The organism is Agrobacterium sp. P15N1-A (genome assembly GCF_044626815.1).
GTDB lineage: Bacteria > Pseudomonadota > Alphaproteobacteria > Rhizobiales > Rhizobiaceae > Agrobacterium > Agrobacterium leguminum.
Window position 1 is genome coordinate 295,858 of the sequence record NZ_JBIUPF010000006.1, and the last position, 86,643, is coordinate 382,500.

The 86,643-nt window shown below is 59.6% G+C and carries 82 protein-coding genes, 1 tRNA gene, 2 rRNA genes and 3 pseudogenes (2 of these 88 cut by a window edge); 28 read left to right on the forward strand and 60 right to left on the reverse strand.

From position 1 onward, the window contains the following. From ACIK7D_RS20740 to ACIK7D_RS20765, 6 genes and pseudogenes are all read right to left on the reverse strand, one after another. Positions 1–441: the 5' portion of a DUF411 domain-containing protein gene (locus ACIK7D_RS20740; protein WP_112556455.1), read on the reverse strand. It extends 21 nt beyond the left edge of the window; only the first 441 of its 462 coding nucleotides appear in the window; it begins with the start codon at positions 439–441; the stop codon falls past the left edge of the window. Next, a complete protein-coding gene (locus ACIK7D_RS20745; protein ID WP_112556457.1) occupies positions 438–3,608 on the reverse strand; it encodes an efflux RND transporter permease subunit in 3,171 nt (1,056 codons plus the stop codon). The genes ACIK7D_RS20740 and ACIK7D_RS20745 overlap by 4 nt, the downstream gene beginning before the upstream one ends. Then, entirely contained in the window at positions 3,605–5,020 is a 1,416-nt protein-coding gene (locus ACIK7D_RS20750) for an efflux RND transporter periplasmic adaptor subunit (protein ID WP_112556459.1), read from the reverse strand. The genes ACIK7D_RS20745 and ACIK7D_RS20750 overlap by 4 nt, the downstream gene beginning before the upstream one ends. Further along, positions 5,017–5,415: a FixH family protein gene (locus tag ACIK7D_RS20755; protein WP_112556461.1), complete on the reverse strand. Its 399-nt coding sequence runs from the start codon at positions 5,413–5,415 to the stop codon at positions 5,017–5,019. Before ACIK7D_RS20755 ends, ACIK7D_RS20750 begins: the two co-directional genes overlap by 4 nt. A gap of 92 nt (positions 5,416–5,507) precedes the next feature. Beyond that, positions 5,508–5,873 (reverse strand): hypothetical protein, encoded by a 366-nt coding sequence (locus ACIK7D_RS20760; protein ID WP_234899659.1) that lies wholly within the window; start codon positions 5,871–5,873, stop codon positions 5,508–5,510. Between the two features lie 571 nt (positions 5,874–6,444). Continuing rightward, positions 6,445–7,207 (reverse strand): annotated as a pseudogene (locus ACIK7D_RS20765) (IS5 family transposase). A gap of 582 nt (positions 7,208–7,789) precedes the next feature. Here ACIK7D_RS20765 and ACIK7D_RS20770 point away from each other — a divergent pair. The 5 genes from ACIK7D_RS20770 to ACIK7D_RS20790 all read left to right on the forward strand — a co-directional run bounded on the left by ACIK7D_RS20770 (position 7,790) and on the right by ACIK7D_RS20790 (position 15,604). Continuing rightward, the gene (locus tag ACIK7D_RS20770) at positions 7,790–8,059 is read left to right on the forward strand and encodes a hypothetical protein (protein ID WP_112556463.1); all 270 of its coding nucleotides are present in this window, start codon (positions 7,790–7,792) and stop codon (positions 8,057–8,059) included. A 453-nt stretch (positions 8,060–8,512) separates the two neighbouring features. Beyond that, positions 8,513–9,781 carry an adenylate/guanylate cyclase domain-containing protein gene (locus ACIK7D_RS20775; RefSeq protein ID WP_112556602.1) on the forward strand — a complete coding sequence of 423 codons (1,269 nt, stop codon included), beginning with the start codon at positions 8,513–8,515 and terminating at the stop codon, positions 9,779–9,781. A gap of 197 nt (positions 9,782–9,978) precedes the next feature. After that, positions 9,979–11,076, forward strand: coding sequence for an acyltransferase family protein (locus ACIK7D_RS20780; protein WP_400157264.1), 1,098 nt, complete (start codon positions 9,979–9,981; stop codon positions 11,074–11,076). An 820-nt stretch (positions 11,077–11,896) separates the two neighbouring features. Then, positions 11,897–13,360: a multicopper oxidase family protein gene (locus ACIK7D_RS20785; protein WP_112556468.1), complete on the forward strand. Its 1,464-nt coding sequence runs from the start codon at positions 11,897–11,899 to the stop codon at positions 13,358–13,360. 12 nt (positions 13,361–13,372) lie between these two features. Then, positions 13,373–15,604, forward strand: a complete 2,232-nt coding sequence (locus ACIK7D_RS20790) for a copper-translocating P-type ATPase (protein ID WP_112556470.1) — start codon at positions 13,373–13,375, stop codon at positions 15,602–15,604. A 144-nt stretch (positions 15,605–15,748) separates the two neighbouring features. Here the strand turns inward: ACIK7D_RS20790 and ACIK7D_RS20795 are convergent, their stop codons facing one another. The 4 genes from ACIK7D_RS20795 to ACIK7D_RS20810 form a co-directional block, all read right to left on the reverse strand. Continuing rightward, positions 15,749–16,081: a four-helix bundle copper-binding protein gene (locus tag ACIK7D_RS20795; protein ID WP_112556472.1), complete on the reverse strand. Its 333-nt coding sequence runs from the start codon at positions 16,079–16,081 to the stop codon at positions 15,749–15,751. After that, the gene (locus tag ACIK7D_RS20800) at positions 16,081–16,503 is read right to left on the reverse strand and encodes a DUF305 domain-containing protein (protein WP_112556474.1); all 423 of its coding nucleotides are present in this window, start codon (positions 16,501–16,503) and stop codon (positions 16,081–16,083) included. The genes ACIK7D_RS20795 and ACIK7D_RS20800 overlap by 1 nt, the downstream gene beginning before the upstream one ends. 276 nt (positions 16,504–16,779) lie before the next feature. After that, on the reverse strand, positions 16,780–18,042 hold the full coding sequence (locus tag ACIK7D_RS20805; RefSeq protein WP_234899660.1) for a HAMP domain-containing sensor histidine kinase: 1,263 nt from the start codon (positions 18,040–18,042) through the stop codon (positions 16,780–16,782). Between the two features lie 91 nt (positions 18,043–18,133). Continuing rightward, positions 18,134–18,811, reverse strand: coding sequence for a response regulator transcription factor (locus ACIK7D_RS20810; protein ID WP_112556478.1), 678 nt, complete (start codon positions 18,809–18,811; stop codon positions 18,134–18,136). Positions 18,812–19,159: 348 nt separating this feature from the next. On the opposite strand from ACIK7D_RS20810, the gene ACIK7D_RS20815 reads away from it, so the two are divergent. From ACIK7D_RS20815 to ACIK7D_RS20865, 11 genes and pseudogenes are all read left to right on the forward strand, one after another. Beyond that, the gene (locus ACIK7D_RS20815) at positions 19,160–19,546 is read left to right on the forward strand and encodes a hypothetical protein (RefSeq protein WP_112556604.1); all 387 of its coding nucleotides are present in this window, start codon (positions 19,160–19,162) and stop codon (positions 19,544–19,546) included. A gap of 88 nt (positions 19,547–19,634) precedes the next feature. Further along, entirely contained in the window at positions 19,635–19,853 is a 219-nt protein-coding gene (locus ACIK7D_RS20820; protein WP_112556481.1) for a hypothetical protein, read from the forward strand. Positions 19,854–19,857: 4 nt separating this feature from the next. Continuing rightward, positions 19,858–21,324: a TolC family protein gene (locus tag ACIK7D_RS20825; protein ID WP_112556483.1), complete on the forward strand. Its 1,467-nt coding sequence runs from the start codon at positions 19,858–19,860 to the stop codon at positions 21,322–21,324. 13 nt (positions 21,325–21,337) lie between these two features. Further along, positions 21,338–22,696, forward strand: coding sequence for a multicopper oxidase family protein (locus ACIK7D_RS20830; protein WP_112556485.1), 1,359 nt, complete (start codon positions 21,338–21,340; stop codon positions 22,694–22,696). Between the two features lie 33 nt (positions 22,697–22,729). Beyond that, on the forward strand, positions 22,730–23,206 hold the full coding sequence (locus ACIK7D_RS20835; protein WP_112556487.1) for a plastocyanin/azurin family copper-binding protein: 477 nt from the start codon (positions 22,730–22,732) through the stop codon (positions 23,204–23,206). Positions 23,207–23,230: 24 nt separating this feature from the next. Next, positions 23,231–23,515, forward strand: a complete 285-nt coding sequence (locus tag ACIK7D_RS20840) for a copper-binding protein (protein WP_112556606.1) — start codon at positions 23,231–23,233, stop codon at positions 23,513–23,515. A gap of 320 nt (positions 23,516–23,835) precedes the next feature. After that, complete coding sequence (locus ACIK7D_RS20845) at positions 23,836–25,077, forward strand: acyltransferase (RefSeq protein ID WP_112556489.1); 1,242 nt, start codon at positions 23,836–23,838, stop codon at positions 25,075–25,077. Positions 25,078–25,472: 395 nt separating this feature from the next. Then, a pseudogene (locus ACIK7D_RS20850) lies at positions 25,473–26,212 on the forward strand (transposase); the annotation flags it as partial. A 169-nt stretch (positions 26,213–26,381) separates the two neighbouring features. After that, on the forward strand, positions 26,382–27,509 hold the full coding sequence (locus tag ACIK7D_RS20855) for a kinase (RefSeq protein WP_400157265.1): 1,128 nt from the start codon (positions 26,382–26,384) through the stop codon (positions 27,507–27,509). Next, entirely contained in the window at positions 27,503–28,504 is a 1,002-nt protein-coding gene (locus tag ACIK7D_RS20860; RefSeq protein ID WP_234899661.1) for a PLP-dependent cysteine synthase family protein, read from the forward strand. The genes ACIK7D_RS20855 and ACIK7D_RS20860 overlap by 7 nt, the downstream gene beginning before the upstream one ends. Before the next feature lie 927 nt (positions 28,505–29,431). Further along, positions 29,432–29,761, forward strand: a complete 330-nt coding sequence (locus tag ACIK7D_RS20865) for a hypothetical protein (protein ID WP_112556497.1) — start codon at positions 29,432–29,434, stop codon at positions 29,759–29,761. Between the two features lie 195 nt (positions 29,762–29,956). On the opposite strand, the gene ACIK7D_RS20870 is transcribed toward ACIK7D_RS20865, so the two are convergent. Genes ACIK7D_RS20870 through ACIK7D_RS20895 form a run of 6 tightly spaced genes read right to left on the reverse strand, consistent with a single transcriptional unit; the run spans position 29,957 to position 36,206 of the window. Further along, positions 29,957–31,465: a tripartite tricarboxylate transporter permease gene (locus tag ACIK7D_RS20870; protein ID WP_112556610.1), complete on the reverse strand. Its 1,509-nt coding sequence runs from the start codon at positions 31,463–31,465 to the stop codon at positions 29,957–29,959. Beyond that, a complete protein-coding gene (locus ACIK7D_RS20875) occupies positions 31,465–31,884 on the reverse strand; it encodes a tripartite tricarboxylate transporter TctB family protein (RefSeq protein WP_112556499.1) in 420 nt (139 codons plus the stop codon). Before ACIK7D_RS20875 ends, ACIK7D_RS20870 begins: the two co-directional genes overlap by 1 nt. 2 nt (positions 31,885–31,886) lie before the next feature. After that, positions 31,887–32,849: a tripartite tricarboxylate transporter substrate binding protein gene (locus tag ACIK7D_RS20880; RefSeq protein WP_112556501.1), complete on the reverse strand. Its 963-nt coding sequence runs from the start codon at positions 32,847–32,849 to the stop codon at positions 31,887–31,889. A 60-nt stretch (positions 32,850–32,909) separates the two neighbouring features. Beyond that, positions 32,910–34,148, reverse strand: coding sequence for a pyridoxal-phosphate dependent enzyme (locus ACIK7D_RS20885; protein WP_177319350.1), 1,239 nt, complete (start codon positions 34,146–34,148; stop codon positions 32,910–32,912). Further along, positions 34,145–35,335 carry a Xaa-Pro peptidase family protein gene (locus tag ACIK7D_RS20890; protein WP_112556505.1) on the reverse strand — a complete coding sequence of 397 codons (1,191 nt, stop codon included), beginning with the start codon at positions 35,333–35,335 and terminating at the stop codon, positions 34,145–34,147. Before ACIK7D_RS20890 ends, ACIK7D_RS20885 begins: the two co-directional genes overlap by 4 nt. Then, positions 35,322–36,206 (reverse strand): IclR family transcriptional regulator, encoded by an 885-nt coding sequence (locus ACIK7D_RS20895; RefSeq protein ID WP_400157266.1) that lies wholly within the window; start codon positions 36,204–36,206, stop codon positions 35,322–35,324. The genes ACIK7D_RS20890 and ACIK7D_RS20895 overlap by 14 nt, the downstream gene beginning before the upstream one ends. Positions 36,207–36,250: 44 nt before the next feature. On the opposite strand from ACIK7D_RS20895, the gene ACIK7D_RS20900 reads away from it, so the two are divergent. Continuing rightward, positions 36,251–36,472, forward strand: coding sequence for a helix-turn-helix domain-containing protein (locus ACIK7D_RS20900; RefSeq protein ID WP_112556509.1), 222 nt, complete (start codon positions 36,251–36,253; stop codon positions 36,470–36,472). A 23-nt stretch (positions 36,473–36,495) separates the two neighbouring features. Here ACIK7D_RS20900 and ACIK7D_RS20905 read toward each other — a convergent pair whose 3' ends face one another. Further along, complete coding sequence (locus ACIK7D_RS20905) at positions 36,496–36,738, reverse strand: helix-turn-helix domain-containing protein (RefSeq protein WP_112556612.1); 243 nt, start codon at positions 36,736–36,738, stop codon at positions 36,496–36,498. Positions 36,739–36,985: 247 nt separating this feature from the next. Here ACIK7D_RS20905 and ACIK7D_RS20910 point away from each other — a divergent pair, with 247 nt between their 5' ends. Together ACIK7D_RS20910 and ACIK7D_RS20915 are read left to right on the forward strand one after the other, a co-directional pair. Continuing rightward, a complete protein-coding gene (locus ACIK7D_RS20910; protein WP_112556511.1) occupies positions 36,986–37,204 on the forward strand; it encodes a helix-turn-helix domain-containing protein in 219 nt (72 codons plus the stop codon). A gap of 1 nt (position 37,205) precedes the next feature. Continuing rightward, positions 37,206–38,138: a LysR family transcriptional regulator gene (locus ACIK7D_RS20915; protein ID WP_112556513.1), complete on the forward strand. Its 933-nt coding sequence runs from the start codon at positions 37,206–37,208 to the stop codon at positions 38,136–38,138. On the opposite strand, the gene ACIK7D_RS20920 is transcribed toward ACIK7D_RS20915, so the two are convergent. The 11 genes from ACIK7D_RS20920 to trbB are packed head-to-tail and all read right to left on the reverse strand — an operon-like array spanning position 38,133 to position 47,819. Beyond that, positions 38,133–38,387, reverse strand: coding sequence for a DUF2274 domain-containing protein (locus ACIK7D_RS20920; protein ID WP_112556515.1), 255 nt, complete (start codon positions 38,385–38,387; stop codon positions 38,133–38,135). The genes ACIK7D_RS20915 and ACIK7D_RS20920 overlap by 6 nt on opposite strands. Further along, entirely contained in the window at positions 38,387–39,586 is a 1,200-nt protein-coding gene (locus ACIK7D_RS20925; protein WP_112556517.1) for a TrbI/VirB10 family protein, read from the reverse strand. The genes ACIK7D_RS20920 and ACIK7D_RS20925 overlap by 1 nt, the downstream gene beginning before the upstream one ends. Next, positions 39,583–40,566: a P-type conjugative transfer protein TrbG gene (trbG, locus tag ACIK7D_RS20930; protein WP_112556519.1), complete on the reverse strand. Its 984-nt coding sequence runs from the start codon at positions 40,564–40,566 to the stop codon at positions 39,583–39,585. Before trbG ends, ACIK7D_RS20925 begins: the two co-directional genes overlap by 4 nt. After that, a complete protein-coding gene (gene trbF / locus ACIK7D_RS20935) occupies positions 40,563–41,252 on the reverse strand; it encodes a conjugal transfer protein TrbF (protein ID WP_112556521.1) in 690 nt (229 codons plus the stop codon). The genes trbG and trbF overlap by 4 nt, the downstream gene beginning before the upstream one ends. Continuing rightward, entirely contained in the window at positions 41,249–42,616 is a 1,368-nt protein-coding gene (trbL, locus tag ACIK7D_RS20940; protein ID WP_112556523.1) for a P-type conjugative transfer protein TrbL, read from the reverse strand. Before trbL ends, trbF begins: the two co-directional genes overlap by 4 nt. A gap of 3 nt (positions 42,617–42,619) precedes the next feature. Then, entirely contained in the window at positions 42,620–42,937 is a 318-nt protein-coding gene (gene trbK-alt / locus ACIK7D_RS20945; protein ID WP_112556614.1) for a putative entry exclusion protein TrbK-alt, read from the reverse strand. Between the two features lie 20 nt (positions 42,938–42,957). Further along, positions 42,958–43,719, reverse strand: a complete 762-nt coding sequence (gene trbJ / locus ACIK7D_RS20950; RefSeq protein WP_112556525.1) for a P-type conjugative transfer protein TrbJ — start codon at positions 43,717–43,719, stop codon at positions 42,958–42,960. Further along, complete coding sequence (trbE, locus tag ACIK7D_RS20955; RefSeq protein ID WP_400157267.1) at positions 43,716–46,154, reverse strand: conjugal transfer protein TrbE; 2,439 nt, start codon at positions 46,152–46,154, stop codon at positions 43,716–43,718. The genes trbJ and trbE overlap by 4 nt, the downstream gene beginning before the upstream one ends. Positions 46,155–46,168: 14 nt before the next feature. Next, complete coding sequence (locus ACIK7D_RS20960; protein ID WP_112556529.1) at positions 46,169–46,450, reverse strand: VirB3 family type IV secretion system protein; 282 nt, start codon at positions 46,448–46,450, stop codon at positions 46,169–46,171. Next, positions 46,450–46,821 carry a TrbC/VirB2 family protein gene (locus ACIK7D_RS20965; RefSeq protein ID WP_112556531.1) on the reverse strand — a complete coding sequence of 124 codons (372 nt, stop codon included), beginning with the start codon at positions 46,819–46,821 and terminating at the stop codon, positions 46,450–46,452. The genes ACIK7D_RS20960 and ACIK7D_RS20965 overlap by 1 nt, the downstream gene beginning before the upstream one ends. Then, positions 46,818–47,819 (reverse strand): P-type conjugative transfer ATPase TrbB, encoded by a 1,002-nt coding sequence (trbB, locus tag ACIK7D_RS20970; protein ID WP_112556533.1) that lies wholly within the window; start codon positions 47,817–47,819, stop codon positions 46,818–46,820. Before trbB ends, ACIK7D_RS20965 begins: the two co-directional genes overlap by 4 nt. A 235-nt stretch (positions 47,820–48,054) precedes the next feature. On the opposite strand from trbB, the gene ACIK7D_RS20975 reads away from it, so the two are divergent. Next, positions 48,055–48,486: a hypothetical protein gene (locus tag ACIK7D_RS20975; protein WP_162719284.1), complete on the forward strand. Its 432-nt coding sequence runs from the start codon at positions 48,055–48,057 to the stop codon at positions 48,484–48,486. A 38-nt stretch (positions 48,487–48,524) separates the two neighbouring features. Here ACIK7D_RS20975 and ACIK7D_RS20980 read toward each other — a convergent pair whose 3' ends face one another. The 18 genes from ACIK7D_RS20980 to ACIK7D_RS21065 form a co-directional block, all read right to left on the reverse strand. Next, the gene (locus ACIK7D_RS20980) at positions 48,525–48,965 is read right to left on the reverse strand and encodes a CopG family transcriptional regulator (protein WP_112556537.1); all 441 of its coding nucleotides are present in this window, start codon (positions 48,963–48,965) and stop codon (positions 48,525–48,527) included. Between the two features lie 5 nt (positions 48,966–48,970). Then, a complete protein-coding gene (locus ACIK7D_RS20985; RefSeq protein ID WP_177319351.1) occupies positions 48,971–50,956 on the reverse strand; it encodes a conjugal transfer protein TraG in 1,986 nt (661 codons plus the stop codon). A gap of 29 nt (positions 50,957–50,985) precedes the next feature. Then, positions 50,986–52,740 (reverse strand): relaxase/mobilization nuclease domain-containing protein, encoded by a 1,755-nt coding sequence (locus ACIK7D_RS20990; RefSeq protein WP_400157268.1) that lies wholly within the window; start codon positions 52,738–52,740, stop codon positions 50,986–50,988. Positions 52,741–52,983: 243 nt separating this feature from the next. Then, positions 52,984–53,751: a lytic transglycosylase domain-containing protein gene (locus ACIK7D_RS20995; protein WP_112556543.1), complete on the reverse strand. Its 768-nt coding sequence runs from the start codon at positions 53,749–53,751 to the stop codon at positions 52,984–52,986. A gap of 3 nt (positions 53,752–53,754) precedes the next feature. Further along, entirely contained in the window at positions 53,755–54,087 is a 333-nt protein-coding gene (locus ACIK7D_RS21000; protein ID WP_112556616.1) for a DUF736 domain-containing protein, read from the reverse strand. Positions 54,088–54,134: 47 nt separating this feature from the next. Beyond that, a complete protein-coding gene (locus tag ACIK7D_RS21005; RefSeq protein WP_112556545.1) occupies positions 54,135–54,680 on the reverse strand; it encodes a S26 family signal peptidase in 546 nt (181 codons plus the stop codon). Next, the gene (locus ACIK7D_RS21010; RefSeq protein WP_112556547.1) at positions 54,677–55,198 is read right to left on the reverse strand and encodes a DUF2840 domain-containing protein; all 522 of its coding nucleotides are present in this window, start codon (positions 55,196–55,198) and stop codon (positions 54,677–54,679) included. The genes ACIK7D_RS21005 and ACIK7D_RS21010 overlap by 4 nt, the downstream gene beginning before the upstream one ends. Further along, on the reverse strand, positions 55,195–55,446 hold the full coding sequence (locus ACIK7D_RS21015) for a hypothetical protein (RefSeq protein ID WP_112556549.1): 252 nt from the start codon (positions 55,444–55,446) through the stop codon (positions 55,195–55,197). Before ACIK7D_RS21015 ends, ACIK7D_RS21010 begins: the two co-directional genes overlap by 4 nt. Then, positions 55,443–56,096, reverse strand: coding sequence for a ParA family partition ATPase (gene parA / locus ACIK7D_RS21020; RefSeq protein WP_112556551.1), 654 nt, complete (start codon positions 56,094–56,096; stop codon positions 55,443–55,445). The genes ACIK7D_RS21015 and parA overlap by 4 nt, the downstream gene beginning before the upstream one ends. Beyond that, entirely contained in the window at positions 56,093–57,268 is a 1,176-nt protein-coding gene (locus ACIK7D_RS21025; RefSeq protein WP_112556553.1) for a replication initiator protein A, read from the reverse strand. Before ACIK7D_RS21025 ends, parA begins: the two co-directional genes overlap by 4 nt. An 18-nt stretch (positions 57,269–57,286) precedes the next feature. Continuing rightward, positions 57,287–57,568: an AlpA family transcriptional regulator gene (locus ACIK7D_RS21030; protein WP_112556554.1), complete on the reverse strand. Its 282-nt coding sequence runs from the start codon at positions 57,566–57,568 to the stop codon at positions 57,287–57,289. Positions 57,569–57,702: 134 nt separating this feature from the next. After that, positions 57,703–58,194, reverse strand: coding sequence for a DUF2285 domain-containing protein (locus ACIK7D_RS21035; RefSeq protein ID WP_234899662.1), 492 nt, complete (start codon positions 58,192–58,194; stop codon positions 57,703–57,705). Continuing rightward, positions 58,100–58,573: a transcriptional regulator domain-containing protein gene (locus ACIK7D_RS21040; RefSeq protein ID WP_345791106.1), complete on the reverse strand. Its 474-nt coding sequence runs from the start codon at positions 58,571–58,573 to the stop codon at positions 58,100–58,102. The genes ACIK7D_RS21035 and ACIK7D_RS21040 overlap by 95 nt, the downstream gene beginning before the upstream one ends. Positions 58,574–58,613: 40 nt before the next feature. Further along, a complete protein-coding gene (locus tag ACIK7D_RS21045) occupies positions 58,614–58,862 on the reverse strand; it encodes a DUF2285 domain-containing protein (RefSeq protein ID WP_112556559.1) in 249 nt (82 codons plus the stop codon). A gap of 23 nt (positions 58,863–58,885) precedes the next feature. Then, on the reverse strand, positions 58,886–59,152 hold the full coding sequence (locus ACIK7D_RS21050; protein WP_112556561.1) for a hypothetical protein: 267 nt from the start codon (positions 59,150–59,152) through the stop codon (positions 58,886–58,888). Between the two features lie 203 nt (positions 59,153–59,355). Then, positions 59,356–59,520 carry a hypothetical protein gene (locus tag ACIK7D_RS21055; protein ID WP_177319352.1) on the reverse strand — a complete coding sequence of 55 codons (165 nt, stop codon included), beginning with the start codon at positions 59,518–59,520 and terminating at the stop codon, positions 59,356–59,358. A gap of 458 nt (positions 59,521–59,978) precedes the next feature. Beyond that, positions 59,979–60,380, reverse strand: a complete 402-nt coding sequence (locus tag ACIK7D_RS21060; RefSeq protein WP_112556563.1) for a single-stranded DNA-binding protein — start codon at positions 60,378–60,380, stop codon at positions 59,979–59,981. A gap of 706 nt (positions 60,381–61,086) precedes the next feature. Next, positions 61,087–61,503 carry a hypothetical protein gene (locus ACIK7D_RS21065; protein ID WP_112556566.1) on the reverse strand — a complete coding sequence of 139 codons (417 nt, stop codon included), beginning with the start codon at positions 61,501–61,503 and terminating at the stop codon, positions 61,087–61,089. A 237-nt stretch (positions 61,504–61,740) separates the two neighbouring features. Here ACIK7D_RS21065 and ACIK7D_RS21070 point away from each other — a divergent pair, with 237 nt between their 5' ends. After that, entirely contained in the window at positions 61,741–62,658 is a 918-nt protein-coding gene (locus tag ACIK7D_RS21070; protein ID WP_400157269.1) for a DUF6615 family protein, read from the forward strand. Positions 62,659–62,678: 20 nt separating this feature from the next. Here the strand turns inward: ACIK7D_RS21070 and ACIK7D_RS21075 are convergent, their stop codons facing one another. From ACIK7D_RS21075 to ACIK7D_RS21090, 4 genes are all read right to left on the reverse strand, one after another. Next, positions 62,679–63,614, reverse strand: a complete 936-nt coding sequence (locus ACIK7D_RS21075; RefSeq protein ID WP_177319353.1) for a DUF2493 domain-containing protein — start codon at positions 63,612–63,614, stop codon at positions 62,679–62,681. Positions 63,615–63,956: 342 nt separating this feature from the next. Next, entirely contained in the window at positions 63,957–64,994 is a 1,038-nt protein-coding gene (locus ACIK7D_RS21080) for a toprim domain-containing protein (RefSeq protein ID WP_112556570.1), read from the reverse strand. Continuing rightward, entirely contained in the window at positions 64,994–69,343 is a 4,350-nt protein-coding gene (locus ACIK7D_RS21085; protein ID WP_112556572.1) for a strawberry notch family protein, read from the reverse strand. Before ACIK7D_RS21085 ends, ACIK7D_RS21080 begins: the two co-directional genes overlap by 1 nt. Before the next feature lie 144 nt (positions 69,344–69,487). Then, positions 69,488–69,739 carry a hypothetical protein gene (locus ACIK7D_RS21090; RefSeq protein WP_400157281.1) on the reverse strand — a complete coding sequence of 84 codons (252 nt, stop codon included), beginning with the start codon at positions 69,737–69,739 and terminating at the stop codon, positions 69,488–69,490. On the opposite strand from ACIK7D_RS21090, the gene ACIK7D_RS21095 reads away from it, so the two are divergent. After that, complete coding sequence (locus tag ACIK7D_RS21095; protein WP_400157280.1) at positions 69,641–70,381, forward strand: alpha/beta fold hydrolase; 741 nt, start codon at positions 69,641–69,643, stop codon at positions 70,379–70,381. The genes ACIK7D_RS21090 and ACIK7D_RS21095 overlap by 99 nt on opposite strands. Here the strand turns inward: ACIK7D_RS21095 and ACIK7D_RS21100 are convergent. Then, complete coding sequence (locus ACIK7D_RS21100) at positions 70,374–71,036, reverse strand: C2H2-type zinc finger protein (protein ID WP_400157270.1); 663 nt, start codon at positions 71,034–71,036, stop codon at positions 70,374–70,376. The genes ACIK7D_RS21095 and ACIK7D_RS21100 overlap by 8 nt on opposite strands. Before the next feature lie 48 nt (positions 71,037–71,084). Between ACIK7D_RS21100 and ACIK7D_RS21105 the strand changes: the two genes are divergently transcribed. Then, complete coding sequence (locus ACIK7D_RS21105; protein WP_400157271.1) at positions 71,085–71,969, forward strand: hypothetical protein; 885 nt, start codon at positions 71,085–71,087, stop codon at positions 71,967–71,969. Positions 71,970–71,997: 28 nt separating this feature from the next. After that, entirely contained in the window at positions 71,998–72,654 is a 657-nt protein-coding gene (locus tag ACIK7D_RS21110; RefSeq protein ID WP_162719286.1) for an SEC-C metal-binding domain-containing protein, read from the forward strand. 116 nt (positions 72,655–72,770) lie between these two features. Here the strand turns inward: ACIK7D_RS21110 and ACIK7D_RS21115 are convergent, their stop codons facing one another. Continuing rightward, the gene (locus tag ACIK7D_RS21115) at positions 72,771–74,939 is read right to left on the reverse strand and encodes a ParB/RepB/Spo0J family partition protein (protein ID WP_112556582.1); all 2,169 of its coding nucleotides are present in this window, start codon (positions 74,937–74,939) and stop codon (positions 72,771–72,773) included. A gap of 167 nt (positions 74,940–75,106) precedes the next feature. Then, a complete protein-coding gene (locus ACIK7D_RS21120) occupies positions 75,107–76,300 on the reverse strand; it encodes a DUF932 domain-containing protein (protein WP_400157272.1) in 1,194 nt (397 codons plus the stop codon). Between the two features lie 286 nt (positions 76,301–76,586). On the opposite strand from ACIK7D_RS21120, the gene ACIK7D_RS21125 reads away from it, so the two are divergent. Beyond that, a complete protein-coding gene (locus ACIK7D_RS21125; protein ID WP_400157273.1) occupies positions 76,587–78,662 on the forward strand; it encodes an ATP-dependent nuclease in 2,076 nt (691 codons plus the stop codon). Continuing rightward, positions 78,655–80,421 carry a UvrD-helicase domain-containing protein gene (locus ACIK7D_RS21130; RefSeq protein WP_112556622.1) on the forward strand — a complete coding sequence of 589 codons (1,767 nt, stop codon included), beginning with the start codon at positions 78,655–78,657 and terminating at the stop codon, positions 80,419–80,421. Before ACIK7D_RS21125 ends, ACIK7D_RS21130 begins: the two co-directional genes overlap by 8 nt. A gap of 7 nt (positions 80,422–80,428) precedes the next feature. On the opposite strand, the gene ACIK7D_RS21135 is transcribed toward ACIK7D_RS21130, so the two are convergent. Genes ACIK7D_RS21135 through ACIK7D_RS21145 form a run of 3 tightly spaced genes read right to left on the reverse strand, consistent with a single transcriptional unit; the run spans position 80,429 to position 82,092 of the window. Next, positions 80,429–81,280, reverse strand: coding sequence for a hypothetical protein (locus tag ACIK7D_RS21135; RefSeq protein ID WP_400157274.1), 852 nt, complete (start codon positions 81,278–81,280; stop codon positions 80,429–80,431). Beyond that, entirely contained in the window at positions 81,277–81,789 is a 513-nt protein-coding gene (locus ACIK7D_RS21140; protein ID WP_400157275.1) for a GNAT family N-acetyltransferase, read from the reverse strand. The genes ACIK7D_RS21135 and ACIK7D_RS21140 overlap by 4 nt, the downstream gene beginning before the upstream one ends. Positions 81,790–81,792: 3 nt before the next feature. After that, positions 81,793–82,092 (reverse strand): DUF1778 domain-containing protein, encoded by a 300-nt coding sequence (locus ACIK7D_RS21145; protein ID WP_112556624.1) that lies wholly within the window; start codon positions 82,090–82,092, stop codon positions 81,793–81,795. 225 nt (positions 82,093–82,317) lie between these two features. Between ACIK7D_RS21145 and ACIK7D_RS21150 the strand changes: the two genes are divergently transcribed. Both ACIK7D_RS21150 and ACIK7D_RS21155 read left to right on the forward strand, forming a co-directional pair. Further along, positions 82,318–82,575 (forward strand): hypothetical protein, encoded by a 258-nt coding sequence (locus tag ACIK7D_RS21150; protein ID WP_162719287.1) that lies wholly within the window; start codon positions 82,318–82,320, stop codon positions 82,573–82,575. A 19-nt stretch (positions 82,576–82,594) separates the two neighbouring features. Next, positions 82,595–83,632: pseudogene (locus ACIK7D_RS21155) on the forward strand (recombinase family protein); the annotation flags it as partial. Between the two features lie 54 nt (positions 83,633–83,686). On the opposite strand, the gene ACIK7D_RS21160 reads toward ACIK7D_RS21155, so the two are convergent. The 4 genes from ACIK7D_RS21160 to ACIK7D_RS21175 form a co-directional block, all read right to left on the reverse strand. Further along, positions 83,687–83,983: a hypothetical protein gene (locus ACIK7D_RS21160; protein ID WP_345791097.1), complete on the reverse strand. Its 297-nt coding sequence runs from the start codon at positions 83,981–83,983 to the stop codon at positions 83,687–83,689. Between the two features lie 226 nt (positions 83,984–84,209). Continuing rightward, positions 84,210–84,286 (reverse strand) — tRNA-Met (locus ACIK7D_RS21165). A gap of 102 nt (positions 84,287–84,388) precedes the next feature. Next, positions 84,389–84,503 (reverse strand): 5S ribosomal RNA (rrf, locus tag ACIK7D_RS21170). 403 nt (positions 84,504–84,906) lie between these two features. Continuing rightward, a 23S ribosomal RNA gene (locus ACIK7D_RS21175) occupies positions 84,907–86,643 on the reverse strand (it continues 1,311 nt past the right edge of the window).

The window sequence follows — 86,643 nt, forward strand, 5'->3', positions numbered from 1 at the left end:
GCTCATATATACGGCCATTTCTCCGATCCTGCTTATGCTCAAGACGTCATATGTCGCGACCAACGGATCATCCCCCATACCTAGTGATCCGACAGGCATCCCTGGCACAGCAATACCCAGGATGTCAGGCACTTCGCTCCGAAGCCTCACGACAGCTTCGAGTGGCACGTGGCCCTCAACAAAGTAACCGCCGATGATCGCGGTGTGGCACCCCTCGGCGCCTTTCGGCACGCCGTATTTTCGCTTAACGCTATCCAGATCGTCGACCTCCCGAACATCGACCTGGAAATCGGCATTTGCCATTGCGTCGGCCCAAGCTTCGCAGCATCCGCAGCTAGGGTCCTTGTAGACCACCATTTGCCACTGAGACGCACCAGCCCAACGGGCACCGACAACTGTCAACGTTGCTGCGGCGGTACAGACAAACTGTCTCCTGTTCATGCCAGAGCTCCTTTGGTTTGATTTTCATGAAATGCTACAATTTTGTCGTCCGAGGCTTTGGGCAGCCGCCAGCCCTTTACCAAGGCGTAGACAGCGGGAATCACGACCAGCGTAAGAAGCGTGGATGATACCATCCCTCCGATCATTGGGACGGCGATGCGTTGCATGATTTCTGATCCTGTGCCGGTGCTCCAAAGGATCGGGATCAGCCCGGCCATGATCGCGACCACAGTCATCATTTTAGGCCTCACGCGCTCTACCGCACCAACCATGATCGCATCCTGCAGATCGTTTTTCGTCAACCGACGCTGCTCCCTCAGGCAAGCCTCGCGTTTCTCCTGAAGTGCGTAGTCAAGGTAGATAAGCATAATCACGCCGGTTTCGGCCGCCACGCCAGCAAGTGCTATGAATCCCACCGCGACGGCGACCGAAGCGTTAAAGTCCAGCCACCACATCAGCCAGATGCCTCCGACGAGCGCGAAAGGCAGTGACAGCATCACGATCAGTGTTTCCGTAAGCGCTTTGAAATTCAGGTAGAGAAGCAAGAAGATCAGCGCGAGCGTTACAGGAACAACGATGGAGAGTCGGGCCTTGGCACGCTCCAGATATTCAAATTGGCCACTCCACGCGATGGAATAGCCAAGCGGCATTTCCAAGCTTTTTTCGACTGCATCTCGGGCGTCAGAAACGTATCCGCCGAGGTCGCGTCCGGCGATATCGACAAAGATATAAACTGCAAGTTGACCGTTTTCCGTACGAATGCTCGTTGCCCCACGGCTCAAGCGTATCTCGGCTACCTGCCCAAGAGGAACCGACCCGCCGCTTGGGGTGGCGACCTGGACGTCACGAGCAATAGCTTGAGGGTCACTACGAAATGCTCTTGGATAGCGCACGGCAACCCCATATCGTTCGCGCCCTTCTACCGTTGAGGTCACGACCTCTGCTCCCAGCGCTGTTGCGATGACGTCCTGAACGTCCTCAATAGTCAGCCCATATCTTCCGAGCCTGATACGGTCGGGAATTATATCAAGATAATAGCCGCCGATGACCCGTTCCGCGTACGCACTTGATGTTCCCGGCACGGCCTTCAGAACGGTCTCGATATCCCGCGCGATGCGTTCCATTTCCTTAAGATCGGTGCCGAAGACTTTCACACCAACAGGAGTTCTGATACCGGTCGAGAGCATGTCGATGCGGGCACGGATAGGCATCGTCCAAGCGTTTGACACGCCGGGAAATTGGAGCGCGGCGTCCATTTCCTGTTTGAGGCTATCGATCGTGATGCCCGATCGCCACTCGGATTTTGGTTTGAGCGTAATAATTGTTTCAAACATTTCCGTTGGCGCCGGGTCGGTCGCAGTTAAAACCCGACCGGCTTTTCCGAAGACCGTTTCTACCTCGGGGAACGACTTGATAATTCTGTCCTGCGTCTGCATCAGTTCCGCCGCTTTTGTGACGGATAGACCCGGTAATGTCGTTGGCATGTACATTAGCGTCCCCTCGTTCAACGTGGGCATGAACTCGCTCCCAATCTGGCGGGCGGGCCATATCGTGATCGCTAGTACAACGATAGCCAAAAGAATTGTAATGCTCTTGGCTTTCAGCACGCCCTTTATAACTGGACGATAAACCCAAATCAGAAACCGGTTGAGCGGATTGCGATGTTCAGCGACGATCTTCCCTCTGACAAAAATGACCATGAGTGCTGGGACGAGCGTAATAGACAAGAGGGCTGCAGCTGCCATCGCGAAAGTCTTCGTGAATGCCAAGGGTCCAAACAGTCGGCCTTCCTGAGATTCGAGCGTGAAGATCGGGAGAAACGAGACTGTTATGATCAGAAGGCTGAAAAACAACGCGGGGCCAACCTCGCTGGCAGCCTCAATCAGTACCTCCGTCCTGCTTTTTTCGGGGTGTGCGCGCTCAAGATGTTTATGCGCGTTTTCGATCATGACGATGGCCGCATCGATCATTGCCCCAATCGCGATAGCGATGCCTCCGAGACTCATGATATTTGCGCCAATCCCGAGGGATCGCATAGCGACAAAGGCCAAAAGGATGCCAACGGGCAGCATGATGATCGCGACCAATGCGCTACGAACATGGAGCAGGAAGGCAATGGTGACGAGCGCGACCACTATCGATTCCTCGATCAGCGTATCTTTCAATGTCTCGATTGCAGCCTCGATCAGTTGAGATCGGTCATAAACCGGGACAACCTCTGTTCCTGCGGGCAGGCTCTTTGCGATGGTGGCCAGATTGTCCTTCACGCCTTCGATCACTGACAGTGCGTTCGAACCAAATCGCTGAAGAACGACACCACTTGCGACTTCACCTTCTCCGTTCAATTCGGCAATGCCGCGTCGTTCGTCCGGGACCACTTCAACCCGGGCGACATCTTTTAAACGAAGCGGCGCGCCCATCTCCGTGGCCAGAACGATGTTTTCGATGTCGGAGCTGCCTTGGAGATAGCCTTTACCGCGCACCATGAACTCGAACTCGGACAGTTCGACCGTACGCCCGCCGACATCGCGGTTACTCCCACGGATGGCATCCGTTACCTGCTTGAGCGTGATCCCTTGCGCCCTAATGCGGATAGGATCAACCACAACTGAATACTGCTTCACGAAGCCGCCAACGCTGGCAACCTCGGAAACCCCCTCGGCTTTGGCCAATCCGAACCGAACCACCCAATCCTGCAAGGAACGCAGTTCGGCGAGCGACAACTCCTTGGCGATCAGGGCGTACTGATAAACCCAGCCGACGCCAGTTGCGTCAGGACCAAGGCTGGGTGTGACACTATCTGGCAATCGGCTGGCTGCTGCGTTCAGGTATTCCAGAACCCGGCTGCGCGCCCAATATGGATCTGTGCCATCTTCGAAGATTACGTAGACGAACGAAACTCCGAAAAAGGAGAAACCGCGCACCACCTTTGAGCGTGGCACCGTCAGCATCGATGTCGTCAGCGGATACGTTACCTGGTCCTCTACGACCTGCGGCGCTTGGCCCGGGTAGTCCGTGTAGACAATGACCTGGACGTCCGACAAATCCGGAATCGCGTCCATCGGCAGTGTCCTGATCGAATAGACGCCCGCTGCGACAGCGAGAACTGCCCCAACGACGATCAGAACGAGGTTGCGGGCCGACCAGGAAATCACGTTTGCGATCATGGCTTGGTCTCCGCCGAAACAAGGGTGTTCAATGCTGAAGTCAAGTTGCTTTCAGCGTCGAGAAGGAAATTTGCGGCCGCTACAATGCGCTCGCCCGGTTCGACACCCTCGGTAATTTCCACCGCGTCATTCCCTCGCATGCCGAGCTTTACATCACGCGTTTCAAATCTGCCTTCACCCTTGTCGATGAACACAATCTGGCGGTCTCCAGTGTCTACGACCGCCGATCCGGGCACCGAAACGACCGGCGCGTCACCCCCGGTTTCCACCTCGACATCCGCGAACATATTCGCCCGCAGCGTACCTGTCGGGTTGGCAACCTCGATCCGGATTTTCGCTGTCCTGGTCTGCGTCTGAAGGTCCGGATAAATGAGGGCCACTGTGCTCGTGAGTTGCCCACCCGGTGCGTTCGAGAATCTGACAGTGGCTGGTTGGCCGACCTTCACTGCCGTAAGGTCGTATTCAGGCACGTCGGCGACGATCCAGATCGCCGAGTTGTCGGCAAGCCTGAAAAGCGCATCACCGGCCTCGGCCATCATACCGGGCAGTGCCGGACGCTCGAGCACCACACCATCGATGGGAGCGAAATATTCCAAAGAGCGGGGCACGACGCCTTCCTTGGCGATTTGATCGATAGTCCTGTCCTGAAGTCCAAGATTCCGGAGTTGCTGCCGAACGCCATCGTTCGTCTTTCCGCCGATGCCTGCCCTGACAGACGCGGCAAACTCTGCCGCTGCTCGAGCGATATCAGCCGAATAGAACGAAAACAGGTGCTCGCCTGTCTTGACCAGATCACCCGTCGTCACGTTCGCTACATTGTCGATGAACGCGTCTGTTCGCATCGACACGATACGGATACGACGCTCATCGAACTGCACCGTGCCGGGTATTCTGATGCGACGTGAGATTTTCCGGCGTTCGACTGTGGCTGTCCTGACGCCAGTTTTCTGCAATTTACCCAGCGGTACGCGCAGTTCGCCAGCTTGAGGCTGCTCACCGTCGTAGACCGGAAGATAGTCCATTCCCATGGAGTCTTTCTTCGGGATCGGCGAGGTATCGGCGAGTCCCATGGGATTACGATAATAGAGGACTTTGCGCGCAGTAGTCTCGCCAGCCTGTTCGGTATCGGGTTTGACAGTTTCGAAGCTGACGTCCTCGCTTTGCCGCACATCAAGAAACGCCCGGCCGTCCGGCGTCTTTTTCGGACCGGATGAATACTCCGGCAGCCCATCTGGATGGCGGAAGTAAATTACCTTACCGGCACCCTTTGTCTCGGCAGGGGATGAACCGGCCCTCGCCGAAATGAGGGTTTCGATCTGCTCGCGCCCGACGCCATTGATTCCAGCGGCATAAGCCCCAGCCCCAACGATGGCGAGCACCGTTGAGGCGAGAAGAAACGGGCCGATCCTCATGGCTTAGCCTGTAGGACCAGTTCGCCCTGAACCGTCTCAGGCTCCCCCTGAATTTTGACGGCAAGCTTGAAGCGCCAACCACCTTCCATGGAGAGATTGGCTTTGAAGCGGTAGACCCCCGCTTCATCTGATGAAAGCGGGTCCAATGTTGTCGTCATCGCCTCCATTCCCTCTGGAGCCATGTCCAGGCGGGTGGCGAAGATAACAGCGTCAGAGACCGGTTTTCCCGTACGCTTATCTTTAAGGAGAATCGAAATAAGCGCTTCCGAACCTCGGGAAACCGACGGTTCGACCAGTTGGAATTCATAGTCTGTAGAGCCAGCCAAGGTGGCGTGCGGGAGGGATAGCACAAAGGCAGCGATCAGCGATCGCGTTAGAAAAGAGTATTTTTTCATGGAAATCTCACCAGAGCGCGCGTCCCGTCGCTCGTGCGTTTACGTTTGAGCAGACCGACAAACGGACTGCCTCGTTAGAAAGAACGGTGAGATTAAATCTTGGGCGGCCGTGCTGGTGGCTCTGAGATGGTTGACCTGACATCATCCTCGCCTGGCAGCGAGAACTTCAGGTCATGCATCTCGACAACAGACTTCCATTCCGCGGTTGAGCCAAAGCTCCCAACGAGGCTGGTGGAGCATATCAAGGCAAGCGGGCAAGGCTTGCCGCAATCGAGTTCTTTCACTGGCTGTTCGTTTGCACAACTCGGCATATCCGCCTTGCTGTCCATTTTCATGTTCATTTGCGCATCAGTGCCTGGCGTCATTGCAGCCGTCGCCATGACAACAGATGCCGGAGCAAACAACAGCCCCAGCACGGCAAAAAGAAAAAGAAAGCGGCGGAGCGTGGTCACGATCATCCAGAAATTCTGCCACAGAGCGAAGCAACTGTGAAGTACCCGCGTGCATGAAGAACCGCGACAAAACGGCCTCGGTATTAGCGCCGTCCCATCACTTGGTTCGTCTTTGCGACCTGCAGCAACTTTATTGGCATCGTGGGGACGTAATGAAAGTAGTTGATACCGGGCGATCATAACATCGAATTACCCCAGACGATTGAAAGCGATGCTGTACTAGAAGTGCTCGGGGAACCTTTAATGCGACGTATATGACTGTTGAAGTGCACCTCTTCGCGCGCTACGCTCCACCGTGGTTCATTTTCATGCATGGATTTACAATGTCCGGAGGCAAAAAGAAATTTCGGCAAGGCGGCCAATTGATCCTGCCACACCGCTCAAGGCTCAAACGTCGAGCTCGGCCCCGAATAGTGCGGCAGGCCAATTCTCGTATGATATGGATAGGTGTCATTTTCTATCTCGCTGCCTTGGCTTTCATGGCGATGCAGGCCTACAACAACAGATAGGTCTGCCGACGAGCGGGAGTCTAACTGCAATGCGTTTGCGAAGTGGCTCCGCAGGCTACGGCGTCGTCTCATGCGTTTTGGCACCATATTCTTGTTGCGACGAGCTTTACGGCGGCGAGGTAGTTTTCCGGGCGCTTGTCCTATCAGGTTGCGATGCCTCGGGACTGCTTGATCCTGTTGAAGAACCGTTCCACGAGATTGCGTTGCCCATAGACCCAGCGCGAGAACACGAAAGAGCCTTTGCGATTACTCGTCGGCGGGATGTTGGCCCAGGCCTTTCGCTCGGCGGCCTTAGCCCGAATGACATTCGTGTCATAACCCTTGTCGGCCAGCGGGATGTCCCCCTTGCCAAGCTCATCCGTCAGTGCGTCGGCTTCGGCACAATCGGCGATCTGTCCACCAGTCAGAGGCAGATTGACCGGGCGACCTTCGGCATCGACGAGCGGGTGGATTTTGCTCGTAAGCCCGCCGCGGGAACGTCCCATGCCACCATCGTCTCCATCCCCTTTTTCCCGTGTCCGCCTGCTGGCGAACGCGGACACAGGTCGAGTCGATCATGGCGATGTCGCCATCGTAGGCCTCGGACACCGGTTCAAGAAGCCGATCCCATACCCCGGGTTTGAGCCAGCGGACGAAGCGGGTGTAACAGGTCGTCGGCGGGCCATAGCGTTCCGGAACCTCCGCCCAAGGCAAGCCTGTTCGAAACCGCCAGAGGATGCCATTCAGTGCCCGCGGATCATCACGCCGGGCAACGCCGCGTGGTTTGTTGGGCAACAACCACGAGATGATCGACCATTCGTGATCAGTCAGTTCGTAGCGACGACACGTCACCGAATGTTTCCCTGCTTTTCGAAGCCTTGAATCTCGGCGGCCGATAAATGCCAAAGAATTTTATGAGTTTACACTGTAGGCCGTCAGTGCGGCATCCGGCACGATACCCGGCACCAAGCTAATCGTAACCTGCGAACCTGGCTCCTCGATCCGGCAAAGTTCCTTGCGACAACGGAAAAGCTGGCTGGCGTGGTGGATACCAGCCGTGCGGGCAATCTCTGAAATCAACCACGTCGGGCTCAAGGCAGGATGCAACAAGCCCTTCTCTTCACGAGATCAACGCCCACGGCGTTCAACAGACGTGATGACTTCAATCGGATGCTTCGCCATAGGATTATTCCTGATGTTACCGCTAGGACATCCGATGTTCAGCGCCACCTTACAAGGCCTCACCGTGGGCTCACGGAAGCCGCCACCTGCGGATTTCGAAAGCGCTGGCCTATTCCTCTCGCTCTGCAATACGGTTCTTACTCGCAGTCGTGAGCCGAATTTACAAATTTGTATAGTGGGCGACAGGTGGCTGAAAAACTGACGCTATAATTTCACGATGCTGCAAGTCGCAGTGTTATGAGGATTTTGAAAATGATCAAACGTCTGACCATCGCAGCCTTTGCTCTGATTGCTGCAACCTCCGCAACCTTCGCAAATAGCATTCTGAGCGACGCTGCTTCGCCAATCACCAAGATCACACGGGGGCACGGCAACCCTGGTGATACAGCCACCTCCGTCTCCGACCCCAACGTCAATTTCCGAGTACTCGACAGCGGTAAGGTCGAGCGCACGAACAGCCGGTTGGGAACGACCTCGATCATCGATCCGTCGGAAGAAGTGCGCAGAAACAATCGCAGATAGCTACTGCTTCCGATAGACCACGGCGTAGATGTCCTCTTTAAGCGGGAACCGGCATCTCGTAAGTGCTGGCCATTTCGTCCGGGCAATCAGGTACGGCTGTAAACGACTCGTAAGAGACTGCTGGAGCAGACGCCATCGAACGCAACGTGACGCACTTTGCTTTCTGATGATGCGGCATTCTTCCGTCATTGCGGGCCGCGAAGGAATCTACGAACCTCAGCGTCCTATCCGGTGCGACCCTGCCCAAACTGGGCCGGAAGCGCACCGGAAGTCGCTGCTCCAAGTGCAACCATGACACGACAGGCACGTTCATCAGCCAACTGCTTGCCTGCTCGATAAAAACATCGGTTTCGTTGCAGACCACGCACGCGGTACTTGATGGCCTCAGCCAATCACAGTCCGATCTTCCACATTCGGCTCCTTGAAACTCAACCGATTTTTCAAACGATAACTATGACGCCTTCATTTAGCGCACCTTGGGAGACGGCACGAGAAATTCGCTCAGTCCTTTTGCGGTTCGTCGCTTTCACGCTCATTCTCTCCAACCTTTTATCGAGCGCGCATGGCGCGGAGGGAACCTACTTCGTAGTTGTAACCGGATATCTCGTAGTCAGCATCGCTTATGTCGTAGTAGCTCGGCTTCTACCAAGTCTGCCCGGAGTTAAAACCCTTTTTGTCGTCTTCGATGCGGTACTGGCAACTCTCATTCTGCACGCGCACATTCTTAGCGGACCGATCACCGAAGACCACAACCTCACAACGTCTAGTCTGGTGGTGGCATTCATATTGCTCAATCACGTCGCTCTCAAACAAGATTCTTGGCTTATCATTGTCTTCTCCGGCATCGTGCTCCTTTCATGGGTGGCAATGCTTGGGGTGATGGCCGTAAGGCATCAGACAGGTGAAGCAATGTCACTCTTTGCCGCGTTCTTTAACAGAGATCTCAGCCTCACGTTAAGCTTCGGTTTTACGGCCTTCGCGACATATTTGTCCGCAAAAGATCATGATGAGGCACGAAGAGAAGCCCTGAAAGCCGACCGGCGACGTTTCAATCTGTCACGCTTCTTCTCACCGCTCGTCGTCGCTGAAATTGAAGAAGGCAGTTCTGTGCTAGATCTTGAACGCCGAAATGCAGCTATCATTTTTGTCGATCTAAGGGATTTCACACGTTTTGCGGAGACAGCGGCGGCACGCGAATTGGCCACGGTGTTAACGAACTATCGTGATCTTGTGTCTGCGGCGATATTTGAACATGGAGGAACAGTTGACAAATTCATTGGGGACGGAGTCATGGCGGTGTTCGGGCAACCGAGATCCGTAGAAGGTGACGCAGATCGGGCATTGGCTTGCGCACTGGAACTCGTCGATCTACTCAACGACTGGATGAATCATAGCTTTTTGAGGGGCTACCCTGCATTGAAGACAGGGATAGGTCTCCATTACGGCACAGTTGTCGCCGGCGTTCTGGAAAGTGGATGTCACAGCGAATTAACGGTCATTGGTGACGCGGTTAACGTCGCCCAGCGTTTGGAGGCTTTGGCCAAACCTCTCGATGCTCCTCTTGTTGTGTCGTCAGCTTTAGTGAGTGCTTTGATAAAAACCATGCCTCCCGCAGACTGGATTCAGCAGACGTCGGTCGAATTGCCGGGACGGCGACTACCCATAGACATATGGTACTTGCAACGAACAGCCTCTCCTGTCTCACAACTTAGGCAAGATTAGTTTATTACGCACCAGACGGTAATTCTATGATCATAACGACGTTGAAGTCTTACGATCAAGCCTTTAGGCGAAATTTACGAAAAATTTAGTTTAATTTTACTGATCTGAGGCCCCCTATGTCGATCCGAAAAAAAGCTAAAACTTGAGTAACACGCCCTCGGTCCGTGTCCCCATCCTTTCAGACACGGACGGTCGCAATGAATATTATTGCCAATTCAGATTCCGCATATTTTCCATCAACGTCTCAAACCACAGCAAAGGTTCGATCCAGCGCGGTCGGCCCGGATGTGTTCCGATCGTTGGCCATCCTGCTCGTCTTGCTCGTACATATCCCCGTTGAGGCGACACCGAGCTTGCTGGTCAGCGTCCGCACCTATGCATGGTTAGGAGTCGACATTTTCTTCGTCCTGAGCGGGTTTCTCATCGGAACGCAGCTTTTCAAGGAAGTTTCGAGGACGGACGGCGTCGGCCTGAAATCCTTCTATCTCCGCCGCGCCTTCCGCATCTTCCCGGCGTTTTTCGTTGTTCTCGGCCTTTATGCAATCTTCCCCGTTCTCCGGGACGCTCCGACCATGCAACCGATCTGGAGCTTCGCGACCTTCACCGTGAACTTCGATTTCGATCCCCGCGTTGGTCGTGCCTTTTCGCAAGCGTGGTCGCTTTGTGTCGAGGAACATTTCTATCTGGTTCTGCCACTGCTCGTACTGCTATTACATCGCCGGATCAGCATGGCGTGGACGCTTGCAATCGCCGGGGCAGTGGTTGTCCGCGGCATGATCCTTCGATACACGCTCTGGGAAAGCCAGGTCGGCACCCTCGTTGAAGCCGACAAGCTGCGGGATGCCTTCTCCTTCTATCTGAGGGATGTTTATGCTTTGCCGATTGGCGCCGTCTTCATCGTGGCCGCACTTGCGCTGTTCTCGATCCGCGGGCCGCTCGCAGGAACAAACCTCTTTCTCGTTTTCCAGGCGCAGCTTGGTTCTGTCGCCGGCTTTCCGCTCATCTCAATAGGCATCGCCCTCGTACTTGGTGCGATGCTCGACTTGGAGCATGTGCTGAGGCGCTGGCCGGTTCCGGGGGCTGTGACAGTCGCCACCTTGTCCTATAGCCTGTATCTCACTCACAAGTCGGTCATCCATATCGACAGGCTTATCTTGGGTGAAAAGAACCTTCAGGGCGGTTTCGGTTTCGTGGTCTACCTGGTCACCAGCTTTGCCGTCGCAACCGTGCTCTGGCTCTGCGTGGAGAGAACCTTCCTCCTACTTCGGGATCGTGTTCTCTCTCCGGGCCAGTGAGATGAATGGCCAGTCGCGGGCTGTGTCCGAAACCGGAAGACGACGCGAGGCGCAGCAGCGCGGAGGTGGAAAACGGGGCCGCGTAGAGCCCCAAATCTTCAGCCAATTGACATCTTGATGCTAACAAGATTGAGCGTGCCCAGCGAGATAAACGGTACCGACGACGAGGTGCAGTCTGCGAAAATTATAGCCGTCATTTTAAGGCTTTCTTCCTATGATTCAGTAGGTTCGTCTCACTAGACTTCGATAAAAGTCTCTGACCGAGCGGTAAAACGGACCGGCCCCTCTTGACCTTACCACTATTGGAAGGAACACCATTACTTGCCGCCGTTTGGTTGATGAAGATCAAGGTCTGCCGCCGTCAAACCTGTAACCTGCAGACGTGTGGGAGCTTAAAGATGTACTGGCGTGACAAAGGATCGTCGTTCTGGAGGCTGGTCGTGGCACTTGCGGTGGCTGCGATGATCTTCGGCGTGCCTGCTTCTCACGCCTCCGCCTCGCTATGCAGCATTCAAAGAGGTGCAACAGTTGCTCACCAACTTGATCATGGCAGCGGACAAGCAGCAGGTAAAATATTGCAGGGCGGAAAGTGGTGTTGCGGCACCACCTGCACAGCTTGTCTGGCAGCGACTACCGATGCTTGCCTACACATGAGATCGGATTTCCCTCCGCGCCCGAATATCCAGGTATCCGTCCGTCTTTTGGGACTAGAGCCTATGCCAGCCTTCGAGCCACCTCGATCCGCTACCTGACAAACTCGTCTATACGCAGAACCCAAAGCGAACATGGTCGCAAGTCGACCGGGATTGAGAGAGAAATCATGTACCGTCGAGATTTTTTAAGAGCACTCGCCGTAGGAGCGACGACATTCTCACCGTTTGGAGCCGCGATAGCGCGCACCAACGCGCCCACAACCGACCTGATCATTGGAAAACGAGTTCTTGAAGTAAACGGGAAGCCCGCTACCGTTTTTGGGCTCACCAACACAAGCGGCAGCCAAGGTCTTGTCCTCGACGCCGAAACACAATTCAACGTCCGACTTCTGAATGAGACGCAAGAAGAGACGTTGATCCACTGGCACGGGCTCACTCCTCCGTGGGACATGGACGGTGTCCCGGATAATCCAGCAGCTCTGCTCAGAGCAAAAGAAGTCAGACAGTATGATTTCCCCATTGGCAGGGGCGGCACACACTGGATGCACGCTCACACACTCCAGGAACAGAGCCTCCTAGCCGCTCCGCTGATTGTTCGGACGGCAGAGGATCGCACTCGTGACGAGCAGGAGGTCGTAATTCTTCTACATGACTTCTCATTCAAATCACCTGAAGAACTGCTCGCGGAGCTTCAATCCGCCAATACAGACCATGGCATGAAAATGGGCGGCAACAACATGTCATCGATGATGACGAACATGCACACCGGGCATCAGATGCCAAGGAACGACAATTCGAGCGCCGAGATGCCGATGATGGGTATGCCGACAATGGACCTCAACGATATCGAATATGATGCCTATCTGGCTAACGACAGAACCCTTGATGATCCAGAAGTCGTTCGGGTAGAAAAAGGCGGTCGAATTCGGCTGCGCATCATCAATGGCGGCACCGCAACGGCCTTCACCATCGACACTGGCTCGGTCGAGGGTGAGTTAATCTCTGTCGATGGGACCGACGTCGCTCCGGTTTTTGGCCACCGCTTCCCTGTTTCCATGGGCCAGCGGGTCGACATCAGGCTTCAACTACCAAAGAGTTCAAATGCCTTCCCTATCTTGGCGCTGCGGGAAGGAGCTAGGGAGAGAACAGGGATCATCCTCGCGTCAGTTGACGCTCCCGTAACTAAAGTAGATGTCTTTGGAGAGGAAATAAGTCCCGTTCTTGACCTCGCTATGGAACAACAACTGGTTGGTCTTAATCCGCTGGCTTCCCGCGCGCCCGACCATCGCTTCGATCTGATGCTTAGTGGCGATATGAAGAAATATATCTGGAAGATCGCTGAGCCCGAGCCGTTGAATGTAACAAAGGGCCAGCGTGTACAAATTTCGATGCATAACATGTCGATGATGGCTCATCCCATGCATCTGCATGGTCATCATTTTCAAGTCGTTGCAATCAATGGGAAGCAAATCGCTGGGGCTGTACGTGACACGATCCTTATACCACCGATGGCCCAGGTTTCGATCGAATTCGACGCATCCAATCCCGGCCGCTGGCCGCTGCACTGCCACCACCTATACCATATGGCGACGGGCATGATGTCTTTCGTGAATTATAGCAGCGCAATCTAAAGGGAGGCTGCCATGACGAATGAGCACCACGGACGTGACGACCATCATCACAATCATCGCTCCGACCACGGTCACGGTTACACCGCGAAAGCAGTGCAGCGCGAGATCAGGGAGGCGGCCGACTCTGAAGAAAACGTGGTTTACACGTGTCCAATGCATCCGCAAGTTCGAAAGATTGGCCCCGGCAACTGCCCGATCTGCGGCATGGCTCTTGAGCCGGAAACTCCAGACGTGGCGGCCGGCCTGCATGCCGAGTATCGCGATATGTCGCGGCGATTTTGGGTAGGTCTAGTTCTTTCACTACCAGTTTTGGTCCTGGAAATGGGCGGGCATATTACGAATCTTCATATGTTGCTCTCTCCCCGCACATCCAACTGGGTGCAGTTAGTCTTGGCGACTCCTGTGGTCCTTTGGGCGGGATGGCCTTTCTTTGAACGTGGGTGGCAGTCGATTGTTACCCGCCACCTCAACATGTTCACCCTTATCGCAATGGGCACAGGCACCGCTTGGATATACAGCGTCATCGCAACGATAATGCCGGGTATTTTTCCAGAAACATTTAGGTCAGGTGAAGGGGCTGTTGCGGTCTATTTCGAGGCAGCCGCAGTGATCACCGCGCTGGTACTCCTAGGGCAGGTACTAGAGCTAAGGGCGCGTGAGCAAACAGGCGGCGCTATCCGTGCTCTGCTTGATCTCGCACCCAAAACAGCGCGGCGGGTCAATCCTGACGGTTCCGATGAAGACATTGGATTGGACGCGGTGTCTGTTGGCGATCACTTGCGTGTTCGCCCCGGTGAGAAGGTTCCGGTTGACGGGACCCTGCTGGAAGGCCGCAGTTCCATCGATGAATCGATGATCACCGGCGAGTCAATGCCTGTGACGAAGCAAACCGGTTCGAAGCTTATCGGAGGCACGATGAACCAAACCGGTGGTTTCATCATGGAGGCTGGTAAGGTTGGCAAGGACACCATGCTTTCACAGATCGTGAAAATGGTAACAGAAGCTCAACGGTCCCGTGCACCGATTCAACGCTTAGCCGACGAGGTTTCCGGATGGTTTGTACCGGTGGTGATTGTCGTGGCAGTGCTGTCGTTCTTCGTGTGGTTTTTCGTCGGTCCTGAGCCGCGCTTTGCCCATGGTCTCGTCGCAGTCGTCGCAGTTCTGATCATCGCATGTCCATGTGCCCTCGGTCTGGCGACGCCCATGTCAATCATGGTCGGCGTTGGTCGTGGCGCAAAGCTGGGAGTCCTGATTAAAAATGCCGAGGCTCTGGAGCGGTTTGAGAAGGTGAACACTCTGGTCGTCGATAAAACCGGAACCCTTACAGAAGGTCGGCCCAAGGTGATAGCTATCGTCCCCAGTTTGGGTATCTCGGAGACGGAGCTACTCCAGACGGCCGCCACTCTCGAACGGTCGAGTGAACATCCACTTGCTCTGGCAATCGTCAACGCAGCTGTCGAACGCAACCTCTCGCTTGGAACAGCACATGAGTTCGATAGCCCTGTTGGCAAAGGCGTGACTGGCGTTGTCGAGGGCCGGAAGCTCATTCTCGGTAGCCATCGCATCATGGAAGAAGGCAACGTCGATGTTTCATCGGCTACCGCACAGGCAGAGGCGTTGCGTAACGAGGGTGCAACAGTGATCTTCATGGCTGCTGACGGCAAAATCCAAGGGCTGTTTGCGATTGCCGACCCGGTGAAGGCGACGACTCCTGAAGCCATGAAGGTCCTTGTTGAGGAAGGTATCCGCGTCGTAATGCTGACTGGTGACAACAGGGCCACCGCACTGGCAGTTGCGCGTCGATTAGGAATTTCCGAGGTTGAGGCTGAGGTCCTACCTGAAGATAAGAGCAAGATCGTTTCCCAGCTTCGAAATGAAGGCAGGATCGTTGCGATGGCAGGCGATGGTGTCAATGATGCGCCTGCCTTGGCAGCCGCAGATGTTGGTATCGCTATGGGCACAGGCACTGACGTCGCAATCGAGAGCGCAGGAGTCACTCTGTTGAAGGGAGACCTTCAGGGCATCGTCCGGGCGCGGCAACTCAGCCGAGCGACAATGGCAAATATTCGGCAGAATCTCTTCTTCGCGTTCTTCTACAATGCGGCCGGAATTCCTGTAGCGGCGGGAATTCTTTATCCCTCGTTCGGCCTCCTGCTGTCGCCGATCATCGCAGCGGCAGCTATGGGGCTTTCGTCGGTCAGCGTGATCGGCAACTCTCTAAGGCTAAGGAGTGTGGATTTGTGACCGCAACGGTACGCGCCGAGACACCGGCAAGAAGATATCCAAGTTCACAGCGAGCACGACGAAACTAAGCCGCCGTGGCGCTTTATCGTGCAAAACTAATAGGGAATGGAGGAAAGCGGTCAGGGCGCGCTCTGACCGCCGATCTCACGCGGCCATCTGCTCACAGCTATCTGCACATTTTCTGCACGCATCAACACAAGTTTGCATGTCCCCAAAACGCTCACAGTCATCAGCACATTGACGGCAAAACTCGGCGCAAGCTCTGCAGGTGTGCTTATACTGCTCCGCACGGATCAACAGGGAATGCGCGGAAGTCCTACAAATTTCAGCGCACGCCATCATAAGTCTGAAGTGCTTCGGCTCGGTGTGTTGTCCGCCCATTTCCAGACAATGGCCCATGGCCGTCGAAAGGCATTCGCGGTAGCAGGCCAAGCAGCTGTCGATGCAGCCCCTCATCTCCGGTGATTCTTGATGCATCACTTGACCTCCTTCTCAACCCAGGCAGTCATTTTTTCGATTTCTTTGGTTTGGGCATCAATGATTCTCTGAGCATCAGCTTTTGCCTCTACGTTGTCACCATACTTCAACTCCACCTGAGCCATGCTGATGGCGCCCATATGGTGTGCAATCATTCCGCACACGAACGAAACGTCGGGGTCTTTTTTCATCATGCCCTGCATCATGTTCATGCTCATGGATTTCATGCCCTTCATCGACTCGTTCTGATATTCGGTTGTCTCAGGCATTGATATTCCATGATCTCCCATCGCCATGCCGCCTGATGGGGCAAGGTTGGATTTACATTTCTCCGGGTACTCCATTTGGGCCAACGCTGGGGATGCGACCACCGTCATAGCGAGCAAAAGCGCGGCCCATGGTGCTCTAAGGTTAATTTCCATTTTTCAAGCTCCTATTAGAGAGAAAAGAACTGGTCACGAAGGGCAGATCGGAACGGTGGGAATCGTTGCAAATGAAAGCGGAAGAATCCTCGAGAATCGCAACCCCTCGATCTCGACAGCGACAACCCCCGAACTTGGTAGCGATGCAAAGCAGCACACGGACGCCGAGCCTTCACGTACAGCCTCATTACCCGACGGCGACATTAAGCGACGAGGGTAATCCGGAACTACAAGCCGCAAACTGCGGACTCGTAAGAAAGTTCCCTCAAAACAAGATTATTGGTTTTTAAACGCGATACCCGGGGGGAATTGCACAAGCACGCGCAAGCCAGGTGCGTTGTCAAAAAGTTTCGCAGTAGCGCCGTGTAATTCAGCTATAGCCTTAACAAGACTCAGGCCAAGTCCCGACCCGATTGTCGTTCGACTTTTCTCTAGTCGGTAAAACCTGTCAAAAACACGGGCGTGATCTTCGCTAGGTATGCCCGGTCCGTCATCAGCAACGCTCAGGAGAATTTGCCCCTCATGGCGTGAAACCTGGATCCGAATTTGAGATCCCACCGGGGTATGGCGCATAGAATTTGCCAGCAAATTTGTCAGCAATTGCCGGATAAGGTCCGGGTCGCCGTCGATCCAGCAACCGTGTGCCTCGCTACAGATCGACAGATTATAACCAGCTTCGGTCGTGATCGGCTTGTAGATTTCGTAGATGTCGTAAACTAGTTCACTCAAGTCGAATACTGAAAACCGGGCGGTCCTGCTCCGCGACTCGATCTGCGCGATACGTAATAGGGCGTCGAAAGTATCAGCAACCGACCGCAGTTCGACTAAAGCTTCCTCTACCCCATTTTTCATTTCCTCAGCCACTTCAGAGTTGAGAACGTCCTCAAGCACCAAGAAAGCGCGGGCAATCGGGGTTTTGAGGTCATGAGCTACGTCCGTTGTGACCTGCGTCAATGCCGCGACGCTTGCCTCAAGCCTTGCCAACGCCACATTGATCTCTACGGAGAGAACGTCGATTTCATCCATAAGTGACGAAACCGGGAGTCGTTTTGAAAGTTCGCCATGTCCTATCTCGTGAGCAACCTTGGTCAATAAGGAGATCCGACGACGAGTGCGGTAAGCCAAGATTGCGGCCCCAGACATTCCTACAGAAAGAATGATGACGGTCGCCCAGCCAAAACTGACGAGGACAATGCGGGCCAGTTCGTCTGTGTCCCCGTAACTAATTCCCACAACAAGTACATTCCTTCCGAGCGACCCGTTGAAAAGCTTGTACTGGGAGGCTGTGTCGCCCTGCTCATCTGATAGCAGAATTGAAAAACCGGCCGGAACGCCGGAAAACCGCGCATTCCCCGCGATCACTTCTCCTGAGGGACCTAGCAAGGTATACATGGTTTCCTGACCTCGGATCGCGGGTCCATGGCTATCGATCATTTGCACAGCGCCTGAAAGGCCGCGAGCGTCAAAGGCTGCTGCGATTTCTCGGTACCGTTCCATCACATTTGAATTCAGGCGATCATCAAGGAAACGGAGCACCATCTGATATGCTATTATGTTCGCCCCGAGCGATGCGGTCACGAACAAGACAATGTAAATAGTCGCCAATCTTACGGCAGTGCTCTTTAGGAAGCTACCGGCGAGCATGGAGCGTGTAACCTGTGTTTTTCACTGTGTGCAGAAGCGGTTGATCAAAGGGCTTGTCGATTTTCGCCCGCAACCTACTAATATGCGTTTCGACGACCGAACTCTGGGGGTCGAAGTTGAAATTCCAGATCCTTTCGAGGAACATAGTCTTTGTTAGAATACGCCCCTCGTTGCGCATTAAGAATTCCAAAAGCGCGAACTCACGCGGAAGTAGGTCAATGTGCCGTCCCGCTCGGAAGATTGTTCTAGCAACCAGGTCCATTTCTAGGTCGCCAACACGGAGCCGTGTCCTTTCGGTCGCAATCGGCGGGCGCCGGACGAGTGCGTTGATCCGAGCCATAAGCTCTGAAAAGGCGAACGGCTTCACCAAGTAGTCGTCGCCACCTGCTTCCAAACCTTCCACGCGGTCATCAACACCGCTCATCGCCGTCAGAAACAGTATTGGAACGCGCACTGAGGCAGCCCTTAGGCTCTTCACCAAGTTCAGACCATCCAATCCCGGTATCATGCGATCTACAACTACTATGTCGTATCCCGCATTTAATCCGGCTGTCAGCGCATCTCGTCCATCCCTGACCCAATCAACCGAGTGGCCAAAGGAGTTCAATCCCTTGAGGATATAATTGCCGGTCGTCTTGTCGTCTTCTACGAGAAGTATTTTCATGTGCGGTGAATTCTATTCCAGCAAAATTTGCCCGGTGCGGATGCCTCTTCTCGTCCCCCAATTCGGGCTTTCTTGCGGCAAATCACGACCTTGCGGATTACAAATTTGTATAGTGGGCGACAGGTTGAGGAAAATTTAGCGTTCTAAGCTTCCGATGTCGCAAATCACAGTGGTAGGAATAGTCAAATAATGCCCACAGCCCCGACCAATTTCTCCTTCCGGTTGCCGCAATCTCGATTCTTTTCATCAAAGTGCTTTCATCGCCACGTAGAGGGATTAAGTTCGTAATTCGATAAGCGCCGATTGACAAGCTTGGCAGCTCTAGTGATCATTAAGGATATGAGCGAGATGTATCGAATCACATCTAAATCGGTGGCAATGCTGTTCAGACTGGCGATGGTTCTGTCATTGTCTTTCTATAGCTTTTCTACCGTCAATGCCGCGATGCATCCGGCCTCCTCGCTCCAAATTTCGCAGATGGAGGATGATTATTCCTCGCACCATGGCCGCGAGAAAAGCGCCGCAGCCACGGCGGATCATCACGGTGATCAGCATGATCACGACAGCGCAGAGAAATCCAAGAACTCCTGCTGCAAGGACTACTGTGGTGTGGCCGCTATTACGTGCTCTGGGTCGACGCTGAGCCATCCGCGGGTAGTCTCCATCCATGAGATTGGCGACGACACCGACACGGCCGGCGAAGCACCGAGACTTCATCGCCCACCTAACATCTGAGAATTGACACCCGCGCTGCGGGTCTTGCTGTGCCTCCGCGCCGTGGCGCGCGCGGGCGCAAACGCGATCATATTCTCGGATTCTCACCATGAAACATTTGTTCCTGGTGGTTGCCCTACCGCTTGCTCTGAGCGGATGCGCATCCACGCTGCCTGAAGTCGTCATCTCGAACGACAATCCCGACACCGGGTCCAGTGTCGGCCCCGCCCGCTACCAGAGCCCCATCGGCGGCTACACACACCGCATGCCCGTCGATCCCAAACCCTGGCGCGGTCTCAACGACGCCCAGGCGCCGAAGAAAGGGTGATGCGATGAGGCTACGCAACATCAAACTCGTATCGGCGCTCGCGCTCCCCCTCGCTGCCGCCGGCTGCGTGACGACCGACTATTCCGCCGTCGACTCCGGCTTCGCGAACGCCTCGCTGAAGAGCGGAGAGGCCACGGGCAAGCAGACGGTCTGGATCCAGACCCAGAGCCAAGCGCAGGCGGTGCGCGACAGGGTGAAGACGCTGATGGCGAAGAAGACCATCGACGTCGAGACGGCGGTCCAGGTCGCCCTCCTCAACAACAAGAGCCTGCAGGCCTCATATGCGGACCTCGGCGACAGCGCCGCCGACGCATGGCAGACGCAGCTCTCCGTGTTTCCGACGTTCTCAGTTGGCCTTTCCGGTATCGGCACGCCTGGCCTCGAAGCCTACCGGGTGCTCGAGGGCGCGATCGCCACGAACATCCTGGCCCTCGCCACCTACGACAAGAACATCAGGATCGCCGACAACCGGTTCCGCCAGGCGCAGCTCAACGCCGCGATCGCGACCGTGTCGCTAGCGGCGGAGACCCGCCGGGCCTGGATCAACGCGGTGGCGGCCTGGGAAAACGTCGCCTATCTGAACCAGGCGAAGAACGCCGCCGACGCGGCCTCGGAACTTGCCAAGAAGATCGGCGAAGCGGGATCGATGCCGAAGGCCGAGCAGGCCCGAGAGCACGTCTTCTATGCCGAGCTCACCGGAGAGACCGCCAAGGCGCGCCTCGAAGCCAAGCTCGCGAAGGAGGAGCTGATCCGGCTGATGGGACTTGCAGGCTCCGACATCGACTTCCAGATCCCCAACCGCCTGCCCAATCTGCCGAAGACGCTGATCAAGCGGGACGACATCGAGGCCGAGGCGATCCACAAGCGGATGGACCTGCAGGTGGCCCGTCTCGAGCTTCAGGCGACCGCGCAGTCGTACAAGCTAGAGGACGCGACCCGCATCGTCACCGACATCGAGCTCGTGGGGACCTTCGAGAAGGAACGGGAGCGTGAGGACGGGAAAATCCTTTCCGACATCTCGAAGACCGCGTCGCTGGAGTTCACCATCCCGATCTTCGATTCCGGACAGGCACGCCTGCGCAAGGGCGAGCTCGCCTACATGAGGTCGGCGAACCAGTTGGCTGCCCTCGCCGTCAATGTCAGGTCCGAGGCCCGGTCGGCCTATGTCTCGTACAAGTCGAACTACGACATCGCGCGGCACTACCGGAACAACGTGCTTCCGCTGCGCAGCGCGATCGAGCAGCAGTCGATGCTCAACTACAACGGCATGATCACCAGCACATTCGAGCTCATTGCGGACAGCCGCGAGAAGATCGATTCAACCATCCTCGCCGTCAACGCCAAGCGCGACTTCTGGCTCGCCGAAGCGAACCTCGCCCCCGTCGTCTACGGCGGCAGCGCAGGTTCGGGATCGGCCGCGGCCGAAACGGAAGTCGCGTCGGCGGAAGCAGCCCCTGCCGGCGGCCACTAAGGAGAAGCAGACGATGTTCAGCAGAAGACAATTGCTCGGAGCGGGCGCGGCAGGCGCCGCCCTTGTCTCCTCCCAATCCTGGAGCCAGACCACGAACATGGGGCTGCCGGAAGCGGCCGTCATGGATACGGCAGCAACGCAGAAGCCCGTGAAGCCATCCGTCGGCCCCGACTACAATCCCGTCGTCACCCTCAACGGCTGGACGCTACCGTTCCGGATGAACAACGGCGTCAAGGAGTTCCATCTGGTGGCCGAACCCGTCGAGCGGGAGATGGCCGAAGGCATGACGGCCTACCTTTGGGGCTACAACGGCCAGTCGCCGGGTCCGACGATCGAGGCGGTCGAAGGCGACCGGGTGCGCATCTTCGTCACCAACAAGCTCCCGGAGCACACGACCGTCCACTGGCACGGCATGATCCTGCCTTCAGGCATGGACGGGGTCGGCGGCCTTTCGCAACCGCACATCCCGGTCGGCAAGACCTTCGTCTACGAGTTCGATCTCGTGAAGTCGGGCACCTTCATGTACCACCCGCATTCCGACGAGATGGTGCAGATGGCGATGGGCATGATGGGCTTCTTCGTGGTCCATCCCAAGGACCCGACGTTCATGCCCGTCGACCGCGATTTCGTCTTCCTGCTGAGCGCCTTCGACATCGACCCCGGCTCCTACGTCCCGCGGGTCATGGAGATGACCGACTTCAATCTCTGGACCTGGAACAGCCGCGTCTTCCCCGGCATCGACCCGCTGGTGGTGTCGAAGGACGACCGGGTGCGCGTGCGCGTCGGCAATCTCACGATGACCAACCACCCGATCCACATGCACGGCTACGACTTCGAGGTCACCTGCACCGACGGCGGCTGGGTGCGGCCCGAAGCGCGATGGCCCGAAGTGTCGATCGACATCCCGGTCGGCGCGATGCGCGCCTACGAGTTCGACGCGAAGTATGTCGGCGACTGGGCCATCCATTGCCACAAGTCGCACCACACAATGAACGCGATGGGCCACGAGATCCCCACGTTCATCGGTGTGGACAAGAAGGAGGTTGCAAAGAAGATCAGGCAGTTCCGCCCCGAGTACATGCCGATGGGCACCGCAGGCATGGCCGACATGGGCGAGATGTCGATGGAGATTCCGGAAAACACCGTTCCCATGATGACCGGATGGGGGCCTCACGGACCCATCGAGATGGGCGGCATGTTCTCCGTTGTCAAGGTCCGCGAGGGCATTTCGGCGGGCGACTACACCGATCCTGGCTGGTATGAAAACCCGCCCGGCACGCAGGCCTGGGAGTGGACGGGATCCCTGCCCGACGCGACCAAGGCGACAGACGCGAAGACGCAGCTACCTTCGAAGCATTCGAACCACGGCTGAACCGATCCTGAAACCAAAACAAAGGAAACCATGATGAAAAAAGCAATCATCGGCCTGCTTCTGGCCACCCTCGCGACGCCCGTGCTGGCCTCCGGCAACCACGCTGGCGGCCACGGCGAAGCCATGGCCGTCGGTGAGCCCGGCGACAAGGCGAAGGTCACGCAGACCATCCGCGTCTCCATGAAGGAGACCCCGGACGGGAAGATGGTCTTCACCCCGAACAACTTCAAAGTCCGCAAGGGCCAGACGGTCCGCTTCACGATCAAGAACGAGGGCGAGCTAGACCACGAATTCGTCCTCGACCAGGAAGACAAGGTCATGGAGCACAAGGCCGTCATGGAGAAGTTCCCCGAAATGGAGCATGACGACCCGAACGCGATCCGCCTCGCGGCAGGCAAATCCGGCGAGATCGTCTGGAAGTTCACGAACGACGGCGTCTTCAAGATCGCCTGCCTCGTCCCCGGCCACTACGACGCCGGAATGCACGGCGACGTCGCCGTAGCCAAGTAACATCAACGCAGAAGGAGTTACATGATGACCACAATCGCAAGAATCGCGCTGGCAGCGGCGCTCACACTCGTATCTTCGGCGGGCGCTTTCGCCCAGGAGTTCACGAACGGTACCGTCAAGAAGCTCGATGCCAAGGCCAAGAAGGTGACCTTGATCCACGAAGAGCTAAAGGGTCTGGAAATGCCCGCGATGACTATGGTCTTCGAAATCAAAGACGACGCGCTCCTTGCCAAACTCAAGGAGGGCGCGAAAGTGCAGTTCGTCGCCGAGCGCGTGAACGGCAAGCTGACTGTCACACAGGTCAAGTGATCTCAGGGGGCCGCGACCTCCGGGCGCGGCCTCCTTCACGAGGTCGGTTGTTGGCACAGGGCTTTCCAAAGATCTTGCTTCCAGTCTCGCGATGCCAGTGAAGCTTGCACAAAGTGGACAACACCACCAACCTTGACCGCGGCGGGGGCCTCGCATCGCACCCGCACGAGGTGAGCGCTATCGTCCACGAAAAATGAAATTCCGCCCGACCCCATTTCAGTCAGGCTGACCCCGATGTCAAAGTCGAATTCCTTATCGGCCGAGGCCGACGAAGAAGCTATTGCGAGGCTGACAGTTCTGCTGTCGGAAAAGGTGGCGACATGAAACGGTTGGCGTTCCTGGGCCTGCGCGCCAGACGCGACGATGGCGAATGTGAGTATAATGCAGAGACGGCACATAGGCCCCTCCCGAATATGCACCCAGATCATATCACGAACGCCGCTTCTGTAACAGTTGATACTTCAAGTCACCTGCTGTTCAGTATCGACGCAGATACACATCGCATTTTCGAGATCGAGAGTTTGCGCGGCTTTGCTGCGTTTTACGTTGTGCTCTTCCATGTGCTGAGACCGGAAATTCAGGCCTACTCTTACGTTCTGTCCATCCCTTTCCGATTTGGGCAGGAAGCCGTCATTCTATTCTTTCTGCTGTCAGGGTTTTCGATCAACTATTCCTGGTCAAAGCGAAGTGACAAGCGGTTCCGCGTATTTGCACGGGACAGGCTAGTCAGGATTATGCCGATTTTTTTGGTAGCCCTCATCGTGTCCTATCTCTGCGCGGCGATTTCGGCACGCGAATTGATTGACTTGGACCTTCACGCCTTTATTGGCAATGCGCTGATGTTACAGGACCGCCCCAGGGCCGGCACCATTGTTCAGCCCTATATGGGCAACGAAGCCCTGTGGTCGCTGTCCTACGAAGTGGCATTCTATTTGTTCTATTACATGCTAGTCCGAGTTGTGCCCCCAAATTGGCAGACACTCGTCGTCGGTATCGCGTCGGTTACGTTCTTCGTTGTGATGTTATTTTATCCTAATCAGCTAAGCCGATTCCTTGCCTACTTCTGTATTTGGTGGCTGGGTGCGGTCATGAGCGGAATCTACCTCGGGCACTTTCAGGCCAGGGAGTTTTACGTGGGGCTCCTGCCAGTTTGTATATTAGCCATTTATCTTACTATCCTAGCCTCCAATTCCTCAATCGACATTGAGATTGGCAGCAGCGTCCTGTTTCCCTATCTTGAACTAAGGCACTTTGCGGGCGCCGTGGCGATTGCGCTAATCTTGTTCGGATGGTCTGTCTTAGGCTGGAGAGGTTTCAAACCGCTCTTCAAGCCTTTTGCCAAATTGTCGCCAATCTCTTACGCGGTTTACGTCATTCACTTCCCTATCATGACGGATGTACGTGAGAGTCTGCATTTTTCCCCTTGGATTACCATTCCGGGGACTGCGGCAGTGACGTTGCTAATCGCCGTCGTCCTTGAGAGACCATTTCAGCGCATTGTTAATGACGCCGCCAAAACCGACAGGCAAAAAAGTCACACACAAACCGATTTGGAAACCTGAATACTAACAAAGGTTTTCGGTACTGCGTCCAGAATCCCGGCGAACTGAATTTTCCCAGCGTCTGGAGTTGGATGTTGTTGCGCCTTAAGTTCCGACCTTCGTGGGACGCTTAGAGCATTGCCGAGCAGGAGTGGATCGCAACTGTAACTACAGGGGTGTTGAAATCACCTTACCGACCGATCCGGGGGGCAGTTCAGCAAGCGACAAGCACACCCCATCGGCGGGACTGAAGTTCGGTGGGCTAAGGCATATGACATCGATTTCTCTGATTGTGAGGATCTATGTCTACGACTACGGCTAGCCCGAGAATGATCTATATGATTGAGGCGGTGACGGACCGATTTGAAGGTTCTCCCCGCCAGTTGCGCCGGTTTTGATCGGACGAATTCAAGCGCGTCTCGACCCGATCCGTCGATGATCTGGTCAACGCGATGGGCATGTCGGCCATTTCCAAGAGCCAGGTCTCCCGGTTGTGCGAGGAGATCGATGAGAAGGTGAAGGCCTTTCTCGACCGGCCCATCGAGGGCGAATGGCCCTATCTTAGGATCGAAGCCACCTACCTGAAGGTCCGGCGCGGCGGTCGCATCGTCTCTGTTGCAGTCATCATCGCCGTCGGCGTCAACACCGACGGCCGACGCGAAGTGCTCGGCATGGAAATCGGCACATCCGAGGCCGAGGCGATCTGGACCGAGTTTCTTCGAAAGCTGGGCGGGGACTGCGCGGCGTCAAGCGCGTCGTCTCCGCCTTCATTGCCATAGCCTTCGCTCAGGACACGCCGGAGGCGGCAAGCATTCAGTGGCGCAACGTCGCCGACCAGATCAGGGCAAAAATGCCGAAGCTCGCCAGTCTCATGGACAGCGCCGAGCAAGACGTACCCGCCGACATGACCTTTCCCAAGCAGCATTGGGTCAAACTTCAGTCGACCAACCCGATCGAACGATTGAACGGCGAGATCGAGCTACGGATAGAGGTCGTCGGCATCTTCCCCAACGACGACACTATCGTGCGCCTGGTTGGTGCGCTGCTGCTCGAACAGAACGATGAATAGACCGTCCAGCAATCTCGCTATATGACCCTTGAGACAATCGCTACGATGAGCGATGATCCACTCACCAGCCTGCCCGCCGCAAGCTGACACTCATCCGGCCCTCTGGGATGAGCCGTGGCCGTCCAAGCTACACCACTACCTGGGAACGATCCTATGAAGACTGCATGCGGCCGCATACAGTCTTCAGTGCGCCGCAAAGGTTCCGAGCTATCCCAATGACTGAATTATCGTTTGCTAAAGCTGCACGATAGCTTCATTGGCTTTCAATACGCGCATGGGCCAGCATTTACATGCTGCCATAAATGAGAACCGCCGACAACATCCCGGTTGCCCTTATAAATCAGGAGAGACGAAAGCTTATTTGTTTTCGCAAATTAGTGTGCAGCGCAACAAATCTCGGGACAACAGCATGTCGTTTACAATTTTCTCCAACAGTCACGCCTCCGCCAAATGCGCCCTCCCCCGGACACTACAGGTCGGCGTCGGACGCGCCATCGCTCATCATGGGGAACTTCTGCAGGGCGTCTTTTCCGACGAGGATGGAAGGCTCCATCGTGGCCTGGTTACACTGCCACTGCCACAGATCGGATCTGTTGTCACGTTCTGGCCTGACGACAGTGAAGACATCCGGACACGACCCGAAAACCGTAGCAAGGCAGCATGCGCGGCAAAGCTTGCATTTCAGGAACTCGGGTCTCCTCAGGTGGCCGGTTGCCTGACTATAGAAACATCCATTCCGATCGGTTACGGCTACGGATCATCGACGGCGGATGTCATTGCTGCGATCCGCGCGGCCGCTGCTGCAATCGGCGCTGATCTCAATCGATCATCGATTTGCCGTCTCGCTGTCGCGGCGGAAACGGCAAGCGACGCATTGGTGTTCGATGAACAGGCTGTGATTTTCGCACAGCGCGAGGGTCGCGTTCTTGAGTATCTCCCTGGAGACTATCCTGCGCTCCATGTCGTCGGCTTTTCTTCGCGGGACGACGTTCCTGTCGACACACTGGCCATGGCGCCCGCCCGTTACGAGAGCACTGAAATCGAGACATTCCGCGTGCTGCGCGGTCTTATCCGCCGTGCCATTCGCGAGCAGGATGCCACACTTTTGGGACGTGTCAGCACCACGAGCGCCACCATCAACCAGCGTTATCTGGAAAAACGACATTTCAGGACATTAATGCAGATATGTGAGAATGGTGGCGGCTGCGGCGTACAGATTTCTCATAGCGGCCCCTTGATGGGCGTCCTCGTCGACGCGAAGGCCTACGACGCGATGGCGCGGGTGGTCGGCATTGCCACCGCCGCTCGTGATAGCGGCTTTACCGATATCGTCACGTTCTCCGTGAACGTTGATGGCGCACCGGTTCAGAACACGTCATGGTAAGCTCTTCTTTTCTCGCCGACTTCGAAACGCCGCGTCTTGCTTCGCTTACCCCCAACTGTCATGTGGCTATATTCGAGCTCATGAAACTTCTTCCGGCACGTTTCATGCTGGACCGGGCCGAAGAACGGGATACGCTAAGAGCCGGCGGACATATCGTGGAAACGAGTTCGGGCACATTCGCGATGGCGCTTGCCATGCTGTCGGCGGTCCGGGGCTACGAACTCACCATCGTCAGTGCGACGAGCCTGATGGATGCTTCCTTCAAGACACGGCTCGAGCAACTCGGGGCTTCAGTTATTCTCGTGGAAGATGAAGCCCAAACGGGCAATCAGGATGGTCGCCTCGCTGAACTGCGCCGTATTGTCGCTGTCCACCCCGGGGCCTACTGGCCAGCGCAGTACGATAATCCAGACAATCCCGCCTCCTATGCACGCCTCGCAGAAATCATCGTCGAAAAGCTCGGCCGCATAGACTGTCTTGTCGGCTGCGTCGGATCAGGTGGCTCGCTCACGGGTACGAGCCGCTATCTCCGCTCGCTTTTTCCCAACATACGCACGGTTGCTGTCGATACCAATAACAGTGTTCTGTTCGGCCATCCTGCCGGCCCCCGTCTTTTACGCGGCCTTGGCAACAGCATCCTTCCGAAAAACCTCGATCATTCACTTATCAACGACGTGCATTGGGTCGGCGCTCTTCAGGCATTCGCCGCCACGAGAGACCTTTATCGCAATCACGCGATTTTCGCAGGTCCCACCAGTGGCGCGGCGGCACTTGTGGGACACTGGTATGCTCGGACCTATCCGGACGAGACTGTCGTGGTCATCATGCCTGATACCGGATACCGCTATCTTTCCACGGTATATTCGGACGAGTGGCTGAATGCCCAAAGCAAATTACCGATCACCACCAGGTCAGAACCTGTGAGTCTCTCCGCAATAGAACCGGCTGGCGAAGACGATTGGACGTATATGGAATGGTCACAGCGATCACTGTGACGCGTACGATGGAACGACAGTTTTATTAGCCAACTGAAATTTCTCTGAAAGTAGCGTGGATGCGTCGCAGCCGCTTCCAACTATTTGTGATCCCTCGGTCTCGCCAGCCGGCCCCCCGCCCCGCCACCGTTTTCGGGAATGAAAATCACCCCTGCGGCTTCAAGAGGCTTTTGCACCACAAGGACATTAGCCACTGTGCTGCGTTGAGTACCCACGGTTTCCATTCGCTTAACAGTATATACGGAAAGCCCCGTGGCCTTTGCGATGTCCTCTTGCGTCATCCCTATCAACGCACGAGCAGCTTTAATTTGCGGATCCGATACAAGTGATAACTGGCTGGCGACCGCGACACCGGGCCGAGATTTAGTATCCGCGGGAGAAAGCTTTGAAACATATGAAGCTGCGAGTCGCGCCTTGCTCCCTCATCCACGCTTCATGCTTGCTGCAGTGCGGCGGAAGCCTCCTTCATTTACGATGAAGCGGACCTTTGCTCGATGATAAAAGAAGAGGCGGACGAGGCTGGCGATCTTTTCCGTATCTTCCTATCTTGCTCGCCCAACCCGTTCCGTCAGAATCAGACTACTGAGCCCATCCTTCCCAATCCGACTCCCTTCATCCTTTCCTGTTGAACGTTCAAGCCCACAAGCAGAAAAGGGACGACAACCGCCGATTGGTATACTAGAGTGAACATAAGGCAGTCACGCGCTGCCTGGGGCGTCGAAACCCCTGTACCCGAAGGTAGGGGCCTACCAGAAAGGCCCATCTCCTTGACCTTATGGTCGGGGAGCCTGTGGCGTATGCAACAGGTTCACCCGGACTAAAGGCCACAGGGCTGTGGGTACACGGTTTCGAACTCCCCGATCACCAAGGGGTCAATGAGCATGAGCGCGGGGGCGTACCGCGGATGCTCCATCTGGAAACCGTGAGATGGCTGAGATCGAAAGAGAAGCCGCGCATGGCTTTACCTTCTATACGTACACCTACGGTGACGATCCCCGAAATTGCGCGCGGCAGTTTTATGAGACAGCGGAAGAAGCCCGCCGTGACCTCATGGGACTGCGAGCTGTTCTGCTTGACGAAAAAGCGCGCAAGGAGCCGTTGCGGGACATGAAGATCATTCGTCTCCGTACGCGCGCGATTACGCGCCGAGCGCTGGTCGATCTCTTCAATGGTCTCGACGGCGATCTCGGTGGTTTCATCCTGTCTCGGGAAGTCGTCGAAACCATTCGCGAACCGCAGCTTTTGTCATTCTCATAAGGGCCGCTATCGGACCGGTGGATTGAGGGTCCGGATACTCGCCTGTTCGAAATCCGCGACGTATACGTGGTAACGTATGATCTCGCCGCTGAAGTCAGCATTCTGATTTACTCACGTCGTGGGAAAGGCCCCACAGACAAGACCTTCATGCAGGCGGTAGGCAGGCGCGGCATCAAGATACCGCGCCCGTCTGTCTTAATACATCTTTCCAGTCATTCTTGCCCCAAAGCGCTTTACGAGCGGTAGCAACAGTATCGCAGCCGTAAAGAGCATGACCACAAGGCTGATCGGACTTTGCGCAAAAACCAACGGACTGCCGAGGCCTAGAACGAGCCCTTGCCGAACATTTTCCTCCAGCAGCGAACCGAGCAGGAATGCCAGAAGCAGGGGCGCCATGTCGAAGCCAGCCTTACGCAGCCCATAGGCCACGAAACCACACACAAGCACGACACCGACATCGAACAGGCTGTTGTTCATGCTGAATGCTCCGATCACGCAGAACAGAACAATAAGCGGCGCCATCACCGATTGCGGAATCCTGAGCAGCATCACGAACACCCGGATCAACGGTACATTGAGCACGATGAGCATGGCATTGCCGACCAGCATGCTTGCGACGATTCCCCAAAACAGCTGGGGATGCTCGGTCAGGATCTGTGGCCCGGGCACGACGTTTTGCATGAGCAACGCCCCCATGATGATGCCGATGACGGCGTTGGCAGGGATGCCCAGGCACAGCATTGGTATGAAGCTCGCTTGTGCGGCGGCATTATTAGCGCTTTCCGGTCCCGCGACACCTTCGATCGCACCTTTTCCAAAACGCTCCGGCGATCGAGACAGCTTCTTTTCAAGCAGATAGCTCGCGAAGCCGGCGATCAATGCACCGCCGCCCGGCAGGAGCCCAAGGAAGAACCCAAGCACGGTCCCGCGTGCGATGGGCCCCCGCGAATCTTTCCAGTCCTTCCTACCCGGCAAGAGGTCCCGCAATCGGTAGGACGGCATCCTCGGCGGCCCCTCCGATACCCTGCGTTCGATCAGCATCAGCATTTCGCTGACACCGAACAGTCCCATAGCCAGTACAGCGATATTGAAGCCGTCGCGCAGATAGCTGACCCCGAAGGCGAAACGTTCCTCCCCGGAAATCAGATCGACGCCAACGGTGGAGAGCAGCAGACCGAGTGCCACCATCGCCCATGCCCTAACGCGCAAGCCATCTCCGATACTTGCCGCCAACACCAGCCCGAGCATGACAATCGATGCTTTTTCGACCGGCCCAAATACCAGTGCCACCGAGGTAAAGGCTGGGCCGACTATCGCGATCGCCAGTGTGGCGGCGATACCGGCGATGAAACTGCCGAAGGCGCTGATGCCCAGCGCCACGCCCGCCCGACCTTGCCGTGCCATCGGATAGCCGTCGAAACAGGTCATGACGCTTGATGCCTCACCTGGCACGCGCATCAGTACCGATGTTATCGAGCCGCCATATTGCGAGCCGTAATAGATGCCGGACAGCAGGATGATGGCACTCGTCTGATCCAGCATCATCGTGATCGGCAACAAGAGGCTGACGGTGGCGGACGGCCCGAGACCGGGAAGAACGCCGACGGCCGTTCCCAGGATCGTGCCGAGCAGGGCGACTGCGAGGTTCGGGGGTTCAAGGGCAATGCCGAGCCCCATGAAGAGTTGCGAAAAGGAATCGAGCATCATACCCCCCATAAGCCGCGCGGCAGCGGCACGGACAGCAGCCCTTCGAACAGGCCCCAGGTGAAAAAGGCAAAGGTCGCGGCAATGAAGATTGCTGCTTTCCTGTTCATCCGCTCAATGGCAAGGAGTACCACCGCCAGGAACAGAAAGGCGGCGAAGGCAAAACCGATCAACTCCAGCAGGAAACAGAAGAGGGCAAGTGCTGCGCAATAGGCGATCAACCTTGGCAGATCGATCGGCTCGTTGGCCGGCCCTGCCTCTTTCGCGCAGGCGAGGCTGGTGAGGACCAGCAGCACGCCGGCAACGAAAGGGAAAAAACCAGCGGCCGGTTCGCCATAGGCCCACAGACCAAGTTGCAGGGCTTTCGCGGCTGCACCAAGACCGATGGCGGTCAGCAGGTAGGGGACAAAACGGATCATGCTCAAAGGCGTATCCCCATTTCGCTGATCTGGGCGGCGATGCTGGTATAGGCCTGCTTCGCCATCGCCGTGAAATCGTCGCTTGCCTGATACATCGGATAGCCGTTGATGACTTTGAGGAAATCCGCATACATCGGGCTGCGGGTCATGTCGCTGATCGCCTCTTCCCACCATGCGACAACGTCCTTTGGCATTCCTGCGGGGCCAAAAAGGCCATAGGATGCCGGAATGGCGAGGGGATAGCCACGCTCGGCGAAACTTGCCACGCCGGGACGGCTTGCCTGCGGGTTGGGGCTCGTCTCGGCGAGCAGGCGTATGGTGCCTGCGGCTAGATGCGGTCCAAAGTCCGAAGAGGCCACCATGTCGATATGTCCTCCCAGCAGCGCCGTCACGGCATCCGCCCCGCCTCGAAACGGCACGAAGGTCGCGCCGACGCCCTCGCTGCGAAAGGCGGCATCGGTCGCAATATGGGCGAGGCCGCGCGGCGCAGCCGTCGCCCAGCGCAGTTTTGCTGGCTCCCTCCGCCCGTATTCCAGAAGGTCGTCCCAGTTCTGAAACGGACTATCACTACGGACGAAACAGGGTACGGAAATCCCGGCGTAGCTTGCGATATAGGTGAAGTCATTCAGTGGGGCATAAGGCACCTCCTGGAGATGTGGCGCAACCAGGAGCGGACTGACCGAATAAAGCGACAGGATCGATCCGTCGGAGGCAGCGCGACGCACCTGATCCGTTGCGATCGTACCGCCCGCTCCCGGCCTGAAATCGGGTGTCGCCACAAGGCCGCGGGTTTCCTTGACATAGTTGGCGACGACGCGCGAGGCGATGTCTCCGGCGCCGCCGGCGGCAAATCCGACAATGATCATGGGATTGGCGGCAGGATAGGCGGCCTGCTGCGCGCGCGCAAAGCGGGGGCCGGCCGCCGCAAGCAAAGCGGTGGCTGTTAAAAATGTCCTTCTTTTCATGTCGTTCCCTTATTATTTAGCTTCCAAAACAGGCGGTCCGAAGACCGGGTGGCTTCCTCCCTAAACTTCCAATGCTGCCAGTGCGGTCGAAACGTCACAGAACGGCCTTTGCACACCGATCGACGCTGAACGATCCACGTCCTTGAGGCCCGACGCCGTGACGACCGCGACCACAGTTTCGTGCTCCTCGATGATCCCCTGCTGTCGAGCCGTCTTAATGGCGGCGATCGGCATCGTCGACGACAGCTCGAGGAACAGACCTTCCGTTGCTGCGACTTGCTCCTGAAGCGCGATCAAGCCGTCATTGGTAACTGAAACGGCGGCACCTCGCGTGTCGCGCAAAGCCTTGAGCGCCTGAAACGTGCTTCTGGTCGCTCCCACCGATACGGCGAGTGTATCGTATGTTGCTTCCATGTCAGGGATCCGGTCAGCTTGCTGCTCAAGCGCGCGCCGTAACGACCCGTGGACCTCTGCCGCCAGAAGACGTGGCAACCGGCGGATCTTCCCGCGGTTCAAAAGCTCGCGAAAACCCAGCCAGATGCCGGCCAGTGCATCGCCGTAGCACACGGGGAGCACACACCAGTCGGGAACCGAGCCGTGCATTTGTTCCACGATCTCGAAGGCGATCGTCTTGTATCCCTCAATGCCGATCGGATGACTACCGACAACGGGGTGACGATAGGGTGAGGTTGCAAACCAGCCAAACCGTTCAACGCCTTCATCGAGAAATGTCCACCGATCGGACTTTTTCTCGAAAGGCACGACCCTTGCGCCATATTTGCGGATCTGCGCCAGCATCGGGCCGGCCGAGCTGGCCAGGGTGGCCACGACGCAGGAAAGTCCTGCTTTGGCGGCGTAAGCAGCGAGAGAGGCTCCGGCATTGCCCGTGGAACTTGTCGCAACAACGGCTGCACCCGTCTGCCGCGCCGCCGTAACGGCCACGGTCGAAAAACGATCCTTGTGCGACCATGTGGGATTGCAGCCCTCGTTCTTGATGAAGAGCCGAGTAACACCAAGCTTCGCTCCAAGCCGATCTGCGGGAAGAAAAGGCGTCAAGCCCTCCCCCAGAGAGACCGCCTCCAACGCATTGAATGGCAAATCGCTGGCATACCGCCACAGCGAAGGCGGAAACGCCGGCCCCGCCGGGGTGACATCGAGCGTGACTTCCACGCGATATGCGACATGGAGGTTCGACGGAGCCACGTCGGCACATGACGGACAGCCTCGCGAATCGATCCCGTGGCTGACCGGAAGAAAATTGCCGCAACGGTAACAGCGGTAGCCGGCCACGTTTCTCATCCGGTAATCACCAGGAGGCTGTCGCTGTTGTTGGTCAACATCTCGGCTCCCTCCGACCCGACCACCAGCGTGTCCTCGACCTGAAGCCCGGCCCGGCCCAGTTCATAATACGGGGTCTCGACGCACAGTACCATTCCGGCCTCGAGGATATCCTTGCTGGATGCCGACAGAAGCGGGACATCATAACCATCCAGACCGATGCCATGCCCGACGTGGCTCCGCCGATAGTGAGGGATGCCTTCCGAGCGCACGGTTTCCACCACGATCCGAAAAATCTCGGACGCTGCGACGCCTGGGCGAATATGCTCGATTCCGCGCCTTACGCCCTTGTTGAGGGCATCGTATTTGGTGCGGATATCACCGGGCGGCTCGCCGAAGAAGGCATTGCGTGCAATGTCTGCCCGGTAATTGCGGAAATGCCCTCCGACGTCGAAGCGGATCACATCGCCCTTGCGAAGGGCGCGATCCGACGGCTGGACATTCGGCAGCGCGCTGCGCTCCCCAAAACCGATGCATCCGAGCACAGGAAAGGCGTCTTCGCCGACAGTATGACCATGGAAGGCCCGTGCCATTTCGATCTCCGTCACCCCTTCTTTCGCAATCGCAAGTGCCGCAGAGATCGATCTTTCTGTAATTTGCCCGATCGTCTTGAGCCTTCCGATCTCCTCAGGCGTTTTGACGGCGCGAACCCAACGGAAAAACGACGAGGCGCTGACCCAGGTGACGTCTGGAAGCGCGTTTTGGAGTTGCTCCATGTCGCCGGGAAGCAACCCGACATCATCAATGCCGATACGGGCTTTTGCCAGGCCAGCCGTCCCAATCTCCGCGACAAGTGCGCTGAGCGCACTTTCGTCGGCCGGCAGGCTATGCAACTCGGCCTGACGGGCACTGACGGGATCCAGGCGGAGGGTAGGATCGGCATCGACGATAAACCCGCCGTAATGCCGGATGCGAGCGGCGACCCTTTGATCGGCAACAAGGTCCAGAGTGGACGTGCTGGTGATGACGACGGGCACCTGCGGCAACGACGCCGGCACCACAACGAAAGCCTGCGGGCCACGTCGAATCCATTGGGATAGACACCAGAAGCCGCTGGTATAAAGAACGTTCTCCGGCGCCACGGCCACCATCGCCGAAAGTTCGTTTGCCGTCATTGCGTTGTTCAGCCGTTCACTATTGGACAACATTATTTTTTTCTCTCTCCATATGCTCTCTGGATCCTTCAAAGCCGAGCCCCTTCGAGACGCGCTTTGCCGCCGCAAGCACGCGCTGTGCGACATCGGTGATTTTCACTTTCGGATAGACGGCGCGGGGAAAGGCAACGCTGATGGCCGCCGTCACGGCACTACCGGCGTCGTAGATCGGGGCACCGACGGAAATCACGCCTTCGACATTTTCCGAAATCGCCGTCGCATAACCGAGAGAACGGGCGACATCGAGCTGCTCGACAAACTTTCCCGGCTCGATGATGGTGCGGTCGGTCCGTCGCTCATACGGCCCCTCTCCGAGCAAGGCGGCAATCTTTTCGTCACACAGGTCAAATAGCAGCGCTTTTCCAAGCGCCGTCGAATGCAATGGCATGGCCTCGCCCGCATGAGCGCGAATGACCACAGGGCTTTCCGACTGCACTGCCAGTACATAAACGCCCGATGAGCCTCTTCGAACACCGAGGAAACCGTTAAAGCAGCCATCGGCGGCCATGGATTGCAATTCAGATTCGGCAAGCGACAGCAATCGCCCGCGCTGGAAGACATGCTGGGCAAGACCGAGCACCGCATAGCCGATTTGATAGCGGCGACTGCTTGCCGCTTGCTCCACAAAACCCTGCGACGAAAGGGTATTGAGAAGTCGTTGTGCGACCGCTGGACTGAGTTCCAGCCGCCGGGCGATTTCTCGTACACCAAGCGGCTCCCTGGCATCCTTGAGAAGGGTCAGGATATCAAGCCCGTTTTCGAGTGACTGGTTACTAGACATCGAGTGTTCCGTTATTAGAAACAATGTTCCATATAATGCACATTTAAGCGCTGCCTCCGCGTCGATGTCAAGCCGAATGTTCACTATAGTGTGTCGTACTAAAGTGAACGACGGCCAACCATCGGCGGATGGATATTCGCGCAACCGTGGGCTTGAACGTTCTTAAAGTACGCCGCGAACGCAACCTTTCCCAGGAGGAGTTGTCGTTCCGGTCGGGCTTGACGCGCGCTTATCTCAGCGGGCTTGAGGCCGGTCGCAGAAACCCCACGATCGTATCGCTAAACAAATTGGCGGAGGCTCTTGGCGTCGATATGGAGTCGCTCGTCCGGAACGCGAAGAAACAAGAGTGAACTCTCTGTTTGAATTGAACTTTTCAATCCTGAGACTTTTTTCTAGCTTCTGCCGGTAAGGTCCGGCCAATAAGTTTTTCCACATTGATCTGCAACGCCGCAGCCACGGCTTCGAGCGTATCGAGGGTGGGGGAACTCTCCTCCCGTTCAAGCTTTCCGATGTAATTTCGGTCAAGCCCCGCAAACTCGGCCAGCCTCTCCTGGGAGAGGCCCGCATTCCGGCGGCAGAGCCGCAAGTTTCTCGCAAAAACAGCTGTGAGTTTCATAGGTGAAACCATCTAGAGTATACGTATAAAAGCTACATACTATAATAAGCAATCGATATCGCGCCGGGTTGCGCCACCCCTTTTGCTGGGCATACCCTACAGGTGTTGAGCGAGCGCATCGCGGATCGTCCAAGCCAGGCAGGGCACCGGGTCCGAGCCGGTATTCCAAATTTCTGCCGTTCGACACCACAGAAAATCATCAAGCGGCCCGCAGGCCGCATACTTCCTTTGTAAGGTTGGGATACGCATGCCGGAAATCACCAGAGAAACGCGTCTGACGAATCGAGAAAAAGAGGTTCTACTGTGGACCGCAAGGGGAAAAACGGCCTGGGAGACGGCCGTGATCCTCAACATTTCAAGAACGACGGTCCTTTCCCATCTAAAGAACGCCCGGATCAAACTGGATACGACCAATGTCGCACAGACGATCGCGGAGGCGATCCGCCGCTCGGAGATCCCCTCCTGACATGGACAGTATTGCGGATCATCGTTTCAGCAAGGATCTGAAAAACGATCACACAATAGAGGTTCGCCATCTGCGCTACTTTCTAGCCGCTGCGGAGCATGGGAGTTTTCGCAAGGCCGCCGCCGCGCTTGAAATACGAGAGTCTGCCATCAGCCGCCGCATTCGTGATCTTGAGGACCGCCTCGGTGCGGCGCTCTTTCATCGTTACAACGGTGGCGTCCGCCTAACCTTCGCAGGACAACGCTTCCTTAAGCGAGCCCGCCACATCATAAGGCATATCGGCGACGGAACCAGAGACATCGCCTCTATCGGACGCTCGGAGGACGGACGTGTCCGGATAGGCATCTTTTCCTCAATCGCTTCCGGGTTCCTCTCCGAACTCCTAAGTGCCTATCATCGGCGGCATGCACGAGTCGAGATCGAACTCGTCGACGGTGAGCCGAGCGACCATGTCGCCGCAATTCGCCGACTTAGGCTTGATGTCGCCTTTTTGACCGGCACGCGAGAGTGGCCGGAATGCGACACTGTGAAACTATGGTCCGAGCGGGTTTTCGCTGTTTTGCCAGAGATGCATGCGTTATCCGAAAAGAAGGAGCTGGAATGGCACGATTTGATGCAAGAAAACTTCATCGTAAGCGAGGCTGCCGGTCAGGAGATCCACGACTATCTGGTGCAAAGGCTCGCTGCATTCGGTCACCATCCCGAGATTCGCTCACAAAATGTTGGTAGGGACAATCTTCTGCCCTTAGTGGCTCTCGGGCGGGGTCTGACTCTCACCAGCGAAGCGACGACGGCTGCGCAGTTCCCCGGAATCGTCTACCGCCCGATGGTCGGCGAGATATTGCCGTTCAGCGCGATATGGTCGCCAAAGAACGATAACCCCGCCTTCAGATGTCTGCTCAGCATGGCGAAGGTGCGTGCGTGCCGTTCATGAATTGCTGACGCTGCCAGATGGCGAGAGAATGGACGGCGTCCGGCACGCTTTCGCAAATCCCCGATCGGTCGCGATGAACCGCTCCAGCATTGGCACGATCAGCTTCACAGGATCGACGGGCGGCTGTCCGGCCTCACGGCCGAGGATTTCAGCATAGGCGGTCAGACTTCGATGCAGCGGCGCTGGCAATTCCACCGTCACTTTTACCGGTTTGTGATCTGCGATCGGACCGAGCTTGAGCTTTGCCATCATGAGCCTCCGTAAGGTTCGAGCACGAGATCGCGCGTGACGATGACCCGAACTGGAAAACCTGGCCGGATCGTCAGGGTCGGCGCGACCTGCAACTGGCGGCGGACGATTTCCTGACCCGCATCATTGACGGTGTCCTGACCGCCGCGGCGGATGGCACGAAGCAGACGATCCTCGTCATCGACGGCGAGTTCCGTGCCCGCGGCCAGAAGTGTCGAGAGGCCGGCGGCCTTCGCCAGATCCCGCCAGTGATAATCGACGCCATCCTCGAGACCGGCATAACCTTGTGTGTCGGCGCCGGGCTGGCGTTCGAGCACGATCGACCGTCCGTTGGGGAAGATTAGCCTGTTCCAGATCAGCAGCACCCGGCGCTGCCCGAAGCCGACATCGTTGCTGTATTCGCCGATGATGCGGGTGCCCTGCGGTACGAGCAGGATGCGGCCGGTCGGGCTGTCGTAGATATGCTGCGTGACCTGGGCGGTGATCTGTCCGGGCAGATCGGAACGAATGCCAGTGACCAGCGCGGCTGGGATCACGGAACCGGCCTGAAGGACATAGGGTGACGCCGGCGCCATGACACGATCCGACGACGTGGTGCGGCGATCCACGGGAGCATTGACGAAAGCAAGCTGCCGATCCTGTGCGGTCTGCTGGCCAGACTGCCCCGCAAGGCCGGCAAGATCGAGGCTGGAAAACCCTTGTGTTGACGAACCGCCCGACGTCGCGGACTGATTTCCTGTACGAACTTCGGTCTGGAAAAACACGTGCGATGTCCTAGCCGCTTCTTCTTCCGCCAATCTACGCTGCTCGGCAGGATCGACGGCGGGCGCCGTAATCGGTGGCGGCGCCACCGGCTGTCCACGATCCTGGGCGTTGAGGATCGGCCTTCCAAGATCGCCCGGCAGCGGCGGTCCGAGAACCGGCCCGGTGTAGTCGCGCGGCAGGCCGGCAAGCCCGTCGGCCGTTGCGCGGTTCTCGGTGGAATAAAGCTCCTCGCCGTTGTTTCCACGGTCTCGTGTCTGGAGCGCGTAGATCAGCGCGCCGCCGATGCCGATGCTGGCGACAAAGCCCAAACCGGCCAGTACCTTGCGCGACAGACGGGTGACGCGCGGTGCCTCGGCGCGCAGGCGCATGGGTGCGACCGATTCCAAAGCAGGCCCGACCGATGCGACGTTGTTTTCTTTTTCATTGTCGGTCATGACGCTGGCCTCCCGTCGATACGCACGATCCTGACGGTCTGCTGGCGCTTGCCGCCGCCGAGACGCAGCTCGGCCGCGCCGAACAGGCGATCGACGATCAGGATGTTCTGGTAGATGCGGCTGTTGACGATCTCAGCCTCGCCATCCTGGCCGATGACGAACAGCGGCGGCATCACGCCCTGTACGATGCCGCGCGGGAACTCGACATAGACGCGGCGGCCATCGTCATAGACGGAGACCGGCTTCCATGGCGGATTTGCTCCGGTCAGGCCGTAGCGATAGTTCCTCGCGGTGACTACCGGAATGACGGGTGTCGCGGGAACACTGTGGCGCTGGCCACTCCGGGGTTGCGGATAGGCCCAAGCAACGGCAGGCATATAGGGTGTGTGGCCAGATCGCAGCTCGATCATATAAACGCGCCGGTCCGTCGTCACGACGAGGTTGGTGGAAAGGTCCGGCCGGGTCGGCTTTACGAGAATATGAACGCGACGGTTCGTGCCGCTGCCGCTCTCGGTATCGCCGATGATCCAGCGGGCCGTGTCACCGGCGGCGATCGGACCGGCACCGGTCAGGCCTTCGCCCGGCTCGAGCGCGATGTCGGTGATCTGGCCGGGGGCGGCATAGACCTGATAGAGCGCGCCTTCGCTCCAGGGGTACACTTGGACCGCGTTGTAATAACCTTCGCGGCGTGGCTCGACCCGCGCGGCCACATTGGCGTTCGTAACGCGGCCAGTCGGCGTCCCGGCTGCCGTCCCGCCCCGCGCCACCGCCCAGCCCGGTGGAACGTGCAGAGGCCGACGCCGCTCTTCTCGGGCGGCAGCCGGCACCGCCGGCAGAGGCGAAACGTCAGCGTCATAGCTGATCTGTGGCGGCTTTTGCGGCGTGCCGCATCCCGCGAGCGCGCCTGCGGAAAGCAGGACAAGCGTAAAAGCGGATTTACGGAAAGGCGGGACTACGGGCTTGCTGACCACGGTGATCATTGGCTCATCTCCCGCGACCAGTTGATGGCGTTGACGTAGATACCCAAGGGATTGGTCCGCAGTCGCTCGGCATCGCGCGGCATCTGGATTACGATCGTCAGGATCGCGGTCCAACGCTCGGTGGTGGAGAGCTGGCCGTTCTCATAGTGTCTTTCCGTCCAGGCAACTCGGAACGAATCCGGCGAGGCCCGGATGACCGATGACACTTCGACGGCCACCTGGCTCTTGCCGACCTTGGTGAAGGGATCGTTGGCGCGGGCGTAGTCGTTGAGCGCCGCAGCGCCACGGTCCGTCGTCCAGTCATAAGCCCTGAGCCAGTTCTGCCGAACGATGATCGCGTCAGAAGGTATACTCCGGACCTGCTCGATGAAACGCGCCAGGTGCCAGGCGATCTGCGGGTCGGTGGGCCGATAGTTGGCCTCGGCGGGCGCGACAGTCTGGGCCTGGCCAAGCTTGTCGACCTGCACCACCCACGGCACCACGGTTCCCCGAACCGATTGCCAGACCAGAGCGCCGGCAAAGCCACCCGACAGGATCAGGCAGCCGAAGGCCAATATCCGCCAGTTCTTCGCCTGCACGCGGGCGGAGCCGATGCGCTCGTCCCAGACCTGTGCTGCTTTCTGATAGGGTGTTTCGGGTTGCGGCGCCTTGCCGTAATGGGCTGCGGGTCGTTTGAACAGGCTCATGAGCGGTCACTTTCGGAGAGATTGACGGAAGAGCCGCCGCCGTGGCTGTCGCCAGATCGGACGGCATGGGCAGCGGCGGAAACGCCGTGGCTGAAGGACTGATTGCGTTTCATGCGCTTCGCCCAGTCTGGCGCCCCTTCTCGTGTGGAGGCGGCATTGAAAGAAACGTCATTGGCGGCTTCGCCGTCGCCGATGGTGCCGAGCGTGGAAGAGCCGCCGGTCGTAGCGAAGCCGTCCTTCGCGCCGCCGGAAAAGCTGGATTTCATGCTTTCGCTGGCGCGGGCGGCGGCTCGCTTGAGCGGGGACGTCGCCGCAGAACCAGCGGCCTGCGCAACGCCGCCGAGACCGGAGGCGACACCGGCCGCGCCGGACTGTCCCATCGATCCGAGGCTGTAGGCGGTCGAGGCCGAGCCTGCGGCGGCTGCTCCGCCACGGATGGCAGCCGCCCCACCCGAGAGCGCCGCGGCACCACCTCTCAGCGCAAGACTGGCCGCGCCGCCTGCGGCAAGCGCCGCACCGCCGACAGCAAGGCCGGTGCCGACGGCAGCGCCCGCGCCGAGCTGCGGCCCGCCGGAGATCAGGCCATTGGCGATGCCGGGACCGAAAATGCCGAGGCCGACCAGGGAAAGGGCGGCGAGCACGATCGCCATGGCGTCATCGATGGTCGGCGTCGCGCCGCCAACGCCGGCGGTGAACTGCGAAAACAGCGTCGAGCCGATACCGATGATGACGGCAAGAACCAGGATCTTGATACCGCTGGAGATGACGTTTCCGAGCACACGCTCGGCCATGAAGGCGGATTTATTGAACAGGCCGAATGGAATGAGGATGAATCCGGCCAATGTCGTCAGCTTGAATTCGATCAGGCTGACGAAGAGCTGGATCGCCAGAATGAAGAAGGCGAGCAGCACAAGCGCCCAGGCAAAGAGCAGGCAGGCGATCTGAATGAAATTCTCGAAAAACGCCACCCATCCCATCAGGTCGGAGATGGATGCGAGCAGCGGCCGCCCGGCATCAAGGCCGACCTGCGCCACCCTTCCGGGGCGCATGAGATCGGCGGTGCTGAAGCTGGTACCGGAGGCTTTGAGGCCGAGGCCGGCGAAGCTGTCGAAGACGATCTTCGCCAGACTGTTCCAGTTGCCGATGATGTAGGCAAACACGCCGACGAACAGCGTCTTCTTCACCAGTCGGGCGATGATGTCATCGTCGGCGCCCCAGGACCAGAACAGGGCCGCCAAGGTCACGTCGATAACGATCAGGGTCGTGGCGATGAAAGCGACCTCACCGCCGAGCAGACCGAAGCCGCTGTCGATATAGGAGGTGAAGACACCGAGGAAATTGTCGATAACGCCTGTGCCGCCCACGGATCACCTTCCTTCTTTAGCGGTTGGGTCTTCGCCGGCATATGGCCCGCAACGCGGGGCAAACGGTGACGGTGTTCGTCCCAGGAAACGGTCGCGGGTCTCGGCCCACACGCGCAGGCAGCCGGCGTCGTTGGCCGCGCTTTGTCCAAGCTGCTGGCACCGGCGCTGCCCTTCCCGCAGCGGTTCTCGTGCCGGTTCGACCGGAGCGACAGATCGGTACAATGGCGGCTCTTGCCTGCGGTTCATCTCGATCGCCGTCGCTGTGATCGCGACGGCGACGAAGACGATCGCTGCAAGCCGTGCCAGCATCTTGCCGTCCATGAGCATCCCCTTTCCGGCCGTCAGTTGCCGCCGTTGAACATCCGCGCGCTTCCGGCCTGGTAGCCGGTGCCGGGCGTCAGGAAGCGCTGACGCTGCACGCGGCCCTGTTCGGCCGCAGCGGCGCGTTCGGCTTCGGTGAGCGCGGCGGCGCGGCCGTTGGCGGAAACCAGTGCCACCAGATCGGAGAGCTGCTGCGACTGGAGTGCGAGGAGCTGGTTGCCGGCCTGCGTCGCCTGAAGCGCGCCGGTCGCGCCCTGGCTCTGGCCGACGAGCGTCGACATCTCGGCACGATTGGGGTCGATGTTGCCGACGACGCCGGCCTGCACGCGCATCGCGTCCTCAAGCCCGCCCACGGTGTTTTGCCAGCGTGTCCGGGCATCCGCGACAAGCTGCTGCTGGGGTGCGGTCAGCGAAATAATGCCGTATTGCTGCTGAAATGCCTGGTCGATCTGATGGACGTCGAAAGCGATGTTCTGTGCCTGCGAAAGGAGCTGCTGCGTGCGCTGCACGGACTGCTGAAGCTGCTGGAGTGACGAGTATGGCAGACTGGCGAGGTTCCTCGCCTGATTGATCAGCATCTGCGCTTCGTTTTGCAGGCTGGTGATCTGGTTGTTGATCTGCTCCAGCGACCGCGCGGCCGACAGGACGTTCTCGACATAGTTCTTCGGATCGAACACGATCCTGGCGGCAGCGGCTGGCGGGGCCAATAATGGGCTGAAACTTGCCGGGATCGACAGGAAGGACGCGGCAATCAGCGCCGCGCGTGAGCGACGGTAGGTCATAGTTTGGTCTCCAGGTTGGTGAGATCGGGAATGAGATCAGCCGCCCAGTCGGCGGAGCGCAGGCGAAGCCAAGCCGGCAGGAAGCCGTCGCGGCCCTGCTCGGCAAGGATTTGAGCGATCAGCGACTGGTCGGATTTCGAGGAGGCGGCGCAGAGTGCAAGACCCACCTCGAACAGGCCAAGCTCAAAGAGCCGGTTGCCGCGGCGGCTTTGGCAATAATAGTCGCGTTTCGGCGTCGCCCGGGCAATGAGCTCGATCTGCCGGTCATTGAGGCCGAAGCGCCGGTAGATGGCGGTGATCTGCGGCTCGATCGCCCGTTCGTTCGGCAACAGCAATCGCGTCAGGCAGCTTTCGATGATCGCCGGCGCGATGGCCGAACCGTCGATGTCCGACAGCGACTGGGTGGCGAAGATGACGCTGGCGTTCTTTTTTCTGAGGGTCTTCAGCCACTCGCGCAATTGTCCCGAGAAGCCATTGTCATCAAGGGCAAGCCAGCCCTCGTCGATGATCAGCAACGTGGGGCGGCCGTCGAGCCGGTCGCCGATCCGATGAAACAGGTAGCTGAGGACCGCGGGCGCAGCACCCGTGCCGACCAGTCCCTCGATCTCGAATGCCTGCACCGAAGCGTGGCCCAGATGCTCGTTTTCGGCATCGAGCAGCCGGCCATAGGGACCGCCGACGCAATACGGACGAAGCGCCAGTTTCAGATCATTCGACTGGAGCAGCACGGCAAGGCCAGTGATGGTGCGCTCCTCGACCGGCGCCGAGGCCAGCGACGTCAGCGCGGTCCAGATATACTCCTTCACGTCGGGAGTGATCGCGATGCCCTCGCGCATCAGGATGGCGACGATCCAGTCGGCGGCCCAGGCGCGTTCCGGGGTTTCATGGATCCGGGCGAGCGGCTGAAGGGAGACCGAAGATTCGATCCCTTCGGTGAGATCGCCGCCGAGATCGTGCCAGTCACCACCCATGGCCAGCGTCGCGGCCCGGATGCTGCCTCCGAAATCGAATGCGAAGACTTGAGAGTTTTGATAGCGTCGGAACTGGAGCGCCATCAGTGCGAGCAGCACGGATTTCCCTGCGCCGGTTGGGCCTACAACGAGGGTATGTCCAACGTCACCGACGTGAAGGGAAAACCGGAACGGGGTCGAACCTTCTGTCTTGCCATACAGTAAGGGCGGGGCGTTGAAGTGTTCGTCCCGTTCCGGCCCCGCCCACACGGCACTGAGGGGGATCATGTGCGCGAGATTGAGCGTCGAGATCGGCGGTTGCCGGACATTGGCATAGAGATGACCCGGCAGGCTGCCTAGCCAAGCATCGACGGCGTTGATGGTTTCGGGCATCGCGGTGAAGTCGCGGCCCTGGATCACCTTTTCGACAAGCCTGAGCTTCTCGTCGGCTTGTCGTGGATCGGCATCCCAGACCGCGATCGTTGCGGTCACATAGGCCATGCCGGCGACGTCGGCGCCGAGTTCCTGAAGGGCGACATCCGCATCGACGGCCTTGTTGGCGGCGTCGGTGTCCACGAGCACGGACTGCTCGTTGGTCATCACTTCTTTGAGGATGGCGGCGATCGACTTGCGTTTGGCGAACCATTGCCGCCGGATCCTGGTCAACAGCCGGGTCGCGTCGGTCTTGTCGAGCAGAATCGCCCGCGTCGACCAGCGATAGGGGAACGGCAAGCGGTTCAGCTCATCGAGGATTCCGGGCGTGGTAGCGGTCGGAAAACCAACAATGGTGAGAACACGCAGATGGACATCGCCGAGGCGTGGCGCCAGACCGCCAGTCAGCGGCTGGTCAGCCAGCAGCGCGTCGAGATAGATCGGCGTCTCGGGCACGCGCACGCGATGCCGGTTGGTTGAGACGGTCGAATGCAGATAGGTCAGCGTCGCGGCATCGTCGAGCCACTCGCATTCCGGCATGAAGCCGTCGAGCAGCGCCAGCACGCGGTCCGTGCGGTCGACAAAGCCGCGCAGGATGTCGCGGGCGTCAACGCCGGTCTGTTCGCGCCCTTCATAGAGCCAGCTCTCGGCGCGGGCCGCATCCTCGGCGGGCGGCAGCCAGGCGAAGGTCAACAAATAGCTCGAGACAAAATGCGCCCCGGCTTCCTCGAAATCGGCCTTGCGTTCGGCGTCGAGCAGCGCCGAGGCCGGATCGGGAAAACGGCTGTTGGGATAGGTCGCTGCCTCATGGCGCTGTGCCTCGACAAAGATTGCCCAGCCGGAGCCGAGGCGCCGGAAGGCATTATTGAGACGTCCAGTAACCGCAACCAGTTCGGCGTCGACGGCGGAGTCCAGATCGGGACCGCGAAACCTTGCGGTCCGTTGCAGCGAGCCATCCTTGTTGAGAATGACGCCTTCGCCGACCAGCGCGGCCCAGGGCAGGAAATCCGCAAGGCGGCTGGCGGTGCGGCGATATTCGGCGAGATTCATCATGACCGCATCCCTCCTCACACTGAGAGATGTCCGGGGATGCGCAGATGGCGGCGGCCGACCTCGACAAATAGCGGATCGCGCCTGGCGGCCCAGACCGCCGCGAAATGCCCGACCGCCCAGACAACGAGGCCGACCAGCCAAAGGCGCAGGCCGAGGCCGACCGCGCCGGCCAGCGTGCCGTTCATGATGGCGATGGAGCGCGGAGCGCCGCCGAGCAGGATCTGTTCGGTGAGCGCCCGGTGGACCGGCACCGTGAACCCCGGCACCGCGTCGGCGTGTTGCTGGACAGCCGCCATCACATCAGCGCCCCGCCGCCGAACGAGAAGAACGACAGGAAGAAGCTCGACGCCGCAAAGGCGATCGACAGGCCGAAAACGATCTGGATCAGCCGCCGGAAACCGCCGGACGTATCGCCGAAGGCCAGCGCCAGGCCGGTGGTGATGATAATGATCACCGCGATGATCTTGGCGACCGGCCCCTCGACGGATTCGAGGATCGACTGAAGCGGCGCCTCCCACGGCATCGACGATCCAGAAGCGTGGGCGGGCGCCGCCGCCATCATCATGATGGTGGCGAGCGCTATCGAACTCATGAGATGGCGACGAATGCCCTGCAGGCCAGACGGAGGGGTCAGGTTCGGTACCGCGGGCGGGACATGCTTGGTCATGGCTGTTTTCCTTTCGGGAGCGGTTGGCGTTCGGGGGAAAGCTGAGCAGGGATGACGCGGTAGTCCCCGTCCGGGCCGAGACCCTCGACGCGGGCGAGTTCGGAAAGGCGGCGCGCCGAACCGCGGCCAGAGAGGACGGCGACGATGTCGATGGTCTCGCCAATGAGGGACCTGGGAACGGTGACGACCGCCTCCTGGATCAGTTGCTCCAGCCGGCGGAGCGCTCCGAGACCCGAGCCGGCGTGAATGGTGCCGATGCCGCCGGGATGGCCTGTGCCCCAGAGCTTCAGGAGGTCGAGGGCTTCTGGTCCGCGAACCTCGCCGACGATGATGCGGTCGGGCCGGAGACGCATGGCAGAGCGGGCCAGATCGGTGAGACTGGCCACGAAATCCTTGGTGCGCATCGGCACCTTGTTCTCTGACTGGCTTTGAAGCTCGCGCGTGTCCTCGATAATGAGAAGGCGGTCTTTACCCTTCGCAACTTCGGCAAGGAGCGCGTTTGTCAGCGTGGTCTTGCCGGTGCCCGTGCCGCCGGCGACGAGAATATTGGCGTGCCCGGCAACAGCTTCGCGCAGCAAGGCCGCCTGACCGGTGGTCATGGTCCCCGCCGAAACGTAGTCGTCGAGGGTGAAGACCGAAATCGCCGGCTTGCGGATAGCGAAGGCCGGTCCCGTCACGATCGGAGGAAGCAGTCCCTCGAAGCGTTCACCACTGTCGGGCAGTTCGGCCGAGACGCGCGGAGCACCCGAATGGACCTCCGCGCCGACATGGTGAGCAACCAGACGAATGATGCGCTCACCATCCGCAGGTGAGATAAACTCGCCGGTGTCGGACATGCCTTCCGAAAGACGGTCGATCCACAACCGGCCGTCGGGATTGAGCATCACCTCAACGACGCTGGGGTCTTCCAGGAAGCGGGCGATGGTGGCGCCGAGCGCGGTGCGAAGCATGCGCGCGCCACGCGCAAAGCCTTCCAAATTTCGATGCGAGACTGCCATCCGATCCCCGTTTCCGGCCGGGGAAGTGAGACGGTCCCCGGATGGGGATGATTAAAAGAGCCGGAAATTCGGGTGATTCAACAGGGAATTACCGTCGTCGTAGTGTAGCGTGCAAATACAGGAAAACGGCGGTGGAGCTTCAGCCTATTGGAATTCGATCTTTCGCCCGGCAACCTCTATGCAATAACAAATCGCATTGCACCGATGATTCGATATCGACCTGTTGGAGTATGAATTGAGCAGCAATCCCGAAGACATTTTCAGTCAACTAGAGTCACAAAACGCAGAATCGAAGGGACCAAAGAAGCCCAAGACATCGGCGCGACAAAAATACAATCGCCGGAAAGTATGGTTGTCACATGCTCTCGATCAAATGGAGATCGCCATCGCCGACCTGCTTTCACAAGGAGGAGCAGTCTATAAACGGGCCGAGATCGACACCCTGAAAAAGGCAATAGAGGAATTTCGAGAAACAACAGAGCTGAAAACTCCGGAGCCGTCCGCCCCTACGCAGGAGGAGATCGACGGTTTCACGGATATGTTGAGCAATCTGAAACCGTGGGAACCGCCGTCAAAGGAAGAGCTTGCCGCACTATATGCGTCGCTTGAGCTGGCTGCAGAAAACGATGATGATGCGCCTGATGATGGCGCACCGAGTGAAACTTGATGCAAGAAGAGCAATCGGACTTCGTGAAATCTGAACGATCATGATGACAGCTCGTCCGATCGTCCTGTAACATCCTCCGAAATCTCCTGCCGCAACTTCGGCCCTTGAGCCAGCCGCCGGCCAAGCGCGGTCACGAACGCCTCGTAGCGCTCACTGGCCTTGGCGCGCGCCGCCTGCGCCGCCGGCTCGGGCAGCGCCGGCGTGGTGGTGAGCCAGAAACGGACGAAAACGGCGAGCGTCTCGACCGAGATACCGACATCGCGCTCCAGCCGCGTCATGCGGCGGTCGAGCTGGTCGAGACGTTTGGCAACCACTGCCTCGCGCCGCTCGGCGTCGTCCGGAGACAGGAATGAGGCAACGGCGGCTTCCACCACCAGGGACATGGACTGTTCCCGGCGGGCCGTATAGTCCGAGAGCATCGCCATCACATCCGGGTCGAGATAGACGGAGATCTGCGTTTTCTTCTTTCGACCGGTCATAGTGTTCACAGATCCATCCCGTCATTGGGGTCGAGCGAAACCTGCCGCGCCACGCCTTGCATGAGGCGGCTCAGGCGCCGATTGCGGGTGGCTTCCTCCTCCATGTCATCGGGTGGGTCGATCTCGAACTCGTTCTCGATCGGCTCTTTCCTCTCGACGGGCTTCACGCGGTTCAGCTCCGGTTGATGCCGGTGCTCGGATTCCGTCGGATCTTCGTCCTCAGCGTCCACCTCCGCGGGCGACGCAGCAGGTCCGGGTCGGGCCGGAATTGGCAGGCTGCTCCAGTCGTCGGGCCGCGGCTTGTCAGGGCGGGTGAGTTCGGGCGGCGGCAAGATCCGCTCCTGAAATCGCGCATCCTCGTAGTAGCGCGCCTTCCTCGCCCGGATCGGCGGTGTGCCGGCGACCATGACGATCTCGTCTGCCGGCGGGAGCTGCATGATTTCACCGGGGGTAAGCAGCGGCCGCGCGGTTTCCGAACGCGAGACCATCAGATGTCCGAGCCAGGGCGACAGACGATGCCCGGCATAGTTCTTCATCGCCTTCATCTCGGTGGCGGTGCCAAGCGCATCGCTCACCCGCTTCGCGGTCCTTTCATCATTGGTCGCAAAGCTCACACGGACATGGCAGTTGTCGAGTATCGAGTTGTTCGGCCCATATGCCTTCTCGATCTGATTGAGCGACTGAGCGATGAGAAAGCTCTTGAGGCCGTACCCGGCCATGAAGGCGAGCGCTGACTCGAAGAAATCCAGCCTGCCCAAGGCCGGAAACTCATCCAGCATCAGTAGCAGGCGATGCCGGCCAGCCTTCGCCTGTAGGTCCTCGGTCAGGCGGCGGCCGATCTGGTTGAGGATGAGACGAATGAGCGGCTTGGTGCGGTTGATGTCGCTCGGCGGCACCACGAGGTAGAGCGTCGTCGGACGCCTGTCGCCCACGATGTCGGTGATGCGCCAGTCGCAGCGGCGCGTCACCTCGGCCACCACCGGATCGCGATACAGGCCGAGAAACGACATGGCGGTGGATAGCACGCCGGAGCGTTCGTTGTCGGATTTGTTCAAGAGCTCGCGTGCGGCGCTGGCGATGACGGGATGCGGGCCGACCTCGCCCAGATGCGCCGTCTTCATCATGGCGGCGAGCGTCGACTCGATCGGCCGCTTCGGATCGGAGAGAAAGGCGGCGACACCGGCAAGCGTCTTGTCCTTTTCGGCATAGAGGACATGCAGGATCGCGCCGACCAGAAGGGCGTGGCTGGTCTTCTCCCAATGGTTCCGCTTTTCGAGGCTGCCCTCGGGATCGACCAGAATATCGGCGATGTTCTGGACATCGCGCACCTCCCATTCACCGCGGCGCACCTCGAGCAGCGGATTATAGGCGGCCGACTTGGCATTGGTCGGATCGAACAACAGCACGCGGCCATGTCGTGATCGAAAGCCGGCGGTCAGCGTCCAGTTCTCACCCTTGATGTCATGGACGATGGCGCTGCCCGGCCATGTCAGAAGCGAGGGCACCACCAGGCCGACGCCTTTGCCACTCCTGGTCGGCGCGAAACATAGGGTGTGCTCAGGGCCGTCATGCCGCAAATAGTCCCGATCGAGCTTGCCGAGCACGACGCCATCGGGTCCGAGCAGGCCGGCAGCCTTGATCTCCTCCGTCTCCGCCCAGCGCGCCGAACCATAGGTGGCGACGTTCTTGGCCTCGCGCGCCCGCCAGACCGACATGCCGATCGCAACCGCAATGGCGATGAAGCCACCGGACGCGGCGATCAGGCCGCCTTCCACAAAGATCGGCGGTGCATAGGCATCGTAGAAATACCACCACCAGAAAAAGGCCGGCGGATAGTAGATCGGCCAGCCGGCGATCTCGAACCACGGCCGGCCGAGCTGGGGCTGGAAGCCGAGCTGCCAGGCCGTCCACTGCGTCGCGCCCCAGGTCGTCATCAGCACGATCAGGAAGACGGTGAGGATCTGGCCCCAGAGGATTTTCGTCGCGGACATGGCAATGGTCCTTTCGTGGATACTGAGGGTTAGAGGCCGAGCCCGCGCTTGCGGCCAAAACTCCAGTCGATGCCGCCGTCGTTGCGGGCAACGCCGGAGACGTGCTTGCCGAGCTGCTTTTCGAGGGATGGCGACCACGGCACGAGCTGGAAGCCGAGGCCCCCATCCCCACTGATGACCTCGAGCATGGCGAAGCGGCCGGAGGCGAGCGCGAAGCGCTGGCGATAGGTGCCGGTGACGAACTCGCCGCTTGCGGCTCGGTTGAACGGCAGGCCCGTCTCGGAAGCGAGCTTCTCGCCGAGCGCTTCCAGCTCGCGGCGGCGCAGCGTGTCGATCAGCCTGCGGGCGAAGACGACGCTGCGGCCTTGACGCTCGGCCAGTCCTTGCTCGGCAAGATGATCCGCGCGCCGGTCCATGGCCTGCTGCACCTCGGCGCCGAAGCCGCCATCGGACAAGGACAACGGCTCTCTGGCGATCGCCTGCCGATCGAGCCAGGTCGCGCCCGATGCCATCACCTGTGCGCTGATGTCGAGATCGGAACGGACCGCGAGCGCGACGCGGCGTTCGCCGCGCTGATCCTCATAGGCGCGGAGTTCGACGATCGAGCCTGGCGGGCTGTCGCCGGCGGCATCGAGATGCGGCAGTTTGATATGGTGGGTACGGCCATCCATGCCGTCGACCACGGCATAGGCCGTGCCCTTCAGCTCGTCGTCGAGGCCACGATCGACCAGCCGGCCGATGACCGGCGTGTCGAGGCTCTCGCCCGCAAGCACATAATTTGCCGCGCCACGCTCGATGCCGCGTTCCGTCAGGGCCTTGTGCATCCGCTTGATGATATCGCCGCGTTCGCCAAGTTCGCGCAGGACCGTTTCGGCCTCGGGCTTGATGAACCATTGCGAATGGCCGACCTGTCCGGCGACGCCAAGGACTTCCAGCCTGCGCAGGCGACCGACCTTCAGCGCATGGAACTCGTCAGGCTGACTAAGGCCAAGTGGTGCAAGATCGATGATACCGGACTTGCCGCCATCGCGGACAAGCTGGCGATCGAGCTGCGTCCAGCGTTCTGCCTCGATCTGGCTTTCGAGACTACGGCGGATGTCGAGGTCGGTGCGCGGTCCCAATTCCTGGGTGATGAGATCGCGCGCCCGGTCGCGCATGCCTTCCTTGATATAGTCCCGCGAGATGACGAGGTCCTGGCCGTCGTCGCGGACACCGCGCACGATCAGATGGACGTGCGGATGTTCGGTGTTCCAGTGAACGATGGCCGCCCAGTCGAGCCGGGTGCCGAGATCCTTCTCCATCTGGCCAACGAGGTCGCGGGTGAAGGATTTGAGATCGGACATCTCCACGGCGTCGTCCGGACTGACGATGAAGCGGAAATGATGCCGGTCGCCCTGACACCGTTCGGCGAAGGCACCGGCATCGGCATTCCCGGTGCCCGCCCCGAACAGACGAGCGTTCTCCCCGTCCCGGGTCACACCTTCGCGGCGCAGATAATTGAGATGGGTGCCGAGCGGCGCGGCGAAGGCCGTGTGCCGGACGACGCGCGCCTTCACCACGGCGCCGCGCGTGCGGGACGTGATGAGGCGATTGGCCTGGATGCTGGCGCGTTGGCCGTGACCGAAGCGCGAGCGGTTGCCGGGAACGACGCGGCCGGAACGCGATACGCCACCGCCGGCCTTCTTCGCCGCGGCGAGCGCCTGGGCGATGAAGGGCCGCGCCGATTGCGCGCGGGTCGAGCGGATGCGCCCCGGCCGGACGCGGAACTCGCGTTCATCGTCCATGGCGCAGCTCCGCAATGTGCAAAAAATCTATGAGAAACAGAGCGTTGGGGCGTTGACGCACATTGCGCGCAGGCCCGGCAATGTGCGCAGCAGCCCGGAAAACCCAGCAAAAACAACCACCCGACCGACGCGCAAGGTGCGCCCTTTTATCCTGCCATCGTCCGGTTGCTGTACTTGCCTCCAACCCCGGCATCCTCCACGATGCGCCAGAACCCGACAGGATGCGAAAGAGCCGGTTGAAGGTCATCGCGGACCGTCCCCCTCGCGCCAGGCGAGGAAAATGGAGGAGGCCTGCGATCCGGCAGCGCTATCGTCCTGCACCGGAACGGAGGGATGAAGGCCGCTCGGCGGATGTTCGGCTGCACGATCATCGCCGCGTTGGCGATCGTCTTTACGCGCCACGAAGAGCGGTGCCTCGCGCCAATCCGCCGGTGGCTGGAGTGCCGTTCGTGGTTTGTCGGATGGTGCGGTGCTACCCAGCGCGGGTGCGAGCAAAGCGACATAGGCTCGCGTCTCTGCCGGCAGAGCGCGACCGGTCGCAAGATGCTCGTCGTAGCGCGCCGGACCGGCATTGTAGGCCGCGAGCATTGCCGGGACCGTGCCGTAGCGGTCGAGCATCTCGCGCAGATAGGCGGTGCCGGCGATGATGTTGTCGCGGGGATCGAACGGATCGCGGCCGAGTTGGTAACGGCCGCGCAGCTCGGCCCATGTCTCAGGCATGATCTGCATGAGGCCGAGCGCTCCGGCGGGTGACACGGCACGCACGTCGTTGCGGCTCTCGGTGCGCTTCACGGCAACGATCCATGCCTGCGGAATACCGAAACGCTGCGATGCTTCGGCAATATGCGCGGCATAGGGATCGGCAGGCGCCGTGCGGGTCGTCGGCAGCGTTTGGGCAAGGGCCGGACACGCGGCGGACGCGGCGAAGGTCAGGCCGGAAAGAAGAAGGGAGAGTGCTGTGCGTCGGACGGCGGTAAAACCTCCGACGCCGGCACGGTGTCGTGTCGCCACCGTTCAGTCCTCCTTCCGCTTCGAAAGTGGGTTGGTGTGCAGGCCCCAGGCGGAGCCGTCGTCGCCGGCGCGGAAGAGGTTTGCCCGAAGCGTGCCGCCGAACAGTGGGCTGTAGATCTCCACGGAGACGAATTCGCCTGCGCGGTCGCCGACATGCGACCAGCCGGCGCCGATATCGAGCCCTTCCTCGTCGCCGAGCAGAACGCGGTAAGCCGGGGCATTCTTCGCCTCCGAAGGTTCGGCCAGAACGAAGGTGATTTGCTCGTCGATACCGAGGGCTCTGAAACGCCCTTCAAAGCCGGACTGTGTAAGAGTGAAGTGTCCAATCTGGGCCATGGTCATGGTCTCCTTGGTTGTGCGGCGAGGTTGCGCAGCTCGCGCCGTCACCGCGTCGGCGCGCGCCAGACAAAGCGGCCTTCGCCGTCTTCATCGGTGTAGAGAGGGATTGCCCGGCCGATCACCGCGGACACCGGAAGCGGCCCGAAATAGCGGCCGTCCAGACTGTCGGGAACTTCCCAATTCATCAGGAAAAGTTCATCGGCCGCGACAACGCGGCAGCCCCGCCAGACCGGCAGCGAGCGGCCAAGGCGATCGCGCTCCAGCGCTTCGCCCATCTCGATCCCGTCGACCGTGATCAGGTCGCGGTTGCGGCACACGCGCTGTCCCGGCAGACCGAGGACACGCTTCAGGAGTGGAACGCCACGGCCGACATAGCCACGTTCGACCATGAAGTCGGCGAGCGGTTCGGGCGGCATGACGGCGACCAGCTCGGGCACTTCAAGCCGATCAGCCGGCGCGATGGTGTAGAAGCCGATGGGCGCGCTTTCGGTGGCGTTCCAGATCAGCCAGGTGGACGTCGGGATGAACGCGGCGACCGCAGCGCCTATCACAGCGAAATACGTCACCATGACGTAGTCGAAGCGGGTCATCGTCCGATCTCCCGCCGCTTGAGCCACGCCTGATGGCGGTCGATCGTGTACGGACGCGGCTGTTGGCCAGCCTGCATCCGGTGGGCGACGTGGCGCCAGTGATCGGGCGCGACATCGCAGGCGTCGATGCCGCCGCGTTCGATCGCATCGACGTGGCGTAGCACGTCCTCGACCTTCGGCCAGCCTTCGATCTTGAGGACGATTTCGCCGCCAGGACGCACGAAGGGCAGTGTCTGATGAGCTTCGCCCGGCTCGACCGCGCGCACAATGTCGATACGCGAGATGATCGTACCGTAGTCGTTCGCCGCCCACCGGACGAAGGCAAAGACTGAGCCTGGGCGAAAGGAAACGACGCGGCGGCGACGGTCGAGAATCCGTTCCTGCGCCTCGTGACCAAACCTGATCCAGTATTCGATCTTCTTCTCGATCCAGGTCAGTTCGACGTGCGTCATGTCGTCGGTGGAGCCTACGGACGGCAAACGGCCGCCGTGCATGCGGGGGGCCACAATGCCGGTCATGAGAGGTCTCCTTCTGTCGGGGGAAATTCGCGTGCGAACAGATCGCGCAGCATGTCGGCGACGGTGACACCGCGGCTGAAAGCGGTAATCTTGATCCGGCCGCGCAGCTCGGGCGTCACGTCGATGGTGAGCCGCGCGGTGAAACCGCCGGCGTCATCATTGCGAGGCGGTGCATCGGCGGCCTTGATCCAGTGCTCGGGATCGGCAGGCCGGGAAGCGAAGCCTTTGCGGGTAGGACGCTCGCTCATGGCGCGGCCCTCCCGCTTCCGAGACGACCGATCTCCGCAGCCAGTGCCGTGATCTCGCGCGCGGCCGGAGTGTCGTGGTCGAGTTCTGAAACAAGCCGACCGGACTGTGCAGCCGCCGCGAAAGCGATGCGCTGTCCGATGGTGCTGGCAAGCACGGGCGGGTCGTGATCGGCGAGTGTTTCGGCCGTCTCGCGGGCGAGCACCGTGCGGGCACCGCAGCGGTTGAGGACAAAGCGCGCGGCTAGCTCGGGCCGGTAGATACGCGCCTCGGAGAGCAACGCCAGCATCTCGGCCGAAGCCCAGCCATCTAGCGGCGACGGCTGTACCGGGATCAATACGAGATCGGCGGCAAGCAGCGCCGAACGCATGAGCCCGGCGATGCGCGGCGGCCCGTCGATCACGATATGATCCACGTCGCGGGCGAGTTCAGGGGCCTCGCGGTGCAGCGTATCGCGCGCAAGGCCGACGACGCCGAACAGGCGCGGAAGGCCTTCATGGCTCCGCTGCTGCGACCAGTCGAGCGCCGAGCCCTGAGGATCGGCGTCGATCAGGGTGACGCGCTTGCCGCGTGCTGCCCATTCTCCGGCGAGGTTCAGTGCCAGCGTCGTCTTGCCGACGCCGCCTTTTTGATTGAGGAACGCGACAATCATCGGCGTCCTCCCGGCGGATCGAGAGGAAGTCGGGGGACTTCGGGATCCACGGATGCAGGCGTGTCGGCGTGATCCGTAGCCGATCGGGGTGCGGATGGCGCAGCCGAAACGCTCTTCTTCGCGGCTATGCTGAGACTTCTGGCAGCGTCGCGGACGAGGTTTTCCAAATCGCACGCGCGCTTTTTAAGGTTAGATTCTTGGTTAGACTCTAAGTTAAGGGCGCGATTTGCTGTTTGATTTCCGTGCGTTATGCCCTGTTTGGGTTCCTGATAGCACGAGCCTCCGGTTCCCGATAGCACGTGAGTGCGGGTTCCCGATAGCACGAGACTATCCACAGGTTGTCCACAGGGCGCGGCTGGCTCGAAAGCAAGCAGCATCCGCCCGCCGATCTCGACTTCGAGGAAGAGCGTATAACCCGGCAGAGGTTGGCGTTGGATGATGTCGCGCAGCTCGAAGGCGAAGCGCTTGAACGGCGACAGGCTGCCGGATTTCTGGTGAAGATGGCGAAAGTCGAAACGCCAGCCGTCGCGCTGGCGGCCGCCGTGCTTGCGCACCAGGCGGTAAAGCCAGCGATCGAGGCCGCTGGTCAGGTCGAAATAGGCCCGGTCGATGGTGAGCACCAGCGCGTCATCAAGGACAGCCTGGTAGAACCAGTCCGGCACGATCAGCTCGATGCCCTCGGGACGACCGTTGCGGTCGGTGCGCTCCTGCCACTCGTTGATCCACGAGAAGCGGTGACGCCTTCCCTCTGCGGGTTGACGGATCGAGGTGGAAACCGTGGTCGATTGCAGCCGGTCGAGCGCAGCTTTCAGGCGCTGATAGTCGCGCGCGCTGGTGCCGCGCCCGACATAGGAGAGGATTTCGTAAGGTGTTGCGGCCATCAGCCGGGAGGTGCGAAGCCCGGCATCGCGGGCTTCGACAATCTGGCTCGCCGCCCAGATCAGGATGTCGGCGTCCCAAATGGTCGCCATGCCGTGATCGGGAACGGCCTCGACCCGGATCGTCACGTTGCCGGCGACGAAATCGATCGGCGCGACGCGGTGCGTCTTGGAGAGGGAGAAGAAGGGATAAGCCATGAGATCCTGCGCGTCTCGTGGCGCGAAGTCACCAGGGAGCGCCCGGAACAGATCGAGCTGCCCGCGCTCCGAGAGGGACCGATGCCGCGCCGCCATTGGGAATACCGGCCGCGGTCAGCGTGCGTAGCGGCCGGGCTGCGGAACAGCGGGCAGCGTCTGGCGCTTCGCCGGCAGCACCTGGCCACGCGGGTCGGAGGTCGAGGTGACGGCACCGCGAGCTGCCCAGGCTTCGAGATCGTCGACGGCGTAGACGACGCGGCCGCCGAGCTTGCGATAGCCCGGGCCGGTTCCGTAGGTCCGATGCTTCTCCAGAGTGCGGGCGGACAGGCTAAGAAATTCAGCAGCTTCCTTGGTGCGCAGGTAGCGCGGCGGCAAAATGGCGAGATCGGGTCGCATGGATCGGGCCTCCGTGGGTTGCGGGCGGCCGCTGCGGTTCAGCGGCGGACGACGACCACGGTGGCGGAGAAAGGTCTTCGGAGGGGATGGGGAACAATGGAGGGCAAAAATCTCCACCCCCTGCCCCGCAACGATCAGGATCTGCGACGGTGACGCAGCAGTTGAAGATAGCCGCCGCCGATCATCGCCGAACCGCTCTTGACCAGACCGATGACCGTGTCGCGGATCGAAGAAGTCTTCCACGGTTCCGCGGCGATGCGATCCCGGCCGTAAAGCGCGATGGCGATCTCGCGGTAACTGGCGCCGTTCGTCCTGCCGTCCGCCGCCTGCAACATCAGGCGCAGTCGGCGGCGCTGCTGGCTCGTCATGCGCGTATCGGGCGGCACCGGGCGGCTTCGGGCCGCACGCCAATAGCGGATCAGAGCTTCGAGCCGGCCAAGTATATCGTCGTCGAGCGGGATCAGTGCTGCCAGGGGCTCCTCCGGAGCGGTGTCCGGGAGGAAAAGAAACTGGGAGCCGACGCTCTCTATATCAACGGCATAGCGACCTTCGGGAGCAGGGCGACTCTCGCCGGTACCGATCGGTGGGTGGAGTGAGAGATGTGGGAGGAATTCGGGGCATCGCATCAGGATCAAAACAGCAAGATCGACTGAAGGCGACCAAAGCACATGCTGTGATGTGGAGGGCAAATCCGGCCTTGCCGGGAAATCGCAACCCCCAGCGCTGCTCCGCTTCACGGGGAAGCGGAGCAGTCTCTGCTTTCGCTTGCACAAGGTCTTGATAGAGACCCTGATACCCTTCGTCGCGACGAAGGCATTCCCAGGCGAGCCCTTCAACCGGCAAGTCGTCAAAGAAGTCATAGGCACGCTGATTGCGCCAAACCGATGTATCCGGTGTCATACTCAGCACCTCGCAGATAACGCGCAAGTCGAGCGAAATACGATTCCCGGTTGAAGTGATTTGCGGAAGATTGTCGGCAGGCATCACCTGATGCCGCAGCGGCATCACCAATGCGACGCGGACAATGCCTTCATGACGAACTGATTCAGTTCAGGAGATACTTATAGCCCGTACTGGCCATCCAACGCGCCCGTGCCAGATGGCTGTCATAGACGCGCCGGGCGCGTTCCGGCTCGCGGTCAGCGTCGATCCCGAACAGAATTCCAACAGCTTCCCGCCATTCCGCGCCGTCGGCGACGGAATCGAGAAGACGCGCATAGAGCTTGATGTGCGACCGATCGTAATTGGTAAGTTCGAGGCCCTCGGGGGGCATGTCTTTAAATAGCACAATCATGGCGTCCTCCCAGACAGGTCGGCTCATGATTGGCCAAGAATACGAACCTGGCGTCCTTTGTCTTCATCAACGAGCAGTACCCCTTGTCCCCGCTCGGTGGACAATAGCACGACGCCGGCTGCTTCAAGAGCCCTGCGAACCTGATCGCGCGTACTTTCATACACTTCGAGGCCGCTTTCGGATTCGAGGCGTTTGAGTGCGGTCAGTGATACCCGGGCCTTGTCAGCGAGCGTCTCCTGTGTCGAACCCAGCAACGCGCGTGCGGCCCGCGATTGTCGGGCGGTGATCATGCATGACCACCTCCCATACGAGCCTACGCACATTCCAAAACTACGGCTATTTTAGTCGTTCTTGGTTTTGGATTCCACCGAGAAGTCGCTGCGTCGGCGGTCTTTGAACTATCTGCGCCATCGTGATTCGGGTGAATTGCCGATTTGCCCGACATTTTAAGCATCGCCCTTTGGGCGTCGATGGGGGCAACGCCCCTTCGAGTTCAGTCGAACGGATCAATTTCTTCGACGATGGTGTCGTCCTCCCCGTCATATTCGGCGGCGGGCATTACGCTGAGCGTGCCGTCGCCGGCACGGAAGACGACGATCGTGACCATCAGGGTGGCGGCGAGGCTAAAGGCGAAAGCGTGGGCATCTGAAAGGGACATTTTCCGGCTCCTGATTAGAGGCGGGGACCATTCCCCGCTCGACAGGCGCCCGATGTGTTTTGATCCTGGCCGCGATCACCGCCGAGGCAAAGCCTCGGACGGCAGCATGCATCGCATAGTCCGACCCTTCATGGGTTGATCGTGGAAGGCCGGGATTGAAACCAAGGTTGCGACTCAAGAGCGGGGTGGTCGCGCAGACCGGAGCGGGAAATTCCCGCAGATGCCTACTCCTTAAAGCCTGCCGGCGCCGCCTCCCTGATGGTCCGGATTGTCTTTGTGCCTCTGGGACCGGCGTGATGCCCTCCGCCGAATATGATTGGTGCAACAGCCGTGTTTGCTGATCCAAACCCGATGGTGGCTTTGGTATTGGCCCAGCCGGAAGGCCCGGGCGGCGGCTGTGATCTTCCGCGAACATGAAAAACCCGGCGGCTCGCGCCGCCGGGCCTTTGGCATCCTGCTCAGAACGGAATGTCGCTGTCGTCTGAAAACTGGCCGTCGTCGTTCTCGGTCTGCTTCGCCCGGTTCAGGAAATCCACCGTCTCGGCGATGATCTCCGTGCTGTAGCGATCGACGCCCTCAGCATCGGTCCACTTCGTGTAGTGGATGCGACCGCGCACCAGAACCTTCATGCCCTTCTCGCAGTATTCCTGGATCGTTTTAGCGAGGCCGTTGAAGGCGGTGATGCGGTGCCATTCGGTATCCTGGACCCGGTAGCCGTTCTCGTCCCGGATAACCTTGCCTTCCGAATAGCGCGGGCGCGACGTGGCGAGGGTGAAGTGGGTGATGTTGGTGCCGCCCTGGGTGGTTCGGGTTTCGGGGGCCTGACCGATGTTGCCGGCAAGAATGACGATGTTCTGCATTTTCGTATCTCCGTTGCTCCTCGGAGGGTCCATCCCTCCGACGAGACCCGGCCAAGGCCGTCGGGAGATGCCTGCACTGGCGCTTTCAAGCGGCAGCTTGACCCGTAAGGCCCGGAGTGGTGCGGGCAGGCGCTTGCGCCAACTCGGTCCGGAGCCGCGCGGGTTGCGGTCAGAAACCGAACGGTCTTAGGGGATCAGTCAGTCGGAGGGATTGGCGCCTCAGAGCGCTACGCCGGGGATGCGCAGCAGAACATCGTCCTTGCTGGCGACAGCGCGCTGGCAGGCTCCGTGCCGAAACCCTCGCACGCCAAGCGTGAGCGAAAGAGCCGTCACCGGCCACCATACGCCGCCAGCCGGAAGGCCGGGTTTGTCCGGGGCGAAAGTTTAGCGGCTAGAGGGCTTCAGGCACATGGCACCGTTCCCGCCTCACCTGCTGAAGTTACGATCCCGCAATACAGCGAGACAGAAACATGAACGTATTCGCGGTTGCCCCGCTACACGAAGTGGACCGATCGCGATGGTATTGACCGTAACATCGCACGCGATTGTCGTTCAATGCCAAACTTCCAACGCCGGGCGAGGCAGACCGAGAACGAGGACGACTATCGCAGCGCTGATCTGACGTCACTTATCTGGGCGGGGTGCGAAAGGCCCGGCGGCGCGGGCCGGCGCAGGTTTTCCATGGAAGCGGCAGGTCGCGGCTGTATCAGCGCGAGAGGATCGTCGTACCGAGCGCGTTGAGATTAAGCATCGCCGCGATACCGATGAACAGACCGCCAGCGCTACCGAGCATATTCAAGGCGATCGTCGAATCGATGAAGTTCTTCGTGACGCCGTGGACAAGCGCATAGCCAGCGATGGTCGCCGGGATCGCGAACACGGCGAGCGCGATCAGACGCAAGGCCGGGTTCTTCGCAAAGCCCACAACCGCGATGACCAGCGCCACCGAAAGCAGCGCCGCGCCGATGGCGGCGAGCCCCGACATCAGGAAACTGGCCTCCGTGTCATAGACATATTGGAAGGCGGTCAACCCGACCATGAAAGGCAAGGCATAGACAGCGAAGTTATAGGCGATCACGCACATTGCGATCGTCAGGGAGATGGCGAGCAGGATCAGCGTCATGGCAGCCTCCAGATGAACGATTGGGGATCACGACAGGCTGCCGGAAGATGCGCTCCGCCTGCGACTGGGATACTTCACCGGTTCTGCTTTTCGTATAAGACGAATTCAGTCAGGCCCCGTCAAGGTCATCGTGCAACAGGGAACTCTTCTGTAAGAGCGCCAGCAATGCGCGTTCGAACGAACAACAGTCGAAGCTATAACTTACGAGGCGTTCTGGCTCGGGGAGTAAAGAAAATCGTGTCGGCGACAATATGTGACCTAGCGGCGAAGCTGCCATTGCTGATCGGTGGCCTTCTCGATCGCGAAAGCAAGCTCAAACGCGGGCGTTTCCGCGAAGAAACGATGACCGATATCATCACCGGCGCGCTGGCGGCATTCGCCGGACCGAACCTCGTGATTCAGTATCCGGTAGAGGTCGAGACCGGCGGTGATCTCGACTTACGGTTTTGGCACGCGGAGAGTGATCGCAACCTCAATGTAAGAATCCAGGCCAAGCGCCTGAATGCGGAGAAGGACGGGACAAAGAAGGTCAAGATCAAGCATCGTGCGTATGACGAACTGCTTCACAAGCCACCAACCGGGACGGACTACCAGTTCCGCGTCCTTCGCGACGCTCCCGCGCCATGGCTCCCGCTCTACATGTTCTACAATCATCAGAGCGTGACGGTCGATCCGGAGCTCGCGGGTACGACGCCAACTGTCAGGGGGATCAACCTGGCATTCGCGTGCGATGTGGCGGATGAGCTGGAGGATAAGCTGGCGTCAGCGGCAGCGAAACCGAGGAAAATCAAACACCACAAGCGGCTCAGTCATTTGCGCAAGCACTTCTTCGGACTTGAGGCGATCCTTTGCCCTGCTGGAGATTGGAAAAGCGAAACCGTGCCGCCGCCGGATCTCGTGCAGATGTCTCTGCGCGAGCAATACCGGATGTATGAGGACGATAAGACAGAGAAAGAAATTCCCGACATCGTGCGGCGTTGGCTGTTGGAGCCTACCGGACTTGCTGTCAGCCGCGGCATCCGGCGTCTTTCTGATGGCCCGTCGATCCGGGTCAGACAAGACGTAGAGGTTCCGACGATCACCTTTATTTCCGGGAGGACGGCTGACGACCGGACACCTGTCATCAACGATGATACTGATCGGAGACGAGGCTGACACCCCGCAATGGCGGCGCTTTACGCGCCGCCGTCGAACTTCATGACCGGGATACCGAGCTTCCGCGCCTTGTCCGCGAGGTTCTCCTGAATCCCTGTGCCGGGGAAGACCAAGACACCGACCGGCAGGGTGTCGAGCATGGCGTCGTTGCGCTTGAAGGGCGCGGCCTTGCCGTGCTTCGTCCAGTCAGGCTTGAAAGCGACTTGGCGCACACGGCGGGAATCGGCCCAGCGGGAGGCGATCAGTTCGGCACCCTTCGGCGTGCCGCCGTGCAGCAGCACCATCTCGGGATGCTTTGCATGAACCTGATCGAGCTTCGCCCAGATCAGATGATGGTCGTTGAAGTCTGCGCCGCCGGTCACGGCGACCCTGGGGCCGGCGGGTAGCAGCACTTCGGTCTCGGCCCGGCGTTTCGCGGCGAGGAAGTCGCGACTGTCGATCATCGCCGAGGTCAGATGGCGATGGTTGACCATTGAGCCGGTGTGCGGCCGCCAGGGTGTACCGGTGTGGTTCTCGAAAGCTTCGGCCGAGAGGTCACGGAAGAGTTCCATGCTGTTGCGCCGCTCGATCAGGGTCTGGCCCTCTGCCGTGAGGCGTTCGAGTTCGACCGACTTCACCTCGCTGCCGTCTTGTTCTCTCTGAAGGCGACGCTGCGCCTGCTCATTGTCATCGAGCTCGCGTTCGACCCGACCGGCGGCGCGGTGAAACAGGTTGACGGTCCCCCAGAGCAGATCGTTGAGGTCGGGTTCGAGGCGGGTGTCACCGAGTGTGGCGACGAGGGCGTCGAAGATGTCCGCGACCGCGGCGGCGACCTTGTTGCCCTCCGGCAGAGGTCTAGGATCGGGTTCGTCCTGAAACGGACGCCAGCCATAGAGCTGGAGTTCGGTGAGGAGATGATCGGTGGGGGATGAGGTGTGGACCGGCTCGAAGCCTGCGTTGTCGTCTTCGTTCATCATCGGGAGCGTCCTTCTGTCCAAGAGACCGCGCCCATCGCGGCCTTCGCAGGCGTCGAAGCTCACGGACGGGACGGCCTGGCAGCCCTCGCGCTACCGCGAGGGCCTTGATGGCCGTGTTCCGGCTATTTTGTTTCGCGCTGCAAAGGCGGGGCTCGTCCCGCCGGCGGAAAATAGCCGGAACACGGCCATTGCCTGGACGGCCAGTTTGTGAGCCGATCGCCCTCTCAGAAGGCCGTGGGCGTCGGCCTCTCCGACACGAGGAAGGTTGCTCACGATGATGAATGGAGGTGGCAGGTGAAGATAGATGCCTGGGCCGCGCCTCATCCCCCGCCGGTCGTCTCCTCATCCCGCCATGAACCGGCTGACGTCTTCGGGATGAAGTTGATCCCTCAGAGCCGCCCGGAGGGCGTCGACGCCGCGCCAGCGCAGATCGTCGCTGAAGTCCCCGCCGATCGGCGACACCGGGATCGCCTCGATGCCGATGCCAGCTGCTCTGGCGATCAGGCTGTCTCTCGCACCGTCCCCGGCTGGATCACGATCGCGAAGGACATAGAGCTTGCGTAGCGTCGCCGGGAACAGGATGGCAGCGAGGTGGGCGGCCGAAAGAGCCGCCAGCATCGGCATGGGGCCGATACCCAAGCGGGCCGACAGCACAGTTTCGATTCCCTCTCCGGCGGCGAGCACCTCACCGGCCACACCAAAGCGGACGCCGTGCCCGAGAAGGTCGCCCATCGCCCGCCGCGGTGTATCGACAGGCGCCTTGCCCGAACCGTCAAGGGAAAGCCAGGTCCGGTGTGCGCCGGTCTGCCGTCCGGCGAGATCGGTGACGGACGCGACCATCGCCGGCCAGGTCTCCGTGGGCGCTTGCTCGTCGGGCTTGTAATAGCACCGTGGATGGAAGCGCAACGCGGCAGTGCCGACGAACGACGTGAGCGCCCTCCCTCTGAGGTAGATCTCCGCAAGCGTGCCGCCGATCGGCTGCGACATGGCGAAGAGCCGCCGCGACGCTTCGGGTGAACCGACGGCGACGCTCGACACAATGCCGGTTGGGGTTCTTGTCTTTTCCGGATCTGGGTGCGGGAGGCGGAGGAACCGGCGTGCTTCCTCGGCCACATCCTTGAAATCAACAAGGCCGAGCGCTTCGCGGATGACGTCGAGGAGATCACCATGCTCGCCCGTCGCGCTATCGGTCCATTTTCCGGCAGGGCCTTTGGCGGTGTCCCTGAGACGGACATAGAGGGAGCGGCCGGGGCTGTTCTGGACGTCTCCGACCAGCCAGTAATTTCCGGAGCGACGACCGGAAGACAGATATTCGCAGCACACCGCCTCGGCCTGTCGGCCGAGACGGATTGCCAGATCGGAAGCGTCATGATGGGCCATCACGCCGCCTCCCGCTCGCCGATGCGCTCGACCGGATAGGTTTCGAGCAGCCTGCCGAGCACGGCGATGCCGGTGGCATCGGCCGGCACGAAGAAGCGCAGCTTCCACGAAATGATCTCGGTGAAGAGACCATAGGCCCGCAGCCGCTCGCGCATGGCCTCGCTGAAACCGGAAAGCTCGATGCGGTTGGCGCCCATGACGCGGACACGGCGAAGCTGGAGTCCCTCGGCGAGATAGAGGATCGTCCGTCCTTCCATCAGCGCCGCATGGGCGTCCTCGGCGGACAGGGTGGTCGTTCCGGTCGCGGTGGTGTTCGCCGCCCAGGCCGGAGAGACGCGACGGCCGATGATGCGCTCCCCGTCATCGGTCTGGAGCCGGTAAACGCGCGTCGATTCATTCGGCAGGCGTTTCCACACCGGCAGGAGGAGTCCGGCGACGACGTGGATGGTGCTGTCGGAATAGGCTGGAACCTCGGAGATTTCCCTACTCCAGACGGCCGCGAAGGTTTCACGATCAGTTTCCTCCCAATGGCTTTCCGCCATCATCTTCAGAGAAGCGTGATGATGCTCCATGGGCCGGATCAGCCGCACGCGTCGCTCGATCTCGCCGTCGTCCAGCATGAGCGAAGGCGCTGAAACCTGCACCGCGGCACGGCCGGACCTGGCGTTGACCAGCAGCCTGCCGAGATCATCGTCGGCATGGCCAAGAGCATCCGCCAGCGTCGTTGGCCGGTTGCGCCGCCGCTCGGTGATGGTGAGCAGCCGCGTTTGCGCGCCCGTCGCGGGATGGATGTAGATCGTCTTGCGGTCGGTGACGACGAAGCTTTCCGCCGTCAACGTTTCCAGTCCGAGATCATAGACCCCGCTGGCGATTGCACCCTGTACCTTGGCGTCGAGCAATTGCTCGAAGGCGGTGAACAGAATGCCCTGAAGCTCGATGGTGAGCGCGAGCAGCCGGTTGAGGAAGGTTGTAATGGGCGGCAACTCATCCTTGATGCCGTTGCTGTCCATCAGCTTCAGGCCAGTAGCCGCCTCGAAGCGATTGAGCGAGCAGCCCTCGATCTTGCCGCGAACGAGCAGGAGATAGAGCTGACGCAGCGCGTCGCGGGCGTAGGTGCTCTCCAGATTGTCCTCGGGCCGGAACAGTCCCTGACCGCCGGTCTGGCGTTGCCCGCGCGTGATCGCTCCGAGCGTATCGAGACGCCGGGCGATCGTGCTGAGGAAACGCTTCTCGGCCTTCACGTCGGTCGCGATCGGACGGAATAAGGGCGGCTGCGCCTGGTTCGTCCGGTTGGTACGGCCGAGCCCCTGAATGGCGGCATCCGCCTTCCAGCCCGGTTCGAGGAGATAGTGGACGCGCAGGCGCCGGTTTCGCGCCGACAGCTCGGCATGATAGCTGCGCCCGGTACCGCCAGCGTCGGAGAATACCAGAATCCGCTTCTGGTCGTCCATGAACGCGGCCGTTTCCGCCAGGTTGGCGGACGGGGCGCGGTTTTCGACGGCAAGGCGATCGCCCACGGCGTCGGCACCCGACTTGCGGACGATGCGGCGGGAGCGTCCCGTCACCTCCGCTACCGTGTCGGTGCCGAAGCGCTGGACGATCTGGTCGAGCGCGCCGGGAACAGGCGGGAGCGAAGCGAGCCGCTCGATCAGTTCGTCGCGGCGGGCGGCGGCTTCCCGGCTTTCGACCGGCTGGCCGTCGCGATAGACCGGCCGCGACGACAGATTGCCCTCGCTGTTCGTGAACGGCTCGTAGAGCTGCGTCGGAAAGCTATGCGCGAGATAGTCGAGCACATATTCCCTGGGCGTGATGTCCACGCGGACGTCGTTCCATTCCTCGGTCGGGATCTCGGCAAGCCGCCGTTCCAGCAGCGCCTCGCCGGTCGAGACGATCTGGATCACGGCGGCATGGCCATCCTCCAGATCGCGCTCGATCGAGCGGATCAGGGTCGGCGTTTTCATTGATGTCAGCAGATGGCCGAAGAACCGCTGCTTGGCCGACTCGAAGGCCGAGCGGGCGGCCGACTTGGCCTGCTTGTTCAGCGTGCCGTCGCTGCCGGTGATGTTGGCAGCCTGCATCGCGGCGTCGAGATGGTTATGGATGATTTGGAACGCCCCGGCATAGGCGTCGTAGATGCGGCGCTGCTCGTCGGTGAGCTGGTGCTCGACCAACTCGTATTCCACCCCGTCATAGGAAAGCGAGCGAGCGGTGTAGAGACCGAGCGCGCGAAGATCGCGAGCCAGAACCTCCATCGCCGCGACGCCGCCGTCTTCGATGGCTTCCACGAACTCAGCTCGCGTGGCGAAGGGGAAATCCTCGCCGCCCCACAGGCCAAGCCGCTGGGCATAGGCGAGATTGTGGACCGTGGTCGCGCCGGTGGCCGAGACATAGACGACCCGAGCATCGGGAAGCGCATGCTGCAGCCGCAGGCCCGCGCGCCCCTGTTGCGAGGCGGTAACGTCGCCGCGTTCTCCCTTGCCGCCGCCGGCGTTCTGCATCGCATGGCTCTCGTCGAAAATGATCACTCCATCGAAATCGGAGCCCAACCATTCGACGATCTGCCGGACGCGCGAAACCTTGCTCCCACGGTCGTCGGAGCGCAGCGTGGCATAGGTTGTAAATAGGACGCCTTCCGAGAGCGTGATCGGCTTGCCCTGCGGAAAGCGCGACAGCGGCGTGACCAGCAGGCGCTCCATGCCGAGGGCCGACCAATCTCGCTGGGCGTCTTCCAGGAGCTTGTCGGATTTGGAGATCCAGACGGCCTTGCGGCGCCCGCGCAGCCAGTTGTCGAGGACGATGCCAGCCGATTGGCGGCCTTTGCCCGCACCGGTTCCATCGCCGAGCATGAAGCCGCGGCGGAAGCGGACGGCGCGCTTGGCGTCGGCGGGCGCGACCTGGACGACATCGAAGGTCTCATCCACCGTCCACGATCCGGCGAGATAGTCGGAGTGGGCCTCGCCGGCATAGATGACGGTTTCGAGCTGCGCGTCGGACAGGAGGCCGAGAATGTTTGCGGGCAGCATCGGCCGATAGCTCGGCCTCGGTGGCGCGACGCTCGCCATCGCTGCCGACTGCACCAGCTTGGTGGGATGGGCCGCCGAGCCGGGAATACGGATCGACTGCAATCCGTATTCCTCATAGATGGCCTCGGTCAGATGTGCGCCATCGGCCGCCGTCCAGTCCAAGGGCTCATAGGCCAGCTCAATGCCTTCCGGATCGGCGGCCACGGTAGCTGCTGGACGCGACGAAGCCGAGCGCGCGAGATAACCACGCACGGATCGCGAAGTTGCAGCCGAGCCTGATGCTGCGGCTTCCGGCAGCGTGACCGGCAAGCGCGGCGTCACCTGAGCCTCGATCCAGCCGAGCAGCGTGGCGACGTCGGGCGCGACCCCCGGCGAAGCCGGGAAGACGGCCGGATCGTCGGCGGGCAGCTTGTCGATGACGGTAAGCCGCGTCGGAAAGGTCGTGCCGTGTCTGGCATAGACCGAACCGTCGACGGCAGAGGTGAAGACAATGCGGCCACGCTCCTGCAACCGCGCGAAGGCATCGCGCCAGTCGGTACCATCCGGGCCGACATTGGCGCCGGTGATCGTCACCAGCCGTCCGCCCGGCGCGAGGCGGTTCAGCGCCGAGGCGATATGGCGAAAGCCTGCGTCGGCAACGCGGCCTGAGACATTCGCGAGCGCCGAGAACGGCGGGTTCATCAGCACCACGGACGGCACCGCTGCCGGAGCAAGATGATCATCGATCTGGGCCGCATCGAAGCGCGTGACGGCAATGGCCGGAAACAGCGAGGCGAGCAGATCGGCGCGGACCTCTGCCAATTCGTTGAGGAGAAGCGTGCCGCCGCTGATCTCCGCCAGGATGGCGAGGAGGCCGGTGCCCGCCGATGGCTCCAGCACGCGATCGTCCGGCGTGATCGCCGCCGCCGTTAGGGCGGCAAGCCCCAAAGGCAAAGGCGTCGAGAACTGCTGGAGCGTCTGAGATTCTTCGGAGCGGCGTGTATGGGTCGGCAGAAGCGCGGCTATCTTGTTGAGCGCGGAAAGACGCAAAGACGGCGTTCCTGCTTTACGGAACAGCGTCTTTCCGTATTTGCGCAAGAACAGGGCGGTCGCTATCTCGCCGGCCTCGTAAGCCGCCTTCCAGTCCCAAACACCCGACGCATCGGAGGCGCCGCACGTCGTTTCCATGGCAACACGCAGCATGCCGGTGTCGACTGGCTGGCCGCGTTCGAGATGAGGAAGCAGAAGATTGGCCGCGGCGAGTAAAGCGGCAGACGGAGCGGCCGGTTCGCGATCGAGCGGAAGCGGTGCGGCTGACGCATCGGCCACTGGCAACATGACGTGCATGGAGGAGTCCTCGGGAGAGCGGGAACAGGACAAGCCCCGTCGGCGCTCTCTCTTGACCGCCGGGACTCGCCCCGTCCCACGGCCCTCTTCCTTTCCAGCAACCGCCGTTACATGCAGATCTGCACATTGCACCGTTCCGCCGCATCATGAACATGTGCGGCGACCGTCTCCGTCAGATCCGGGACGGCGACGTGGACGACAAGCGACACGAGGGAACATATGGAAGAACAGTTTTTCGACACATCCCATGGCAGAACAGCCTTTTACGATAATCGCGCCGATGGCCTTGCGCTTGTGATGTTGCACGCCAACTCTGTTTGCAAAGAGAGCTTTACGCCGCAGATCGCGGCATTCGGGAACACGTACCGGACCATTGCCATCGACCTGCCCGGCCATGGCGCCTCATCCGACGCGACAGACTCATGCAGAAGCTACAGCATGAATGGCTATGCGAACGCCGTATCCGAGCTGCTGGCCGGAATCGGCGTGACACGATACGCGCTGCTCGGCCATTCTCTCGGCGGTCATGTCGCGCTGGAACTGCTCGCGCGTGATGAAACGTCGATTGCCGGCGCCGCCATCTTCGGCACGCCGCCGATCGAAAACAGTATCGAGGGACTGATCGCCGGTTTCGTGCCCAGCCCGGACACGGCCTATACCGGCAGCCTCATGATCACCGAAGAACAGGTCGGGATGATCGCCAGGATGGCGCTGGGGGAAAAGGATGAGGGCAATGAAACATTCCTCGCCGCGATCAGGCGCACCGACGGTCGGGCGCGGCAATATATGATGGAAGACGCACAGGCCGGCAAAACCAGCGACCAACGCAAGGTGGCCGAAACGACGGCAATACCCCTGCTGATCATCAACGGCGCCGACGATCCGGTCGTCAATCTGGACTATGTCGACAGCCTCTCTTATCGGAACGTCTGGACGGGCAAGCCGATCCGGCTCGCCGGGACAGGGCATGCCGTCCATCGCGAGCAGGTGCAGGCGTTCAACAGGCTGCTGGCCGAATTCCTCGAGACGATCACCTGATCAGGCCGGCGCATCCGCGCTTGCGTAAAAACGCCTGCATCGCTTCCGAGATCGGTGGCTCGATGTCGAAGACACCGAACCGCTGACGAAAGCGATCCCACTGGCGCCCCAACAGACCCCGCCGCCGCGCATCGGGGCACATCCATATCCAGTCGAGGCGCCAGGGGTTGTCGCCGCGTCCAGCCGGCTGGGGGCGAAACGCGCAGACTCCGACAATCCGATCCGCGTCGTCGGAAAACAGAAATCCGACCGCTTCGCCATCGTGATCGGGATCGATCTCCCATTGCACGAAGTCGTAGCCGAGCTCGCGCTTGAACTCCAGCGCCCGATCATAGACCGCCTTGCGTTTCCATTTCGGTGACGACGCATCCACCCAGGGAGCGTCGAGATCGCGGGACAATGCATCGGCGAATTGCCGGTTCGGCTTCGGATCGATGATGGCAAAACGCTCGCGGTGGAACGACCGGTGCGCCTGTTCGTCGGTTCGCAGGCCCTTGACGTAGAGCATTCCGCAATCTGGGCAGGTCACGGATTGCGTTTCCGGCCGCTTGCGATATTTCGGAGCGGCGATCTTCAGCCACAGTGGCTCGCCATCGTCATCGATCACATATTCCAGTCGGTAGCCCGACCCGGTCCTGTGCCGCATCGTGCGCATTCCCCGCCATGGCCGGTGAGGCGCCGAAAGGGTTACAGGCGGCATGCGATGACGGTTCTGATCATAGAAGAGAACGGAGATCTCGTCCTCGCTCATATGGGAAACCGGTGGAATTGCCGCCTTGAGCCGAGCGCACAAGGTCGTCAGATCGATCCGGAAGCCCAGCCGTTCGATGAAGATGCAAAAGGCGGCGGTATCGATCGCGGAGAGCATGGAATGACCGAAACCGTCATCGAGACGATGTTTCGGGCGCGCGAAAACAGCGCGGAACGGCAGGTCGAGCACGGCGGCGAACTTTTCGATATCGATGACCACAGGCGGGTCCGATCTGCGGTCGAGCATCAGCAGCAAATCTTCGATATCGGCTGTCGATGCCCATCCGGTCTCAGTAATCCTTGTAGCCAACGAAGCCGGAAAAGGGCGATCATGCGGTTCCGGTCTTTGCAACGCATCCCATATCGCCCGGATCGTTTGTCCTTCGACTTCCATACACTCTCCCAATGCAGCGACGACTATTGTTTCGCCGGATATCAAAACCACCGTTTCCAAGAAAGTAAGCAGGAGAAAATCATAAATCGGAACTGTCCGCCATTCGTTGAGATATCATCTCTAAACAAGATGATTCCTGGTGCGGTCGATGTCCCCCTTGTCGATGACTCTACGGTAGCGGGAAGTGTATGGGTTATGGAGGTCGAAATGGTAACAGTCATCTGGGCGCCGCCCGACATGCCGGACGAGCGTCACATCGTTGTGCGCGTTCATAGGGACGGCGTTCCCGGGACGAGTGACAAAGGTTACTTTCACATCAGCGACGAAAAGGACTGGGGAGGCTCCGGTCCCTTCGACATGCTTCTGACCGAGGTGATCGAGCGGGCGAAGGAGCAGGCCGTCGACCGGGGCCTGTCACATGTCGTCGTCGTGCGTCGCGACTGATCGCCGTAACCGAGCCCGGAGGATAGGCGTGCCCGCCATCAGCACCGACCTGTTCAAGAAGAGCTATACGACCGTGCCGGAGGAGCTTGGCCCGGCGATCCTGGCGTTCTGCGACGGCATCAGTTCCGACACCATGCCGCTCTACGTTTCGGTCCGGGCCGAAGACGATGCGCAACCATCCGAATGTTTCAACAATGTCACGGCCAAGGTGAGCCGGGATGGCGGATCGCTCGTCTATGGCTGGCTGATCTGGGAATGGCCGCGTGTGTTCATCGAGGCGGAACATCATGCCGTCTGGGAAAAGGACGGGGTGCTGACCGATATCACCCCGCCGATCAACGGCGAGACGAACATCCTGTTTCTTCCCGACCCCACCCGCACATACGATTTCGTGGGACAAAGGCGGCTGATCAATATCAAGAAGAGCCTCGGCCTGTTTGCGAGCGTTCCGGACTGGATACGGGCTGCCGACACATTGCAGAGAACGATCGAGCGGCATTCCGTCGGAAATCAGTTCACCATGGATCGCGACCATCTCGCGGCGCTCGGACGAGACGTCCAGCAAAGCCTTGGTGCGGTCTTCGTCGATCTCGCCCGCTACACTGGACCGAATGACCGCTGCTTTTGCCAGAGCGGCAAGAAATTCAAGAAATGCTGTTCGCAATTGATACAGCTCCACCCCTGAATTGTCGGTCGGAATGAGGGAGCCAACATGGGACAAGGCGCTCCGCCGGACAGCGGAACGCCTTGTCTGAAGGGCAGCAGAAATGCGGGGTCGATCATACCGGCCCCGCGTCGCGACTATTCGGCGGCGACCATCGCTATACGATCATCGTCGTTGTCGGCATCGTCCATATCGTCCTCATCCTCGCTGGCGAGGAAATCGGGCAGCGCTTCGCCGCCGCCATCTGCTTCGACCGTTGTGTCCACCGTGGCCTCCGCGATCACCTCGCCATCGAGATCGGCAAGCCGCAGCGGCTCGGGCAACCAGCCGGTATCGGCCAGCAGCCGCTCTGCCTCCGTGGCCATGTCACCCTTCTTGAGATGGGCGATCAGATCGGCCGCCCGATCGCCGGCGCCTTCACGGACGGCCGCAAGGATGCGAGGTTTGGTCACGCGGCCGAGATAGTTCTCGACCGTGGGACGGAAGCCGACATCCACCATGTCGAGACCAGTGGCGCGCGCCAGTCGATCGGCCTCGGCCATGCGGCGGTCAAGCCCCACCTGCGAAATCCCGGTGGCGCTGTGGGGATTCGGACGCTCATAAAGCGCGTTTATCCCGTAGGCGACACAATGGGCGAGCAGCGCTAGACGGCTGACATCGTCGAGCGCGGCAAGCCAATCCCAGAGCGCGTCATCATCCGTCGGAATATCCGCCTTCCAGTCCTCATGCCGCTGGGAGACGGACTTCGCATACGGAGCATCGGCGAGATCCTTGCCCTGTTCACGGAAGAAGACGTGGTTGACCGAGGCTTGCAGGCTCGCGCCCGACGTGCTGGTGCGCTGGAAGGTATCGCGGACCAGCTTATGCAACAGGGCTGTAAGCGCGACATGAGGATTGGCGCCGACGGCATCGCGAAGCGCCACCGAGCGATGTGCGGTCAGTTCGATCACGAGCCGTTCGGGCAGTGGCTTGATGACGTCTTCTTCGTCATCGTCCTCCGGCTCGGCCGCTTGACCGCCGATGGTGATGACGGCGCGCTGGATGGCGCCATCGGTCCCGATTGCTGGGGCCGCGGCGTCGTGATCGCCATCACTCTCTTCGCCACCGTCGACGACTGGAGCTTCATCCTCAGGACGGACATAGCCACGATCGACCACCAGATCACCATCGCGATTGATGCTGACGAAGACGCCGGCACGGGCAATCTCAGCCGGATGGTAGATCACCGGACGCTGCTCGAAGGCGTTGAGCGCCTGTTCGACTTCGCCAAGACGCTGATCAATCTCGTCGGGCAGTTCGTCGGCTTCTCCATATTCGGCCTCGAGACGGCAATATTCGTCACGCAGAGCCTCGCGGGCAGTACGCTCCTCGTCCGTCAGATCGGCAGCCGTGCCGACGATCTCGCGCAGGCCGTCATTGTGGCCATAGGGGAAGTGGACGGCGATCTCGACCCACTTCCAGCCTTCGCCGGCGATTTCCTCGGCGATGGTCTTCAGCTTTTCGCCGACCAGCCGATCAAGCAGTACCGGGTCTTGCAGCCAGCCACCGTTGTCGTCCTCGAACAGGTCGCGCAGAACGTAGCCACCCGCCGCCTCGTAGGCGTCGATGCCGACGAACACGGCGCGTTTGTCGGATGCGCGTACCGCAGTCTCGGTGAGCATGCGGCGTATCTGCCAGGGCTCCTTCTGCCAGCCATCCTTGATCGCCGCCCAAACCTGCTCCTGGCGAGCATGATCCTCAGAGACGGTGAAGGCCATGAGCTGCTTCAGCTCGATGCCGTCTTCGGCATAGAGATCGAGCAGGGCTGGCGAAACCGAGGCCAGGCGCAGGCGCTGCTTGACGACGTTGACGTCGATGAGGAAGGCGGCGGCGATGTCTTCCTCGCTCATGCCCTTGTCGCGCATGGTCTGGAAAGCGCGATACTGGTCGAGCGGATGGGGCGGAATGCGTTCGTCATTCTCGGCGAACGAGATCTCCTCCATGAGGATGCCGCTCGCGGCATCGCCGACGACGCAGGGAACCGGCGCTGTCTTGGCGAGGCGCTTCTGCTTCACGAGGATCGCGAGAGCCTGATAGCGGCGACCGCCGGCGGGCACCTCGAACATGCCGGTTTCCTGCCCGTCTGCGTCGAGCACCGGTCGGACGTGAAGGCTCTGGATCAGGCCGCGACGCGCGATCGAGGCCGCCAGATCTTCGATCGAAACGCCGGCCTTGATGCGGCGGACGTTCGACTGGCTCAAAACGAGCTTGTTGAAGGGAATGTCGCGCGAGGACGACAGGGTGATTTTCTGAGTGGCAGTAGCCATCGGGGTAATCTCCGCGACGAGCGGTCGGGAGCCTTTCTCTCGACCTCCAACCCGTCACGAAGCAAAGCGCCGCCCTCTCACTCTAGGAGGGCAGCGCCACGGAACCGGCGAAACGGAAAGGCACGAACGCGCAAAGCCGGAAATACGCAATCCCGGCTTGACGGTTGTCAGGCCGCTCGATCAAGCAGCTTCTTGGCTTTCGCCTCCATGTCGAGGCGGGCATCCTGATGGGATTTGTCGCGTGCGACGGCGGTGATGCCTTGCACGAAATCGAAGATGCTTGCGGGTGGACGACCTTCCTCCGCCAGCACCGCTTCGATGATTTTACCGGTCTCGGCTTTGGAGAATCCCCGCTTGCGCAGGAAGTTGGTGCGATCCTCGTCACTCTTCGCCACGATCCGCTCGCGGGCGGCCTTGATGCCGTTGATGAAGGGCGCGGGCGAGGAATTGGCGAAGTTCAGCAGCGCCGGGGCCGCCTCGTGGGCAAAGCGCGAGGCCGCATATTTGGAATGGCGGATGGTGATTTCCTCGAAATCCTCGACGCCCCACAAATTTCGATTCTGGCACACCGCGCGCAGATAGAAACTCGCCATGCCGAGCGTCTTCGCGCCGACTTCCGAGTTCCAGCAATAGAAGCCACGGAAGTAGAGATCGGGAGAGCCATCAGGTAGGCGTCCGGCCTCGATGGGATTGAGATCATCGACGAGAAAGAGGAAAACGTCGCGATCGCTCGCATAGAGTGTCGTCGTATCCCTGGTGATGTCGACGCGCGGATTGTATATCCCGGTCGACCAGTCGAGGACGCCAGGCACCTTCCAGCGGGTATCGCCAGTGCCGTTGCCGGCGATACGCTGCACGGCCTCCACCAACTCGTAGTCGTAGATGCGCCCGTAATCAGGCCCAGTGACTGCGCGAAGCTCGATACGGCCGTCATCGGTTTCGAGCGTCTTGATCTGTTCGGCCCTGTTGGACGTCAGGCCGTATTGCAGATTTATTCCGGCGAGCGCCGCCGGGAGCTGGCGCAGATAGGTGGCCGGAGCGCCGATCTGGCTTGCGAGCTGGCCGAAGCTCCAGTGCGTCGGCGCGACCGGAATGTCCGAGCCCGGCAGGATCAGGGACAGCCGCTCGGCGTCTGTGCGGTTCGCCTCCACATGTATGAGCGCGCTTTCCACCACGCGCGTCCGGCTGCGCTCGGCGCGGTTACGCACAGAATCCATCAGTTCGTTGAGCGAGAGATAGCGTTCGTCGGCCGGCCGTGAGAACCACTCCGAAGACACACGGCCGATGCGCTCGCCGCGGCTGACATCCACCTTGTAGCCACCGCCCGCGTCGCCGCGGCTATCCAGAACCTGCATATTCATGGGATCAATCTCCATGACGGGCGCCGGAGACCTCTTCTCCAGCCCTCAACCCGTCACGGAAACCCAGTCCTCACTCTCACTCTAAAGGGGGGCGGGGCCTCTCCGCGGAAGGGGATGTGCCGGCGACCGCGGCGCCGACCAGGGGAAGGCTTCCCCCTGGTGATATGCACAAAAAGATTTCTTGCCTGATGACGGGGAATCTACGTTAAGGCAAGGCCACCGCAAGCTGCGTAAGGATATAAAGACAAAGAGGAAATGCTAGGAACTTCGATTAGGGGATTGGAAGTTGAAGCTGAGCAATGTGAAGATCGAGAACTTCCGCCTGCTGCGTGACGTTGAACTTGGTCTCGAAGACAGAACGACACTTATCGTTGGCCGAAACAATAGCGGCAAAACCTCTCTTGCAGAGCTGTTCCGCCGCCTTCTCTTAGAAAAGAACCTCAGCTTTCGCCTGGAGGATTTCTCACTAGGTTGTCACGAGCAATTCTGGAATGCTTTCGCAGCGCTTAGCGCTGGCGCGGAGGCAGCAGATGTATTGGATATGCTTCCGTCGATCCGGATAACGCTCGATGTTGCATATGATGTCGATGCGGCGGACCTCGGCCCTGTGGGCGATTGCATCATCGATCTCGACCCGAATTGCACACATGTACGCCTCATCCTGACGTTCGGACCACGTGCAAATGCGGCCGATTTGCTCTTCGCCGATCTGCCTGCTCCGGGAGAAGATATGGAGGTGGCCCGCACCGCGTTGTTCCGCGTTCTGGGGACTCGTGTAGCGGTCGCCTACGGCTCGGCACTGGAAGCTGTCGACCCCAACGATCCGACGAACAGAAAGCCTCTCGAAACGAAAATGCTTACCGCCATTATGCAGGGCGGTTTCATCAATGCCCAGCGTGGATTGGATGACGACACGAAGCGCGAGCGAGATGTGCTGGGCAAGGTCGTCGAGGTGCTGTTCCAATCAGCGCTCAATGACCCAACAGACCATGCGAAACGGACCACCGCCGAACAACTGAAAATCGCTGTAGAGGGCATTCAGAAAGACCTGCACGCCGACTTCAATGTCAAGCTCACTTCGCTTCTGCCTACCTTCGAACTGTTCGGCTACCCTGGGTTGGCCGATCCGGGGCTCATCACCGAAACGAGCTTCGATGTAGAGAAACTCCTAAGCGATCACACCAAAGTCCGCTATGCCGGGAAAAACGGGGTAACGCTTCCCGAGACCTACAATGGCCTTGGTGTGCGCAATCTCGTCTATATGCTGCTTCAGCTCTTACGCTTCTTTCGGGAGTATCAGGCCACACCTACTGCCGCCGGTGTGCATCTCATCTTCATCGAAGAGCCGGAAGCACATCTCCACCCCCAGATGCAAGAAGTCTTCATCCGACAGCTCGATCAGATCACGAATGCCTTCGTTGCACAATTGAACGAGAACCGGCCTTGGCCCGTCCAGTTTGTTGTGACGACGCATTCTCCGCACATGGCGAACGAAGCCCGCTTCGAGTCCATGCGCTATTTCCTGTCCATCGCGGACGAGGAAGGTGTGAGGAAATCTGTCGTGAAAGATTTGCGTCAGGGTATGGGAGATGCCCCCGAGCCTGACCGCGATTTTCTGCATCAATACCTGACGCTCACACGTTGTGACCTGTTCTTTGCGGACAAGGCCGTGCTGATCGAGGGAACATCCGAGCGCCTGTTGCTTCCCGCGATGATCCGCAAGACAGACAATGCAGCGCCCGGAGAACCGCAACTTGGAAGTCAGTATGTCACTGTCATGGAGGTGGGCGGAGCCTATGCCCATCGCTTCTTCGATCTGTTGGCCTTTCTGAAACTTCGGACGCTGATTATTACGGACATTGATGCTGTTCGCCCCAACGTAAACAACAAGCGCGAGGCTGTCCCCGTCGCGCAAGGGCAGTTTACGAGCAATGGCTGCCTGAAAGCCTTGTTCGGTGACAACGTGTCGCCAACCGAACTGCTCGCGAAGATGCCGGACGAAAAAACCGCCAATGGGCGGCGTGTGGCGTACCAGATTCCGGAAGACGATGGTGCCGCATGTGGTCGAAGCTTCGAAGATGCCTTCATATTGGCAAACCCGGCACTTTTCCCACTGGGAGATGGAGATGCCGCAACCGCCGCTTATGAACTTGCTGCAGAGCAAAAGAAGTCGGCCTTTGCGCTCGAATACGCGATCACGAACACTGAGTGGAGTGTCCCCCGCTATATTGCGGAAGGGCTGAGATGGTTGGCGCAGGGCAATCCCGCGCCTGTGGCTCCGCCGGAGGCGGTAGCCGTCGAGATTCTCGCAGAAGCCGCCGGCGTGGAGATCGATGCGATCCAGGGAGGCGAGCATGGCTGAAGGACAAGAAAGCCCTGCTGATGCCGCCGGTCGTATTGCCCTTGAACGCATGTTCGCTTGTTTGGATGAGGGCCGTAGCTTCCGTCTCGAGGCAGGCGCCGGTGCGGGAAAGACCTATTCTCTCGAAAAGGCGCTTCGCAGGCTGATTGACAAACGTGGCACGACTTTGCTGCGACAACGCCAGCAGGTCGGTTGCATCACCTATACCAACGTCGCCAAGGACGAGATCATCTCCCGGACCCACGCGCATCCGGCCGTGAGACCAGAAACCGTGCATGGTTTCTGCTGGTCGATCCTCCAGGACTTCCAGCCGACGTTGCGGGAATTCGTCCCCGGATTGCCAAGCTGGGACGAGCGGCTTGCCGAAGCCGGTGGTATCGGCGAACGCCGCGTCCACTACGAACTGGGCTATCCTGGGGTCACCGACGATCAGGTCTCCCTTCGCCATGAAGATGTGTTGTCGCTAATGATACAGGCGATGGAACGTCCCAAGTTTCGCCGAGTGTTGACCTCTCGCTACCCGATACTTCTCATCGACGAGTACCAAGATACGGACGCGGGCTTCGTTGATGCACTGAAAGAATGGTTCCTCGACCGTGGCGAAGGCCCGTTGATCGGTCTTTTCGGCGACCATTGGCAAAAGATCTATGGCGAGGGATGCGGACTGGTTGAACATCAGGCACTGGAGATTATCGACAAGAAGGCAAACTTCCGCTCCGTCGACCCAATTGTACAAGTGCTGAACCGGATGCGGCCTGACCTGCCACAGATGGTCAGTGACCCCGCAGCTCCAGGCGAAGCCCGAGTCTTTCATACGAATAATTGGCCGGGGCAACGGCGAACCGGGCAAGGCGGCGGTCATTGGACCGGCGACACCAGCCCCGAGGCGGCTCGTGCCTACTTTCAGCACGTTCAGGATCGTTTGGCTGCTGAAGGATGGGACCTGTCTATTGAAACAACAAAAATCCTGATGCTCAGCCACAGCATCCTGGCGCGCGAGCAGGGTTATGAGGGTATTCGGAGCATCTATGGCCAGTTCAATGATCCGTGGCTAAAAAAAGACGACCCTCACATCAAGTTCCTCGCTGACCAGCTCGAGCCAGCCTGTGCCGCGTTTGAAGCCAAGCGCTACGGAGAGATGTTCGAGGCTTTCGGATCGGCGATGCCACGGATTCGCCAGCACCAAGACAAAGTCGCGTGGACCGATGGGATGAATGCGCTGATTGCCCTGCGGCAAGCCGGATCGATTGGTGAGGTGATCGATTTCATCGTAGCTCAACCTCACATGCGCCTGCCCGCGGCGGTCGAGGAGCGCGAAGCAAAACTCGCCGCCGTAGGCGCTGAACCTATTGAGGGTGAGTCCCGCCGCGTCACACAACTTCGCAAGCTGCGAGCCGTGCCATACACTGAACTGATCTCCTTGGATCGTTTCATCGACGGACACACACCTTTCGCGACCAAACACGGTGTGAAGGGAGCAGAATTCGAGAATGTGCTTGTGATCGTCGGACGCGGGTGGAACAAGTATAATTTCGCTCAGACCTTGGAATGGATCGACAATGGCCCGCCCGCTGACAAACAAGAGTTTTTCGAGAACAATCGCAACCTCTTCTACGTTGCTTGTTCACGCCCGAAGGTTCGACTGGCTCTGTTGTTCACGCAAATTCTAAGCGCAAACGCGATAGCGAAACTCGACGAATGGTTTGGTGCGGAAAACGTCGTCGCGCTGCCGGCTGATCCACTGCTGCCGGCGGCGTAGTGACAGGTCAGTCATCATGGACGTTTGAGAAAAGCGCCCTACTCTGCTCCTCAACAAGTTTTTCAAAGGCGCTGTAGCATTTGCCCAGGCGAATGCACTGCTCGTTCAATGCCGGAATAAGCATATCGAGCGTGAGTGGCAGGCTACCGCCGATGCCGTAGCGCGGACGGGATTGATCGGGGATACGCTCTCGTTTGACCATTTGCGTTATGCCGAGCTCGATGCGTGGCGTGAAGCGATGCGTGTGCTTGCTTCGAAACTCCTCCGCCCTGGTTTTGAAATTGCCGTCGTCCACCTTGTTGAGCGCCCGGATCAAGGCACGCCATCCACGCCAAGACTTTGTCAATTTTGACGCCCATTCTTCGTTAATAGCCCAGTCCTCGGGCAGCGTAGAGAAATCATCCGTCCATTCGTCGCGCAGACGGACTGCATTTGCTTGATGGGATAAATGCGCAACTGCGAAATAGAACCTGGCCTTTAACGTATACGGGCTAAGAAGCGCCATCGTGGCCAAATCCTGCACGAACTCGTGGAGGATCTCGTTCTTTTGGTGAATATCCAAACCGACCATCACCTTTTGCCACGCTTCGAGCCTTGTCGTTACGCCGATCAGATGATTGATTCCATTGGCGAGGTCTCGCGCGGCCTCATCGGCCAGGTCTCGATAGGCCATTTGCTGCAATCCAAATTCGGCATCCAGCCGGATGGTTTGAGGCGCGCGAAACCAACCATATGGCATGAACGAGATGCAAGGCGAGGTATTGCGCAGGAGCGCGCGATATTCGGCGAATTTTACAGCGAGAAAGTCATCAACATTCTCATCCATCATGCCGTCTTTATGTGCCGCCGGATCGCTCAACGGACCGCCCCTTCGGCAAGGGAGACAGCCACGTCACCGAGCGAGCGAAACAGCACGAGATGGTCGTCTTTGGACGCCATGAACCCTCGCCGCCGCCAAAATTCCGCCGCCCCTTCATCGACGGCGTTGACAATCAAGGCCCGCCCACCGATCAACGCCGCGGCTTCAACGCAGCGCTGGAGTGCGTGTTTGACCAGACCTGTGCCAATGCCTTGCCCCGCCCACTCCGTATCGGTAGCGAGTTGGCCCAGAAGCAAACAGGGAACGGGATCGGGCGGTTGGCCCGTGCGGATCGAGCGCGGCAGGATCGAAGGAACGACGGCCGTTGGCGCTAAGCCGTAATACCCGACAACCCGCCCGACCTCGTGGACAACAAGAACCGCCGTGAAGCCCTTTTCCTGATTGGAAAGGGCGCGCGTCTTCAACCAGTGATCAAGCGTAGGTTTGCCGCAGGAGAATGCGGAAACGTCATGCTCGGCAGAAAGCGGTTCAGGAGCCGATAGCGTCACGGCTCACCGCTTTGCGACGTAGCCAGATTCCCAAGGTGCCGGCCGCTTCGCCAGTTCCACCATCTCGGGAACGGACGCACCCGGACGGGACAGGACATCCATGAAGTCAGCAAAGCCCTCAGCGCTCATTCGGATGAGTCCCTGCTCCATGACGACCTCCTCGGCCGCGCGCACGGCGGCGTCGCGAACGAAATCGGTGCGCGAACGCCCGCGGAGGTTCGCGGCTCGGTCGATCATTGCAACGTCCGCCTCGGGGAGGCGCATCGAGATTGGGTATTCCTTGCGTTCGAGAGTGCTGGCCACGATGATCTCCTTTGAGGGCAATATAGTCACTTGTATCGCCATTTGCAATACGCTATTCTCAACCTGTCGAGAAACAGAAAGAGGCTATCCGCTGGAGTAATCGCATGGGTAAGGAGCAGTTTTTAGGGGAATTGTGCAGGTCATTTTACTATGCCAGCGCCGCCAATGCTACGCTGCAATGCTCCTCCACGCGCCGACGCACGCCAAACGCCGCCGGATATTCTCTTGCGATTTCAGTTGCTTATAGCAGAACTCACGCCAATCCTTGCGGGCATGGCCCAGCAAGGACGCAAATCAGAGGTATCACAGTGCGAGCGCAGGGAATTGCGCGAAGCGATGGTTCCCGGCGAGCCGGAACTGATCTTCACGCCGCGCAGCGACCCCGACCCGCGCCTCGTCCAGCTTGCCCGCTTGCTCGGACAGCAACTGGCGCGTCAGAACTACGCGGCACAAATGAACAAGCGGGGCTCGAACGGTTCCTGATACTGGCAGGAGGCCTGATTTGAAAGTCGCCATTTACGCCCGTTATTCCTCCGACAATCAGCGCGACGCCTCCATCGCCGACCAGCTCCGGCTGTGCCGGCTGCACGCGGAGAAACAGGACTGGCATATTTTCGAGGAATATACCGACCACGCGATCTCCGGCGCCTCCCTTCTTCGCCCCGGCATTCAGGCTTTGATCGCCGATGCCACGCGCGGTCGGTTCGACCTGATCCTGGCCGAAGCGATGGATCGCCTGTCACGCGATCAGGAGGACATTGCCGGCCTGTTCAAGCGGATGTCCTATTCCGACGTGAAGATTTTCACCCTGTCTGAGGGCGAGGTCTCGCACCTGCATGTCGGCCTCAAAGGCACAATGAATGCGCTGTTCCTCAAGGATCTGGCCGACAAGACCCGCCGCGGACAGCGCGGCCGCGTCGAGGCCGGCAAATCTGGCGGCGGCAATTCTTACGGCTACGATGTCGTCAAAAAGTTTGACGGCAATGGCGAGCCCATCCGCGGCGACCGGATCATCAACGAAGCGCAGGCCGAGGTCGTTCGTCGCATCTTCCGCGACTATTCCGCCGGCAAGTCGGCGAAGATCATCGCCGTGGCTCTCAACAAGGAAGGCATTCCCGCCCCAACCGGCGGCGACTGGGGCTTCAGCACGATCAACGGTAATCCCAAGCGCGGAAACGGCGTCCTCAACAACGAGATGTATGTTGGCAAGATCGTCTGGAACCGCCAGCGTTTCGTCAAGGACCCTGATACCGGCAGGAGGCAGGCCCGGCGCAACCCGGAATCCGAATGGGTCATTCAGGAAGCACCGGAACTGCGCATCATCGATGACGAACTCTGGCAGGCGGTCAAAGCCCGACAGGGAGAGAACAGGATCGATCGGAGCGCGAGCGGTCATGCCGATGTCGCGGCCATCAACTATCGCCGCCGTCCCAAATACCTCTTCTCCGGACTGACCAGGTGCGCCTGCTGCGGCGGTGGCTATTCGGCCATATCGGCCACGTTGATCGGCTGCGCGACGGCGCGGAACAAGGGCACCTGTGACAACCGCGTCAACATCCGCCGTGACGAGCTGGAATCGCGCGTCCTCAACGCGCTACGCAACCGGATGCTTGATCCCGAGATTTTCGCGGAGTTCTGTGACGCCTACACGCAGGAGACCAATCGCCTGCGCATGGAAAGCCGCGCCAACATCCATGCGGCGCAAGCGGAGATCGAGAAGATCAGTCGTGAGGAAAAGCGGCTGATGGACCTCTATCTCAAGGAGGCCATCTCGATTGAAGCCGTGAAGGAGCGGGGCGATCAGCTCAAGCTGCGCAAGGCCGAACTGAACGCCTTCCTGACAACGGCGGACGAGCCGCCTCCCCTCCTCCATCCAGCGATGGCGCAGCAATATCGCATCCGCGTTCAGCAACTTTACGAGACGCTTCAGGATGATACCGAAGATAAGCGCATCGAAGCGGCGAATGTTATTCGTTCGCTGGTGGACGGAATTATTCTAACCCCACTGGATGGGAAGGTTGAGATCGACGTGCACGGCGATCTCGCCGGCATTCTGACGATAGCAGTAGAACGCAAAAAGCCCCACGAAGGGGTTTTGTCGGGATCGCAAGTAAAGATGGTTGCGGGGGCAGGATTTGAACCTGCGGCCTTCAGGTTATGAGCCTGACGAGCTACCGGGCTGCTCCACCCCGCGTTGACTGGTTTTATTATAGCATAAAGGCCGCTTGATGCGGCCTTTTGATTTGGGCTTTGTGCCGGTTTTTGTGAATGAGAAGATTTGTGTTGCGTTTTGCAGACCTGGCAGCGACCTACTCTCCCGCGTCTTGAGACGAAGTACCATTGGCGCTGGGGCGTTTCACGGCCGTGTTCGGAATGGGAACGGGTGCAGCCGCCCCGCGATAACCACCAGGTCGGCAAAACGCAACATATGATCCATGCGGAACGCATGGATCATATGATTGCTTGTTTATTGGTGTGCCTTATCCTGTTCGCTTGACGCTCACAGGGGACACCAATTGGCCATACGGTCACCTCGACTATGAGGCAACGTCTGATCCAAGCGATCACAGACCATGTTTTCACATGGAAACTGTTGTTTCGAGAAGCTGGAGAGCCAAGGCTCTATTTAATTGACACGTCTTTCTGTGACCGGTCCGTATTCAGCCTTTGCTCGAGATCGAGCGAGGCAGCCATACAGGACGCTAGTCCGTCGCGCCACGTGGCGCGCGCCGTCTGCAGCGCAGCGGCCGAAGGCCGCGACAGCGTGAAGACAGAACAGATGATGCTCATCTTCGATGAGCATGAACAATGGGAACGAAGAAGTCGATCGAGCTATTAGTAACGGTAAGCTTCACACATTGCTGTGCTTCCACACCCGTCCTATCGACGTGGTCGTCTTCCACGGCTCTGATAGGGAACACTCGTTTTCAGGTTGGTTTCCCGCTTAGATGCCTTCAGCGGTTATCCATTCCGTATATAGCTACTCTGCTATGCCCTTGGCAGGACAACAGATCCACCAGAGATACGTCCATCCCGGTCCTCTCGTACTAGGGACAGATCCTGTCAATATTCCTACACCCACGGCAGATAGGGACCGAACTGTCTCACGACGTTCTGAACCCAACTCACGTACCGCTTTAAATGGCGAACAGCCATACCCTTGGGACCTGCTCCAGCCCCAGGATGCGATGAGTCGACATCGAGGTGCCAAACAACCCCGTCGATATGGACTCTTGGGGGTCATCAGCCTGTTATCCCCGGCGTACCTTTTATCCGTTGAGCGATGGCCCTTCCACACGGGACCACCGGATCACTATGACCGACTTTCGTCTCTGCTCGACTTGTCAGTCTCGCAGTCAGGCTAGCTTATGCCATTGCACTCGACGACCGATTTCCGACCGGTCTGAGCTAACCATCGCGCGCCTCCGTTACTCTTTCGGAGGCGACCGCCCCAGTCAAACTACCCACCATACACTGTCCCGGATCCGGATAACGGACCGCGGTTAGACATCCACGAAGATAAGGGTGGTATTTCAAGGATGGCTCCACAGAAACTGGCGTCCCTGCTTCAAAGCCTACCACCTATCCTACACATGCCTTGGCGAATGCCAGTGTAAAGCTATAGTAAAGGTGCACGGGGTCTTTCCGTCTGACCGCAGGAACCCCGCATCTTCACGGGGAATTCAATTTCACTGAGTCTATGTTGGAGACAGCGGGGAAGTCGTTACGCCATTCGTGCAGGTCGGAACTTACCCGACAAGGAATTTCGCTACCTTAGGACCGTTATAGTTACGGCCGCCGTTTACTGGGGCTTCAGTTCAGAGCTTGCACCCCTCCCTTTAACCTTCCAGCACCGGGCAGGCGTCAGACCCTATACGTCGTATTGCTACTTCGCAGAGCCCTGTGTTTTTGATAAACAGTCGCTACCCCCTGGTCTGTGCCACCCCATCATACTTGCGTACAAAAGGGTCACGCTTCTTCCGAAGTTACGCGTGCAATTTGCCGAGTTCCTTCAACATAGTTCTCTCAAGCGCCTTGGTATACTCTACCTGACCACCTGTGTCGGTTTCGGGTACGGTCTATACGGTGGAGCTATTTCCTGGAACCTCTTCGCCGCCCAACCAATCCAATAAGGTTGAACAACACACGAGATCCGTCACTACCACCAGGCCCACGAATATTAACGTGGTTCCCATCGACTACGCGTGTCCGCCTCGTCTTAGGGGCCGGCTAACCCTGCTCAGATTAACTTTAAGCAGGAACCCTTGGTCTTTCGGCGAGGGAGTCTCTCACTCCCTTTATCGTTACTCATGTCAACATTCGCACTTCCGATATCTCCAGCAGCCCTCACGGGTCCGCCTTCACAGACTTACGGAACGCTCCGCTACCACTTGCGATTACTCGCAAATCCTCAGCTTCGGTGCATGGCTTTAGCCCCGTTACATTTTCGGCGCAAAGACCCTTATTTAGACCAGTGAGCTGTTACGCTTTCTTTAAATGATGGCTGCTTCTAAGCCAACATCCTGGTTGTTTTGGGATCCTCACATCCTT

Bases quoted from the DNA above. Each gene is read 5' to 3' on its own strand.
- ACIK7D_RS20745 (WP_112556457.1), bottom strand. From the start codon at position 3,608: ATGATCGCAAACGTGATTTCCTGGTCGGCCCGCAACCTCGTTCTGATC.
- ACIK7D_RS20750 (WP_112556459.1), bottom strand. From the start codon at position 5,020: ATGAGGATCGGCCCGTTTCTTCTCGCCTCAACGGTGCTCGCCATCGTT.
- ACIK7D_RS20755 (WP_112556461.1), bottom strand. From the start codon at position 5,415: ATGAAAAAATACTCTTTTCTAACGCGATCGCTGATCGCTGCCTTTGTG.
- ACIK7D_RS20760 (WP_234899659.1), bottom strand. From the start codon at position 5,873: ATGATCGTGACCACGCTCCGCCGCTTTCTTTTTCTTTTTGCCGTGCTG.
- ACIK7D_RS20770 (WP_112556463.1), top strand. From the start codon at position 7,790: ATGATCAAACGTCTGACCATCGCAGCCTTTGCTCTGATTGCTGCAACC.
- ACIK7D_RS20775 (WP_112556602.1), top strand. From the start codon at position 8,513: ATGACGCCTTCATTTAGCGCACCTTGGGAGACGGCACGAGAAATTCGC.
- ACIK7D_RS20780 (WP_400157264.1), top strand. From the start codon at position 9,979: ATGAATATTATTGCCAATTCAGATTCCGCATATTTTCCATCAACGTCT.
- ACIK7D_RS20785 (WP_112556468.1), top strand. From the start codon at position 11,897: ATGTACCGTCGAGATTTTTTAAGAGCACTCGCCGTAGGAGCGACGACA.
- ACIK7D_RS20790 (WP_112556470.1), top strand. From the start codon at position 13,373: ATGACGAATGAGCACCACGGACGTGACGACCATCATCACAATCATCGC.
- ACIK7D_RS20795 (WP_112556472.1), bottom strand. From the start codon at position 16,081: ATGCATCAAGAATCACCGGAGATGAGGGGCTGCATCGACAGCTGCTTG.
- ACIK7D_RS20800 (WP_112556474.1), bottom strand. From the start codon at position 16,503: ATGGAAATTAACCTTAGAGCACCATGGGCCGCGCTTTTGCTCGCTATG.
- ACIK7D_RS20805 (WP_234899660.1), bottom strand. From the start codon at position 18,042: ATGGTGCTCCGTTTCCTTGATGATCGCCTGAATTCAAATGTGATGGAA.
- ACIK7D_RS20810 (WP_112556478.1), bottom strand. From the start codon at position 18,811: ATGAAAATACTTCTCGTAGAAGACGACAAGACGACCGGCAATTATATC.
- ACIK7D_RS20815 (WP_112556604.1), top strand. From the start codon at position 19,160: ATGTATCGAATCACATCTAAATCGGTGGCAATGCTGTTCAGACTGGCG.
- ACIK7D_RS20820 (WP_112556481.1), top strand. From the start codon at position 19,635: ATGAAACATTTGTTCCTGGTGGTTGCCCTACCGCTTGCTCTGAGCGGA.
- ACIK7D_RS20825 (WP_112556483.1), top strand. From the start codon at position 19,858: ATGAGGCTACGCAACATCAAACTCGTATCGGCGCTCGCGCTCCCCCTC.
- ACIK7D_RS20830 (WP_112556485.1), top strand. From the start codon at position 21,338: ATGTTCAGCAGAAGACAATTGCTCGGAGCGGGCGCGGCAGGCGCCGCC.
- ACIK7D_RS20835 (WP_112556487.1), top strand. From the start codon at position 22,730: ATGAAAAAAGCAATCATCGGCCTGCTTCTGGCCACCCTCGCGACGCCC.
- ACIK7D_RS20840 (WP_112556606.1), top strand. From the start codon at position 23,231: ATGACCACAATCGCAAGAATCGCGCTGGCAGCGGCGCTCACACTCGTA.
- ACIK7D_RS20845 (WP_112556489.1), top strand. From the start codon at position 23,836: ATGAAACGGTTGGCGTTCCTGGGCCTGCGCGCCAGACGCGACGATGGC.
- ACIK7D_RS20860 (WP_234899661.1), top strand. From the start codon at position 27,503: ATGGTAAGCTCTTCTTTTCTCGCCGACTTCGAAACGCCGCGTCTTGCT.
- ACIK7D_RS20865 (WP_112556497.1), top strand. From the start codon at position 29,432: ATGGCTGAGATCGAAAGAGAAGCCGCGCATGGCTTTACCTTCTATACG.
- ACIK7D_RS20870 (WP_112556610.1), bottom strand. From the start codon at position 31,465: ATGCTCGATTCCTTTTCGCAACTCTTCATGGGGCTCGGCATTGCCCTT.
- ACIK7D_RS20875 (WP_112556499.1), bottom strand. From the start codon at position 31,884: ATGATCCGTTTTGTCCCCTACCTGCTGACCGCCATCGGTCTTGGTGCA.
- ACIK7D_RS20880 (WP_112556501.1), bottom strand. From the start codon at position 32,849: ATGAAAAGAAGGACATTTTTAACAGCCACCGCTTTGCTTGCGGCGGCC.
- ACIK7D_RS20885 (WP_177319350.1), bottom strand. From the start codon at position 34,148: ATGAGAAACGTGGCCGGCTACCGCTGTTACCGTTGCGGCAATTTTCTT.
- ACIK7D_RS20890 (WP_112556505.1), bottom strand. From the start codon at position 35,335: ATGTTGTCCAATAGTGAACGGCTGAACAACGCAATGACGGCAAACGAA.
- ACIK7D_RS20900 (WP_112556509.1), top strand. From the start codon at position 36,251: ATGGATATTCGCGCAACCGTGGGCTTGAACGTTCTTAAAGTACGCCGC.
- ACIK7D_RS20905 (WP_112556612.1), bottom strand. From the start codon at position 36,738: ATGAAACTCACAGCTGTTTTTGCGAGAAACTTGCGGCTCTGCCGCCGG.
- ACIK7D_RS20910 (WP_112556511.1), top strand. From the start codon at position 36,986: ATGCCGGAAATCACCAGAGAAACGCGTCTGACGAATCGAGAAAAAGAG.
- ACIK7D_RS20915 (WP_112556513.1), top strand. From the start codon at position 37,206: ATGGACAGTATTGCGGATCATCGTTTCAGCAAGGATCTGAAAAACGAT.
- ACIK7D_RS20920 (WP_112556515.1), bottom strand. From the start codon at position 38,387: ATGGCAAAGCTCAAGCTCGGTCCGATCGCAGATCACAAACCGGTAAAA.
- ACIK7D_RS20925 (WP_112556517.1), bottom strand. From the start codon at position 39,586: ATGACCGACAATGAAAAAGAAAACAACGTCGCATCGGTCGGGCCTGCT.
- trbG (WP_112556519.1), bottom strand. From the start codon at position 40,566: ATGATCACCGTGGTCAGCAAGCCCGTAGTCCCGCCTTTCCGTAAATCC.
- trbF (WP_112556521.1), bottom strand. From the start codon at position 41,252: ATGAGCCTGTTCAAACGACCCGCAGCCCATTACGGCAAGGCGCCGCAA.
- trbK-alt (WP_112556614.1), bottom strand. From the start codon at position 42,937: ATGGACGGCAAGATGCTGGCACGGCTTGCAGCGATCGTCTTCGTCGCC.
- trbJ (WP_112556525.1), bottom strand. From the start codon at position 43,719: ATGACCTACCGTCGCTCACGCGCGGCGCTGATTGCCGCGTCCTTCCTG.
- trbE (WP_400157267.1), bottom strand. From the start codon at position 46,154: ATGATGAATCTCGCCGAATATCGCCGCACCGCCAGCCGCCTTGCGGAT.
- ACIK7D_RS20960 (WP_112556529.1), bottom strand. From the start codon at position 46,450: ATGGCGGCTGTCCAGCAACACGCCGACGCGGTGCCGGGGTTCACGGTG.
- ACIK7D_RS20965 (WP_112556531.1), bottom strand. From the start codon at position 46,821: ATGACCAAGCATGTCCCGCCCGCGGTACCGAACCTGACCCCTCCGTCT.
- trbB (WP_112556533.1), bottom strand. From the start codon at position 47,819: ATGGCAGTCTCGCATCGAAATTTGGAAGGCTTTGCGCGTGGCGCGCGC.
- ACIK7D_RS20980 (WP_112556537.1), bottom strand. From the start codon at position 48,965: ATGACCGGTCGAAAGAAGAAAACGCAGATCTCCGTCTATCTCGACCCG.
- ACIK7D_RS20985 (WP_177319351.1), bottom strand. From the start codon at position 50,956: ATGTCCGCGACGAAAATCCTCTGGGGCCAGATCCTCACCGTCTTCCTG.
- ACIK7D_RS20990 (WP_400157268.1), bottom strand. From the start codon at position 52,740: ATGGACGATGAACGCGAGTTCCGCGTCCGGCCGGGGCGCATCCGCTCG.
- ACIK7D_RS21000 (WP_112556616.1), bottom strand. From the start codon at position 54,087: ATGGCCCAGATTGGACACTTCACTCTTACACAGTCCGGCTTTGAAGGG.
- ACIK7D_RS21005 (WP_112556545.1), bottom strand. From the start codon at position 54,680: ATGACCCGCTTCGACTACGTCATGGTGACGTATTTCGCTGTGATAGGC.
- ACIK7D_RS21010 (WP_112556547.1), bottom strand. From the start codon at position 55,198: ATGACCGGCATTGTGGCCCCCCGCATGCACGGCGGCCGTTTGCCGTCC.
- ACIK7D_RS21015 (WP_112556549.1), bottom strand. From the start codon at position 55,446: ATGAGCGAGCGTCCTACCCGCAAAGGCTTCGCTTCCCGGCCTGCCGAT.
- parA (WP_112556551.1), bottom strand. From the start codon at position 56,096: ATGATTGTCGCGTTCCTCAATCAAAAAGGCGGCGTCGGCAAGACGACG.
- ACIK7D_RS21025 (WP_112556553.1), bottom strand. From the start codon at position 57,268: ATGGCGGCGCGGCATCGGTCCCTCTCGGAGCGCGGGCAGCTCGATCTG.
- ACIK7D_RS21030 (WP_112556554.1), bottom strand. From the start codon at position 57,568: ATGCGACCCGATCTCGCCATTTTGCCGCCGCGCTACCTGCGCACCAAG.
- ACIK7D_RS21035 (WP_234899662.1), bottom strand. From the start codon at position 58,194: ATGCGATGCCCCGAATTCCTCCCACATCTCTCACTCCACCCACCGATC.
- ACIK7D_RS21040 (WP_345791106.1), bottom strand. From the start codon at position 58,573: ATGCCGCTGCGGCATCAGGTGATGCCTGCCGACAATCTTCCGCAAATC.
- ACIK7D_RS21045 (WP_112556559.1), bottom strand. From the start codon at position 58,862: ATGATTGTGCTATTTAAAGACATGCCCCCCGAGGGCCTCGAACTTACC.
- ACIK7D_RS21050 (WP_112556561.1), bottom strand. From the start codon at position 59,152: ATGATCACCGCCCGACAATCGCGGGCCGCACGCGCGTTGCTGGGTTCG.
- ACIK7D_RS21055 (WP_177319352.1), bottom strand. From the start codon at position 59,520: ATGTCCCTTTCAGATGCCCACGCTTTCGCCTTTAGCCTCGCCGCCACC.
- ACIK7D_RS21060 (WP_112556563.1), bottom strand. From the start codon at position 60,380: ATGCAGAACATCGTCATTCTTGCCGGCAACATCGGTCAGGCCCCCGAA.
- ACIK7D_RS21065 (WP_112556566.1), bottom strand. From the start codon at position 61,503: ATGACGCTGATCCTGCTCGCCATCTCCCTGACGATCGCAATGTGCGTG.
- ACIK7D_RS21075 (WP_177319353.1), bottom strand. From the start codon at position 63,614: ATGATGAACGAAGACGACAACGCAGGCTTCGAGCCGGTCCACACCTCA.
- ACIK7D_RS21080 (WP_112556570.1), bottom strand. From the start codon at position 64,994: ATGGCCCATCATGACGCTTCCGATCTGGCAATCCGTCTCGGCCGACAG.
- ACIK7D_RS21085 (WP_112556572.1), bottom strand. From the start codon at position 69,343: ATGCACGTCATGTTGCCAGTGGCCGATGCGTCAGCCGCACCGCTTCCG.
- ACIK7D_RS21095 (WP_400157280.1), top strand. From the start codon at position 69,641: ATGTTGCACGCCAACTCTGTTTGCAAAGAGAGCTTTACGCCGCAGATC.
- ACIK7D_RS21090 (WP_400157281.1), bottom strand. From the start codon at position 69,739: ATGGCCGGGCAGGTCGATGGCAATGGTCCGGTACGTGTTCCCGAATGC.
- ACIK7D_RS21100 (WP_400157270.1), bottom strand. From the start codon at position 71,036: ATGCGCACGATGCGGCACAGGACCGGGTCGGGCTACCGACTGGAATAT.
- ACIK7D_RS21105 (WP_400157271.1), top strand. From the start codon at position 71,085: ATGACGGTTCTGATCATAGAAGAGAACGGAGATCTCGTCCTCGCTCAT.
- ACIK7D_RS21115 (WP_112556582.1), bottom strand. From the start codon at position 74,939: ATGGCTACTGCCACTCAGAAAATCACCCTGTCGTCCTCGCGCGACATT.
- ACIK7D_RS21120 (WP_400157272.1), bottom strand. From the start codon at position 76,300: ATGAATATGCAGGTTCTGGATAGCCGCGGCGACGCGGGCGGTGGCTAC.
- ACIK7D_RS21130 (WP_112556622.1), top strand. From the start codon at position 78,655: ATGGCTGAAGGACAAGAAAGCCCTGCTGATGCCGCCGGTCGTATTGCC.